At 58.0% G+C, this 115,343-nt stretch carries 89 protein-coding genes, 1 tRNA gene and 6 pseudogenes (2 of these 96 running past the window's edge); 49 read left to right on the top strand and 47 right to left on the bottom strand.

Annotation, left to right across the window (positions count from 1 at the left end; translation table 11 throughout):
* The 5 genes and pseudogenes from IPP88_06200 to IPP88_06180 form a co-directional block, all read right to left on the bottom strand.
* Window positions 1-804: pseudogene (locus IPP88_06200) on the bottom strand (DUF1624 domain-containing protein) (it extends 311 nt beyond the left edge of the window).
* A 16-nt stretch (window positions 805-820) separates the two neighbouring features.
* Window positions 821-1,489: an SGNH/GDSL hydrolase family protein gene (locus tag IPP88_06195; protein MBL0122326.1), complete on the bottom strand. Its 669-nt coding sequence runs from the start codon at window positions 1,487-1,489 to the stop codon at window positions 821-823.
* A gap of 172 nt (window positions 1,490-1,661) precedes the next feature.
* Window positions 1,662-4,508 carry a TonB-dependent receptor gene (locus IPP88_06190; protein ID MBL0122325.1) on the bottom strand — a complete coding sequence of 949 codons (2,847 nt, stop codon included), beginning with the start codon at window positions 4,506-4,508 and terminating at the stop codon, window positions 1,662-1,664.
* A 127-nt stretch (window positions 4,509-4,635) separates the two neighbouring features.
* A pseudogene (locus IPP88_06185) lies at window positions 4,636-7,199 on the bottom strand (carbohydate-binding domain-containing protein).
* A gap of 34 nt (window positions 7,200-7,233) precedes the next feature.
* Window positions 7,234-7,494, bottom strand: coding sequence for a hypothetical protein (locus IPP88_06180; GenBank protein ID MBL0122324.1), 261 nt, complete (start codon window positions 7,492-7,494; stop codon window positions 7,234-7,236).
* Between the two features lie 229 nt (window positions 7,495-7,723).
* Here IPP88_06180 and IPP88_06175 point away from each other — a divergent pair, with 229 nt between their 5' ends.
* Together IPP88_06175 and IPP88_06170 are read left to right on the top strand one after the other, a co-directional pair.
* Window positions 7,724-8,464 (top strand): GntR family transcriptional regulator, encoded by a 741-nt coding sequence (locus IPP88_06175; protein ID MBL0122323.1) that lies wholly within the window; start codon window positions 7,724-7,726, stop codon window positions 8,462-8,464.
* Window positions 8,465-8,584: 120 nt separating this feature from the next.
* The gene (locus IPP88_06170; protein ID MBL0122322.1) at window positions 8,585-9,592 is read left to right on the top strand and encodes an SIS domain-containing protein; all 1,008 of its coding nucleotides are present in this window, start codon (window positions 8,585-8,587) and stop codon (window positions 9,590-9,592) included.
* 63 nt (window positions 9,593-9,655) lie between these two features.
* On the opposite strand, the gene IPP88_06165 is transcribed toward IPP88_06170, so the two are convergent.
* The 4 genes from IPP88_06165 to IPP88_06150 all read right to left on the bottom strand — a co-directional run bounded on the left by IPP88_06165 (window position 9,656) and on the right by IPP88_06150 (window position 13,857).
* Window positions 9,656-10,867, bottom strand: a complete 1,212-nt coding sequence (locus tag IPP88_06165) for an acyl-CoA dehydrogenase family protein (GenBank protein ID MBL0122321.1) — start codon at window positions 10,865-10,867, stop codon at window positions 9,656-9,658.
* A 209-nt stretch (window positions 10,868-11,076) separates the two neighbouring features.
* Window positions 11,077-11,152 (bottom strand) — tRNA-Ala (locus IPP88_06160).
* Window positions 11,153-11,294: 142 nt separating this feature from the next.
* Window positions 11,295-12,944, bottom strand: a complete 1,650-nt coding sequence (gene pgi / locus IPP88_06155) for a glucose-6-phosphate isomerase (GenBank protein MBL0122320.1) — start codon at window positions 12,942-12,944, stop codon at window positions 11,295-11,297.
* A gap of 1 nt (window position 12,945) precedes the next feature.
* Complete coding sequence (locus IPP88_06150; protein ID MBL0122319.1) at window positions 12,946-13,857, bottom strand: SIS domain-containing protein; 912 nt, start codon at window positions 13,855-13,857, stop codon at window positions 12,946-12,948.
* Window positions 13,858-14,144: 287 nt separating this feature from the next.
* On the opposite strand from IPP88_06150, the gene IPP88_06145 reads away from it, so the two are divergent.
* The 3 genes from IPP88_06145 to zwf are packed head-to-tail and all read left to right on the top strand — an operon-like array spanning window position 14,145 to window position 18,150.
* Window positions 14,145-16,013, top strand: a complete 1,869-nt coding sequence (locus tag IPP88_06145; GenBank protein ID MBL0122318.1) for a phosphogluconate dehydratase — start codon at window positions 14,145-14,147, stop codon at window positions 16,011-16,013.
* Between the two features lie 5 nt (window positions 16,014-16,018).
* Window positions 16,019-16,681: a bifunctional 4-hydroxy-2-oxoglutarate aldolase/2-dehydro-3-deoxy-phosphogluconate aldolase gene (gene eda / locus IPP88_06140; protein ID MBL0122317.1), complete on the top strand. Its 663-nt coding sequence runs from the start codon at window positions 16,019-16,021 to the stop codon at window positions 16,679-16,681.
* Entirely contained in the window at window positions 16,678-18,150 is a 1,473-nt protein-coding gene (gene zwf / locus IPP88_06135) for a glucose-6-phosphate dehydrogenase (GenBank protein ID MBL0122316.1), read from the top strand. Before eda ends, zwf begins: the two co-directional genes overlap by 4 nt.
* Before the next feature lie 271 nt (window positions 18,151-18,421).
* Here the strand turns inward: zwf and ppc are convergent, their stop codons facing one another.
* Both ppc and IPP88_06125 read right to left on the bottom strand, forming a co-directional pair.
* A complete protein-coding gene (gene ppc / locus IPP88_06130) occupies window positions 18,422-21,202 on the bottom strand; it encodes a phosphoenolpyruvate carboxylase (GenBank protein ID MBL0122315.1) in 2,781 nt (926 codons plus the stop codon).
* A 152-nt stretch (window positions 21,203-21,354) separates the two neighbouring features.
* A complete protein-coding gene (locus IPP88_06125) occupies window positions 21,355-23,220 on the bottom strand; it encodes a glucokinase (protein ID MBL0122314.1) in 1,866 nt (621 codons plus the stop codon).
* Between the two features lie 717 nt (window positions 23,221-23,937).
* Between IPP88_06125 and glk the strand changes: the two genes are divergently transcribed.
* Entirely contained in the window at window positions 23,938-24,939 is a 1,002-nt protein-coding gene (glk, locus tag IPP88_06120; GenBank protein ID MBL0122313.1) for a glucokinase, read from the top strand.
* A 12-nt stretch (window positions 24,940-24,951) separates the two neighbouring features.
* Here the strand turns inward: glk and IPP88_06115 are convergent, their stop codons facing one another.
* Window positions 24,952-27,765 carry a DUF3372 domain-containing protein gene (locus IPP88_06115; protein MBL0122312.1) on the bottom strand — a complete coding sequence of 938 codons (2,814 nt, stop codon included), beginning with the start codon at window positions 27,763-27,765 and terminating at the stop codon, window positions 24,952-24,954.
* A 302-nt stretch (window positions 27,766-28,067) separates the two neighbouring features.
* Between IPP88_06115 and IPP88_06110 the strand changes: the two genes are divergently transcribed.
* Window positions 28,068-29,657 carry an alpha-amylase gene (locus tag IPP88_06110; protein ID MBL0122311.1) on the top strand — a complete coding sequence of 530 codons (1,590 nt, stop codon included), beginning with the start codon at window positions 28,068-28,070 and terminating at the stop codon, window positions 29,655-29,657.
* Window positions 29,658-29,731: 74 nt separating this feature from the next.
* Here the strand turns inward: IPP88_06110 and IPP88_06105 are convergent, their stop codons facing one another.
* The 5 genes from IPP88_06105 to IPP88_06085 all read right to left on the bottom strand — a co-directional run bounded on the left by IPP88_06105 (window position 29,732) and on the right by IPP88_06085 (window position 38,899).
* Window positions 29,732-30,409: a hypothetical protein gene (locus IPP88_06105; GenBank protein ID MBL0122310.1), complete on the bottom strand. Its 678-nt coding sequence runs from the start codon at window positions 30,407-30,409 to the stop codon at window positions 29,732-29,734.
* A gap of 92 nt (window positions 30,410-30,501) precedes the next feature.
* Window positions 30,502-32,022, bottom strand: coding sequence for a 4-alpha-glucanotransferase (gene malQ, locus IPP88_06100; protein ID MBL0122309.1), 1,521 nt, complete (start codon window positions 32,020-32,022; stop codon window positions 30,502-30,504).
* Between the two features lie 11 nt (window positions 32,023-32,033).
* The gene (gene glgX, locus IPP88_06095; protein MBL0122308.1) at window positions 32,034-34,157 is read right to left on the bottom strand and encodes a glycogen debranching protein GlgX; all 2,124 of its coding nucleotides are present in this window, start codon (window positions 34,155-34,157) and stop codon (window positions 32,034-32,036) included.
* A 16-nt stretch (window positions 34,158-34,173) separates the two neighbouring features.
* Window positions 34,174-36,420, bottom strand: a complete 2,247-nt coding sequence (gene glgB, locus IPP88_06090; GenBank protein ID MBL0122307.1) for a 1,4-alpha-glucan branching protein GlgB — start codon at window positions 36,418-36,420, stop codon at window positions 34,174-34,176.
* A 13-nt stretch (window positions 36,421-36,433) separates the two neighbouring features.
* Window positions 36,434-38,899 (bottom strand): glycogen/starch/alpha-glucan phosphorylase, encoded by a 2,466-nt coding sequence (locus IPP88_06085; protein MBL0122306.1) that lies wholly within the window; start codon window positions 38,897-38,899, stop codon window positions 36,434-36,436.
* 385 nt (window positions 38,900-39,284) lie between these two features.
* Here IPP88_06085 and ugpC point away from each other — a divergent pair, with 385 nt between their 5' ends.
* From ugpC to IPP88_06055, 6 genes are all read left to right on the top strand, one after another.
* Window positions 39,285-40,400 carry a sn-glycerol-3-phosphate ABC transporter ATP-binding protein UgpC gene (ugpC, locus tag IPP88_06080; GenBank protein ID MBL0122305.1) on the top strand — a complete coding sequence of 372 codons (1,116 nt, stop codon included), beginning with the start codon at window positions 39,285-39,287 and terminating at the stop codon, window positions 40,398-40,400.
* On the top strand, window positions 40,397-41,599 hold the full coding sequence (malE, locus tag IPP88_06075) for a maltose/maltodextrin ABC transporter substrate-binding protein MalE (GenBank protein MBL0122304.1): 1,203 nt from the start codon (window positions 40,397-40,399) through the stop codon (window positions 41,597-41,599). Before ugpC ends, malE begins: the two co-directional genes overlap by 4 nt.
* A 1-nt stretch (window position 41,600) precedes the next feature.
* The gene (gene malF / locus IPP88_06070) at window positions 41,601-43,175 is read left to right on the top strand and encodes a maltose ABC transporter permease MalF (GenBank protein ID MBL0122303.1); all 1,575 of its coding nucleotides are present in this window, start codon (window positions 41,601-41,603) and stop codon (window positions 43,173-43,175) included.
* Between the two features lie 4 nt (window positions 43,176-43,179).
* Window positions 43,180-44,070, top strand: a complete 891-nt coding sequence (malG, locus tag IPP88_06065) for a maltose ABC transporter permease MalG (protein MBL0122302.1) — start codon at window positions 43,180-43,182, stop codon at window positions 44,068-44,070.
* Window positions 44,071-44,141: 71 nt separating this feature from the next.
* Window positions 44,142-45,668 carry a glycoside hydrolase family 13 protein gene (locus tag IPP88_06060; protein ID MBL0122301.1) on the top strand — a complete coding sequence of 509 codons (1,527 nt, stop codon included), beginning with the start codon at window positions 44,142-44,144 and terminating at the stop codon, window positions 45,666-45,668.
* An 8-nt stretch (window positions 45,669-45,676) separates the two neighbouring features.
* Entirely contained in the window at window positions 45,677-48,415 is a 2,739-nt protein-coding gene (locus IPP88_06055; protein ID MBL0122300.1) for a hypothetical protein, read from the top strand.
* Window positions 48,416-48,783: 368 nt separating this feature from the next.
* On the opposite strand, the gene IPP88_06050 is transcribed toward IPP88_06055, so the two are convergent.
* The 4 genes from IPP88_06050 to polA all read right to left on the bottom strand — a co-directional run bounded on the left by IPP88_06050 (window position 48,784) and on the right by polA (window position 53,059).
* Complete coding sequence (locus tag IPP88_06050) at window positions 48,784-49,230, bottom strand: transposase (GenBank protein ID MBL0122299.1); 447 nt, start codon at window positions 49,228-49,230, stop codon at window positions 48,784-48,786.
* Window positions 49,231-49,275: 45 nt separating this feature from the next.
* Window positions 49,276-49,419: a hypothetical protein gene (locus IPP88_06045; protein MBL0122298.1), complete on the bottom strand. Its 144-nt coding sequence runs from the start codon at window positions 49,417-49,419 to the stop codon at window positions 49,276-49,278.
* A gap of 109 nt (window positions 49,420-49,528) precedes the next feature.
* Window positions 49,529-50,206, bottom strand: coding sequence for a hypothetical protein (locus IPP88_06040; protein MBL0122297.1), 678 nt, complete (start codon window positions 50,204-50,206; stop codon window positions 49,529-49,531).
* Between the two features lie 27 nt (window positions 50,207-50,233).
* Complete coding sequence (gene polA / locus IPP88_06035; protein ID MBL0122296.1) at window positions 50,234-53,059, bottom strand: DNA polymerase I; 2,826 nt, start codon at window positions 53,057-53,059, stop codon at window positions 50,234-50,236.
* A gap of 137 nt (window positions 53,060-53,196) precedes the next feature.
* On the opposite strand from polA, the gene IPP88_06030 reads away from it, so the two are divergent.
* The 7 genes from IPP88_06030 (at window position 53,197) to IPP88_06000 (ending at window position 59,826) form a co-directional block, all read left to right on the top strand.
* Complete coding sequence (locus tag IPP88_06030; GenBank protein MBL0122295.1) at window positions 53,197-53,844, top strand: TIGR00730 family Rossman fold protein; 648 nt, start codon at window positions 53,197-53,199, stop codon at window positions 53,842-53,844.
* Window positions 53,845-53,856: 12 nt separating this feature from the next.
* A complete protein-coding gene (locus tag IPP88_06025; protein MBL0122294.1) occupies window positions 53,857-54,204 on the top strand; it encodes a DUF2782 domain-containing protein in 348 nt (115 codons plus the stop codon).
* A 106-nt stretch (window positions 54,205-54,310) separates the two neighbouring features.
* Window positions 54,311-55,291 carry a homoserine kinase gene (locus tag IPP88_06020; GenBank protein ID MBL0122293.1) on the top strand — a complete coding sequence of 327 codons (981 nt, stop codon included), beginning with the start codon at window positions 54,311-54,313 and terminating at the stop codon, window positions 55,289-55,291.
* A 20-nt stretch (window positions 55,292-55,311) separates the two neighbouring features.
* A complete protein-coding gene (locus tag IPP88_06015) occupies window positions 55,312-56,031 on the top strand; it encodes a hypothetical protein (protein ID MBL0122292.1) in 720 nt (239 codons plus the stop codon).
* A 277-nt stretch (window positions 56,032-56,308) separates the two neighbouring features.
* On the top strand, window positions 56,309-57,325 hold the full coding sequence (locus tag IPP88_06010) for an ABC transporter substrate-binding protein (protein ID MBL0122291.1): 1,017 nt from the start codon (window positions 56,309-56,311) through the stop codon (window positions 57,323-57,325).
* Between the two features lie 144 nt (window positions 57,326-57,469).
* The gene (locus IPP88_06005) at window positions 57,470-58,828 is read left to right on the top strand and encodes a trypsin-like peptidase domain-containing protein (GenBank protein MBL0122290.1); all 1,359 of its coding nucleotides are present in this window, start codon (window positions 57,470-57,472) and stop codon (window positions 58,826-58,828) included.
* On the top strand, window positions 58,825-59,826 hold the full coding sequence (locus IPP88_06000; GenBank protein MBL0122289.1) for an FHA domain-containing protein: 1,002 nt from the start codon (window positions 58,825-58,827) through the stop codon (window positions 59,824-59,826). The genes IPP88_06005 and IPP88_06000 overlap by 4 nt, the downstream gene beginning before the upstream one ends.
* On the opposite strand, the gene IPP88_05995 is transcribed toward IPP88_06000, so the two are convergent.
* On the bottom strand, window positions 59,823-62,354 hold the full coding sequence (locus IPP88_05995; protein ID MBL0122288.1) for a UvrD-helicase domain-containing protein: 2,532 nt from the start codon (window positions 62,352-62,354) through the stop codon (window positions 59,823-59,825). The two genes, IPP88_06000 and IPP88_05995, sit on opposite strands and share 4 nt — an antisense overlap.
* Before the next feature lie 74 nt (window positions 62,355-62,428).
* Window positions 62,429-63,277 (bottom strand): FecR domain-containing protein, encoded by an 849-nt coding sequence (locus IPP88_05990; protein MBL0122287.1) that lies wholly within the window; start codon window positions 63,275-63,277, stop codon window positions 62,429-62,431.
* A gap of 173 nt (window positions 63,278-63,450) precedes the next feature.
* On the opposite strand from IPP88_05990, the gene IPP88_05985 reads away from it, so the two are divergent.
* The 9 genes from IPP88_05985 to rng all read left to right on the top strand — a co-directional run bounded on the left by IPP88_05985 (window position 63,451) and on the right by rng (window position 73,181).
* Complete coding sequence (locus IPP88_05985) at window positions 63,451-66,102, top strand: leucine--tRNA ligase (GenBank protein MBL0122286.1); 2,652 nt, start codon at window positions 63,451-63,453, stop codon at window positions 66,100-66,102.
* 16 nt (window positions 66,103-66,118) lie between these two features.
* Entirely contained in the window at window positions 66,119-66,583 is a 465-nt protein-coding gene (locus IPP88_05980; protein MBL0122285.1) for a hypothetical protein, read from the top strand.
* A gap of 9 nt (window positions 66,584-66,592) precedes the next feature.
* On the top strand, window positions 66,593-67,612 hold the full coding sequence (locus IPP88_05975) for a DNA polymerase III subunit delta (GenBank protein ID MBL0122284.1): 1,020 nt from the start codon (window positions 66,593-66,595) through the stop codon (window positions 67,610-67,612).
* Window positions 67,613-67,669: 57 nt separating this feature from the next.
* Window positions 67,670-68,923: a glutamate-5-semialdehyde dehydrogenase gene (locus IPP88_05970; GenBank protein ID MBL0122283.1), complete on the top strand. Its 1,254-nt coding sequence runs from the start codon at window positions 67,670-67,672 to the stop codon at window positions 68,921-68,923.
* 9 nt (window positions 68,924-68,932) lie between these two features.
* On the top strand, window positions 68,933-69,586 hold the full coding sequence (gene nadD / locus IPP88_05965) for a nicotinate-nucleotide adenylyltransferase (GenBank protein MBL0122282.1): 654 nt from the start codon (window positions 68,933-68,935) through the stop codon (window positions 69,584-69,586).
* 7 nt (window positions 69,587-69,593) lie between these two features.
* Window positions 69,594-70,382: a ribosome silencing factor gene (gene rsfS, locus IPP88_05960; GenBank protein MBL0122281.1), complete on the top strand. Its 789-nt coding sequence runs from the start codon at window positions 69,594-69,596 to the stop codon at window positions 70,380-70,382.
* A 136-nt stretch (window positions 70,383-70,518) separates the two neighbouring features.
* A complete protein-coding gene (rlmH, locus tag IPP88_05955; GenBank protein ID MBL0122280.1) occupies window positions 70,519-70,986 on the top strand; it encodes a 23S rRNA (pseudouridine(1915)-N(3))-methyltransferase RlmH in 468 nt (155 codons plus the stop codon).
* Window positions 70,987-71,005: 19 nt separating this feature from the next.
* The gene (gene maf / locus IPP88_05950; protein ID MBL0122279.1) at window positions 71,006-71,620 is read left to right on the top strand and encodes a septum formation inhibitor Maf; all 615 of its coding nucleotides are present in this window, start codon (window positions 71,006-71,008) and stop codon (window positions 71,618-71,620) included.
* 109 nt (window positions 71,621-71,729) lie between these two features.
* Window positions 71,730-73,181, top strand: coding sequence for a ribonuclease G (gene rng / locus IPP88_05945; protein ID MBL0122278.1), 1,452 nt, complete (start codon window positions 71,730-71,732; stop codon window positions 73,179-73,181).
* A gap of 36 nt (window positions 73,182-73,217) precedes the next feature.
* Here the strand turns inward: rng and IPP88_05940 are convergent, their stop codons facing one another.
* The 4 genes from IPP88_05940 to IPP88_05925 form a co-directional block, all read right to left on the bottom strand.
* Window positions 73,218-75,380 (bottom strand): dynamin family protein, encoded by a 2,163-nt coding sequence (locus IPP88_05940; GenBank protein ID MBL0122277.1) that lies wholly within the window; start codon window positions 75,378-75,380, stop codon window positions 73,218-73,220.
* 103 nt (window positions 75,381-75,483) lie between these two features.
* Window positions 75,484-76,077: a YggT family protein gene (locus IPP88_05935; protein MBL0122276.1), complete on the bottom strand. Its 594-nt coding sequence runs from the start codon at window positions 76,075-76,077 to the stop codon at window positions 75,484-75,486.
* Complete coding sequence (locus IPP88_05930; protein ID MBL0122275.1) at window positions 76,077-76,949, bottom strand: pyrroline-5-carboxylate reductase; 873 nt, start codon at window positions 76,947-76,949, stop codon at window positions 76,077-76,079. The genes IPP88_05935 and IPP88_05930 overlap by 1 nt, the downstream gene beginning before the upstream one ends.
* Window positions 76,946-77,638, bottom strand: a complete 693-nt coding sequence (locus tag IPP88_05925; GenBank protein ID MBL0122274.1) for a YggS family pyridoxal phosphate-dependent enzyme — start codon at window positions 77,636-77,638, stop codon at window positions 76,946-76,948. The genes IPP88_05930 and IPP88_05925 overlap by 4 nt, the downstream gene beginning before the upstream one ends.
* Window positions 77,639-77,775: 137 nt before the next feature.
* On the opposite strand from IPP88_05925, the gene IPP88_05920 reads away from it, so the two are divergent.
* The 3 genes from IPP88_05920 (at window position 77,776) to IPP88_05910 (ending at window position 81,024) form a co-directional block, all read left to right on the top strand.
* The gene (locus IPP88_05920; GenBank protein MBL0122273.1) at window positions 77,776-78,816 is read left to right on the top strand and encodes a type IV pilus twitching motility protein PilT; all 1,041 of its coding nucleotides are present in this window, start codon (window positions 77,776-77,778) and stop codon (window positions 78,814-78,816) included.
* 25 nt (window positions 78,817-78,841) lie between these two features.
* Window positions 78,842-79,981, top strand: coding sequence for a PilT/PilU family type 4a pilus ATPase (locus IPP88_05915; GenBank protein MBL0122272.1), 1,140 nt, complete (start codon window positions 78,842-78,844; stop codon window positions 79,979-79,981).
* Between the two features lie 401 nt (window positions 79,982-80,382).
* Window positions 80,383-81,024, top strand: coding sequence for a helix-turn-helix transcriptional regulator (locus IPP88_05910; GenBank protein MBL0122271.1), 642 nt, complete (start codon window positions 80,383-80,385; stop codon window positions 81,022-81,024).
* A 116-nt stretch (window positions 81,025-81,140) separates the two neighbouring features.
* Here the strand turns inward: IPP88_05910 and IPP88_05905 are convergent, their stop codons facing one another.
* The 4 genes and pseudogenes from IPP88_05905 to IPP88_05890 all read right to left on the bottom strand — a co-directional run bounded on the left by IPP88_05905 (window position 81,141) and on the right by IPP88_05890 (window position 84,208).
* Window positions 81,141-82,307 (bottom strand): class I SAM-dependent RNA methyltransferase, encoded by a 1,167-nt coding sequence (locus IPP88_05905; GenBank protein ID MBL0122270.1) that lies wholly within the window; start codon window positions 82,305-82,307, stop codon window positions 81,141-81,143.
* A 6-nt stretch (window positions 82,308-82,313) separates the two neighbouring features.
* Window positions 82,314-82,732 (bottom strand): annotated as a pseudogene (locus tag IPP88_05900) (CopD family protein).
* Between the two features lie 2 nt (window positions 82,733-82,734).
* A complete protein-coding gene (locus tag IPP88_05895) occupies window positions 82,735-83,262 on the bottom strand; it encodes an HAD family hydrolase (GenBank protein MBL0122269.1) in 528 nt (175 codons plus the stop codon).
* 23 nt (window positions 83,263-83,285) lie between these two features.
* Window positions 83,286-84,208 (bottom strand): annotated as a pseudogene (locus IPP88_05890) (KpsF/GutQ family sugar-phosphate isomerase).
* Window positions 84,209-84,343: 135 nt separating this feature from the next.
* Between IPP88_05890 and IPP88_05885 the strand changes: the two are divergent.
* Window positions 84,344-86,317 carry a cation:proton antiporter gene (locus IPP88_05885; GenBank protein MBL0122268.1) on the top strand — a complete coding sequence of 658 codons (1,974 nt, stop codon included), beginning with the start codon at window positions 84,344-84,346 and terminating at the stop codon, window positions 86,315-86,317.
* A gap of 120 nt (window positions 86,318-86,437) precedes the next feature.
* On the opposite strand, the pseudogene IPP88_05880 reads toward IPP88_05885, so the two are convergent.
* Window positions 86,438-87,105, bottom strand: a pseudogene (locus IPP88_05880) (prepilin-type N-terminal cleavage/methylation domain-containing protein).
* 439 nt (window positions 87,106-87,544) lie between these two features.
* On the opposite strand from IPP88_05880, the gene IPP88_05875 reads away from it, so the two are divergent.
* Together IPP88_05875 and IPP88_05870 are read left to right on the top strand one after the other, a co-directional pair.
* On the top strand, window positions 87,545-88,474 hold the full coding sequence (locus IPP88_05875; GenBank protein ID MBL0122267.1) for a hypothetical protein: 930 nt from the start codon (window positions 87,545-87,547) through the stop codon (window positions 88,472-88,474).
* A gap of 53 nt (window positions 88,475-88,527) precedes the next feature.
* The gene (locus tag IPP88_05870) at window positions 88,528-89,253 is read left to right on the top strand and encodes a hypothetical protein (GenBank protein MBL0122266.1); all 726 of its coding nucleotides are present in this window, start codon (window positions 88,528-88,530) and stop codon (window positions 89,251-89,253) included.
* A 128-nt stretch (window positions 89,254-89,381) separates the two neighbouring features.
* Here IPP88_05870 and IPP88_05865 read toward each other — a convergent pair whose 3' ends face one another.
* The 15 genes and pseudogenes from IPP88_05865 to IPP88_05795 form a co-directional block, all read right to left on the bottom strand.
* The gene (locus IPP88_05865) at window positions 89,382-90,116 is read right to left on the bottom strand and encodes a hypothetical protein (protein MBL0122265.1); all 735 of its coding nucleotides are present in this window, start codon (window positions 90,114-90,116) and stop codon (window positions 89,382-89,384) included.
* Between the two features lie 37 nt (window positions 90,117-90,153).
* Window positions 90,154-92,130: a hypothetical protein gene (locus tag IPP88_05860; protein MBL0122264.1), complete on the bottom strand. Its 1,977-nt coding sequence runs from the start codon at window positions 92,128-92,130 to the stop codon at window positions 90,154-90,156.
* Between the two features lie 36 nt (window positions 92,131-92,166).
* A complete protein-coding gene (locus IPP88_05855) occupies window positions 92,167-92,631 on the bottom strand; it encodes a hypothetical protein (GenBank protein MBL0122263.1) in 465 nt (154 codons plus the stop codon).
* A 186-nt stretch (window positions 92,632-92,817) separates the two neighbouring features.
* Entirely contained in the window at window positions 92,818-93,348 is a 531-nt protein-coding gene (locus IPP88_05850) for a hypothetical protein (GenBank protein ID MBL0122262.1), read from the bottom strand.
* Window positions 93,345-93,800, bottom strand: coding sequence for a hypothetical protein (locus tag IPP88_05845; GenBank protein ID MBL0122261.1), 456 nt, complete (start codon window positions 93,798-93,800; stop codon window positions 93,345-93,347). The genes IPP88_05850 and IPP88_05845 overlap by 4 nt, the downstream gene beginning before the upstream one ends.
* 388 nt (window positions 93,801-94,188) lie before the next feature.
* Window positions 94,189-94,818 carry a hypothetical protein gene (locus IPP88_05840; GenBank protein ID MBL0122260.1) on the bottom strand — a complete coding sequence of 210 codons (630 nt, stop codon included), beginning with the start codon at window positions 94,816-94,818 and terminating at the stop codon, window positions 94,189-94,191.
* A gap of 118 nt (window positions 94,819-94,936) precedes the next feature.
* Complete coding sequence (locus IPP88_05835) at window positions 94,937-95,353, bottom strand: type II secretion system F family protein (GenBank protein MBL0122259.1); 417 nt, start codon at window positions 95,351-95,353, stop codon at window positions 94,937-94,939.
* 349 nt (window positions 95,354-95,702) lie between these two features.
* Window positions 95,703-96,107, bottom strand: a complete 405-nt coding sequence (locus IPP88_05830) for a type II secretion system F family protein (GenBank protein ID MBL0122258.1) — start codon at window positions 96,105-96,107, stop codon at window positions 95,703-95,705.
* Window positions 96,108-96,207: 100 nt separating this feature from the next.
* A pseudogene (gene tadA / locus IPP88_05825) lies at window positions 96,208-97,913 on the bottom strand (Flp pilus assembly complex ATPase component TadA).
* A gap of 146 nt (window positions 97,914-98,059) precedes the next feature.
* Window positions 98,060-99,529, bottom strand: coding sequence for a hypothetical protein (locus IPP88_05820; GenBank protein MBL0122257.1), 1,470 nt, complete (start codon window positions 99,527-99,529; stop codon window positions 98,060-98,062).
* Window positions 99,526-100,380 (bottom strand): hypothetical protein, encoded by an 855-nt coding sequence (locus IPP88_05815; protein MBL0122256.1) that lies wholly within the window; start codon window positions 100,378-100,380, stop codon window positions 99,526-99,528. The genes IPP88_05820 and IPP88_05815 overlap by 4 nt, the downstream gene beginning before the upstream one ends.
* Window positions 100,381-100,545: a hypothetical protein gene (locus IPP88_05810; protein ID MBL0122255.1), complete on the bottom strand. Its 165-nt coding sequence runs from the start codon at window positions 100,543-100,545 to the stop codon at window positions 100,381-100,383. It lies immediately after the preceding gene.
* A 26-nt stretch (window positions 100,546-100,571) separates the two neighbouring features.
* Window positions 100,572-101,318 carry a secretin N-terminal domain-containing protein gene (locus tag IPP88_05805; GenBank protein ID MBL0122254.1) on the bottom strand — a complete coding sequence of 249 codons (747 nt, stop codon included), beginning with the start codon at window positions 101,316-101,318 and terminating at the stop codon, window positions 100,572-100,574.
* Window positions 101,319-101,694: 376 nt separating this feature from the next.
* Window positions 101,695-103,320, bottom strand: coding sequence for an AAA family ATPase (locus IPP88_05800; protein MBL0122253.1), 1,626 nt, complete (start codon window positions 103,318-103,320; stop codon window positions 101,695-101,697).
* Between the two features lie 51 nt (window positions 103,321-103,371).
* Complete coding sequence (locus IPP88_05795; protein MBL0122252.1) at window positions 103,372-104,796, bottom strand: sigma-54-dependent Fis family transcriptional regulator; 1,425 nt, start codon at window positions 104,794-104,796, stop codon at window positions 103,372-103,374.
* A 349-nt stretch (window positions 104,797-105,145) separates the two neighbouring features.
* Between IPP88_05795 and IPP88_05790 the strand changes: the two genes are divergently transcribed.
* The 14 genes from IPP88_05790 to hisH all read left to right on the top strand — a co-directional run.
* Window positions 105,146-105,973: an ABC transporter ATP-binding protein gene (locus IPP88_05790; protein ID MBL0122251.1), complete on the top strand. Its 828-nt coding sequence runs from the start codon at window positions 105,146-105,148 to the stop codon at window positions 105,971-105,973.
* Window positions 105,970-106,755 (top strand): lipid asymmetry maintenance ABC transporter permease subunit MlaE, encoded by a 786-nt coding sequence (gene mlaE / locus IPP88_05785; protein ID MBL0122250.1) that lies wholly within the window; start codon window positions 105,970-105,972, stop codon window positions 106,753-106,755. Before IPP88_05790 ends, mlaE begins: the two co-directional genes overlap by 4 nt.
* A 22-nt stretch (window positions 106,756-106,777) precedes the next feature.
* The gene (gene mlaD / locus IPP88_05780) at window positions 106,778-107,248 is read left to right on the top strand and encodes an outer membrane lipid asymmetry maintenance protein MlaD (GenBank protein ID MBL0122249.1); all 471 of its coding nucleotides are present in this window, start codon (window positions 106,778-106,780) and stop codon (window positions 107,246-107,248) included.
* 67 nt (window positions 107,249-107,315) lie between these two features.
* Window positions 107,316-107,930: an ABC transporter substrate-binding protein gene (locus IPP88_05775; GenBank protein ID MBL0122248.1), complete on the top strand. Its 615-nt coding sequence runs from the start codon at window positions 107,316-107,318 to the stop codon at window positions 107,928-107,930.
* A gap of 11 nt (window positions 107,931-107,941) precedes the next feature.
* Entirely contained in the window at window positions 107,942-108,280 is a 339-nt protein-coding gene (locus tag IPP88_05770; GenBank protein ID MBL0122247.1) for an STAS domain-containing protein, read from the top strand.
* Between the two features lie 29 nt (window positions 108,281-108,309).
* Window positions 108,310-109,212, top strand: a complete 903-nt coding sequence (locus tag IPP88_05765) for an ABC transporter ATP-binding protein (GenBank protein MBL0122246.1) — start codon at window positions 108,310-108,312, stop codon at window positions 109,210-109,212.
* Complete coding sequence (locus tag IPP88_05760) at window positions 109,209-109,964, top strand: ABC transporter permease (GenBank protein ID MBL0122245.1); 756 nt, start codon at window positions 109,209-109,211, stop codon at window positions 109,962-109,964. Before IPP88_05765 ends, IPP88_05760 begins: the two co-directional genes overlap by 4 nt.
* 21 nt (window positions 109,965-109,985) lie before the next feature.
* Entirely contained in the window at window positions 109,986-110,243 is a 258-nt protein-coding gene (locus tag IPP88_05755) for a BolA family transcriptional regulator (GenBank protein MBL0122244.1), read from the top strand.
* Window positions 110,244-110,257: 14 nt separating this feature from the next.
* Window positions 110,258-111,508, top strand: a complete 1,251-nt coding sequence (gene murA / locus IPP88_05750; GenBank protein ID MBL0122243.1) for a UDP-N-acetylglucosamine 1-carboxyvinyltransferase — start codon at window positions 110,258-110,260, stop codon at window positions 111,506-111,508.
* Window positions 111,509-111,528: 20 nt separating this feature from the next.
* Window positions 111,529-112,179: an ATP phosphoribosyltransferase gene (locus IPP88_05745; protein MBL0122242.1), complete on the top strand. Its 651-nt coding sequence runs from the start codon at window positions 111,529-111,531 to the stop codon at window positions 112,177-112,179.
* Window positions 112,180-112,270: 91 nt separating this feature from the next.
* The gene (hisD, locus tag IPP88_05740) at window positions 112,271-113,569 is read left to right on the top strand and encodes a histidinol dehydrogenase (protein ID MBL0122241.1); all 1,299 of its coding nucleotides are present in this window, start codon (window positions 112,271-112,273) and stop codon (window positions 113,567-113,569) included.
* 5 nt (window positions 113,570-113,574) lie between these two features.
* Complete coding sequence (locus IPP88_05735) at window positions 113,575-114,642, top strand: histidinol-phosphate transaminase (GenBank protein ID MBL0122240.1); 1,068 nt, start codon at window positions 113,575-113,577, stop codon at window positions 114,640-114,642.
* 2 nt (window positions 114,643-114,644) lie between these two features.
* Complete coding sequence (gene hisB, locus IPP88_05730) at window positions 114,645-115,232, top strand: imidazoleglycerol-phosphate dehydratase HisB (GenBank protein ID MBL0122239.1); 588 nt, start codon at window positions 114,645-114,647, stop codon at window positions 115,230-115,232.
* Between the two features lie 32 nt (window positions 115,233-115,264).
* On the top strand, window positions 115,265-115,343 hold the start of the coding sequence (gene hisH, locus IPP88_05725; protein ID MBL0122238.1) for an imidazole glycerol phosphate synthase subunit HisH. Its footprint extends 554 nt past the window's final position; only the first 79 of its 633 coding nucleotides appear in the window; its start codon is at window positions 115,265-115,267; its stop codon lies beyond the right edge, outside the window.

The raw sequence follows: 115,343 nt of genomic DNA, 5'->3' as shown, positions 1-115,343 counted from the left end.
CAATCGTGCAGAGCACATATGAACTGGTCCACAGCTTCTTGTTCAGCGGAAATACGCTACTCCAGAGCAAGGCGATGAGAACGAAGGCCGCGCCAGCCATCATGAGTTTGGCGATAGTCTCGTAGTTCTGCCCTTTTTCGATAACAAAACGTCCAGCCAGGTAGCCCGCGATGACATTCACGATGGAAGGAAGCGTGCCCAGAATGCCCTCGGGGTCAAAGGGAATTCCCTCGCCCTGGTACATGTGAGATTCGCCCAGCACCAGCTTGTCGAACTTCAATGCCGCGTTGCCCTTCAACGAGTAGTCGCCGAAGGCATACATGATCCACCAGTACCCGAGCAAGGCAACAATGCTAAAGACAATAGCGCCCTGCCGCTTCCCGTATTGAAGTATCAACGAAGCGAAGAAATACGCCAGTGCAATGCGCTGCAACACCCCGAGAATGCGGGTCTTTTCGATGGGCAACATCGCAAAGTGGCCGGTCTTGTCAATCTCAAAAATGGAAACCAGTACAGCAAATATCCGCACAGAAAAATCAATGCCGCGCGCGTGAAGATTTTTTTCAACGCCGCCGGATTGCCCAAGGCCTGATACTTCCCCAGCGTAAAACTCAGCGCTGTCCCGACCACGAACAGGAAGGTGGGAAAGACCACATCGGTAAGCGTCAGGCCGTTCCAGACAGCATGCAGCAGGGGGCCGTATGAGAGCGTGTCACTGATGGACATGTTGACGATGATCATCAGCGCAAGCGTCATGCCGCGCAGGACATCGATAGCCCGGGAACGGTTCTCCAGAGGCTTCATTTCGGCTGCAACCGGGTCATTCAGTCTTCAATGCATTCAGAATGGCACTTTCGACAAGCGGGTTCATGACTTTGTAGCCGGCCCCATTCGGGTGTACGCCATCGCCCGAATATTCCCGCTTCAGGCCCATTTTTTCATCCACCATGGGCGAATAGTAATCGACGTAAACAAAGCCGTTACGATCAGAATATTCCTTGATCCATTTGTTTAGTGCGGTGATCGCTGCCGCCGGTTTGATTTCGGGAATCCAATAAAAGGCTGCCGCCGGCAGCACCGACGAGAGGATCACTTTGATGCCGTTCGCCTTGGCGAGCTCCGCCATTGACGCAATGTTGCCCTCGATCATCTCGACACTTGCAGGGCCGGTATTGCCCGCAACGTCATTGGTGCCCGCCAAGATGACGACCACTTTCGGCTTCAGATTGATCACATCGGGCCTGAAGCGGACGAGCATTTGCGGCGTGGTTTGGCCGCTGATGCCACGATTGATATACGACTTGTTCGCGAAAAGATCCGAGGTCTTCTTGTCCCAGAATTCCGTAATGGAATCACCCATGAAAACAACGCGATTTTCATGCTTCGCCGGCGGACCCAGTGCGGCATTCTTGCCCGCATACGCGGCAAGATTCGGCCAGTCCTGGCTGGTGTTGTTGCCATCGGCGGCTAACGCCTGACCAACGTGCATGGCCGCGAGGATAATGCCCACCCAGACTCTTGATGATCTCATGTTTCCCGATTACCTTTGCGTTGAAGGATTCCGCGGTTGCAAGCAATGTTACGGGCGACGTTCACGCCGTTATTGAAGACAAGAGCCCCTGCGGCTTTCACCTTCAGGGGCTCAACTGTTACGCCAATGCCTAGAACTTGTAGGTCGCGCCCAGCAGGTACCGGCGACCGTACTCGTTGTACCGCTCCGGCATCATCCGCATCGGCGTGGATGTGCTGGAGTCGTCCTGAAGGCTGGTGCGATATGGCGTATTGGTCAGATTATTGATCTGAAACAAGACCGACAAACCCTTGAGCGGTCCACTCTCAAAAGCGTAGCCCAATTGCACGTCCGTGATCCGCTCGGCTTCAATGGCAGCCAGCGAATTATCAATCCATACACCGCGCACCTCGGCGATGTATTTGGACCGGTAACGTTGGCCAACACGGGCCGACAGACCATGTTTCTCATAGTAGAGCGTGATGCTGTTCACGTCGCCCGACAGACCTTCGATGGTGCGCTTCAGGTCCTTCTTGCCGTCGTTGGCATGCCCCGGAAGGTTGCTATGGTTGTGTGAAGCCGTCAGCACCGCGCCGAAACCGTCGAGCAAACTGTTTACCAGCCCGAAATCCAATGCCGCGCTCGCCTCCGCGCCCTCGATATAGCCGCCCTGGCCATTGATCGGGGCGCTCAACGTGCCGATGTTGTTGTTGATAGGCGTAATCCCGGTGGTGTTCGGGAAGCCCGTGAAGTCGAAGTTGAAGGTGTCAACGTAAATCGAGGTCTTCAGGTCTTTACGGAACCCCGCAAGCGAGACATAGCTGCGTTTGCTGAGGTATTTTTCCACTGAAAGATCGTAAGCCGTGGCGCGCCAAGGCTTGCGGAACGGATTGCCGCCGCTGCCCGACCACTTGCCGATATTGGCACCGGAGGTTGCCGGCTGCGCGGTAAACCCTGCTCGCATGTCTTCCAGATTCGGACGCGCCAGAGTCTCCGCGACACCGAGTCGCACATACGTGTTCGAATCCAGTTCGCCCGCGAGATTCAGGCTCGGCAACACATCGGTATAACTCTTGCTGAAGGAGATCGTCGAGGCTTTGGCCGCTACGGGATCCCAGACCTGACCAGTCGAACTCTGCTTCGTTTGCACGACCTGCAGACCGATGTTGCCGCGTACCGGTATGCCAATGTTGAAATCCAGGCCCAGCTTGCCGTAGGCGGTGGTCACCTTTTCAGTCACACCCCAAATGCGGCCCGGTGCTGAAGACTCGTTGACCGGACCAGAGTTATACACGCCACTGCCAAAGGCTTTCATCAAGTCCCAGCTTGTGAGGCTGGGGAGACCGACGAAACTCAGGTTGGTCGGGGACAGCAGCGCGCCTGCCGGGATTGGCGCGCAGACGTCCTGGCTGTTTACGCAGCTAACGCCGTTCTTCAGTGCATAGATGGTCTGCGAGCGAGCCGTATCCTTGCTGCGATCGGTATAGTTCACCCCACCATCGAAGTTGTTCACAGGCCCCAGGTCCAGGCCACGCCTGGCGGACAGGCGCAATGTCTTCATCTCATCGTTAACCGTAATAGGCGATAGCGAACCCGCCGAGCCGACACCGTTGAGACTGCCCCAATCCTTGATGCCGCGCAATTGCAGAACTCCGCCGGCGCTGTAATTCAACTGCGGCGTGTATTGTGAAAATCCGGAGCCCGTCTGGGCGCTGAAGTTACTGAATCCGGTCATTGTCGTGGCCGACGCCGTTGCCTCGGCAACCACCTCGTCGCGCTCGGCCTTTGAGTAGCTCAGGTCCGCCATGGCTTTCCAGTCGCCGAACCTGAGTTCGTTGTTCCAACCCACTGCAAACACTTTGTCGTCACGCTGCGTCAGGCGACTCAGTACGAACGGGTCCACATTCGATATGGAACCGCCGATTACGATGGTATCGTTGTCTATCTTGGTTGTCCTGATGCCGCTGTAGATCGGGCCTCCCGAGGCCAATTCGCCCGGCGTACCATTGCCACTCCAATCGGGCATCAGGTTTGCCTGATATTCCATTCCCCGGGAATTCTGGCTGAACTTGGAATAGTACAGGTCGAGCTGGCTGTGCAAATCGTTGTTTGGCTTGTATTCGAATACGGCCATGACACCATCGCGTTTGTTTTCGATATTCCGGACGCCCGCGTCGAAGCCTTGCAACGTGGCTGGCGCCTTGGCCGGATCGGCATTCTCGAGCCCGCGAAAGGCACCGTACCAGATCGCCGAATTACCCCACCACCAATGGTCGAAGTACTTTTCCTGGTTCGGGCTATCCAGGTGCGCAAAGCCGAGCGCAACGCCAATGGTATTGTTGGCAAACTGGTCGATGTACGAAAGACTGATTCGGTTGCCCTTGTCGCTGGTGCCGGGCACCACCGCTCCGTTGGCGTTTTTTTCGCCGCGAATGCCAAGGTTGAGCTGCCGTCCCCGCAAATCCAGCGGACTCACGGTTTTCATATTTACGGTACCGGACAGTCCCTGCGCACCAAGTGCAGCATCAGGCGTCTTGTACACGGTCGCACTATTGATCAGTTCAGCCGGAAACTGGTCGTATTCGACCGAGCGGTTGTCACCGGTACTGACCATTTCGCGGCCGTTGAGCAGCGTCACGCCAAATTTCGGTGCAAGGCCTCGAATTGAGATCACCTGATCGCGACCATTGACGCGCTGCGCGGTGAGACCCGGCAGACGTGCCAACGCCTCGGCGATACTGGTTTCGGGCAGCTTCCCGATATCTTCGGAAGAAACCGCCTCAACGATCGAGTCCGAATTACGCTTGGTGGCGATCGAGCTTTCGATACTGGCACGAAGGCCGGTAACGACCACTGGCGCCAACTCCTGGACCTGCTGGGCGAACGCGACGCCCGCCGGCAGCAGCAGTGTTGAACAGGCGATGGCAATAGGAGTCAGCCTGGGCAACGTCACATACCGACCTGGTTTTTTGCCGCTTTCATTCATTGGTTTCTTCATTTGCTAGTCCCTCCGATCAAAGTTGTTGTGCAAATCTGCGTGCTGCGGTGAATTTACATTTCCCAAAAAAGTTTCTGTAACCAAAAACTGAATCTGTTTGCTGCTTCACAAGTCGGCCCCGCTCGTTTCAGCGATTGTCGACACGCGATGATTTTCCTTGCCTGCCGTTTCGATCAGACGCGGCAACCTGAACGACACCGCGCGCCACGATTGGGCCGGTCACGATCGGACTGGCTGCACTCGGCTCACTCCCATCCGTCGTATAACGCAATGTGAAGCCGGGCAATTGATGGTTGACCAACACACGACCATCAACACGCTTGAGGCCGGGTGTCGGAATTCGGTACTGGATACCCGCGTGCTCGGCGTCCAGTCTCGGCAAGACGCGCTTGCCAATCTGATTGACGAAACTCGACCATGCGGCAGCGTGCAACTGCGCAGCCTTGACACCATCTGCTTCTTGCGCCCACGCCGGATCCGGTGCCCATGCGCGCTCCGCCAGTCCCAACATTCGTGGCATGAGCAGATAGTCAATGCGTGCCGGGTCGCGCATGGTCTCAGAAAACAGCGTCCCCTCGATTCCGCGAATGTTTCGCTGTCCGTAGTCCGTCAGCCCGTCTTTTCCTGGTGTGCGAGTGGGATCGGCTGCCGCTTTCCTGATGTAATCGAGAGGAACGAAATCGTAAACCGTATCGAGGTCAACGTAGGCCGCCCAGTTCACGCCAGGCTCGTCGGGATTTTTGTTATGCGCCATGTCAAAGTACAGATTGGTTGCCGGCGCTAATACAACTCTATAGCCGGCATTGGCAAGGCGATAGGCCAAATCTTCTGCGCCGTCGAGGTTGTTCCAGACAAACAAGTTAAAGCCTCGCTGGTTGAAGACCGGATTCGGAATCAGCTTGTCTTGGCTGCGCAACTTCACTTTACGCGCGCCCAACTCTTCCCACCCTGAAGCATACAAGCCATGCTTGCGCAGGATCTTGTCGACACGGGCATAGAAGTAATCCCACAACTCCGTCGTGGAGGCCAGCTTCATTTGCTTCATCAGCGCCTGACTGGCGGGCGATTTTTCCCACGCCCCGTTGGGCAGTTCGTCGCCCCCCACGTGGATGGTATTTAGCGGAACGCCCGCCTGCTTGTGAAGTGCAACGACTTCGGATACGACACGCTCAATGAACGCATAGGTCGATGGCATGCCGGGATTGATCACGTTGTCTGTATACAGCTGCGCTGACCTGTATTTCGACTGATCATCCAAGTCATTCAGGAGATATTGACGTGCGTCGCGACGTCCGATTTTCACAAGCTGTCGATAGCGGCCTTCCATGGCTTTTACCGCCGCGCGCGCATGCCCTGGCATCTCGATTTCCGGGATTACCTCGATCTGGCGCGCCTGCGCGTACTTCACAATCTCGATGTAGTCGGCGCGGCTATAAAATCCGCTGCCGTGTGGATCGTGTACGTCCGGTCCCGAACCGTAGGCGGGCGGCAAATACTTTGTCGGATCCAGCGTGTGCCCGCGCCTGGCGCCAATGGACGTTAGCTCAGGGATACCTTTGATCTCAAGCCGCCAGCCCTCATCGTCCGTCAGATGAAAATGGAATTTGTTGAGCTTGTAGCGAGCCATCAGATCAAGCAACCTGAACACCGTCTCCTTCGGATGGAAACTACGCGCAACATCGAGAAGCAAGCCGCGATATTCAAAGCGCGGCGCGTCGCTTATGAACAAAGCAGGCAGCGAGACGCCCTTTTCCGGTTGAGGCTGAAGCGGCAGGATGTCGCGAAGCGACTGCAAGCCGCGCGCAATACCCGCGGCAGAGTTGCCGTTAAGCGCAATGCCTGCAACGGGGTCGATCCGCAGTTCATACGCTTCGGGCGACAATTGCCCGGCAATCGGGGCAATGGCCATGCGAAGTGGTGGGACCACGGCACTGATTCGTCCCGGTGCAAAGTAGGGCTTGAGTAACGCGTTGGCGAACGCCATTTCGCCGCGCAATGCCGGTGCGCCAATAACAACCGGCATAGCCGGCCAGTGCAATGCGCCCGCCTGCCGCTCAAAATGGCGAGGCGTCGGAAAAACAGGGGGCAGCGCGTGCTCTTGCATATCGACAATGGATTCGTTGCGCCTGAAGATATCTTCCGCAGTAACGACAGGCACGCGCCCTTTCGATTCCATGTCAAGCCGCTCAGGACGAGTCATGGGCACAATCTGGTAGTCCGCAATGGCCCGTCCGACCTCCGGTGAATCGTCAAATACCAGATACGGTCCCTGAGGCGCCTTGTCCGTCTTGACCATTATTTCCGGGTGTAAATAGGTGAGCCGTATCGTCTGATCAGCATCGAGCCCCTTGAATGCCATGGTCGGGCGCATGCGGAATAACGTGCCGCTGACCTGCTCAAACTGACGGGGCTCTCCGCCTCGCCCAGTTCAACGCCAGCGACACAGGTGAAGTAGATTGCCCATCCCTTTGCGGGAAGCGGATTGCGGTCAAGATTGGTCAGCGTCAGCACCGCCTGCGACCGACCATCGGGTGCCTGAGGCGTAAATACATTGCGTTCCACTTCCCACCGCAGCCGCAATAATGCACGCGGCGATTCCTGCACCCCGGCCGCGTCCGCCGGAAGCATTGCAAAGGCCATCGGCAAGGCAAGAATTGCCATCACGGCCACGCGCCAGCGCCGCATCACCATGCCCCTGCGTGCAGATTTCCAGGAATCGGATTCCTCATGTCTGACCGGCACCAAAGCGTGAATTGAGTGAGCGGGCGGTGGCATGCTTGCAAGCCCAAATGCAGACGCCTGCAGCGGCGATCGCATCTTCGCCCGGCTCTGTTGGTGTCTGTTTGAACTCCATGACTACCCTCCCCTTTTGGCCGTCGACCATCAATGCGGTCTGTTGTCGCCGACTTTCCTGACCGTCCGCTCTAACTTGAAAACGGGTCACAGCGATCCTGTCGATAACCAACACCGGCAAAACCAATGTCATGCCAATATACTACCACTGCATGCCAATATGCTACCACTTCATCAAATTAAATGTTATCCTGTTGCCAGAATACTACACGCCGAATTTTTGCATTCGCTATATGCGGCAATGCGTCTAGCGCCGTCAGGCATCAATAGACTAAGCAAATTGATTGGTACTATAGTGGTTCCATCGTTATCAAGGAATTTCCGCCAAGACCGGCGCATGATGTATACCGCATGGGAAAAAAATGACTTCACTCGCCGGCGTTTTGCCCCCGCTGGATCCAAACAGCAGCCTTCCTCTGTATCAACAGCTGCAGCGAGCAATTCGTGTGGCCATTCAAACCCGCCTCCTTGGACCGGACGACGCACTTCCGGCTGAGCGGCAGATTGCCATCGACCTTGAGGTGTCGCGGATTACCGTGCGCAAGGCCATTGATGGATTGGTTGATGAAGGATTGCTGGTACGCCGCCAGGGTTCGGGCAATTTTGTATCGGCGCGGATTGAGAAAAACTTCGCCAAGCTAACGTCGTTTTCGGAGGACATGCTCGCGCGCGGGCGCAAGCCGCGCAGTGTATGGCTGAAAAAAACCGAGGGCACCGTGTCGCCGGAAGAAGCGCTGACGCTGGGACTCAGTCCCGGGACACCGGTCTATCGCTTTCATCGCGTCCGCTACGCCGATGACGCACCGATGGCGGTCGAGCTCGCCACCATCATTGCCTCCTGCCTGCCGTCATTGGCCGCCGTCGACACATCGCTGTATGAGGCGCTCGAACAGGCCGGCAATCGGCCGGTGCGTGCGCTGCAACGTCTGCGTGCACTGCTGCTGAACGCCGAGCAGGCCAAGTTGCTCAATGCGCGCGAAGGAGACGCCGGGTTGCTGGCGGAACGCCTGGGATTCCTGAGCGACGGTCGCGCGGTGGAGTTCTCACAATCGTTCTACCGTGGCGACACCTATGACTTCGTCGCGGAACTCAGCACACACTGATGGCAAGCAGCACTGCTTGCAGCCGTTTCCATTTGAGTCGGACCGGCGGCAAGACCAAAAAATGGACGTCCGAACATGCTTGAGAATGAAGTCCCGCGAGGGGACCCCGAAGCTACGCACATGTACCGCGAGGCGTCTGAATCCGCCGGCGCGTTGCGCACGCAGTTTGAGAACAATCATTTGCGCGCACTTGAGTTGGGCAGCATCCTGCGGTCGTTGGCGCCGCGGGCAGTCGTCACCTGCGCGCGCGGCAGTTCCGATCATGCCGCGACCTTCGCCAAATACTTGATTGAAACCCGCCTCGGCATCCTGACGTCGTCGGCATCCCCGTCGGTGAGCTCGGTCTATGGCGTGAAGCAAAATCTACGTGGGTGCCTGTTTCTTGCCATTTCCCAATCGGGCCGCAGCCCCGACCTGGTGGCGGCCGCGCGCGCGGCTAAATCCGCCGGCGCAACCGTCATCGCGCTGGTCAATACGGACAATGCACCGCTCGGCGACGTCGCGGACTTTCTGCTGCCATTGTGCGCAGGCCCGGAACAGAGTGTCGCCGCGACCAAATCCTATATCGCGTCACTGGCGGCTATCGTGCATCTGGTCGCCGCGTGGTCCGATGACAAACTTCTCCTCGATGCCCTGACATCAGCACCGGACGCGCTGACAAAAGCGTGGCAACTTGACTGGGGCGCCGCCATGCCAACGCTACGCAATACCAGTCATCTTTATGTGATCGGTCGCGGGGTCGGTCTCGGTATCGCCCAGGAAGCGGCGCTCAAATGCAAGGAGACTTGCCGCCTTCACGCCGAAGCTTTCAGCGGCGCCGAAGTGCGCCATGGTCCGCAAGCATTACTGCAATCCAATTTCCCGGCATTACTATTTGCACAGGACGATGAGACACGCCTCGACCTTGAAGTACTGGCGCGGGACCTGATCGCGCGCGATGTGAAGGTGATGATTGCGGGCAGTTCGGTGGTTGGCGCAACTGTCCTGCCGACGATAGATGCACACCCCGTCATCCAGCCGCTGCTGCTCGCTCAAAGCTTTTACAAGCTCGCCAATGCGCTAGCGGTGGCGCGAGGGTGTGATCCGGATCGACCACCGCATTTACGCAAAGTGACCGAGACACGCTGACGCGGGTCGCCTGTCGATAGGCGGGGCAATCACTACATCGCCTTCAGCGGCAAGCGCGAAGTATCAAGCTGCCTCGGTATAGCGCCTAATGATCTGCTTCCCAAGCGCCATCATGTGCACCTGGTCCGGGCCGTCCGCTTGGCGGCACCAGCGTGCGTAACTGAACGCTTCAGCCATAAAATAGTCGCTCGTCAAGCCACCGGCGCCATGGATCTGCATGCACCGGTCGATCACGGTCTGTGCCATCAGCGGCACGGTGATCTTGGTTGCAGCAATCAGATCGCGCGCTTCCTTGGGCCCGACCTCATCCATTTTTTGCGCCGTTTTCATCGTGAGCAAGCGGGCCTGTTCGATCTCGCTGAAACATTTAGCGATATCCTCGCGGATTGACTGATGTTCCGCCAGCTTCTTGCCAAACGTGGTGCGCGACACGGCGCGCTTGCAAGCATATTCGAGCGAACGCTGCGCGCAGCCGATCAACCGCATGCAATGGTGAACACGTCCGGGACCCAAGCGACCCTGGGCGATTTCAAAGCCGCGGCCTTCGCCGAGCAGGATATTTTCTGCGGGCACGCGCACATTCTCGAACACCATCTCGGCATGCCCGAGAGGCGCGTCGTCGTAACCGAGTGTCGTGAGCGGCCGCACCAGTGTCACGCCGGGCGTGTCCCGCGGCACCAGGACCTGGCTCTGCTGCAAATGGATGTTGGGATTCGCTGCATCCGATTTGCCCATCACAATGAAAATTTTCGTGCGCTCGTACAACGCATTCGAGATAAACCATTTGCGGCCATTGAGAACGTAGTCGTCACCATCTCGGCGAATCGAGGTTTGCACGTTGGTAGCGTCGCTGGAGGCGACATCCGGTTCGGTCATGGCGTAGGACGAACGAATCTCGCCATTGAGCAGCGGTTTCAGCCAGCGCTCTTTCTGCGCTTCCGTGCCGTACTTCATGAAGACCTCCATGTTGCCGGTGTCCGGGGCATTGCAATTGAATACTTCCGGGCTCCACAGCACCCGCCCCATGATCTCAGCAAGCGGCGCATATTGTGCATTCGTCAGGCCGCCGTGGGAGGCCGGCATGAAAAGATTCCACAAGCCGGCGTTCCGCGCTTTCGCTTTCAATTCTTCCATCAACGGGACTGTAGTGAACCGATTCGGCAGCGCATGCAGTTCAGCCTGGTAACACTTTTCGTTTGGGTAGACGTGCTCGTCCATGAAGGCCTGCAATTGACCAAGCAGCAGGTCAGGATTCCCTTGGAAAGGTGAGTGCATTTGAGGAGTCTCCAGTCGCCGGCCGGCTTACGGTCGACAGCGCGGTTTAGAGGGCCGGATTGCCCTGGCCAGGCGCATGACAATGATTATAAGGGTTGAAGCACCGATGCCTCGGGCATACCTGTTGATATGCAATTTGCGGGATTTCATCTGCCGCGAGACCAACAATGAAAATGGGCCACAAAAAAAACGTGGCCCCTTTTCATTGTTGGTGGAGATGAAGAGGATCGAACTCTCGACCTTCGCATTGCGAACGCGACGCTCTCCCAGCTGAGCTACATCCCCAAATGTACAAGGTGAATATTACACCATGGCGCAGTGTATTTTCAAAGCGCCACGACGTTACAAAAGCGACTATTCCGCGACAATGCCGAGCCGAACTGTGTGTGACGATATCTCATCGCCTCAATGTTGCCGCTGGCGCATGCTAGTTCCTGCGCGCCACGCACTTTTCAAGCATGTGCCGGGTTGATGAATCAAACTCGCCTGACAGCGCACCTGAGCGGATCGCCTCGCCAATCTTGGTTGCCACCGTTTTGCCGAGCTCAACGCCCCATTGATCGAAGGAATTGACGTTCCAGATCACACCCTGCACGAAGACCTTGTGCTCGTAGAGCGCAATCAGTGCGCCTAACGAGGCCGGATCGAGTTGCTCGAGAAGTATGGTGTTGCTGGGACGGTTGCCCGCAAAACTGCGATGCATCGCGAGTTGATCGCGCGCCACGGAGGACTCAGTCGTCGCGCCGAGTTCATGCCTCGCCTGCTCAACCGTTTTGCCGTTCATCAACGCACTACTCTGCGCGAGACAATTCGCCACCAGCAAATCGTGATGCCCGGCCAAGGCATGTGTAGCACGCATCGGCAAGATGAAATCAATCGGCACCATTTGCGTGCCTTGATGAAGGAGCTGAAAGAATGCGTGCTGCCCATTGGTACCCGGCTCTCCCCAGATGATCGGCCCGGTCGCATGCTCAACGCGCACGCCTTGCAGCGTGACAGACTTGCCGTTGCTTTCCATGTCAAGCTGCTGGAGGTACGCGGGTAGGCGCTGCAGATGTTCGCTATAGGGCAGGACCGCCATGCTGGGCGCATCGAGGCAATTGCGATACCACACGCCGATCAAGGCGAGGATGACCGGCATATTGGATTGCAGGGGCGCTGAGCGAAAGTGCAGGTCCATCGCATGCGCGCCGGCAAGCAGGCGATCAAAATTCTCCGGTCCGATGCTGATGATAATCGACAGTCCAATTGACGACCAAAGCGAATAGCGTCCTCCGACCCAATCCCAGAAGGTAAACATGTTCGCGGGGTCGATGCCGAACGCTTTCACAGCTTCGGTATTGGTCGAAACCGCCACAAAGTGCCGGGCGATATCGCGTTCCTGTGCACCGGTGGCGAGGAACCATGTGCGGGCGGAACGGGCGTTGGTCAGCGTCTCGATGGTCGTGAAGGTCTTGGAGGCGACAATGAACAAGGTGCGTTCGGGATCGACTTTTGCCAGCACGTCGCCAAGCGCATCGCCATCGATATTGGCAACGAAATGCATCTGCAAATGCGCAAGTCCAAATGCCCGAAGGGCTTCGCAGACCATGCGCGGGCCCAAGTCGGAGCCACCGATACCAATGTTGACGACATCCGTGATGGATTTGCCGGTATATCCGCGCCAATCACCCGATCGGATGCGTGCCGAAAATGCATAGGCTTGTTCGCGAACGGCGCGAACGGGGCCGAGAATGTCGCCGCCGTCGATTTCGATCCGTTCGCTGGTCAGATCGCGAAGCGCGGTGTGCAGTACGGCGCGGTTTTCGGTGACATTGATTCGTTCCCCCGCGAACATCGCGTCGCGACGGGCTTCAACGCCAGATGCACGCGCGAGATCAAGCAATTTATCGCGCACGGTATCGTCGAGTCGATTCTTCGAATAATCGAGGAACAGGCCGGCGGCGCCCAAGGAAAATTTCCCGGCACGCTCGGGATCGGCAACAAAGAGATCGCGCATCAGTTTGCTATCAAGGCTCTCGGCGTGCTGCGTGAGCGCAGCCCAGGCGATCGTCCGGTCCTGCTGAGGTTTCGTCATGTCAGTTCTCTTCCATTCTTCTATCCGCGATAACTTCCTTGGCACGCTTCAGCCGTTTCGCGAGCTCTGGCCCCCGTGCCACGGCCACGCCAACGGACAACGCATCAATCATCACCAGATGAACCATGCGTGAAGTCATAGGTGCATACACATCCAGGTCCTCGGGTACATCCGCATACAGGGCGACATCCGCCAACCGCGCCAGGGGCGATACGCTAGCGGTAATCGCAATGACGGCGGCCCCGGCATCGCGCGCGATTTCCACGCTGCGGATGAGTTCACGCGTCCGGCCGGTTCCGGAGATGGCCACCACTACGTCCCCCTTGCCCAGCAACGATGCCGACATGGCGTGCACATGGGGATCGGAATACGCCACCGCTGGCACACCGAGGCGGAAAAATTTGTGCTGCGCATCCATCGCCACAATACCGGAGTTTCCAAGGCCGTAGAACTCGATACGCTTCGCTGTTGCCAGCAATTGCGTGGCACGCTCCAACGCGTCCGGATCGAGGTGGTTGCGGACTGTCACCAGTGCCGCAATACCGCGATCGAAGACTTTTGCCCCGACATCGGCCATCGAATCCTGCATGCCGACATCGTGATGGACGAACGGAACACTGTTCGCCAGGCTTTGCGCCAGACGCAACTTGAAATCGCGATAGCCGCTAAAGCCAGCCGCGATGCAAAAGCGCGCCACGGTCGGCTGGCTGACGCCGGTGCGCGCCGCAATTTCGGGAAACGAAAGACTGATAACGAGATTGGGATGACGCAATACAAACCGCCCGACCGTCTGTTCGGAGGGCCGCATCTTGTCCAGCAGGCTTTCGATGCGATCCAGCAGACCGGCTGGCCGCGCCTTTGCGTCGACTGTGGCAGTTTTGGAAGCGCGCTGCTTGACGATCGTCGTGGGCATAATCAATTCCCGCGATACGAGCACGCGAGACCCATCCTTCCGCGTCCCATGTGCCATCGAATGAAGCTTGAAATCAACAATACTTGCATAATGCATTTTCCCGCCAGAGCTTGTAGTTTGTCAACACGCCCTACCTCTTCGGCCGGAAACAAAACCAGGAAGAAAGCTACATTTGCTATACCGATACTCGGTCAGCGCCATTTTCCTTGCGGGACGGTATTGACTAAGTTGTGTAGATTTTCTACAATGTCACAATGTTTTTTGCGGCAATCCGCATAGGAGTCAGGATGGCGCTTCAGCGAACCGTGGCGGAAATAACCGACAAAGTAAGATCGCGCAGTGAGCCCACGCGCTCCGGCTATCTCCGGCGCGTGGAACAGGCACGCGCAACCGGCACGTCGCGCGGGCGCATCTCTTGCACCAATCTCGCCCACGCGTTTGCCGCAGAAGCCGCACCGGACAAGCTGGTGCTACGCGAAATTCGCGCACCGAATATCGGCATTGTGTCGGCCTACAACGACATGCTATCCGCGCATCAGCCGCTGGCACGCTTTCCGGATCTCATCAAACGCGCCGCGCGGGACGCCGGCGCCACGGCCCAGTTCGCTGGCGGCGTGCCCGCAATGTGCGATGGCGTGACGCAGGGCCAGCCCGGCATGGAGCTCTCGTTGTTTTCACGCGACGTCATCGCGATGTCGACGGCGATCGCGTTGTCGCATGCGATGTTTGACGGCGTCTTGTGCCTCGGCGTTTGCGACAAAATTATTCCCGGGCTGCTGATCGGCGCCCTCCAGTTCGGCCACCTTCCCGCCATTTTCGTGCCCGCCGGCCCCATGACCAGCGGCCTGTCCAATGATGAAAAAGCCAAGATTCGCCAGCAGTTTGCGGAAGGCAAGCTGGATCGTGCCGCGTTGCTTGAAGCCGAAAGCCGCGCCTATCACGGCCCCGGCACCTGCACTTTTTACGGCACGGCCAACAGCAACCAGTTTCTGATGGAGGTGATGGGCCTGCATCTGCCCGGAGCGGCCTTCATCACACCGAATACGCCGCTACGCGATGCGCTGACCGGCGCGGCGGCACGCCGCGTTGCCGCAATCACGCATCTGGGCAACGAATACACGCCAATTGCCAAAGTAGTCGACGAGCGCACCATCATCAACGCCATCGTTGGCTTGCTGGCCACGGGCGGATCGACCAATCACACGATTCACCTCGTGGCCATCGCCCGTGCAGCCGGCATCATCATCAACTGGGACGATTTCGATGCGCTGTCGGCTGTCGTGCCATTGCTGGCGCGCATCTATCCGAACGGCAGCGCCGACGTGAACCATTTCCACGCCGCTGGTGGTGCTGGCTTCGTGATTCGTGAACTGCTTTCCGCCGGGTTATTGCATGGCGATGTACTCACGGTCGCCGGCCAATCCCTTGCCCGCTACACTGAAGAGCCGCAACTCGATGGCGACAAGATCAACTGGCACCCTGCTCCCTCAATCAGCGGGGACGACAATGTATTGCGCACGACAGCTAAGCCCTTCAGTGCAGATGGCGGCCTGCGGGTATTGCGCGGAAACCTGGGCCGTTCGGTGATCAAGGTGTCAGCGGTGGCACCTGCCCATCGCATGATCGAGGCACCCGCATTGGTATTCGACGACCAGGACGATGTGCTGGCAAGTTTCAAGCGCGGTGAATTGCAGCGCGACTTTGTGGCAGTGGTCCGCTTCCAGGGGCCACGCGCCAATGGCATGCCCGAACTGCACAAGCTCACCCCCGCCTTGGGATCCTTGCAGGATGCGGGTTTTCACGTGGCGCTGGTCACCGATGGCCGAATGTCCGGCGCGTCAGGAAAAGTACCCGCGGCGATTCATGTCTCGCCGGAATGCCTGGCGGGTGGACCACTGGGCAAGGTTCGCGACGGCGACATTATTCGGCTCGATGTCGAAGCCGGCACGCTGGAGGCAATCGTCGCGGATGAAGAGTGGGCACGACGCGTGCCGACAACCGCCGACCTCACCCGCAATCGGTTCGGCATGGGCCGTGAACTGTTTCAGTCAGCGCGCGCTGTTGCCCTCACGGCCGAGGAAGGCGCGGGTACGTTTGGTACGATAGTCGAACCAATGCTCGCCACTGCAACTGAAACCTCACTGACAGGAGCCTAGTCATGATTCCCATCCGCGAAATTCTGGCCGCCAGCCCGGTAATGCCGGTCATTGTGCTTGATCGCGTCGGCGACGCAATTCCGTTGGCTGATGCGCTGGTCAGCGGCGGCATTCGCGTTCTGGAGGTCACGCTGCGAACACCCGCGGCACTCGGCTGCGTGCGCGCCATTCGGGCCGCGGTTCCGCACGCGATCGTTGGGGTCGGCACGATCACGAATATCGCCGAAATGAATGCGGCGCGTGACGCGGGTGCACAGTTTGGCGTGAGCCCCGGCACGACGCGCTCGCTTCTTGCACATGCTTCGACGTCCGGCTTCCCATTTCTTCCGGGATCGATGACACCGTCGGACGTGATGCGTGCCCTCGATGCCGGCTTCACCGCCATGAAATTGTTCCCGGCCCGCCAAGCGGGAGGCGTCGAAATGCTCAAAGCGCTGGGAGGACCTTTTCCGCAAGTTGTGTTCTGCCCCACGGGCGGCATCGATGCAGACTCGGCGGCGGCATACCTTGCATTACCCAATGTTGCATGCGTGGGTGGTTCATGGTTATCACCGGCAGCACTGATCGCCGAAAAGAACTGGGATGAAATAAGCCGCCGGGCACAAGCGGCTGCGCTCCTTTCCAAACACCTCGCCAAAAACAACCCATTGGACACGACCACCCCATGATTTCAAACGCTTCTGCCCCCGAATGTCGCGCCCTCGTTCTTTTTGGTGCGACCGGCGACCTCGCAAAGCGCATGCTATGGCCCTCGCTGTATGCGTTGGACAAGGACGGACTGTTGCCGAAGCAATTCCAGTTGGTCGGCGCCGCGACGTCGGTTCTGTCGGACGAGGCATTCATTGCCAAGGTGAAAGATGCCATCCAGAAATCTGCCAACGCAAAGCTTTTCGACGAAGCCTTTTTTGAATCCTTCGCCAAGCGAATCCGCTATGTCACGATAAATATTCAAGCCGTTGGTGGACTGGACCCCATCAAGCAAGCTCTACTGCCGGGCGAGGGCGGCGTGATGTACTACCTCTCCACCGGCCCGCAGCTGTTCGGGCCGATTTGCCTAGCGCTGCGTGATGCGGGACTGGTCGACAAGCTGTCCCGCATCACCATCGAAAAGCCGATCGGAACCAATACGGACTCCGCGCGCAGGGTCAACGAAGCGATCGGCGCCGCATTCGATGAGAACCAGGTATTTCGCATCGATCATTACCTCGGCAAGGAAGCGGTGCAAAACCTGCTGGCGCTGCGATTCGCCAATGCGATCTTCGAGCCGCTGTGGAATGCCAATGCCATCGAGCAGGTACAGATTACCGTCGCGGAAACGGTCGGGGTTGAAGGCCGCTGGCCATTTTATGACGGCACCGGCGCGTTGCGGGACATGATCCAGAGTCACATGCTGCAATTGCTTTGCCTGGTCGCAATGGAACCCCCGGCCAGCTTTACCCCTTCCGCGGTACGCAATGAAAAGGTCAAGGTGTTGTGGTCGCTACGGCCCATCACAGCCGCCGATGTCGCGAACCACACCGTGCGTGGCCAGTACACGTCCGGTTTCAGCGGCGGCGCTGCGGCGTTAGGATACCTTGAAGAAACGGGCGCAAGCCCAGCGAGCGATACCGAATCATTCGTCGCGCTACGCGTGGAGGTCAATAACTGGCGATGGGCCGGCGTGCCATTCTATCTGCGCACCGGTAAGCGTCTGCAGAAGCGCTCCAGCGAAATCATGATCCAGTTCAAGCCAGCTCCGTACAACATCTTCGCGGACATCGGCGCGACCCTTGCACCCAATACGCTGCTGATCAAGCTGCAGCCCGATGAGATGATCACGCTGACATTGATGCACAAGAAGCCGGGCATGAACGAAGTGAAGCTCGCGCAAGTGCCGTTGAATCTGTCACTCGGCGACGCGTTTGGCGAAACCCGCCGCCGCATCGCCTATGAACGCATGCTGCTCGATGTGCTGAAGAACAACTCGGCCTTGTTTGTACGGCGCGATGAAGTCGAGGCGGCGTGGCAGTGGATTGACGGCATCATTGATGGCTGGAAAACGACCGGCCAGAAGGTCAAGCCCTACTCGGCCGGAAGCTGGGGGCCGAGTGCGGCGATCGCGATGACGGAGCGCAATGGGCATTCGTGGCACGAATAGGTTTACGACTCCACTCGCCGACAAATTGTAGAAAGTCTAGCGCTGACGGGGTTTTCCGGGCATTTGTGCCGCGAACACCTCGCCAAATGGACATCTACGTTCTTTTGTCCGCGTTTGTCCGCCATGTCGCCAGCATGCGGCTCGGATTCGCGAGGCACAAAGAGGTCCGCGGGGACATCATTTTGTCCACGCCTCTTCCACCTCGCGCCCTGCATGGCGCTCGGATTCGGCAGGCATTGAACAGGCCGCAGAGCCTGTTCAATGCCTGGCCTCATCCACTATTCCGCAGTCCCGCCGCTAGGCCGTTGATTGTGAGATGTATCGCCCGCTTGGTCCGCTCATCGGTCTGGCCCGCCCGATAGCGCCGCAACAGATCGATCTGCAAGTGGTTTAGAGGGTCGAGATAGGGAAAGCGATTACGGATACTGCGCGCCAGTGCCGGGTTATCATGGAGGAATGCCGTTGCATCGGTGATCGCGCGCAACATGTCGACGCTTCGTTGCCACTCCGATCGGATGATCGACAAAATCCGTTCGGCCAATTCCTGATCGGGCACCAACTCGGCGTAGCGGGTGGCAATGGCGAGATCGGTCTTGGCAAGCACCATGTCCATGTTGGCAAGTACCGTTCGAAAAAAGGGCCAGTCCGCGTACATTTCACGCAGGCTTGCCAGCGCGGCAACGCGACCTTGAGGCGCGGTATCGATCCAGCGCTGCAATGCGCTGCCGAATCCGTACCAACCGGGAATGGAGAGGCGGCACTGGCTCCAGCTGAAGACCCACGGGATCGCGCGCAAGTCGGCGATGGATTGTGAGGGTTTGCGCGACGCGGGCCGGCTGCCAATGTTGAGCCCGGCGATTTCGCTGATAGGGGTCGCGGCGCGGAAGAAATCCACAAAGCCTGGCGTTTCATAGACCAGCTCGCGGTAAGTCTCGCAGGCGCTCGCCGAGAGTTGATGCATCACTTCCCACCACTGCGGTTGATCGCGCCGCTCTTCGGCAGGAAAATTGGATAGCATCGCGGCCGAAACAAGCGTTTCGAAATTTCGCCGGCCGCGTTCGGTATCGGAATACTTTGCGGCGATCACCTCCCCCTGCTCGGTGATTCGCAGGCCGGCCGCGGAACATCCGTCGGGTTGTGCGAGGATCGCCTCGAAGGTCGGTCCGCCGCCACGACCGACCGTGCCGCCGCGCCCGTGAAACATTCGCAGCCGGACGTTAGCCTCGGCTGCCAGATCGACCAGGCCTTTTTGCGCGCAATAGAGTTCCCAGTTCGCCGTGAGGTAGCCGCCGTCCTTGTTGCTGTCCGAATAGCCGAGCATGATTTCCTGTAATCCGCCCTGGCTATCCAGCCACGCGCGATATTGAGGCAGCGCAAATGCGGCGCGCATGATTCCGGCGGCGGCTTGCAGATCGGTGATGGTTTCGAACAAAGGAACGATCGAAATTTTCAATCGCGGCAGGCCATTTCTTGACACCAGTGAACCGGTTTCTTTTAGCAACAATCCCACTTCCAGCAGGTCGCTGACTGACTGCGCCTTGGAAATGATCGCGTTCGGCACGGCATCGCCGCCGAATCGGGCGTTGATTCCGGCGGCAGCCTGAAACACACCCAGCTCGCCAACCGCAAGCTCGCTATATTCCTCACCTGCAATCCGCAGCGGACGCGGGTTGGCGAGTTCGCTCAACAGCAGCGACACGCGCGCCGCTTCGTCAAGCTGCAAATAGTTGGGAGACACGGCGGCTTTCGCCAACAATTCGGCCACCACAACTTCATGCACATCTGAATTCTGCCGGAGGTCAAGTGAGGCGAGATGAAAGCCGAATATGTCGACGGCGTAACGCAACTGTGCCAAGCGGCCGGCGGCGAGGGCCGCGCTGGCGTGGGTGGCAAGCGATGCGGCGATCGTATCGAGATCATCGCGAAATTCCTGCGGACTCGCGTACGGTTCAAGCGTTACCTCCGGCCGGCGAATCGGTTCGGCATTGGCAAGCAATGCCATGGTGGCGGCGAGCCGGGCATATACGCCAATCAGCGCCTGACGATATGGCTCGTCCTGCCGATGCGCGGACGTATCGCCCGATTTTTGTGAAAGCGCCAGCAGCGCCGCCGTCGGCATTACCAGGCGACTCGACATCGACAGTTCTCCACCGAGGTGATGGACTTCGAACAGGTAGTGCTCGAAAGCAACCATCGACTGACGCCGCATCGCACCTTGAAGGGATTCGGCGGTGACAAAAGGATTGCCATCCCGATCGCCGCCGATCCATGATCCCATCCGGAAAAATGTTGGAACGCGCTCTCGATCGCCCGGCGTGCGTTCCAGGAGCGATTTTTCAATATCACAATATATTTTTGGTAGTTCCGACAAGAACGTATAACGGTAGAAGCTCAGGCCATTTTCAATCTCATCGATCACCCGCAGACGAGACAATCGCAGCATCGCCGTTTGCCACAACTGAAGGATTGACCGCTTCAGGCTGTCGTCGATCTCGGCACGCTCCTCGGGCAGGAGATCCTGGCGCTCAAGGTGGGACATCAACCGCGCGATCTCGCGTTCGCAATCGAGCACCGTCTTGCGTTGCACTTCGGTTGGATGCGCGGTCAGCACCGGGCTGACCAGCGACCCGCGCAACCATGTGCGGATCTCGCCCGCCGAAATATTTCGCGCCGCCAGGGTATCGAGGGCATGCTGCAGGCTACCCATCTGCGGCGGTGAGCCTGCCAGACGGTGCACACGGCGGCGACGGTTCTGGTGCCGGTCTTCCGCGATATTGGCCAGTAGCGAGAAATGACTGAATGCTCTCACCACACTCAGCGTCTGGTCGATACTGAGGCCGTCCAATTCATGATCAAGCTGCGATTTCAGGGTGGTGATATCTTCGCCACCGCTCGGCGCAGCGGTGCGACGCAATGCGACCGCCAACTTTCGAATATGCTCGATTCGATTGAAAATCGCTTCGCCGTTGGCGGCGCGAATGACATCACCAAGCATGCGACCAAGCGACTGGATCTCCTGGCCCAGGCGGGCATCTTTTTCATCTTGCGCCACGGCGTTTGATCTCCTGCAAATAGTGAATCATGATTTTGGCTGGTACTCTGGTTGGCGCCATCCCGGCACACTCGCGAATCGGTTCGTTTTCGATATAAACGCCGTCATCAACCGCGACAAGTTCTCGGCCGGTAGCGACACGAACGGGATCATTACTCTCGACTGTGGGAAACCAATCGTGCCAATCGATTGCCCGGGGCGGCCGGCTGTTCAGAGCCCCGGTAATTCGAACTTTCTTGCAGGGAGTGCACCCTTTCATGCGCACCCGTACGCATCGCGACGCCGACCGCGAGGATGTCGATCACCAGCAGATACAAGACCCGGCTGATCATCGGCACTTGCGTTGCTACATCTTCTGAATGGTCCAGGGCAATGGTCACCGTGGCATGCTTCGCGAGCGGCGACTGGTTGGCAGTGATGGCAATGACCTTTGCGCCACGTTCGAGCGCTGCTTCAACGGCCAAATTCAATTCCGGTATCCGCCCGGTACTGGAAACGACCACCACCACGTCATCTGGCGTCAGCACGTTTGCCGCCATCAACTGCAGGCGCGGTTCCGTGTAGGCGCTGGTCGGCAAGCCAAACCGCAGGAACTTGTACTGCGCGTCTTCGGCCACGATCCCGTAGTTGCCCACTGCAAAAAATTCGATGCGTTTGGCTTTGATCAACGCGTCGATGGCCTGATCGATCGACTTCCGGTTGATCTGATCGCGCATTTGCAGGATGGCGCTGGCGGTGTTGCCCAGGACCTTGTCGCCCAATTCGAGGGTGGAGTCGTCGTTGGTCACTTGCGTGTGCGTTACAGGAATGGTGCCCGTGAGGCTCGATGCCAGGCGCAACTTGAAATCCGACAGCCCCTCGCATCCCAGCGTACGGCAGAAACGAACTACGGTCGGTTGGCTTACGTCGGCCGAGCGGGCTATTTCGACGATGGGATCGTTAAGAATCGATCGGGGGCGCGACAGCACCAGATTCGCCACGCGACGTTCGGCGGGGGATAACGCGGCCTGGGATTGCCGGATGCGCTCAAGGATCGAAGAGGAGGTGCCGCGCTTGCGCAACTGCGCGTCCAGGATAGCCGCCGCGCCTACAAACGTGGCGTTATCAGCGGTGATGACATAGGTGGGAATATTCGCCACGTACGACGAGAAGCGGCCCTTTGCCTCGAAGCGCCGCCGGAATGGAGAGGCATCAAAATACTTGCCCAAACGGGGCACAATTGATCCGCCAATGTAGATCCCGCCAAATGCGCCCAGCGTCACGGCGAGATTGGCCGCTACGCCACCCAGAATGCCACAGAAAACCTCCAGCGCTTGCGCACATTCGACACATTGGCCTTTCAAGCCACGCGCGGTGATCGTGGTAGCTGCGAGCGATTGTGCCGGTTTGCCGGCGATGTGATTCAACGCGCGGTAAATCAGTTCGAGGCCACTGCCCGAGATCAGCCGTTCAGCCGAAACGTGGGGGAATTGCTTCCACGCATATTCAAGGATCGCGATCTCGCGTTTGTCCGCGGGTGAGAAGCTCACGTGTCCTCCCTGTGATCCCAGGGAGATCCAGCCATCGTCCGCCGGGATCAAACCGGAAACGCCAAGCCCGGTACCGGCCCCAAGCAACCCAATCACGCTACGCGCCTCGGATTGCCCTGGCCCCACCTGTCGGCGTTGATCGTCACGCAAGTGCGGCAAACCCACCGCCAGCGCCGTGTAGTCGTTGACGACCAGCAACGTATCGAGTCCGCAATCGAGTCGTGTTTGCTCGATGGAAAACTGCCAGTGGTAATTGGTCATGCGCACGAGGTCGCCTTCAACCGGGTTGCTGATGGCCACGGCGGCGTGCCTGACGCCGGCGTCTTTCACCGTATCGAAGTAGGCGCGCAATGCGCTGCCAAAATCAGTGTAGTCGGCACATTTCACCGTACTCAGGCGCTCGAACTTGCCGCGCTCAATTTCCAGTGCAAAGCGGGCATAGGAGCTACCGATATCCGCCAGCAACCGGGCGCCGTCATTGAATGCCATGTGAAATCTTTCTATTGGTGCGCGTTAGGGTCACCGCGTCACACAAAGTTTCAGGAATTTAGGTAGTTTAACTACACTTCCGCGTTGTTGCTACGTCTTGGCGGATCAATCGGCGTTGGCGAATGTAGGTAAATTACACTTCATCGCTGCACATTTTTTCGTGTATCGATGTTGGCATGACCTGCTGCACACTGTGATATTCTCCGTGACACCCCTCATATTCTTGGGGAATATCCGGAACAGACACGAAAAATCGTTTACTTATTTCTGTAGTTTTGCTACTTTACGACTCTGCAATTTGGTTATTATCAAGTGCAGGGAATTCGATTCCAGCCTGCTGTTGAGAATACATTCGCGCCAAACCTGCATTGCCGTCACAGCTTTACATGTAGGAAGCTAGTTTGTCCCGCGCGGGCGAGGTCGCCTCATCGTTTTTCACATGAAAATACTATTTCACCCCATGCTCGGCAACATTGGAATTTGCGCTCAGATCGATCGGCTCCCGAATCACCAAACATGCACTGATGTTGTCGCCGAACTTGTGACTGCAGCCGCTTCGCAAAGCGTAACGCGCCGTGGTGGTACTAAACCAATAATGGCGCGCATCGCCCGCATATTGCATTGGGCCGCCAAACTGAACGCGCTCATCCATTCATCGCGCCCTGCCGATGCGAAGCGATCACCAGTCCATGCACTGGAAAACATAGAGGTACCCCAGTGTCCGTAAGCATCAACAATTTTTTCCCCCTCCTGGTTGCCGACATTGGTGGCACCAACGCCAGATTCGGCTGGATTGCACAATCCGGCGCGCCGTTGGCAGGTGTAGAAACGCTGCTTTGCGTGGATTATCCGCGGCCGGAAGATGCCGCATTGGATTACCTTACGCGGTTTCAAGGAGGCAGCCGACCTGCCCACGTGGCGATTGCCATTGCAACCGCTGTATCGGCCGGTCCGATCAAAGTCACCAATAGTCACTGGATATTGGAGCGAGCGAGATTTGCGCAACATATTGGCGTGGGCAGCATTGATGTCTTTAACGATTTCGAAGCTATTGCGCTCGTATTGCCACATCTCATCCCAAGTGATTACGTGCTCGTCGGGCCGGCATCGCCCAACTCGCAACATGCGATGGGTGTGATTGGCCCGGGAACCGGGCTCGGCGTCGCCGGCGTCTTGCCTATACGCGGGCGACCAGGTACGTGGCAAACGTTATGCGGCGAAGGCGGACACGTGACGCTTGCGGCGGCGACCGCGTATCAGGGCGAATTGTTGCGCGCCGCCCGCCAGATTCATGCGCATGTGTCAGCGGAAAGACTGGTGTCCGGGATCGGCCTGCCGACACTGCGGCGCGCGGTGGCGGAAGTCGAAGGATTGGCCTTTGAACAAGAATTGGGAGCCGAAGAAATCGGCAACCTGGGTATCAGCCGCACTGATAAATTGTGCGAGCACACGATGGAAGCATTCTGTTCATTTCTTGGCTGCATTGCCGGCAACCTGGCGTTGACGTTGGGCGCGCGCGGGGGCGTATTCATCGCGGGCGGCATCGTGCCCAAGCTGGGAGAATTTCTTGCGCAATCCGGTTTCCGCGAGCATTTTGAGGCCAAGGGCCGCTTCTCGGAATACCTGCGCGATATCAGTACCGCCGTGATCACGACGCCCTATCCAGGCCTTAGCGGGCTGGTGCGCAATGCCACGCAGGAAACGGTGATCACCGGATAGCGTCGTCGGCAATCACGGTACGACGAAGACCGCCGCACTACGCGACGGTACGTGAAACGTTCCGCTTGATGATTCAAAACGGGCCTCGCGTGTCACGCGTTTGTCCGCCGCCGAGCTCGTGTGCACGGGATGCAATTTGAATGACTTGCCAGCCAGGACGTCAATTCGAACTTCCCGGGGCACCTTATCGACATTGATCAGATAAATCAGCTCACGGAAACGCGAGCCCGAAAGTCCGACACCGTTCAGATGTCCCGCCAACACGGTTGGAATTTGGCGGGAACCCGTGTTGTGAAACGTCAAGCGTGTACTGATTTCGCTGGCGGCACGCAGGCGGAACAATGGCGTACTTGCGCGAATGCGCAACAGGTCCAGAAAAGCATTGCGCGTCCACGCAATCTCGGTTGACGTTGGCTTGATGGCAGGATTATTCAGCAGCGGCTTGATCAGGTTGTAATCATCACCGTTGTCCGCCTTTAGCGGGGCGCCGGTTGCGAAGTAATTGTCGCGACCACTCCAGTCGATTCGATTGAACCAGTCGCCGGAATCGAAGCTATTGCGATCCAGAGATTTGCTGCGCAACATTTCCCCGCCGGCGTGAAAATACGCCACCCCTTGGCTGAACGCGGTAATGGCGAGGCCGAGAATCTGTACCCGCGCACGGTCCTCGCGGCTGGTGGCGACAGGCAGCTTGTAGACGTTGATATCGAAAAGCGTCTGGTTATCGTGATTCTCGACATAATTCACTACCTCGGCAGGTTCACTCACGTAGCCTGCAGGCTGGCCCGCATAATCGATCTTGTGTAACAGCGTAACCTCATCGCGATAGGTTTTGAGCGGGTAAACGCGCAGGGAACCCGCCAATCCCACGCGCACCATATCCGCGGCGCGAAGTAATTCCACTGCCGCGCCCTCCGTACTTGCGAGCGAGTTGCGGTCATAGCCCAGCCCATTGATGTAGCCCTGACGCTTGATCATGTCGTCGCCTTTGTCGGCCGCCCCGCCGCCACGTACGGCATCGCGACCGCGATCACTGAAAGTAGCAATGCCGGAACCGTTGAGCGACAACTGCGACGCCTGCAAAAAACGCGCCCCATCCGCCACCTCGCCGAAATTCCAGCCTTCGCCGATCAATTGAATGTCGCGCCCGGTCGCCGCTTTGAGCCGTCCCTTCAATTCGTCCATGACTGCACGCGGCTGGTGACCCATCAGGTCGAAGCGAAATGAATCGATCTTGTATTCGCGCGCCCACGTCAGCACCGAATCGACCATGAGTTTGGCCATCATCAGATTCTCGGTGCCGGTGTTTTCGCAGCAAGTGGATTTTTCAACCGCGCCGCTCGCATTCAGCCGCTGGTAGTAGCCCGGTACGATTCGATCCAGTACCGACTTTTCATGTTGCCCGGACGCCGACGTGTGGTTGTACACGACGTCCATGCCCACGCGCAGGCCCATGCGGTGAAGGGCTGCCACCATCTGCCTGAACTCAATGATCCGGCGCGCGCCGTCCGCGGCATTGGTCGCATAGCTGCCCTCCGGCGCCGTGTAGTGAAGCGGGTCGTACCCCCAGTTGAAACAGTCCCGATCCTTGACCGCCATCACCGCCGCTTGCTGTGCTTCGCTTGCGGCCACCACGTTACGCGTGTCAATCACAGGCGACAGGCAGCGGCCCTCTGGTACCGTCGCGAAATCAAATACCGGCAGCAGCTGAACATCCGTCATCCCGGCATCCGACAATGCCTTCAAATGTTTCATGCCGACTGAGCCGGGGTAATTAAATGCGGTGTACTTTCCCTGGTGCGCGGCAGGCACCGAGGGATCGTTGATCGAAAAATCGCGCACATGCAGTTCGTAAATCACCATGTCCGTCTGGGCTTGCACTTTGGCCGGCACTTGATCACCATCCCAGCCAGGCGGCTTGAGGTTTGGACTGTGAAGATTGGCGATATAGCTGCGTTTCGAGTCGGTTGTCAGGCTGACTGAGTAAGGGTCCGTGACGCGATTGCGCACCAGCCCGATGCCGGGCGCATATACGTCAACCACGTAGCTGTAATACTTGCCAGAAAGATCGCCTGGCAACTCATGAGACCAGATCCCCGACTCGGCGTCCCACCGCATCGGCGCGACTTGAAGCGCTGTGCTCGCACCGGTTTCGTAGACACACACTGCAACCTGTCTTGCGGTCGGCGCCCATAACCGAAAACGCGTATCGCCGGCGGACACTGATACCCCCAAATCATCTTTTCGTACGGCGCTTGCATACCGGTCATCAAGTGCTCCCGCCAACTGCACCGCCGTGGCGTCCAGCACATTGCCTATCCCGTCCTCCTTTACCAGCACCAATTGCTGCCTGAGCAATTCTGGCAGGCGGGCCAGTTCAATATCAGGCAACGACAGAATTGCGCCATCCCCGAGGTACTTGAAGCGTGCCGCGATATCCGCCCGGACCTTGCTGGAAAAAACGTCGACCAATATCTTTCCATCGGCCCCGGTTACCGGCACCTTCGGCAGCGCGACGATTCGCCCGTGCGCGGAATGGTATAGCCGAAAGAATCCCGCGCCATCGACGCCGGGCCATTTCATCCATTGCTTCGTTAACCAGACAGCCCGCGCATCGCCGCGATACGAATCGCCACTGACAGGGCGCAACACCTCCTGAAATGGCGCCTGGTCACAGACCTCGCGCGCAAGCGCAACCGTCGAATCTGCGCGGAGTGGTTGTGCGGTTCCATCACCCAGTCCGCCAACATTTAGGGCGCGCAAAGCCCCCCGTAAGTGTGAATGCGACACAGGCCCAACGGCGACTGCTCTTCGTTGCGATTCCATCGTCTGCCTCCGCGCGTTTTTACTCCGACAATATTCCCGAGGCCAAATCGGCGATCATGGATCTCCGCCGCCGTAATCCTGAAATGAAACTGAATTGATTCACCCGCCCTCGCTCGAGGGTTACCGATAGTTGCTGCTTTTCGTCTTGCTTTGGTCATCGCGTGGCAATTGATGCGCCATGTGATGGGCTATATCTTTTCATGAGGACATTTTGTAATGTAACGGCATTAATAGCCACCTTCAAGAAGGCAAACATGCGCCATGCCGTAACCCGGACCCGTACTGCCACAACCGTCGCCACAATGCTTCTCTCGATATTGCTCAGCGCCTGCGCCGGCACCGCCAGCCGCAGCCTCGACAGCCCACGCGCACCGACGACGGATATCAGCGCGGTAACCGCTATTGATCCCGGCAGCAAATTGTCCGCTGGCTGGCAGCACGGCGCATTCATCGAAATTTTCGTGCGCGCATGGCGCGATAGCGATGGCGACGGCATCGGCGATCTACGAGGCGTCACACAGAGCCTGGACTACCTGCGCGACCTGGGCATCAAGGGTATTTGGTTACTGCCGATTACGCAAAGCGCCGATCACGACCATGGGTACGCGGTCACGGATTTCCGAACGCTGGAACCCGCTTACGGCACGCTGGCGGATTTCGACGAACTGGTTCGCGAGGCGCACGCACGCGGAATCGGCGTGATCATGGACTACGTCATCAATCACAGTGCGACGAGTCATCCGCTGTTCGTCGAGGCCGCATCACGCACCAGCCCTGATCGTGACTGGTATATCTGGAAAGAGCCCGCCCCCACCGGCTGGGAAATTTGGGGCAAAAACCCATGGCACGGGTCATCGGGCGGCACTTACTACGGTACGTTTGGCCCGCATATGCCCGACTTCAATCTTGAGAATCCCGCCGTCATCGATTACCACCGTGACAGCCTGAAGTTCTGGCTCAACCGCGGGCTGGACGGCTTTCGCTTTGACGCTGTTTCCCATTTGATCGAACGCAGCGCGACCGATTGGAGAGACCAGCCCGAAAGCTTTGCGTTGATGGGCCGGGTCAATGCGCTGATGGGCTCCTACAAACACCGTTACATGGTTTGCGAAGGCACTGCCAATCCGATTAGCTGGGCTGCGCCTGATGCCTGTCGCAGCGCCTTTGCATTTGGCCTGCAATACCACATTGCCGACGCGGCGCGCGGCAAGCCGGAGGCAATCCGCGCGGTCGCCGACTATTTCACGACCGCGCCAATGACGATGGCCACGATGATGTCCAACCACGATTTCTTCGCCGGTGAACGTCTGTGGGACCAAGTGAACGGCAGCACGGCGCAGTACCGGCTGGCGGCGGCCTCCTACCTGCTGCTGCCCGGCACGCCCTTCATCTATTACGGTGAGGAAATCGGCATGGCGGGCGTCAGCGAGCTGAAAGGCGACATCAAGCTGCGTACACCGATGAGCTGGACCGCCGACGCGTCCGGAAGTGGCGCCTTCACCACTGGAAAGCCTTTTCGACCCGTATCGCCGAATGCCGCAACACAGAACGTGCGGGCCGCGCTGGCCGACCCGAACTCGATCCTGTCGTTCTACAAAGCCATGCTGCACTTGCGGAACACACTGCCGTCAATTGCGCGCGGCAGTTACGAGCACCCAGCGGTCGATGGTAGCGTGATGAGTTACCAGCGCAAATTCGAAGGCGACCATACGCTGGTCGTGATCAACTATGGCACCGCCGCAGCAATGGCGAAAATCGCTGCGCTACCGATCGGCGCGACACTTGTCGCAGCCTATCCGGCCACCGCGCTGGCCTCGACGGCGGATGCGAAAGGCGCCGCATCAATTGCAATCGATGCGCAATCGGTTCGAGTGTTCAGCGTTCGCCGTTGATCTTCGGTTAAGCAGGCAAACACAAGCATGGGCGCGCCTTTCCGGGTCTTTTTGCCCCAAACGGCGCGCCAGTGCTAGATTTTTTGTTTCGCGTCGAGGGCCGGCGCAAGTTTCGCGATCAGTGCCTCGTAGGCTACGGTCGCCAAACCTGATTCCTCAAAACAAGCGACATTCATTCTCGCCGTGAAAGCCGGAGACCAACCATATCCCGTCTTGTCGGCCAGTAATTCCGCAAACCGCTGCCCTTCCGTCATGACGTCATCGGTGCCAATGACGTAGTAGCGAGCGTTTTCTTCCGGCTCATCCTTGAACAGGATGAATGCCAGTGAAACCAGGGATTCACCGACGCGGTAGGAAATGTAGCGATCAATCGCAAGCTTGCCCTCTTTCATGGCGCCACCAGTCTTGGCCTCGCCATTTTTCGCCGTCAAGTTGTGCGCTTTGAAGTTCTTGGCGCCGACTGAGAGATTGCGTGCCGTTGCCGGCGAAAGATCGTAGCGCTTCGCCAACGCCTCGGCGATACCCCCCAACTCAATGGCCACACGCTTTTCGAATGTCATGGGACGCGGCGGGCGCGTACTGTGAAATCTCGCTTTGCGAACCGCCGACATGCGCGCCTCAATGCGCCGGCAAAGGTCATCGGCATCCTCCGTCGACACGCGTCCCGCTGCGCGTCGCGTACCTACGTTGTTGAGCAGATTTTTCAGTTCCACCGACGTAAGTGGTTCCAGCCGTTCATCAGTCCATTCCATTGCAGCCTCTGTTTGATTTAACTACGACTTTTCACTTTTGCGGCCAAAAAAATTAGCCCGCACGACGAAGCTCGTCACAATTTTCGCTGACGCTACCCCGGCAATCCCAACAACTCAAAGCGCCCGCGTCCGCTGCCCGCCGCGATCACGCCCAATTCCCGCGCCGCTTCACTCCCCACCATACTCCACTCGAACCGCCAGCTCCAATTTCCGTCACCCGTGCCTGGGATGTTCATGCGGTGACTGCCTTCCAGCCCAAGCACATCCTGCATCGGAAACACGGCCATATTGGCGACGGAATTGCAGGCGGCGCGAATCATTGCCCAGTGGATGTTGTGGGCGTCAGCCATCAGGTAACTGCCCGCAAAGGCGCGCTCGCGATCGTTGGTGTGGTCCCACCAGCCGCGCGCGGTGTCGTTGTCGTGCGTGCCGGAATAGACCACGGTATTGGGCACGTAGTTGTGCGGCAGGAATTCGTGCGTGCCATCGCCGCCGAATCCAAACTGCAGGATGCGCATGCCGGGCAGGCCGCAGCCATCGCGCAATTCGATGACGTCGGGCGTGATCAAGCCCAAGTCCTCGGCCACGATGGGGGGCTTGCCCAAGGCGTGCTCGATGGCCGCGAACAATGCCTTGCCCGGCGCGGGTACCCAGCGGCCTTGCGTCGCATCGGGACTGCTTGCGGGGATTTCATAGTACCCGGCAAAGCCGCGGAAGTGGTCGATGCGAATTACGTCAGCCTGTTCCAGCGCGCGGCGCACGCGCGAAATCCACCAGGCGAAACCCTCATCGGCCATGCGGTCCCAGCGATAGAGCGGATTCCCCCAGCGCTGGCCCAGCGGCCCCATGGAGTCAGGTGGCACGCCGGCCACCACCGTGGTTTGAAAATTGTCGTCGAGAAAATAGAGGTCAGGACGCGACCAGCAGTCCGCGCTGTCGTGCGCGACGAAGATCGGCAAGTCACCCATGATGGCCACGCCGCGCTGGTTGGCGTATAACTTGAGCGCTTTCGCCTGCGTGTCGAAGCACCATTGCACGAACTGCCAGAAGGCGATTTCCTGCGCGTATTCGATGCGTGCGGCCTTCAACGCGGCCGGTTCGCGCCGTGCCAACGGCGCCGGCCATTCCCACCAAGGCTGGCCATTGCGCGGCGACCGGATCGCCATGAAGAGCGCATAGTCGTCGAGCCACGCTGCTTCGCTTGCGCACCAGGCAGCAAGGGCCAGACGATCTGCCGAAACAGCGCGCGAAAGAAAACCCGCCGCTGCCTCGCGCAGTTGCGCTTCACGCCACGGCAGTACGCGGCCGAAGTCCGCTTGCCTTGCGTTAAATCCGGCTTCCGGCAACACCGGCGTAGCCAGCCATCCGCGCTCGATCAACGGCTCAAGCGCCACCATCCATTGACTGCCGGCGTAAGCGGAAACGCCCTGGTAAGGTGAGTTCGCCGGCCCGATTGGTGTTGTTGGCAACAGTTGCCAGACCTTCTGGCCCGCCGAAACCAGCCAGTCGACAAAGTGGCGGGATTCGGGCCCGAAGTCTCCAACGCCATACGGACCGGGCAATGAAGTGATATGCAGCAAAATGCCGGAACTGCGCTCCTGGAGGATAGCCATACGCGTTTCTTTCAATCGGAATTTGTGGAAGCCAACGCACGCAATATAACGACGGCACGCGGCGGCAAGGACAATTCACGGGATGGCGCAATCGCCGCGTCGCGGACAAGATCACCGCTACTGTCCAAGGCAATTTGCCAACGACCCGGCGGCAATGAAAACGCAATCGCGTGTGGCTCCGGATTCAGGCAGATCATCAGCGAATCGCCCGGCTCAACGGATTCCGCGGCCGCGGTCGTGATGCGGCAGCCAAATGCGTGATTCCCGTGGTCATGCCAATCATGCATCTGCATTTCGTGCCCGCCCGGCGTGTACCACGTGACGGTGGCGTCGCCCGGTGCCGCGTTGTGCGCGACGAACCAGCGGTCGTGTCGCAGTAGCGATTCTGCGCGACGCAGCGCGATCACTTCGGCAATAAACTTCTGGAGTGTGTTGTCGGCTGTTGTCCAGTCGAGCCAGCCCGTCGCATTGTCCTGGCAGTAGGCGTTATTGTTACCCTGCTGGCTGTTGCCGATCTCATCACCTGCGCAAAGCATGGGCGTACCCTGTGCGAGCAGCATTGTCATCGCCATCGCCCGCTGCACGCGTTTCCGGGTTGCGAGAATCGCGGCATCTGCGACGGGACCCTCCGCGCCAAAGTTCGCGCAGAGCTCATTGTCGCGGCCATCGCGGTTGTCCTCGCCATTGGCCTGATTGTGCTTCTTGCTGTAGCTGACAACGTCCGCAAGCGTGAAGCCGTCATGTACCGCCACGAAATTTACCGACGCTGTCGGCCGGCGCTGGCCATGATGAAACAAATCGTTCGATGCGGTAAAACGCCTCGCCAATTCACCTCGCGACACACCCGTCTGCAACCAGTAGCCGCGTATCGAATCGCGGAACTTGTCGTTCCACTCAAGGAAGCGACCGGGAAATCGGCCGAGTTGATAGCCGTCATAGCCGGCGTCCCACGGCTCGGCGATCAGGTGCACGCGCGCGAGGATCGGATCCTGCTGAAGCGCGACAAAGAAGGCCGCGTAGGGATCAAATCCGTGATGCCGCCTGCCGAGGACCGGGGCGAGATCAAAACGAAAACCGTCCACACCCATTTCCTGCACCCAGTAGCGCAGCGAATCGAGCACGAACTGAGTCACGCGGGGATGTTCCACGTTGAGCGTATTTCCGCAGCCGGTCAGATTCTCGCTGTGACTTTTGTCGTTGCCGACCAACCGGTACCAACTGGCATTGTCGAGGCCTCGAAAGCTCAGCGTTGGTCCAAACTCGTTACCTTCCGGCGTATGGTTGTAGACCACGTCCATGACCACTTCAAGTCCGTGCATATGCAGGGTATCAATCATCTGCCGAAACTCGGCAGTCACGGCGGCGGGATCATCGCGTGACATGGCAAGGCGCGGATCCGGGCAGAAAAATCCCAGCGTGTTGTAACCCCAGTAGTTGCGCATGCCGCGATCCACCAGCGCGGCCTCATCTACGCAGTACTGTACCGGCAGCAGCGACAAGGTCGTCACACCCAAAGCTTTGAAGTGTGCAATCGATGCGGGATGCGCGAGCGCAGAGTATGTGCCGCGCATGGTTGCAGGAATATCGGGGTGCGTCATCGAAAATCCTTTGACATGCACCTCATAGAGCACGACCTCGGCGGATGCATGTCGCGGCGCGTTCAACGTCCCGGGCGCAATTCCCGAAGGCGCAGCGACGCGTGCCTTGAGCGCGTGCGCGGCGTTGTCGCGAGCGTCAAAAGACCGCGGTCCTTCCGGGTGACCTACTTCATAGCCGTGATGTTCTGCACGCCAGCCGAAGTGCCCGACGATTTCCCGCGCCCAAGGATCGAGCAACAGTTTGTGCGGATTGAAACGGTGGCCCGATTCGGGCGCGTAATGACCATGTGCCCGGATACCGTAAACAAGCCCCGGGCCGACACCGGGCAGGAAGCCATGAAACACCCCATCTCGCGGCCCATGCAGGGCATAGCGCCGCAATTCGCGTGTGCCACTGGTATCAAACAAACAGAGCTCGATTCGAGCTGCGTGTTGCGAGAATACGGCGAAGTTCACACCGCCATCACGCGCAAGCGACCCCATCGGTTCCTGACGGCCCTCATCAATCATTTCGGGCAGGGAGTTTTTCGCATTCATGTTTTTTGCGATGACGTCACGCGGGCGCGAGAAACAGGGTCGCCAACGGTGGCAGCGTCAGCTTCAAGGACTGCGCATGTCCCTGCGCGGTGACCGGATCAACCGTCAGCGACGCCGAACCATTGCCGAGATTGCTGCCCCCATAAAGCGCGGAATCGGTATTCAACAGTTCCGCCCATTTGCCGGCTCCGTCCGGCACGCCGATGCGATAGCCCTCACGCGGTACCGGCGTGAAATTGCACACAACCAGCATCTGCGCGCCCTTGCCGTCGCGTCGCACCCAGGCAAACACCGATTGCGCGGCATCTTGCGATACCAGCCACTCAAAGCCACGCGATTCGCAATCGAGTCGATGCAGCGCCGGATAGTGGCGATAGAGCCGGTTCAGGTCGCGCACCAGTCGATGCACGCCGGCGTGACGCGAGTCCGAAAGCAACGCCCATGGCAAACCATCTTCATGATTCCACTCGCCGGGCTGCGCGAATTCCTGTCCCATGAAGAGCAGCTTCTTGCCCGGATGGCCCCACATGAAACCGTAGTACGCGCGCAGGTTGGCAAATCGCTGCCATTCGTCACCCGGCATTTTGGACAACAGGGAACCCTTGCCGTGCACCACTTCATCATGCGAAATCGGCAGCACAAAATTTTCGCTGAACGCGTAAATCATGCCGAAGGTCATCTTGTCATGGTGAAAGCGGCGATGCACCGGGTCTTCCTGCATGTACCGCAGCGTGTCGTTCATCCAGCCCATGTTCCACTTGTAGTGAAAGCCGAGGCCCCCGGCGTAGGTCGGCGCGGAAACACCCGGGAATGCGGTCGACTCCTCGGCCACCATGATGGCGCCCGGGCAATGCGTTCCTACCACTTCATTGACGCGCTTTACAAACGAAATGGCCTCGAGGTTTTCGCGCCCGCCCTGTGCATTGGGCACCCACTCCCCGGCGGGCCGGCTGTAGTCGCGGTACAACATGGATGCGACCGCATCCACCCGCAGGCCGTCAACACCAAAACACTCGATCCAATACAGCGCGCTGCCGATCAGGAAATTGCGCACTTCGGTTCGGCCAAAGTTATAGATCAGTGTGTTCCAGTCGCGGTGGAAGCCCTCGCGCGGATCGGCATACTCGAAAAGGGCCGTGCCATCGAATTGGGCGAGGCCATGCGCGTCACTGGGAAAATGCGCCGGCACCCAGTCCAACAGGATCCCGAGGCCACGCGCCCGGCAGGCCTTGACGAAACGCGCAAATCCCTCCGGTGATCCGAACCGTGAGGTCGGTGCATACATGCCAAGCGTCTGATAACCCCACGACCCGTCGTAGGGATGCTCGCTGACCGGGAGCAGTTCGATGTGCGTGAAGCCCAGGTCGGCGGCGTAGCCCGGCAACGACTCCGCCAATTCGTCCCAAGTCGGAAATCCATATTGCGTCCGTTTCCACGAACCCAGGTGGACTTCGTAAATGGATATGGGTGCGGAGCGATTGTTGGCGGTCGAACATTCGGCCGGCAATGCCTGGCGCAGCGGCATGGCGGCGACAATGCTTGCCGTCTCGGGCCGCATTTGCGCGGCGCGTGCATACGGATCAGCCTTGAGTGGCAGGAGCTTTCCATCGCGTCCTATTATTTCGAACTTGTAATGGTCGCCCGCCGCTGCGTGGGGCACGAACAATTCCCAAATGCCGGATGAGCCGCGCGAGCGCATCGGGTGGCGACGGCCATCCCAATTATTGAAATCCGCCACAACACTGACCCGCCGTGCATTGGGCGCCCAGACGGCAAAGCGCACACCATCCACCGCATGGCGTCCCTCACCGACGGTCAAGGAATGCGCGCCGAGCACCTCAAATGGCCGAAGATGACTGCCTTCGCCGAGAAAATATAGATCCTGATCGCGCAGTTGCGGACCAAAGCTGAAGGTGTCCGCGTAAATGCCGCTATCACCGGACGCCCATTGCACCTGCAAGCGATAATCGAAGCGCTTGCGGCGCCGCGGGATTATCCCTTCGAACAGGCCATCGGGATGGCGCAGGCCAATCGCCGCAATGCGGCGTCCGGTGGCTGTATCCTGAATCGCGACGGTTGCGGCACCTGGCAAAAGTGCGCGAATCCATAGCGCGCCGGATCCATCCGCGTGCATGCCCAGCACGGCAAACGGATCCGAATGGTGCGCGCCGACAAGGGCGCTGACTTCAACATCTGACAGCAAGTGCGAAAGCCTCTCTGTTATTCTTGAACGGGCTCCATTCCCTGAAGGGAACCGCCACATACATGAGTATGACTCAGCGTGGCCCGGTTGCGCTCCAGACATTCTGCACATATTCGCGAATCGTGCGATCCGTGGAGAACCAGCCCATTCCCGCCACGTTGCGGAGCGCCATGGCGGCCCAGGCGTCAGGCGACGCGAACAAGGCGTCGACCTTTAACTGCGTCGTCACCAGATCCGCGAAGTCCGCCATCAGCATATAGGTATCTCGATTGAGCAGGTTATCGGCCAGCGCGCGATAGCGCGCGGGATCTCCCGGTGAGAAATCGCCGGTTGCAATTGCATCAATCACGTGCTTCAGCTGAAAATTCTGCTCGACGAAAAGCCGGGGGTCATACCCCAGTTCTTTCATCTTGACGACGGTATCGGTGCGCAGTCCAAACACAAACATGTTTTCTTCGCCCATTGCCTGCGCCATTTCGATATTGGCGCCATCCCACGTGCCGATGGTCAGCGCGCCGTTGAGCGCAAATTTCATGTTGCCGGTGCCCGAGGCCTCCGTGCCTGCGGTGGAAATCTGTTCCGACAGGTCGGCCGCCGGAATGATGCGCTCCGCAAGCGATACGCTGTAGTTGGGCAGGAAGATGACCTTCAAGCGATCGCCCACGCGCGAATCACTGTTTACGACCCGCGCTACGTCGTGGATGAGCTGGATGATAAGTTTCGCCGTATGGTAGGCGGACGCCGCTTTGCCGGCGAAAATCACGGTACGGGGTATCCAGGCGGCATTCGGATCCGCGACGATGGCCTGATAGCGCGCGACAACGTGCAACACGTTTAACAACTGCCGCTTGTATTCGTGGATGCGCTTGACCTGCACATCGAACAGGCTCGTCGGATCCACCACAATACCGAGTTCACGGCGAATGTACTCGGCAAGCCGCACCTTGTTGGCTTGTTTGGACTTCAGGAATTCCTCGCCGATTTTTTTCTGTGAGGCCTTTGCCTTTAATACCCTTAACTGCTCGAGGTCGGTACGCCAATCCAACCCAATGTGGCGGTCCAGCAATGCCGCCAAATCCGGATTGGCCTGCATCAGCCAACGGCGCGGCGTGACCCCGTTGGTCACATTCATGAAGCGGTCCGGCCAAATCGCGGCGAAGTCGGCGAAAATGGTTTGAACCATCAATTTGGAATGCAACGCGGACACGCCGTTGACCTTGCGCGATGCCACGATCGCGAGGAATGCCATGCGTACACGGCGCTCACCGGTTTCATCGATGAGAGAAATGCGCTTGATCATCGCGTCATCGCCCGGGGAACGTAACCGGACTTCGTTCAGAAAACGCCGGTTGATCTCAAAGATGATTTCGAGATGGCGTGGCAACAGGCTCTGGAACATGTGCACCGGCCAGGTTTCGAGCGCCTCGGGCATCAATGTATGGTTGGTATAACTGACGGCCTGGCCGGTAACACGCCACGCGTCTTCCCAAACGAGGCCATATTCATCCACCAGCAATCGCATCAACTCCGCCGGCGCCAGCGCCGGGTGCGTGTCATTGAGATGCACGGCATTCCATTTCCCGAAGGACTGGATGTCGTCATGTTCGCGCAGGTGTCGCGTGAGCATGTCCTGCAGCGAGGCGCTGACGAGGAAGAACTCCTGCCTCAAGCGCAATTCGCGGCCCGCACGCGTGCTGTCGTCCGGGTACAGCACCCAGTTCAGGGTGTCCGCTGATTGCCGATGCGCCGCGCTGGACGCATGCTCGCCCCGGTAAAAAGTGGCGAAATCGATCGGCCGGGCGGCAACTGCCTTCCATTGGCGCAAGGTCGATACGCGCTCGGTGCCATGGCCGGGCACCACGAAATCAATGGCATGCGCGATGATTTGTTCCGCGGGATTCCAGCGGCGTACGCCAGCCTCGCCCGTGACCACACCACCGAATCCGATGGGAAACTTCAGCTCATTGCGCTCCTGCTCCCACGGATTGCCGTTGGTCAGCCACTCATCCGGCACTTCCACCTGGCGGCCATCCTGGATGCGTTGGGCAAACATGCCATTCTCATAGCGCAGGCCGTAACCAAACGAGGGCAGACCCAAGGTCGCAAATGAATCCAGAAAACAAGCCGCCAGACGACCAAGCCCGCCATTTCCCAATGCCGCGTCTGACTCGCTTTCCAACACCTGTCCAAGATTCGGACCGGCCTTTCCCAGTACCGCGGCGATATCTTTGTCGAGGTGCAGCGCCGAAAGCGCGTTGCTCAATGCACGCCCCATCAAGAATTCCATCGAGAGGTAGTGGACCCGGCGCCCTTCGGTCCGGCGGGAGTCCTCCGCCTGCGTGCGGGCCCAGCGGTCGGCAAGAATGGTGCGGCTGGCGATGGCCGCTGCATTCATGCTGGCGATCGCGCTGCCAGCATCGCTTCTTTGCGCAAGCTCGCGCCGGTAGGCATCGCGAAACAAATCGGCCAGCTGATTTGTATTGTTGCCCCGCGCTTTTTGTATGGCCTCAGTGACCTTGGATTTGAGCGAACTCGTCATAATCTTTTTTCCTTCCGTGTTTCCGGCACGATGATGCCTTTTGTCGTCGCGCCGTATTTCACCGCCCCTCCAGCAGCAGAGCAGTGGTGATGAGGTTTGAAAGGCCGCCATCATAGAGCAGCAATAATCTCATTGCGAAGTGCCACAAGATGAATTCTATCTCGAATTACCCAAGAAATATGTAGTTATCCTACATAATAAAACAGCAATAAACAACTATGTCATTGTTTTTAAAACAGTATTAAAACATTATCCACTCCAACATCGTTGTACGAGATCGGCTATTGTTGTATATTTATTACTTAACGGGCTCTTGACCCGATATTGTTGATTAGAATAACGAAGCAATACGGGTGCCATCTTTTGGTGCCCCCGGAGGAATCTCATGGCAGGCGTGCGATTGGTAAACGTACAGAAGTCCTTCGGTGACGTGCCTGTGCTGCGCGACATCAACCTGGACGTGCGCGACGGCGAATTCATGGTATTCGTCGGTCCGTCCGGCTGCGGCAAGTCCACGTTGCTACGGGTCATCGCCGGACTTGAAGATATCACTGGCGGCGAGCTTGCCATTGGCGGACGCCCCGTCAACGACGTTCCGCCAGCCGAGCGCGGCATTGCGATGGTTTTCCAGTCGTATGCTCTGTATCCGCACATGAATCTTTTCGACAACATGGCCTTTGGCTTGAAGCTCGCCAAGATGCCCCAGGCCGAGATCGATACCGCAGTCAATAACGCCGCGAAGATCCTGCACATCGAACACCTGTTGCAGCGCAAACCGAAAGACCTTTCCGGCGGACAGCGCCAGCGGGTCGCCATCGGCCGTGCAATTGTGCGCAAGCCCGAAGTCTTCCTGTTCGACGAGCCGCTCTCCAACCTCGACGCTGCGTTGCGAGTGCGCATGCGCTACGAGTTCGCCAAGCTGCACGAAGATCTCAAGACCACGATGATCTACGTGACGCACGATCAGGTCGAAGCAATGACGCTGGCCAACCGCATCGTTGTACTGTCGGCGGGCAAGATCGAGCAGGTCGGGTCGCCGCTGGAGTTATACGAACACCCGGACAATCTCTTTGTCGCAGGCTTCATCGGCTCGCCGAGGATGAACTTCATCGCCGCCGAAGTCGTTGCCGCCAGCACCTCGCATACGACGGTCATACTCGGCACCGGCGCTTTGATCCGTTGCGATGTCAATGCAGTCGCCGCAAATCCGGGAGACAAGGTCACACTGGGCATACGGCCAGAGCACCTGGTCACAGGTGTGGCGGACAATGCGATCGAAACCAGCGTGACCTTCGTTGAATCGCTCGGCAGCAGCACGCATGCGTACTGCGCGTACCCCGGTGTGGAGGAAGCGCTCACCTGCGAACTCGATGGCCGCATGCGACTGAACAACGGCGACCGGCTCACGCTATCGCTGCCGGCCGAGTCATGCTATCTGTTCGACGCCGACGGTCGCGCCTTCCGGCGTCACGTCGCGGCAGACAAGCAGCACGCCGCATGAGCAACCGCTGGAAGCGGAGCGCAGTCATTGGCGCGTTGCTGTGGGCGCTGGCGGTATTGTGCGCCGGGCATGCCGCGCGAGCGGAGGACAAACTCAAGCTGCTTATCTGGATCAACGGCGACAAGGGGTACAACGGCCTGCAGGCGGTGGGCGATGCCTTTACAAAGATCTCTGGCGTGAAGGTAGTGGTTCAACACCCGGAAGGCGCGACCGACAAGTTCCAGGCGGCGGCGGGCGCGGGCAAGGGGCCGGACATTTTCTGCTGGCCGCACGACCGTGCCGGCGAGTGGGCCAAATCGGGGCTGATCGTGCCGGTGAAAGCACCCAGACGTATCCGCGAAGAGATCGAGCCATCGGCCTGGTCGGCGTTTACCTACAAGGGACAGGTCTGGGGTTATCCGCTGGCGATCGAGGCCATCGGGCTCATCTACAACAAGGCGCTGGTGAAGGCCCCGCCAACCAGCTTCGACGAAGTGATTGCGCTCGACAAGATCCTGTCAGCGCAGGGCAAAAAAGCGCTTCTCTGGGACTACAACAAGTCCTTCTTTACATGGCCGATGCTGGCCGGGCCGGGCGGCTTCATTTTCGCCCGCACGCCGCAGGGCGCGCTCGACCCGAAGGTGGTGGGAGTCAACACGCCAGGCGCCTTGCAGGGTGCCGAAATGCTCGACCGGCTGGTGCGCGACGGGCATATGCCCAAGGGGGCGCGCTACGCCGAGATGGAAGGCGGGTTCAATCGCGGCGAAATCGCAATGATGATCTCCGGCCCGTGGGCATGGGACAACTTGAAGAAGAGCAATATTGACTTTGGCGTCGCTCCCATTCCCAGCGTCGGCGGCAAGCCGTCCAAGCCATTTGTCGGCGTGCTCGGCTGCATGATTGCCGCACCCAGCAAGGTCAAGGACATCGCCCGCGAGTTCATCGAGAATCATCTGTTGCGTATTGACAGCCTGAAGACAATTTCCGCCGACGTCGCACTCGGCACGCCAGCAAATAAGGCCTACTTCCTGGAACTGTCGGCCGACCCGCAGATCCGCGCGACCATGGCCAACGCGCTGGCAGGCGAGCCGATTCCCAATATCCCCGAGATGGGCCGCTTCTTTCCCGCTATGGATGCCGCGCTCGAAGCCATCACCAACGGCCGCCAGTCGCCCAAAGACGCACTCGACGGCGCGGCCGCGCGCATGCAGGTGAAATGAGATGAAGGCAAGCGCCAAATCAGGATCGGCATCCTGGGTCAGGTGGCCGGTCGTCGGCAGCGCCTCTCTTGCCCTGCTCTGGCTCATGATCGGCCTGTATGGCGCCGGCCAGCCCGTATGGGCAGTCGTACTGCTGGCGTTCGGCGGAATCTCGATCTACATCTACGCATCGGCCCGCACGCTCGCGTGGCGCTATTTGTTTCCCGGCGTGGCGGGAATGCTGGTGTTTGTGGCGTTCCCGTTGCTGTACACCATGCAGATCGGCTTCACCAATTACTCGGCGAGCAACCTGCTAAGTATTGAACGCGCCCGCGCGTACCTGCTCGACCAGACCACCGTGGACGAGGATAATGCGTTCGGATTCACGCTGCATGCGGAGGGCGACGCAAGCGGGGCGAGCGGTGCATTGCGCATCCTGCTGACCCCAACAGAAGGCGCGCTGGCCGCGACGCGCTACTTGTCGCCGCCGTTGCAACTCGATCGCGCGGACGCAACGCGATCACCGGTCGCGATGCAATCGGTCAGCGACGGCATGCCGTTGCCAGCAGGTGCGCCGCTCGCACTGCGCGAGGTGATTGCGCATCGCGACGCGCTGGCGACTTTCAGACTAGCCCTGCCTGGAGGCAAGGTGATCCGCTACGCGGGGCTGCGTGAGTTTGGTTCTATTGAACCACTTTGGGAATCAGTCGCCGATGGCGCACTCAGGCAATTATCGACCGGCACGATTTACACACCGAATCACCGGACCGGTTTTTTTGAAACGGCACAGGGCGAGCGCATGCAGCCCGGCTTCAAGGTCGGTGTCGGCCTCACCAACTACAGCCGCATGCTGTTCGACCCCGATTTCCGCGGACCTTTTATCTCGATCTTCATCTGGACGGTGATCTTTGCCGGCCTGACCGTCCTGTTCTCCACCGCGCTCGGCATGACACTTGCGGTGGTGTTGAACTGGGAAGCGCTGCGCTACCGCACGCTGTACCGCACGCTGCTGTTCCTGCCCTACGCCGTGCCGGGCTTCATTTCCATCCTGATCTTCAAAGGCTTGTTCAACCAGAACTTCGGCGAGATCAACGCGATTCTCAATGCCGTGTTCGGCATCCGTCCGGCGTGGTTCGCCGATCCGTTTCTCGCCAAGACGATGATCCTCATCGTCAACACCTGGCTGGGTTACCCGTACATCATGGTGCTGTGCACAGGACTGATCAAGGCGATCCCGGCCGACCTGTACGAAGCCTCGGCGATCGCCGGCGCCAAGCCGCTCACCAATTTTTTCAACATCACGGTACCGCTGATCGCCAAGCCGCTGACGCCGCTACTGATTTCCGCCTTCGCCTTCAACTTCAATAATTTCGTGCTGATTTCCCTCCTTACCGATGGCCGGCCCGATTACCTGAACACCAAGCTGCCGGCAGGCACGACGGACATCCTGGTGTCGTATACATACCGCATCGCATTCACCGATGCCGGCACCAATTTCGGCCTCGCCGCGGCAATTTCCACGCTGATCTTCTTCATGGTGGCGCTGATGTCGCTGGCCAACCTCAAGCTCGCGCAAGTCAACGAACGGAAAGGATAGCAACATGGCCATCGTCACCGGAAAGAGTCAACGCTGGCGCGTCTGGGCCGCGCATGCCGGGCTCTGCCTATTGATCGCGATTACACTGTTTCCGCTACTCGCGGTGGTTTCCATTTCGCTGCGTCCGGGCAATTTTTCCACCGGCTCGCTGATCCCTTCCACCATCAGCTTCGAACACTGGCAACTGGCGCTTGGCATCCCCTACAAGCAGCCCGACGGCACAGTGGTGCAGCCGCCTTTCCCCGTGCTGATGTGGCTGTGGAACTCGATCAAGATCGCCACCATCTCCGCCTTCCTGATCGTCGCCATTTCCACCACGGCTGCCTATGCGTTCGCGCGTTTGAAGTTCGCGCACAAGAACACCATTCTCAACAGCATGCTTCTGCTGCAGATGTTTCCGGTGGCGGTGGCGCTGGTGGCCATCTACGCAATCTTCGAAGGCATCGGCGCGCTCATCCCCTGGCTCGGAATCGAGACCCATGCGGGCGTGATCGTCGCCTATCTGGGCGGTGTGGCGATGCACATCTGGACCATCAAGGGCTACTTCGAAACCATTCCGACCGAGATCGAAGAAAACGCCAAGGTTGACGGCGCCACCCACTGGCAGGCATTCCGATTCGTCCTGCTGCCGATGGCCGTGCCGATCCTGATGGTGGTATTCGTGCTCGCCTTCATCGGCACCATCATCGAATACCCGGTGGCGTCGATTCTGCTGCGCGAAGAGCCGAACCTCACGCTTGCCGTGGGATCGAAGTTCTACCTTTACGAACAGAAGTACCTTTGGGGAGACTTTGCCGCCGCAGCCGTGCTTTCAGGGCTGCCGATCACGCTGGTATTTCTTGCCGCGCAACGCTGGATTGTGTCCGGACTGACTGCGGGAGGAGTCAAAGGTTGAAAGGAATGTTGAAAAAAATCGTCGCCGTGACGGCGGCCACAATCTGTGTTGTCGCCCACGCCCAGCCCGCCATGCCCAGCGCCAACCGTTTTGATCGCGAACTCGCTGGCACTTTTGAAGCACGTGAGAAGGACTGGCGCAACGGCGCCATCGTTTACCAGGTACTGGTCGATCGCTTTGCGCCACCGGCCAACCTCGAGGCCAAGCGACATCTGTACCCTGCGCCGAAGATCCTGCGCAAATGGAACGAGGTCCCGACGCGTGGCACCTACCTGGCGGACGCAAAGGTCTGGAGCCATGAAATCGATTTCTGGGGCGGAGATCTGCAAAGCATGACGACGCGGCTAGACCACGTGCAGCAACTCGGCGCTGACGTGCTTTATCTGAACCCGATCCACCTCGCCTACACCAACCACAAGTACGACGCGCTCCACTATGACCAGGTATCGCCCGAGTTTGGCACCCGGGCTGACGTTAAGCGGCTTGCGCAGGATGTGCACCGGCGCGGCATGAAGCTGGTGCTCGACGGCGTGTTCAATCATATGGGACGCAATTCACCTCTGTTCAAGCAGGCGGAAGCGGACCCCAGGAGCCCGGTCCGCGATTGGTTCGTGTTTGGCCCGGAACATGCCGGTGGTTCGCGCACCTGGTGGCTGGCAGAGAACCTGCCTGAACTCAATCTCGAAAACCCCAAAGTGCGCGATCACGTATACGCCAAGCCCGATTCAGTCGTGCGCAGCTACCTGCGCGACGGCATCGACGGCTGGCGCCTCGATGTGGCGGTCGATATCGGCTTCAATTATCTCGACCAGCTCACGCGCGCCGCGCATCGTGAGAAGTCCGGCTCGCTCGTCGTCGGCGAAATTGCCAGTTATCCGAAAGAGTGGTTCCCGGCCGTCGATGGCGTGATGCACTTCGCGCTGCGTCACATCCTGCTGCACCTCGTCGACGGCCGCATCACGCCACGGCAAGGTGCGGCGATGATCGACCGCATGATGCGCGAATCCGACTTTGAACACCTGTTGAAGTCCTGGGTGTATCTCGACAACCACGACACCGAACGGCTGGCCAGCGCGTTGGCCACCGATGCACAGCGCCAGTTGGCACAAGTGCTGCAGTTCACGCTGCCGGGTTCGCCGAATCTGTATTACGGCGGCGAAATCGGCATGGCCGGTGGCAACGATCCAGAGATGCGCGCGCCGATGCGATGGGACCTGGTTACGCCCGACAGCCCGACGCTGCGATGGACGAAACAACTGATCGCGCTGCGCAAAAAGCACCGTGCGCTCAAGGTCGGCAATTTCCGTCTCGTCACCACTGATCGGCTGCTGGGCTTCGAGCGCTACACCGATCGTGTCGCTGACACGGTCATCGTGCTTGCCAATCCCGGGCCGGCCGACATTACCGAAACCGTTCTGGTGGCCAATTCAAAACTGATGAACCCGTTCAAGATGATCGACTTGCTGCCAACCACCGCACCCGCGGTCAACATCATGACTGCGCTCCTTCAGGTGACCGTGCCGGCCGGCTCGTTCCGCGTGCTGGTGCCGGAAGTCTCGCCGCCCGGCGGCTATAGCTCATACAAGCGGGTACAGTGAAACGCAGCATGTTCGCGGCGGCTTTGCTGCTGGCCACCGGCATCGCCGGCGCCCAGGAGCTGGCCGCGATGGCCTGTCGGCCCGACCCGCTGAGTGGCCGTTCACTGTACTTGCGCGGCACCTTTAACAGCTGGAGTGCCGCTGACACGCAGCGATTCACCTATGTCTGCAACCGTTTCGAACTGGTGGCGCCGCTCACCGGCGCCCACACCTTCAAGATCGGCGATGACGAATGGTCGAAAGATGCCGACTTTGGCGCGAATGCCGCTGACGCGGGAAAGCCATGGCTGTTGCTTCCCAAAGGACCGGGCATCAATTTCACATTTCAGGGTACGCACAGGATCGTATTGAATATGCCACCAGCCGACAACGCCACCCTCAGTATCTCCACATGCCCATCACCGCCGCTGGGAGAAACCGCGCTTTTCCTGCGTGGCAGCATGAACAACTGGACGGCACAGGATACCTACGCATTCACCTACAGTTGCGACGCCTACTATCTCAACGTAAAACTGCAGGGGCGGCACGAATTCAAGATTGCCGATGCGGCGTGGAGCAGCGGCAACACGCTTGGTGGTTCGAATCGGGCGCCGGCAACGGCAATATTCAATCAAGCGCTGCCAATCGCCAAAGGCAGCAACGCAGCCGATGTGGGCAATCTGTATTTCGGATTTGAGGGGGAACAAACGCTGCGGGTCGCCTTCGCCGGCGGGCAACCGCTCCTTACCATCGGCGCCAAGTCGTTCGCCGACCCCAACGAGCAGGCCATCACCGATCCCATCGCATTGAGCGTGCGGCATGACTCGCGCGATCTTGTACACAAGTCGCCGTTTGGCGCAGTACCTGCCAATACCACCGTGAAGTTTGGCTTGACCGCCCAGGCTGGCGTGAAGAGCGTCACGTTGGTACTGGAAAAGCGCCGGCTCGAAGGCAATCAGGATGTACTGGAATACGCGCCGCTCGCGCGGGTGCCGATGTCGCGCTCCAAAAATCCGGATCATGAATTCTGGGCGGCGGAAGTTCCTTTCAAAGAAGTGAGCGTCTACGGCTACTACTTTGAAACTGTGATCGGCGACAAGACATTCATCTACCAGAATAATCGCCAGTCGGTATTCTGGACGCGCGAGAAAGGCGCGAACGGCGTGGGACTGATCAGCGATGCGCCCCCGACGCCGAAAGCCATCCGGCGCTTTCGCCATACCGTTTATGCGCGCGATTTCACCGTCCCCGCCTGGGCCAGCGACGCTGTGCACTACTACATTTTTCCGGATCGATTCCGCAACGGCGATCCAAGAAATGACCAGCGGCCCGGCGTCGACACCTACCAGGACAAAGGCGTGGAATTCCACCGCAACTGGCTGGACAAACCCTGGAAAGCCGGCACGGGCGATGGCTCGGATGATGTCTATAACAACGATTTTTTCGGCGGCGACATTGCCGGCATCATCGACAAGCTCGATTACATCGCGGATCTCGGCGCCAACACCATTTACATGACACCGCTGTTTCGTGCGTCCAGCAATCACAAATATGATACCGCCGACTTCCGGAATATCGATCCGCACTTCGGCACCAATGCGGAATTCGAAAAGCTGACGGCGGAAGCGCACAAGCGCGGCATCCGCGTGATCCCCGACACATCGCTCAATCATGTCGGCAGCGATTCGATTTACTTTGACCGCTATGGCAAGTATCAAAGCAAGGGTGCCTTCGAAGGCGGAAAGGTCCGGCGCGACTCGCCGTACGCGAGTTGGTTCACGTTTGACGAGTCGCAATCCGACCCGAACCGGCAATTCAAGGGCTGGGTGGGCGTACTCGACTTGCCAGAACTCAACAAGGCGTCAAAGGCCTATCGCGAATTCGCCTATGGTGCACCCGACTCTGTGATGAAACTGTGGCTCGACCGCGGCGCGGACGGTTGGCGCATGGATGTGGCGCCCTGGGTGCCCGACGATTTCTGGCGCGAATGGCGCTCCGCGATCAAGCGCCACAAGCCTGATGCATTGACGATCGCCGAGACGTGGTTCGATGCGTCGAAGTACTTCCTCGGCGATACCTTTGACTCGACCATGAATTACATTTTTCGCAACACGGTGCTCGAGTATGCCGCCGGCGGCAAGGCGCGGCAGTTGTATCCCAACCTTGAACTGATCCGCGAGGTCTATCCGCAACAGTCGTTGTATGCGTTGATGAACCTGCTCTCCGGCCACGACGTGGCCCGGTCACTGCATATATTCGGTTACGAGGGCGAGAAGACCGGCGCCGAGAAGATCGAAACCGCGAAACAGCGATTGCGCCTCGCGGTCTTCTTTCAGATGACTTATCCCGGTTCGCCAGCGGTGTATTACGGCGACGAGGTCGGGGTGACGGGCGGTGAGGATCCGTACAACCGCGCACCCTACCCGTGGGCCGACAAAGGCGGCAAACCCGATACCGCGCTGCTGGCCGATTTCAAAAGGCTCATCAAGCTGCGTAAGGACCACGCGGTATTGCGGCATGGCACGCTGGATGCGCCCGTGCATATCGATGACAACGTGATTGTGCATATTCGCCGCCTTGGCAAGGCAACCGCGATCACGGCGACCAACAATGCAACGACCGCAAAGTCAGTGACCGTAAAGCTTCCAATGGAATTGAAAACTCAAACTTTGCTGAACGCACTGACCGGCGCCCGAGTATCGATCAACGCGGGCACGATTACGGTAGAAGTGCCTGCGCTATTTGGAATCGTGCTGGTCAGCAAATAGCGCAAACGTGCGTCGCGATATAGCCGCCAATATTAGCGAACTCTAGCGCTGGCGGGGCTTGCTCAACGGCAATTTCTGGGGGGGGGGGGGCGGGGGGGGGGGAGGGGGGGGGGGGGGGGGGGGGGGGGGGGGGGGGGGGGGGGGGGGGGGGGGGGGGTGGGGGGGGGGGGGGGGGGGGGGGGGCCCACGCCCCGCCAGTCTTGAATTGGCGATTAGGAACCCCGACCCCCATTTTCGCCTTCATCGTTGTTGATGAATTTTTTGGCGAGAATTTTCTGGGGCCAGGTTTTTGATCAGCGGTTTTTCTCTCTGTTTCTGGGTTTTTTCGAGATGATTCGCCCGTTTTTCGGGACGTTTTCCCCGATTCCTCAGGCGCCACACGCACCTCTCCTGTCGAGCGTCGCCCAACGCCGCAAGTTGTACACGCACGCACGAAGGATGGTCTGCGCCTTGGCGCGGACTTTACCGATGCTACGCAGCGTCTTTCCCGACGATTGCACCCAGTCGCCGAACACGTGCTCGACGCGTGAGCGAATCCTGGACAGGGTCCGGTTGCGCGCGTGAATGCCGGTCTGGTCGCAGCGGTTCGGGTCGTCCTTCCTCTGCACCCTGTCAATCAGTCCCTTGGCCTTGGGCATCTCGAGCACCGCTTCGGCGCCACCTTCCCGGGCCAGCATTTTGAACGCCCAGATCGTGCGTGCATCGGGCAGATGCCGATGGCCGGTGAGTCCAGTGAAGATCTGCCAGCTCGTCGGATCCAGCAGGCAGTATTCCATCTCTTCGTCCGACAGGTTGCCGTACAGCTGCTGCAGCACGACGATCTTGAGCAGCGCCTCGGTCGGGTACGGTGGCCGGACGCCTTAGCGTCCGGTCGCGTCGTTCACCGCCCGCGTCAACCCTTGCCAGTCGACCAATTTCCCCAGACGATCCAGACGCCCGGTAAACTGGGCCAGCTTCGCTTCGCGCTGCTCGGCTATGAACAAGTACCCGTTCCGCTCTTTCATTCCTTCCCCCTCATGTCACCTTGGCCGGAAGACTTGGCAAGGGGGGGTAGAAGTTCCCAAAACCGGGGCTGAACGGTCATTGCATGAACGTACTTAGGCCGTCAGGTCGTTAACTTGTCCGCCGCCGACCCAACCACCATCCGCCGAAACCAAGCACGAAAATGCCGACCAATGCGTTCAACGTAAAGACATTTATTGCTGCACTGTTCACCTGCGCCAACGTCCGAATCGTTTCTCGCATTTCTCCATTCGTCCTCTGTCGCCGCTCCCAACTATTTCGCGCGGTATCCGTCGGCGCCGCTGACGAACTTCCATCAGACCTATTGCCCAAAAGATTTATTCCGGAAATGCCAAAAAAAGTTGATGCCCATTGCTGGCGTGTTTCTATGTTCGCGCTGGTGACGAAATTGAGGCAAACGGCTGATTCCACTTTGCAGGATCCCGGAACATCCTGAAACTCCGTCATGAATTCGCTGGCAGCCGCAGAAACAAGTAGACCTCTTGTTGAATTTACAAGGAAACAAAACAGGAAAAAACACAGAAAGAAGAAATACGCCTTTCGCTTCGCGATATCGTTGCTTGCCCACCAAAACGAGAGCAATACACCAGAGCACATGGCAACAGCAAGAATTGTGTTGCCCAACCAGAACCACCAGTCAAATCCCCGCGACTGAGGCAAGTATGGAGAAAGTTCCAAAAATGCGATCCAAAAGAAAACGACCGCTGCGGCAAGCCAGCTAAGTTTCTGAAACCGCTTCTTTTGCAGTGTGTCTTCAACTGTGTCCAATATCGTAGCTCCGGTCACAACAATGCTTCAATGCGCCTCCTCCCAATTTCTCCCCACCCCCGGCTCCGCCACCAGCGGCACCAGCAGCTTCGCGACATTCGTCATCAGCCCCGGCACCGCCGCTTTCACACGCTCCAGTTCTGATTCCGGTACTTCCAGCACCAATTCATCGTGCACCTGCATGATCATGCGCGTGGCGAGGTTCTCGGTTTCCAGCCAGCCCTGCACGGCGATCATCGCGAGTTTGATCAAGTCTGCCGCCGTGCCTTGCATGGGCGCGTTGATGGCAGCGCGCTCGGCCCCTTGGCGGCGGCCCTGGTTGCCGCTCTTGATATCGGGCAACCACAGGCGGCGCCCGAATACCGTTTCAACGTAGCCGCGCTCGTGGGCCTCGTTGCGGGTGCGGTCCATGTAGGCCTTCACACCGGGGTAACGCGCGAAGTACTTGTCGATGTAGCTCGCGGCAGCGGCGCGCTCGATGCCGAGATTGCTGGCGAGGCCGAAGGCGCTCATGCCGTAGATGAGGCCGAAGTTGATGACCTTGGCGTAGCGGCGCTGCTCGCTGGAGACTTCTTCGCGCGTGACGCCGAAGACTTCCGACGCGGTGGCTCGATGCACATCCTCGCCTTTGGCGAAGGCATCGAGAAGGCCGGGATCGCTGGAGAGATGCGCCATGATTCGTAGCTCGATCTGCGAATAGTCGGCGGACAGGATCTTGCTGCCGGGCGGCGCGATAAAGGCCTCGCGAATGCGCCGGCCCTCGGCCGTGCGTACGGGGATGTTTTGCAAATTCGGGTCGTTGCTGGAAAGCCGCCCCGTGACGGCCACGGCTTGACCGTAGTTGGTGTGCACGCGACCTGTTTTCGGGTTCACCATGCGCGGCAACTTGTCCGTGTAAGTGCTTTTCAGCTTGGAAATGCCGCGGTGCTCCAGGAGGATTTTCGGCAGCGGATAATCCTCCGCCAGCTTGGTCAGCGTTTCCTCGTCCGTGCTCGGCGCGCCGCCGGGCGTTTTCTTCAGCGGTTTGATGCCCTGCTTGTCGAACAGGATTTCCGCAAGCTGTTTCGGTGAGCCCAGATTGAATGGCTGGCCCGCCGCGTCGTGCGCCTTCGCTTCCAGCTCCATCATTTTCATGCCGAGTTCGCTCGATTGCTTTTCGAGCAATTGCGAATCGATCAACACCCCGTTGCGCTCGATCGTCAGCAGCACGTGGGTGGTTGGCATTTCGATGTGCGCATAGACGAACTTGAGTTTCTCGTCGGCCGCGACCTGCGGATACAGCGCGCCATGCAGTTGCAGCGTGACATCGGAATCTTCGGACGAATACTCCGTGGCTGTCTCAATTGACACCTGTTCAAAGCCAATTTGCGAGGCACCCTTGCCGGCAACTTGTTCAAAGGAAATGGTAGTGGCGCCGAGGTGGCGCGTGGCCAGCGAATCCATGTCGTGGCGCTGATGGCTTTCCAGCACGTAGGACTGCAGCAGCGTGTCGTGCCCGTAGCCGCGCACGGTGATGCCGTGGTTGGCGAATACGTGCAGGTCGTATTTGATGTTCTGGCCGAGCTTTGGTTTGCTCGCATCTTCCAGCCAGGGGCGGAGCTTGGCGATGGACGCGTCGAAATCGAGCTGATCGGGGGCGCCAGGGTAGATGTGCCTGAGTGGGAGATACGCGGCCTCGCCCGCCACGCAGGCGAAGGAAAGGCCGACAATCTGCGCCGCCATCGGGTCAAGGCTGGTGGTTTCGGTATCGACGCAGGCAAGTGTTGCGGCGTTGAGTTTGGCGATCCAGGCATCCAGCCGGGCGTTGGTCGAGATGGTTTCATATCGCCGCGTATTGACGAAGGCAACCTGTTTCGCCGCCATTTCGCCCGATGACCAACGCGTCGCGCCGGCATCCTTGTCGGCCTGCTTGAACACGGCAGAAGCGGCGCCCTCCCCCGCCTGCGCGGGAAGGCTGGGCTGTTCCACGCCTTTGCGCAATGCCGCGCGCATGCCCTTGAACCCGAAGTGCTCATACAGCTTGTCGAGCCTGGGGATGTCGCGCTGTTTGTGGTCAATGGTGTCGAAATCAAACGGCAGCGGCACATCGCACTTCACCGTCACCAGCGTACGCCCGGTCGGAAGCCAATCGAGCGCTTTCCGCAAGTTTTCGCCGACCACGCCTTTGATGTTGGCGGCATTGGCGATCACGCCGTCGAGCGAGCCGAATTCCGCGATCCATTTCGCGGCCGTTTTGGGGCCGACTTTTTCAACACCGGGAACGTTATCGACGTTGTCACCCATCAGCGCGAGGTAATCAATTATGCGATCGGGCGGAACGCCGAATTTCTCGGTGATGCCCGCGACACCCAGTTTCTCGTTGGACATGGTGTTGTACCAAAGCACGCCGTCCTCGACCAGCTGCGCGAGATCCTTGTCACCGGTGGAGATGATCGTTTCCACGCCGCGCGCGACCGCGTGCTTGGTCAGCGTGCCGATGACGTCGTCGGCTTCCATCCCCGCCACCTCAATACATGGCCAGCCCAGCGCTTCGGCGACTTCGCGTATGTGCTTCACCTGATGCGCGAGGTCCTCCGGCATCTTTTCCCGGTTGGCTTTGTACTCGGGGTAAATGTCGTCGCGGAAGGTTTTGCCCTTGGGGTCGAACACGCAGGCGCTATAATCGGCTGGATACTCATCGCGAAGCTTGTTGAGCATGTTGGCCACACCGAATATCGCGCCGGTGGGGTCGCCGGTCGGGGAACGAAAATCCGGCATGGCGTGAAATGCGCGATAGAAATAGCTCGAAATATCGACGAGCAGCAATCGTGCACGCGGGCCGGAACGGGGACTGGTGGTTTCGGTGGCGCTCATGGGAGAAAAGTCAGTTGACGCAAGAAAAGAGCAGCACGAACGGCGCCGGTAACGACGGCCGGGTTTCCAAAATACCCAAGCTGGCGGATCCGGAACTGCAACAACAATCGTTGACCGCCGCGCGCGACTCGTGGTGGATGTTCAACATTATCGCCGAAATGGTTACGGCGGCAGACAAACTGGCGGCGGTTGCGCCGGCCGTAGCAATTTTTGGCAGCGCGCGCATGGCGGAAGGCCATGCGTATTACAAATTGACCGAGCAGATCGCGCAGAAACTTTCCGATTCGGGATTTTCCGTGGTGTCCGGCGGCGGACCCGGCCTGATGGAAGCCGCCAACAAGGGCGCTTTGGCCGGCAAGAGTCCCAGCGTCGGGCTGAATATCCTGTTGCCGTTCGAAAAGGGTGGCAACGGCTTCCAGGATGTATCGCTCACGTTCCAGCATTTTTTCGCACGCAAGGTGATGTTTGTGAAGCATGCTGGCGCGTACGTCGTGATGCCGGGCGGCTTCGGCACATTGGACGAATTAACCGAGGCGCTGACGCTGATCCAGACCGGCAAGATCCGCCGCATTCCGATCATTCTTGTGGGAAGCCAATTCTGGAAAGGGCTGGTGGACTGGTTCCGGGCCACGATGGTGGTTGAAGGTGTCATCAGCGCATCCGACCTGGACCTGTTCAAAATCATCGACGAGCCGCAGCAGGTCGTCGATGCAATATTCGAGCACTATGCAAATCGCAGTTTCCTGCCGAACCCGGACGAGCGGGCGCTGGAAATGAGCCTCTAACTGGAGCCAATCATGCGCAAGTTGATCGTTCTTCTCGTCGCCGTAATTTCCCTGCCCGCCCTCGCCCAAAGCCAGGCGCGTCCTCGCCCCAAGGATATGCAGGTCGTCGAAGACCTTGCCACGCCGCCGAAGGTGAAAGACGGGAAGAACGTTCCGGCGCCTATCGTCACCACGCGCAAGGTGGGTGACGACACCATTCACGAATACCGCATCGGCGGCAAACTGTATCAGCAGAAGGTTCAGCCGGCAAAAGGCCCTGCCTACTACCTGATCGACGACAAAGGCGAAGGCAAGTTCACACGCGTTGACGGGCCTGAGCCAAAGATTTCCGTCCCGATGTGGGTATTGCTTGAATGGTGAGTTGCCGTTGCAGTGGTTGCAGGTCGGGCGGGGCCGTTCGCATACAGGTCGCAGCCAGACGTGAACGCCCCGACATGATGGTCCCGTTAGCTTCCTCCATTAGTTCATGAGTGTGTTCACCCCCGTCAGCGTCGATGAAGCGCGCGCGTTTGTCGACCCATATCGCGTCGGTGACATCATCGATTTTCAGAACATCGCCGCCGGCGTGGAGAATTCCAATTTCTTCGTCACCACGACACAAGGCCGATACGTACTGACCATTTTCGAGAAGATTCCGCGCGCCGACCTCAATTTCTACATGGGGCTCATGTCGCACCTTCGCGCCAACGGCATTCCTTGCGCGGCGCCCCTGCAAACTATCGATCACGTCGTCCTGCAGCAGCTTCACGGCAAGCCGGCTGCGCTGGTGACCCGGCTGGCAGGCAACGATATTTCGCATCCAACGCCCGAGGATTGTCGCGCCGTGGGCGTGGCGCTTGCGCGCATGCATGAAGCCGCCGCGTCATTCCATCTGAAGATGCCCAACTGGCGCGGGCTTTCGTGGTGGAAAGAATATGCCGGCGACCTGGCGCCACATCTTTCGACAAATGAAAAGGCATTGCTTGCCTCTGAGCTTGCGTATCAGGCCGACTTTAACAAGCTCAAGCTGCCGCGTGGCGTGATTCACGGTGACCTGTTCCGCGACAATATTCTGTGGGACGATCACGGTACGCATCACACGCCACAGATGATCGATTTTTATTTCGCGTGTGAAGAGCAACTGCTGTTCGACGTCGCGGTCACGGCCAACGACTGGTGTCTGGAGTTTTCCGCATATCCTGCCGCAAAACTGAATGATGCGAATACTCGCGCGCTGCTGCAAGGTTATGCCTCAATTCGCGCCTTCAAGCCCGCCGAGCGCGCGGCCTGGCCGCAAATGTTGCGCGCCGCGGCCCTGCGCACGTGGCTGGGACGGCTTGGGTATTATCATTTCCCGCGCGATTCAGAATTAACGCACCCGAAAGACCATCCGTTTTCGGAGCGACTGTTGACGCATCACATTGCGTTGGCGCCGCAACATCTGGCGCTGATGGCATCCCTTCCATAATTCCAGGCCGCCAGATCAATATGCAAGTCATCGACGCACCCGCCAACGCCGGGGTTGGCTGGATCAAGCAATCGTTCTCGATTTTCACTGCCCAACCGACAGGATGGGTTGCGCTAATTTCGTGCTGGCTGCTGCTGACGGTGCTGGTGTTTTTTGGCATTCCCGTCGTTGGCCCGGCTTTGGCGACTATGTTGCAGCCGGGCTTGTTTGCGGGCTTTGTCATCGCCGCGCGCGACTTGGAAGCCGGGCAACGGGTGACGCTATCGCAATTGTTTGCCGGATTTCGATTCAACGGACGGGCGCTGTTGACGCTCGGCTCCATTACGCTGCTCGCCGAAATCATGGCGGTGGTACTACTTGGCCTGGTGGGCTTTCCGCGCACCATTCCGCTGGATGCGAACAACTGGCCAGACATGCGCGCCTACGTGGAATTGCTGGATGGAAAAGAATGGATGATCTTCGCCGGCATGGGAATGATGATGCTGATCAAGGCCGTGCTGTGGTTCGCGACGCCGTTGCTCGCGTTACATCCGATGCGCGCCGGCCATGCGTTGCGCTGGAGTTTTTACGCATTCATTGGCAATTTTCTGCCGATGCTGCTGTTCGGCTTGATGATGTCGGGCATCTTTTTCATCGCCGCCATGCCTTGGGCGCTTGGGTTGCTGGTCGCAATGCCGGTCTACGCCCTGACCGGCTACACCAGTTACAAGCAGGTCTTTCCGGGGGATCCACCGGGTTGAGCCCGTTGGTGTTGGCTTCATGACGCAGAGTCTTGATTGGCGTCAACCGGATCGCGGTGTCTTGCAGGCAATATCTTTCAATGCACCTGCATGCGATCCGGATTCGGGATATTCTGATTCTGTCTTTACGCGCTACGCTGCAAGCCAACAATTTTCAGCCGCCATTTTGCGCCACATTCTGACTGGGAGGATCATCATGCGAAATCTGCTCTGCCTGTTGTTCCTGGTAACGTCTCTGGCTTCAGCCAATGAGATTGTGATCGGATAATCCGCGCCGCTGTCCGGCGGCAACGCGGATCTGGGCAAGGATATTCGCAACGGCGCACTCGCGTACTTCAAGAAAGTGAATGATGCGGGCGGCGTGAACGGCAACAAGATAAAACTGGTGACGCTGGACGACAAGAACGACACCAAACTCTCCGCGGAAAACACCAAGAAACTCGTGGACGAGCAAGATGTGGTGGCGCTGTTTGGCTACGCGTCATCGACCTTGAGCATTCCGGCCATGCCGAGCGTGAAGGAGAAAAGGGTGCCGTTTTTTGCGCCCTTCACCGGTGCGGACACCATTCGCAAGCAAAACGAATTTGTCTACACGGTGCGCGCGACCTACGCCGACGAAATTGAAAAAATTATCAGTTTTTGGGGAAGTCTCGGCGCGACCCGCGTGACGGTACTGCACTACGATGATGCGGTCGGCAAGCAGAACTTTGATACGGTCGCCAAGTCCCTTGGGAAGTTCGGCAAACAGCCGGTGAGCGTGTCGATTAAACGTAACGCGGACGTACCGCCAGCCAGCATTCAGGAAATAATCGCCTCCGATCCGCAGATCATGGTCGTGACCACTTTGTACGCCCCGATCGCGCAGGTCGTGAGGGCTCTTAAGGCCGCCAACAGACAGTACACGGTGAGCAGCCTGTCATTTGCCGGCGCCAGCCAGATTGCCAAGGCATTGGGGCCGGACGCGGCGGGCATTTCCGTTGCGCTGACGGTTCCCACGCCAAAAGAACAATCCATTCCGGTCGTCAAGGAATGCGTCGAGGCCTGGGCGGCGCTCGGCCAGGGGGAAGCGATGTCGGTAACCGCGCTCGAGTCGTGCATCGCGGCAAAAGTGCTGGTGATAGGATTGAAGAAGGCCGGCAAAGAGGTTTCGCGTGAATCGCTGCATAAGTCGCTTGCGGCGCTTGGTCGTGTCGATACTGGCGGCTTCGTAGTGGAATTCAAGCCCGGTTTCCATCACGGCGGGAAATACGTGGATATCGCGGTGATTCGCCTGAACGGTGAGTTGAAAAACTGAGGCCGGGAATGCGCCTGCGCTGGCGCACGACACTGAAACGCTTGCCCGCAAGGGCGTTTGTCAGGCGTTAGTTTGCCCGCTTGCCGATTGGTGAGGTAGTTCGCGCGGTACAATTCCGGCACCCCTCCACGACTCTGTGATCCGATGCGTCCAGCTTTTTCTTGCCTTGTTTTTTCAATTGTGACTTTTGCGTCGGGCGTGGCACACACGGTAAACGCGACAAAAGCGGCCGCACCACCAGTTGTCATCCCCGGCGCGTCCCTATCCGCCAGTGCCGAGGCGATCTACCGCGACGCCAAGCCGCGCCTGCTGCAGATCCGCACGCTGTTGAATAGCGCATCGCAAAAATCTTCCACGGGTTCCGGCTTCCTGGTGAGCGCCGAGGGTTTGGCGATCACCAATTATCACGTCGTTTCGCAACATGCACTCGAACCGCAGACTTATCGCATGGAATATGTCTCGGCTGATGGCACGCGCGGCAAACTGAAGCTGCTGGCCTTCGATGTCATCAACGATCTGGCGCTGGTACAACTTGATAAAGGCGGCTGGACGCATTTTGAATTCGATCCGCGCGCGTTAACCGGCAACCTGCCGCGCGGTGAAAAACTGTTCAGCCTCGGCAACCCACTTGATATCGGATTCGCGGTAATGGAGGGCAACTACAGCGGGCTGGTGGAACGCAGCTACAGTGAACGCATCCACCTTTCTGGTCCGATGAATCCCGGCATGAGCGGTGGCCCGACGCTGGGTGGCACATCGCGCATTGCCGGCGTCAATGTCGCCAAGGCCATTTTCGCGGAGCAGGTGAGCTTTCTGGTTCCCGCCAAATACGCGGCTGCGTTAATGACGCACCCGCGCCTCGCTGAACCCCTGACCGGCAAGCTGACGCGTGCCGAGATTTCCCGCCAAGTGAGCGCGTGGCAGAGCGGCCTGTACGCCGCGCTGGAGAGCAAAGGCTTCAAGCCCACGCCGAATGGTTCTTACCTGGCGCCGGAAAGTGCCGCCGAGTGGTTCACCTGCGGCGCGCGCACCAATGCCGATGCCAAGCCGGCGCCGCGCGCACGCTCGGACTCGTCGAGTTGCAGCATGCAGAACTGGCTGTTCATTTCCGGTGATATTCACACCGGCAACGTGCGCATTTCGCGCAGCCATTTCAAGTCCATCGACCTCAACAGTTTCCAGTTTGCCAATTTCGTGTCGCAGAACGCGCGGCTGTCGGGGGAGGAATCCAATCCCAAGCGATTCACCGCCCCCGCCTGTCACGAAGATATCGTCATTGTCGGTGAAACGGACGCAAAAGCCAGCCACCCGCGCCTGCGCGTGATGTGGTGCGCGAGCGCGTACCGCGATCTTGAAGGCTTGTACAACGTGTCGATGATGGCGGTTACCCAGGACCGAAGCGATGAGGCGGTCGCCATGACCCTGTCAATGACCGGCACCACGTATGAAAACGCGACGCGCCTTGGCCAACGCTTCCTCGCGGAATTGAAGGTGGCGCCATGACATCGCACCCGCCATTCTGGATTGAGATTCTCGACAAGTCAGGCGCGGTGGCGTCGCGTCAGCGGATTCACGCGGACGCCGTTACCATTGGCCGCGGCTATGGCAATGACGTCGTGATCGATGACCCCTTTGTCGCGCCGGCGCATGTACGGATCGCCTTCGATGCCGAAGGTGCCCTGTGCCTGGAAGACCTGGGCACACAAAACGGCACATTCGATGTCATCCGCCACGCCAACGTCAATCACTTGCTGGTAGGCGACGAAGCGTCCATTCGCATTGGCCACACTAACCTGCGAATCCGGCGCGTGAGCTTCGAGGTCGCGCCGGCGTTACCCATGACCTCGACCTACGCGCCGCTCGGTGCAATGGGCTACGGCAACGCGGCATTATTCATGATGGCCGCGTTTATCGCTGCCATCACACTGTCAACCTGGCTCGGACAAACCAGCGAATTCAAGCTCGCCAACTATTTGCCCGGCGCGGTGGTGATGCCAATGGTGGTGCTCAGCTGGGCTGGCATCTGGACACTGCTCACCCGGCTCGTCACCGCACGCGGCCAGTTCTTTCGTCACGTGGCGATTGCATTTGCGTTCATGGTGTCATTGTTCATCGTCGATATCGTCACCGATTTCGCCACCTACAGCTTTGCCTGGACATCGCTGCAAAAGTGGGTGCCGCTATTGCTTTGGGGGATGTTCGGCATTCTGTGTTTTGCCCACATCCGCGCCATTACACCGAAGCACATTCGTCTCGTCGGCGCAATCGTCGGCGCGCTGGTTGTCGTGGCCGTCGGCGTACACGTTTCATTGCGCGTGGAAAGCGAAAAGGTGCAGCCGCAACGCATTTCGGCCAAGCTGATGCCGCCATTCCTGCTGATGAAATCCCCGGTCGCGCCGGACGCGTTCTTCAAGGAGGCGCTCGCGCTCAAACCGAAGCTGGAAGAAGAGCGAAAGAAAGAACCGTCGTCGGGCAGTGCGTCGATGGGCGATTTTGACTAAGCATACGCGCAACAACCACAAACTCCAGCACTGGCGCACCATTTCAGACATTTATACTCTGTGAGGCGCGCCAGCCATAGAGTTTGCCTCGCAATTATCTTTTTGACGCGCAATGCGCGCGCGATTCGCGCTATGCGACCGCCGTCAGCTTCGCGTACTGCAGCGCCAGCCACTTCGTGCCATCGCTGCGGAATTTGACCTGTACCCGCGCATCCAGTCCCGCTGCCTTCGAAATTCACCACCACGCCTTCGCCAAACTTGCCGTGCATGACGTTCTGGCCAATGGCGAAGGGATGCGCATCGGGACGCCGCGTTTCGAAATTGGCACGGGTCGTGTCGGGCGCACCGTCTCGACCATAACTGGTATCTTGCGTCGTCATGCCACCGTAACGATTGGCTTGGCTGGCGTATGGTTGCTCGCCGCTGCCACGACCCTCGCGCCACGCACCGGCGCCGGACGAACGATCACCCCATGACTGCGCTGCATTGTGCGCCCCGGCGGATCGCGCGGCGGGATACATCTGCTGACCCGCCAGATAGCCTGACTGCCGCTCCGGTACCACGATCCATTTGCAAAGCGGCGCAGGAATTTCATCGACAAAACGCGAGACGATGCCGTAACGCATTTGCCCGTGCAACATGCGCTGTGCGGCATAGGAAAGATACAGCCGTTCACGCGCACGCGTAATCGCGACATACATCAGCCGCCGCTCTTCCTCGATGCTCTCGAGAGTCGTAATCGAATTCTCGTGCGGGAACAGGCCTTCTTCCAGCCCGCTCAAAAACACGGCGGTGAACTCAAGCCCCTTGGCGGAATGCACCGTCATCAGTTGCAACGCGTCCTCGTTCACACCGGCCTCGTGCTCACCTGCCTCCAGGCTGGCATGGGTCAGAAAGCCGACCAGCGGCGAATCCTCGCCTTCGTATTCTTCCTGGAATTGCGCGGTGGCATTGATCAATTCGGCGAGGTTCTCCAGCCGATCGGCGCCTTCGCGTTCAGCCAGGTAATGTGCGCGCAGCCCGCTCTTCTCCAGGCATTCGTCGGCCAGCTCCTGCAAGGCCACCGCGGTCGACGAGGCCTTCAGGCTTTCGGCGATTTTCAGGAACGCCCCAATGGCGGAAGCGGAACGACCAGTGATTTCCCCTTTGGCGATGCCCGACGCGGCGGCGGCATACATCGACACGTTGTCGCGCCGCGCGAGTTCCTGCACTTGCTCGACCGAACGAGCGCCGATGCCGCGCGGCGGAAAATTTACCACCCGCGAAAAGGCGCCATCGTCGTCTGGATTGGCGGCGACACGCAAATACGCCAGCGCGTGCTTGATTTCCTGACGCTCGAAAAACCGCAGGCCGCCGTACACTTTGTAGGCGACACCCGCGCGAAACAGCGCGTGCTCCAGCACCCGCGATTGCGCGTTCGATCGATACAATAGCGCCATATCGATCAGCGCGGTGCCGCCGCGATTGAGTGACTTCACTTCATCGATGATGAACTGCGCTTCATCGTTGTCCGAGGCACCGGCAAAAATGCGAACGGGCTCGCCCTTGCCCGCTTCGGTCCACAGATTCTTGCCGAGGCGCTCCTTGTTTTGCTGGATCACCGCATTGGCGGCGTCGAGAATGTTGCCCTGCGAGCGGTAATTCTGTTCGAGCTTGATGACGTTGTTACCGGCAAAATCACGCTGGAAATCACGCATGTTGCCGACTTCGGCGCCGCGGAATTTGTAAATGCTCTGGTCATCATCGCCCACTGCGAACATCGCGGCACCCCCGCTGGCCAGCAGGCGTATCCATTGGTACTGAAGGCGATTGGTGTCCTGGAACTCATCGACCAGGATGAATTTGAAACGCTCGCGGTAGTGCTCCAGCAATGGCGGATTCTTCCCAAGCAATTCGTAACAACGCAACAGCAGCTCGGCAAAATCGACCACGCCTTCACGCTGGCATTGCTCATCGTAGGCGCGATAGAGGTCGACCTGCCGCCGGGTGAATTCATCCTGCGCTTCCACCGCGTTGGCGCGCAGGCCCTGATCCTTGCAGTTGTTGAAGAACCAGCACATTTCGCGCGGCTTGAATTTCTCGTCGTCGACATTGAGCGTCTTCAACAGGCGCTTGACGGCTGACTGCTGGTCGGCTGAATCGAGAATCTGGAAAGTCTGCGGCAGATGGGCGTCGCGATAGTGCGCACGCAGCAGCCGATTGCAGAGGCCGTGGAAAGTGCCAATCCACATGCCTCGCGTGTTGATCGGCATCATCGCCGACAGGCGCGCCAGCATTTCCTTGGCGGCCTTGTTGGTGAACGTCACCGCGAGAATCCCGGCGGGGCTGACCTGACCGGTCTGAATCAGGTACGCGATGCGGGTGGTCAGTACGCGTGTCTTGCCGCTACCCGCCCCCGCGAGCACCAGCGCGCTGTCGTGCGCCAGCGTGACCGCCTTCAATTGTTCGGGGTTGAGATTATCGAGAAGACGAGGATGCAGCGCGCTGGGAGAATAAGGCGGCGGCGAAGTCGGAAATGGGGCGTTCATGCGGGACCATCAAGATTGAGGTCACATTATAGGGGTTCATGCCCCGCCCCCATGCGTTGTCTTACGCCACCACCTCATTGCGCGATGCGGACTTCCTTGAAGCCGGAGCCCGCCTTTAGTCGCGCGGCAAGTTGCCTCGCGGAAAGCTCACTATCCATTTTTCCGATAGTCAGGACATTATCGGTTGCGACTTCCGCAGGATAGCCGTTGTTGCGCAAATTGCGCGCCGCTTCGCGTGCTTCCGCGCGCGAAGCAAAGCCGTCGATCACCACTTTCCACCCGCCTTGGGGGCTGGACGTCTTGCCAAGTTCCATTTCCGTCTCGGCGGCGAAAACTTCGAGCTCCGGTTTGGTCAGAAAGCTGATGGGAGCCGGGGGTGCCGAACTGGTCGACTGGAAAAGCTGCAACGGCTGATCCAGGATCAGTGACTTTTTGTCGTTGCCAGTAATTTCAATCTTGCCTTCGATCAGGCAGACGATGTCGTTGTCATCGCGGCTGCGGCCCCACAGGTCGGTGCCGCGAATGCCGACGGTTGCGTTCTGGCCAACCCTGATGCGCACGTCGCGCGGCAAGTTCCGGGAAAGCGTCGCGGTCGTAAATCGAAATGCGCCGTTCAGTACATTGAGTACGGCCTCGAAGGCACCCTTCCTGGGCTGCGCGCGTTCGATGACGAACCTGGCGTTTTCGCCCAGCTTCACAAAGCTGCCTTCCTCAAGCTTTAGCAGCAGGCGTGCGCCCGCGCCAGTGCGCACGGTATCGCCCGCCTGCAGGGAAACGCCCGGGGAAATCGGCACTGTCAAACCGGCTCGATCAAGCCAGGCCGGTAACTGCACGCCATCAACCGTGCCAACGGCTGCCGCTATCGTCACGTTGGCAAAACAGGAAGCAAGGCAAATACTCAGTGCGCAAACAATTTTTTTCATTTTTGATTCTCCGTGTCCGGGTTACTTTTTCAATTGTTCCTCACATACGCAAATGCAGGATTGCTGGATGCGTTTGGCTCAAGGCGCGCAAAAGGGCATGCAACCCCGCCCTGTATAATTGACGATTACACAAAATCAGGCAAATTTCTCACCTTTGCCGCATTCAATCGCCCATGGATTCCCAGTATTACCCCAAGCAAATCGAAGCCGGCGCCCAAGCCGAATGGACTCGCACCGACGCTTACCGCGTAACCGAATACGCCGTCGACAAGAAGGGCAATCCGAAGCCCAAGTTCTATGCCTGCTCCATGCTGCCATACCCCTCGGGCAAGCTGCACATGGGGCATGTGCGCAATTACACCATTAACGACGTCATGCTTCGTTATCTGCGGATGAAGGGCTACAACGTCCTCATGCCGATGGGCTGGGACGCATTCGGCTTGCCGGCGGAAAACGCGGCGACGGCGAACAATGAACCGCCCGCCAAATGGACCTACGCAAACATCGCTGATATGAAAGCGCAGATGCAGCCGCTGGGGCTCGCATTTGACTGGTCACGCGAAGTCACGACCTGCAAGCCCGATTACTACAAGTGGAACCAGTGGCTGTTCCTGAAGATGCTGGAAAAGGGAATCGCCTATCGCAAAACCCAGGTGGTGAACTGGGACCCCGTTGACCAGACTGTTCTCGCCAATGAACAGGTGATCGATGGCCGTGGCTGGCGCTCGGGTGCGCTGGTCGAAAAGCGCGAGATTCCCGGCTATTACCTCGCCATTACCCAATACGCCGAAGAGTTGCTGGACCATGTGGCGCACAAGTTACCGGGCTGGCCGGAGCGCGTGCGAATCATGCAGGAAAACTGGATCGGCAAGTCGGTCGGCGTCCGCTTCGCCTTTCCGCACCAGATCGGGGATGCCGCCGGAACATTGGTGCAGGATGGAAAGCTGTTTGTCTTCACGACCCGCGCCGACACCATCATGGGCGTCACCTTTTGCGCCGTCGCGCCCGAGCATCCGCTCGCCACACTTGCGGCCGCGTCCAATCCGGCACTCCGCGCGTTCATTGATGAATGCAAGAAAGGCGGCGTCGCGGAAGCGGAAATCGCCACCATGGAAAAGAAAGGCATGCCGACCGGCTTGTCCGTCATGCACCCGCTTACCGGCGAGAGCGTTGCGGTATGGGTGGGAAATTATGTGCTCATGAGCTACGGTGATGGCGCCGTCATGGGCGTGCCCGCACACGATGAGCGCGACTTCGCGTTCGCGAAAAAGTACCAGCTCGCGATCAAGCAGGTGGTGTCGGCGCCCGGCAAGGTCTACTCGACCGAAGCGTGGGACGAATGGTACGGCGACAAGCAGGCCGGCGCCTGCATTCATTCCGGCAAATACGATGGTTTGAGCTATACGCAGGCGGTTGATGCCATCGCCGCAGACCTGCAGGACAAAGGGCTCGGCGAGAAGAAAATCCAGTATCGCCTGCGCGACTGGGGCATTTCCCGCCAGCGCTATTGGGGCACGCCGATCCCGCTGATCCATTGCGGAGACTGCGGCGTGGTGCCGGTGCCGGAGAAAGATTTGCCGGTGGTGCTGCCGGAAGAGTGCGTCCCCGATGGCAGCGGCAATCCACTCAACAAACATGCCGCGTTTCTGAATGTGAGCTGCCCCCAATGCGGCAAGCGGGCAAAGCGCGAGACCGATACGATGGACACATTCGTCGATTCGGCGTGGTACTACATGCGCTATTGCTCACCTGACGCGAGCCAGGGCATGGTCGATGCGCGCAATGACTACTGGATGCCGATGGATCAGTACATCGGCGGCATCGAGCACGCCGTGTTGCATTTGCTCTACGCGCGTTTCTGGACCAAGGTGATGCGCGATATCAAGGGTGAGTTTCCGGGCGACCGCGAACGGGGCCTGGTGAAGTTCGATGAACCCTTTACCAACCTGTTCACGCAGGGCATGTTGTCCGCCGAGTGCTTTTATCGCGAGGACAGTGGCGGCAAGAAGCGCTGGTATTACCCGGATGAAGTTGAGTTGAAGCACGACGACAAAGGGCGCCCGACCGGAGCGATTGCGAAAGACGACGGCGCGGCGGTGACGCTGGGCGGCATCGAGAAAATGTCGAAATCGAAAAACAACGTCGTCGAGCCCAAGGAAATCATCGCGCGCTATGGCGCCGACACGGCGCGTGCTTACGTCATGTTTGCCGGGCCGCCCGACCAGAGTGCGGCGTGGTCGGATTCCGGCGCGGAGGGGGTTTACCGCTTCCTGCGCCGCTTGTGGGCCCATTGTGCGGCGAGCCGGGACGCCTTGCGAGCCGGCGGCAGTGGCACAAAGGCGCCTGAACTGCGCTTCGCAATTCATTCGATACTGAAACAGGCCCAGTTCGATTACGATCACCTGAAGTACAACACCGTCGTGTCGGCGTGCATGAAAATGCTGAACGCCATCGAGGACTCGGGCCAGCAAGCCGGGAGTGCGCTCAATGAGAGTGTATCCATCCTGTTGCGGGTGCTCTATCCGCTTGCGCCGCATATCACGCACCAGCTCTGGAATGATCTGGGGTTCGCCGCTGAAGCAGGCAGTATCATCGATGCGCCGTGGCCGTCAGTCGATGATCGCGCCCTGGAGCAGGATGAAATTGAACTCGTTGTACAAGTGAATGGCAAATTACGCGGCCATATTCGTGTGCCGAAGGCTGCCACCAAAGAGGCGATTGAACAGCTTGCGCTGAAGGATGAGGGGGTCGCGCGTCATACGGAGGGCAAGGCGGTGAAAAAACTGATCGTGGTACCGGGGAAGCTGGTCAATGTGGTCGTTTAATCGCTTGCGTTCGCTGATGCTTGTGACCGTCCTGGGCATGCTTTCGGCGTGCGGCTTCCATTTGCGCGGCGAGTACAACGTTCCTTTCGCCAGCGTGTTCGTTTCAAATACGGGCGCCTCGCAAGTTGCGGACAAACTTCGCCGCGAGCTCACCAACAGTCCCACCAAACTGATGTCCAGCGCCAAGGACGCCGAGGCGCAACTCAATATCAGCGAGGAAAAGCGCGAGCGCCTGATCCTGTCGCTGTCGGGCGCCGGACGCGTACGCGAATACCAATTGAAACTGCGGGTGCGATACCAACTGGTGGATAGCAAGGGCGGCGTGCCGATTCCTACCAGCGAGGTCCAGTTGCAGCGCATCATGACTTATGACGATTCACAGGTCATCGCCAAGCAACAGGAAGAGACCATGCTCTACAAGGACATGGAACAGGATGCCGCCAGCCAGATCCTGCGCCGCATGACGGCGATCAAACGCTGAGTTCACACCATGCGCCTGACCGCAGAACAGTTTCTCGAACACCCGCCCAAAGCGCTATCGGCACTCTATGCGATTCATGGCGCGGAGCCGTTGGCCGCCCTGGAGGCGGCGGATGCCCTGCGCGAGCAAGTGCGTGCGGCCGGCTACATCGAGCGCGAAGTTTTCACGGCGGAATCAGGTTTCGACTGGTCGCAGCTCAAATCAGCGGGCAGCGAGCTTTCATTGTTCGCCACCCAGCGCTTGCTGGAATTACGCATTCCCACCGGCAAGCCGGGCCGCGAAGGTGGGACCGCCATCGAACAATTCTGCACACGACTGCCGGAAGACACGATCACCGTGGTGACGTTGCCGGAAATCGACTGGCAGGGCAAGCAGACCAAGTGGTTCGTGGCACTTGAGGCCGCTGCCGTGATGATTGAAGCCATGCCGGTGGATCGCGCGCGCTTGCCGCAATGGCTGAAAGGGCGACTTGCACGGCAGCAGCAGTCAGCCGACAACGACGCGCTGGAATGGCTGGCGGACCGCGTGGAAGGCAATTTGCTGGCCGCGCGGCAGGAGCTGCGCAAACTCGCGCTACTTTGCCCGCCCGGCGAAATTTCCCTCGCGTTGCTCGAGGACAGCGTGGCCAACGTTTCCCGCTTCAATCCGTTCCAGCTGGTCTCGGCGATACATGATGCCGCGAACGACAATGCCGGAAACGATGGCGCGGCGCGTATTCAGCGCATGCTTGATGGGCTCAAAGCGGAAGGTGAAGCATTGCCGTTGATTCTCTGGGTCGTCACCAACGAAATACGCATGCTGGCCCGGGTTCGCGGTGTCACGCGCTCGGGGCGCCCGCCGCAACCGGGCAAGCAGCGTGAACTCGAACGCATCGCCCGCCGCCACACGGCGGATTCGCTGCTGGCGCTGCTGTTGCAAGCGGCAGAAATCGATCGCATGATTAAGGGCCTGAATCCCAATGAGCCCTGGGACGCGCTGGCGGAATTGGCGCGCGGGCTGGCTGGAAAACCCTTGATGAAAGCCGCCTGATTCATGAATGCAATGCACGATCCCAATTTGTTGGCGAGCCGCGATGTAACAAGCTATATGCAAGGCGCGGGTGCCGCGGCACGCGTCGCCGCGCGTGCACTTGCGCGCGCCTCGACGGCGAGCAAGAACACGGCGCTGTTGGCCGCAGCAACGGCGATTGAAACTAATTTGTCGCTCATACTTGCCGCAAATACGAAAGATATCACCCGCGCCCGGGAAGCGGGCAATGACGCCGCGTTTGTCGATCGCCTGACGCTGACCGAAAAATCCGTGCGCGCGATGGCGCAGGGCGTGCGCGAAGTCGCCGTGCTCGCCGACCCGGTCGGTGAAATGAGCAATCTGCAATTCCGTCCCTCCGGTATTCAGGTGGGAAAAATGCGTGTGCCGCTCGGCGTCATCGGCATGATCTACGAGTCACGCCCTAACGTCACCGCCGATGCGGCCGCGCTGTGCCTCAAATCCGGCAACGCCTGCATCCTGCGCGGCGGTTCGGAGGCGCGCGAATCAAATCAAGCCATTCACGCTTGCGTCGTTGAGGGATTGAAGAAAGCAGACCTGCCCGAAGCGATCGTGCAACTTGTCGCCACTACCGACCGCGCCGCCGTCGGCGAAATGCTGCGGATGAAAGGCGTCATCGACGTCATCATTCCGCGCGGCGGCAAGAGCCTGACCGCGCGCATCGCTGAAGAATCGAAGGTGCCGGTCATCAAACACCTCGACGGTATCTGTCATGTTTACGTCGACGACAAGGCCGACCTCGACAAGGCGGTACGCATCGCGGATAACGCCAAGACCCAGCGCTACTCTCCGTGCAACACCATGGAAACATTGCTGGTCGCGCAAGGGATTGCGGCGAAGTTCCTGCCGCTGATCGGCCGCATTTATGCCGGCAAAGGCGTAGAAATGCGCGGCTGCCCGGAAAGCCGCGCGATTCTTGAGGCCGCGGGTATCGCCGGTATTGTGAGCGCGACGGAGGCGGATTTTCACACCGAGTATCTGGCGCCGATCGTGTCAATTGCGACGCTCCCCGGGCTCGACGAAGCGATCGCGCATATCGCCGAGTTCGGCTCGCAACACACCGATGCCATCGTCACCGAAGACCATTCGCGCGCCATGCGATTCTTGCGCGAAGTCGATTCGAGCTCGGTCATTGTCAATGCATCGACACGATTCGCGGACGGATTTGAGTACGGGCTTGGCGCCGAGATAGGTATTTCCACCGACAAACTTCACGCCCGCGGTCCGGTCGGCCTCGAAGGACTGACTTCGCAGAAATGGGTGGTGTTCGGCGATGGCCAGATTCGCGAGTAGCTCGCCCCGTTGAATCCGATCGCACTTCTTGGCGGAACCTTCGACCCGGTGCATGTCGGCCACCTCGGCCTCGCACGTAGCGCCTTTGCGCAATTGAAACTGCAAAAGCTGCTGCTGCTGCCGGTCGGCAATCCCTACCAAAAAGGCAGACGTCCCTACGCCTCCGGCGCGCAGCGCGTCGATATGCTCAGAATCGCTTTTCATGGCAATTCCGATGTTGTCGTTGACGAACGTGAACTACGACGCGACGGACCGACTTACACCTTCGACACATTGGTCGAACTGCGTGCCGAATATGGCGAGGCCGCCAGTTTAGTGTGGTTGATCGGCAGCGATGCGTTCTTAAGGTTGGATACGTGGCATCGCTGGCGTGAATTGTTCGACCTCACTCACTTCGCGGTGATCGACAGGGCCGGCCACGAGTTGGCGTCTGCGCGTGGCGCACAGGAGCTACGCAAAGAGGTTGAAAAGCGTCTCGCTGGATTGCTGGCGACCCATGAGTCGCCGAGCGGATCGGTGGTGATGCTGGGGATGACACCGCCCCCCGTGTCTTCAACTGACATTCGCGCGCGGCTTGCGCGGCGCGAAACCGTCCGCCAATTGGTGCCGGACGCCGTTTGCGATTATATTGAGCAACACAAGTTGTATCTATCCGAGGAGTAAGGACAAGTTGGCTACTAAAAAACTGACCACGGTCGTCATCGACGCGCTGGAAGACATCAAGGCGCGCGACATCAAGCTCTTCAACGTTGCGAAGCTCACATCTGTATTTGATTACATCGCGATCGCTAGTGTAGATGACAACCGGCAGATCAAGGGGCCGGCAAAGCATGTGATGGACCCGGTAAAGGAATCAGGCGGCTGGATCTACGGCATCGAAGGCGAGCAATCCGGCGAGTGGGTGCTGGTTGATTGCGGCGACGTGGTGGTGCACATCATGCAACCTGTCATGCGTGAGCATTACAAACTCGAAGAGTTGTGGGGCGAGGGAAAGCTGGAGTATCCCAAGCCGGCGGCGCCGAAGCGCAAGCCCGCAGCGCCGAAGGCAACGGCAAAGTCCAAGGTGGTGGCCAAGGTGAAATCCACGAAAAAGGTAGCGGCCAAGTCCAAGGCGGCGCCGAAGACTCTGCCAAAAACGGCCTCAGCCAAGACGCGAAAAACAACCACGGCAACCAGGACCTCGAAGGCCGCGACGAATGGCACGATAGCGAAGGTCGTCAAAACGAAGAAAGCCGTTGGCAAGGCCACAGTGGTGACGAAAAAAGTACCGGCAAAGATTGTCACGAAGGTGCCCAAGAAGGTGGTCGCGAAGGTGGCAAAGGAAGTGGTAAAGAAAGCTACAAAGAAGGCGGTAATTGCCACGCGCAAGAACGTGACATCAGCGACGGTGAAAAAGGCCGTGGCAAAAAAAACGGCCGCGAAGAAGCCTGCCATCCGCCGTCCCAAGGCGACCGAATAGTTCTGGTGCATCCTGCGGGTGGCGGCATGCCTGAAGAATTCCTTGCCAAAACTCCAGCACTGGTGCGGCGTTTCAGCCTTTCTTGCCCGAAACACCGCACCAGTGCTGGACTTTGAACGTTTCTTGCGGGGTTGCCATGAAACTCACCGTCGTCGCACTCGGCCATAAAATGCCCGCCTGGGTGCAAGCGGGTTTCGAGGAATACGCCAAACGCATGCCGCCCGAATCGCGCATTGATTTGATCGAATTGAAGCCGGAAGATCGGTCTTCCCGGATGGTTGCAAAAGTACTGGAGCAGGAAGGGAAGCGGATCGACGCGGCCGTCCCCAGACAGGCCGAGCGTGTCGTGCTCGATGAGCGTGGCATTCCCCTCACGACCGCAATGCTGGCGGCGTGGATGAAGGCCTGGATGGCTGATGGAATTAGCCCCTGTTTCATCATCGGCAGCGCCGACGGCCTGGCGCCTGAGGTAAAACAATCGGCGAAGAGGTTGGTGGCGCTGTCCGGATGTACACTGCCCCATGGCATGGTTCGCGTCTTGCTCGCCGAGCAGCTGTATCGGGCGTGGACGTTACTGCAAAACCATCCTTACCATCGGGAATAGAAATCACCTGTCCAACGCCATGCAACCGTCATCGAACATCATTTACCTGGCATCGAAGAGCCCCCGCCGTCGCGAGCTGCTGAAGCAAATCGGCGTGCGTTACGAGCTCCTCATGATTCGCGAACATGCGCCGCGAATCGATGTGGACGAAGCGCCACTCAAAGACGAAACGGCGCACGCATACGTACAACGCATCGTGACTCTCAAAGCCGACACCGCCATTCGGTTGATGCGCGAGCGACGCCTCACCCCGCGTCCCATCCTCACCGCGGATACTACTGTCACGCTCGATGGACATATCCTGGGCAAGCCCGCCGATAAAGCCGATGCAATTCGCATGCTGACGCAATTGGCCGGCGAGTCCCACCAGGTGCTCACCGCTGTTGCTGTTGCCGTGAACCATGAAATCAAACAAGTATTGACGACCAGCCTCGTTACGTTCGCCAAGCTGAGCGAAGACGAAATCAAGCACTATGTCGAGACCGGCGAACCGATGGACAAGGCTGGCGCGTACGCCATACAAGGCATTGCGTCAAAATTTATCGCCAAGCTGTCCGGAAGCTACTCGGGGGTGATGGGATTGCCGCTTTACGAGACGGCGATACTGCTGCGACAATGCGGCGTGCAGGTCTGAGTACTTTGCGATGCAACAGCACCATTCGCCATCGCGGCAAAATTCGAGCTAACGTGCAGCTCCCTGCTCTTCGCCGCGTGGCGTCACCCCTTTCAAGAGAATCCATTCCGTGAACGAGCAAATCCTCATCAATGTCACGCCGCAGGAAACCCGTGTTGCCGTCATGGAACTCGGCGCCGTACAGGAGTTGCATGTCGAACGCGGTTCCAACCGTGGCCTGGTCGGCAATATTTATTTGGGCCGGGTCGGACGTGTACTGCCGGGGATGCAATCTGCCTTCATCGAAATTGGCCTGGCGCGCGCGGCGTTTCTGCACGTCGCCGAAGTCTGGGCTTCAAACAAGAGCGCCGAGCAAAAGCCCATCGAGAAGCTGCTTCATGAAGGTCAGACGCTGGTGGTGCAAGTCATCAAGGATCCGATCGGCAGCAAAGGTGCGCGGCTGTCCACGCAGATTTCCATCGCCGGCCGCTTGCTGGTGTATTTGCCGGGGGATCAGCATATCGGCATTTCGCAGCGCATTGAGGACGAAGTCGAGCGCGAAAACCTGCGGGAGAAACTGCATCAACTGATGCCCGAAGGCGAGACCGGCGGCTTCATCGTCCGCACCGTCGCCGAAACGGCGACCGACGAAGAACTGACATCGGATATCGAGTACCTGATCAAACTCTGGCGCGGCATTTCGGAAGTCGCAAAAACAGCGCCACCGCAAATGCTGCTTTATCAGGATCTCGATCTGTCCCTGCGCGTGCTGCGCGATCTCGTGACCAAGGAAACCGAACGCATCATCGTCGACTCCCGCGAAACGTACGCGAGGATGGTGGATTTCGCGGAACGCTATATGCGCAAATCACTATCTGTGCTGGAACATTACAGCGGTGAACCTACCCTGTTCGACCTGTTCGTCGCCGAGGATGAAATCGAGCGAGCGCTCGCGCGCCGGGTGGATCTGAAGTCCGGCGGGTATCTCATATTCGACCAGACCGAAGCGCTCACCACGGTCGACGTGAACACCGGCGCCTTTGTCTCCGGTCGCAGCTTCGACGACACCATTTTCAAGACCAACCTAGAAGCCACGCAGGCCGTTGCCCGCCAATTGCGCTTGCGCAATCTGGGCGGCATCATCATCGTCGATTTCATCGACATGGACAGCGACGAACACAAGAATGCGGTACTAAACGAGTTTCACAAGTCTCTGTCGCGCGACCGTACACGCATCACAGTCAACGGATTTACGCAGCTGGGTTTGGTGGAAATGACGCGCAAACGCACCCGTGAAAGCCTTGCGCATGTACTTTGCGAAGCCTGTCCGACTTGCACCGGTCGCGGTGAAATCAAATCCGCACAGACGGTCTGCTACGAAATCCTGCGCGAAATCATGCGGTCCGCGCGACAGTTCGACGCAAAGGAATTTCGTATCCTCGCCTCACAAACCGTTATCGATCGCTTCCTCGATGAGGAATCGCAGGGCATGACCATGCTTGAAGATTTCATCAAGAAACCGATCTCATTGTCGGTCGAGACGTCCTATACCCAGGAGCAGTACGACGTCATCCTTGTCTAGGCGACAGGCGGCCCAAAGTCCGCACAACCCATGGCGCTACTGCTGCGACAGGCCCGAAATATCCAGCTTCTGAGTCGTCGCAAGATCCAACTTCTGGGTTTTCAGGAATTCCGTCGCAGGTTCTTTCGGGGCAATTTCCGTTTTAATGGTCTTCAGGAAGTCCGGAATGGGTTCGGCGACAGGTTTTGGCCTGGCATGCGCCGCAATCGGGGGCGGGGGCGCCACCGCGCTTGGGGGCGCGCCAACATCACGAACTTTCATGATCAGCGCGGTGATCATGTCAACTTGACTCTGGATTTCCTTACGCTGCGCTTGCAGCTTGGTGACCTCTTCGGTGATGGCCCCGCCTCGCGCGTTAATTTTTGCCAGCGAATCGAGGCGCGACTGCAACGTCGCCTTATGATCCCTGATCTGCGTTTCCAGGGGTAATGGCACGGCGGCCAGCCAGCGCTCGGTGTCGGTCCGTGCCTCATTGAAAATCTTCCGTGCCGCATCGATCAGCATGCGCCAGAAACGCCGCACCATGAAACGTTTTTCGGTCATGACGATATTGACCGGGTCCCGGCAAAACTGCTCGGTTTCATAAATCAGGAGTTGCAGCTTGTTGCGCGGGCCTTCGAAGTCGAGCGGCGGGAAATCCATCTGGTCGAATTTGAACCGCACATGGAATGTGTTGTACACGCCCTCCATCAACCGAAAAATATCATCACCCGCGAGATTGACGGCCTTGAATTCATCGCCGAGCAGGCGAATCAGTTCGCGCATGCCGCTCGTGAGCCCACGTGTGGTCCATGAGTCATTGAGCGCCTGGTGGCTGCGTGAGCACAGCACATCCAGCTTCGTCGGATTAAAAACATCAAGCAGGGCATTGCGCTTCTGGTTGAAAGCGGTGCGCTGAATTTTATATTCGGTTAACGCCTCGTTGTAGGCTTCTTTTTCCGCGCTTACCTTTTTCCAGAGCTGGATGGTGAGTTCGCGGCTCTTGCCTGATAGCGCCGCGAGTTCCTGCAATTGCGCCTGATTGGCTTCAAGTTTCTTCGCGCAACTACGGTGACTGGCAATCATCATGGCGCCTATTTCGCTGGTGACTGCCTTGGCCAGCAATTGGCGCTTGATCGGAATTATTTCATTGGCCAAATAGGCTTCAAGCTTTTCAATGCCCGAGCGCTCAACCATTTCGCGATCGCCCTTGATGCGCCCTACAAGCGCTTTCTGGGCGGACAGCGCGAATACTTTCTCGGGTGGCAGACCGAGCTGCGAACAGGTGATATCCATCATGCGCTGCATGCCGGCCTTGATTTCCGGCTCCGTCTTGAGCTCGTCCCACATCACATCAATCTTGTTCAGGACCGCAATTTTGGCCGGCAATCCGACCTTCACGTAACGATCCCAGATTTCCAGATCACTCTTCGTCACACCCGTATCGATGGCAAGCAGAAACAACACCGCGTGGGCATTTGGCACCGTGGAAAGTGTCAGCTCCGGCTCCAACCCGAGCGCGTTCAGGCCGGGCGTGTCCAAAATCGACAGGCCATTGGTCAGGAGCGGGTGGGGATAATTGATGATCGCATAACGCCACGCCGGCACCTCGACAATATCGTCCTCGCTTGGCCCTTCTCCGGAGTCATCGAACATGGGGATTAGCCCCATCATTCGCGCATCAAGCGCATAGACGCGTTTGGTGTCCGCCAGCGCGGACAGGGCTTGCTTCATTTCCTTCGGGTTGTTCACGTTCAGGCGGATTTTCGACCATTCCACCGGCATGTTCTTCAATTGCGAAATCGACTCGTCGCGATAGCGCGTTTCCACCGACAATAATTTGAGATACGGCTCTTCGTTGGGATCGTGAAACAACTCTGTCGGGCACATCGTTGTTCGGCCAACGTCCGACGGCAGCAAGCGCTCGTGGAAGCTCGAAAAAAACAGGGCGTTGATCAGTTCCGACTTGCCACGGGAGTATTCAGCCAGGAACGCCAGCATCAACCGGCCACGATTGAGGGTCTCCAGCAGGTCGTAAAAGCGGATCGACTGCTGCACATCGAGCTGGTTGGTTCGCTCCAGCCAGTCGTGATATTCATGGACGGCGCTCGTGAGGCCTTGCCGCCATTGGTTATAGCGGGCAATTTCAGTTTCAAAGCGGCTATTGATATTTGCGTTGAAATCCACGTCTGGCGTTCGCTTCAAATTTGCGTCGTTCAAGAGTGTACTGCATCGGCGCGAAGGATATGTTCCTGCACCAATTCACATGATGCTTGCACAGAGGGCCGATTTGCAAGGAAATGCACCTGTTGCCGCGCGCGAATCACCCCGCGCCAAACAGCCTCAGCAAAAGTTTGCCGGTCTCCAGCTCCAACCAGGCCATCGGCGCAATCAGAATGACCTGCAGGATGACCAGCAGGACCATCGGCGATAAATCAACCCCACCGACCAGTGGTATCACGCGCTGAAATGGCCGCAGGAATGGTCGACACAGGGCATCAAAGAATGGCCGGATGGGATGGTAGGGGCTGATCCAGGAAATAACCGCCTGAATGATGACCACGCCCATGAGCAGATAGATGGATAACTTGAGAAGCTTCACCAGCGCCAGGAGGAAAACGGTCGGCCAAAATCCGGGCACAATAAGCATATTGATGCTCACGATTGCATAGATGGCAACGAGCAGAACGGTCTGCGCAATCCACGCCACCACAAATGAAGCGAGATCGAGGCCCATGACCCCGGGAACGACTTTGCGCATTGGTTTCACCGCAAAGTCAGTCAATGCAACGACGAAATTGGCGATAGGATTGCGAAACGGCGCCCGGAACGCCTGGGCATAAAAGCGTGTGAGCACCGCCAGGACAAACAGGTTGAATACGGTCTCCAGCAGGTAGGTCAGTGCTTGCGTGGCCATCAGATTTTTCCCGTTTCGTCAGCGGTTTCCCCGCTCATTTCGTCCCCCAGCTCGCGCGAGCGTTCGCACGCTGCCGCAACACCGGCAATGAAGTGCTGCTTCATTTTTTGCGCATCAAAGGCCTCAATGGCGCGCTCGGTTGTGCCGCGTTTGGAGGTGACGCGTTGCCGCAACACCGCTGGCGCCTCATCGCTGTGCGCGGCGAGCTGCGCACTACCGAGAAATGTCTGCAGCGCAAATTCGCGCGCTGTGGATTCGTCAAAGCCGAGCTCCTGTGCCGCTTGCTCCAATGCCTCGATGAAATAGAACACGTACGCAGGGCCGCTGCCGGAAACGGCGGTGACCGCATCCAGCATTGCCTCTTTGTCAAACCACGCCGTCTTGCCGACGGCACCCATTAACATCTCCACCACTGCACGCGAATCCTTGCTGACGCATGGCATGGCGAACAGCCCCGTGATGCCGGCCCGAATCAGGGCAGGCGTATTCGGCATGGCGCGCACGATGTTTCCGAATATGGACTTTCCGCCCGATGGGCCGTGTGTTCCCGCTTCCCGCGACAGCCAATTGGCAAGATCAGACGTGCGAATGCCAGCAGCAATGCTCACTACCAGCTGCGCCTTCAGCTTTCCTGCGAACGGCGCGACGGCAGCCATCATCATCTGTGGCTTGACAGCTAAAACCAGGACATCGACAGCGAGATCGCGTTCATGAAGTTCGCCACTTGACGCGACACCCACCCTTGCAAGCGCCGCGCGCGTTTCCGCCAATGGTTCAATCGCATGAAGGTCGCTGGTGGGTGTCCCTTTCGCGATAAGGCCGCCAATGATCGCCTGACACATGTTGCCGCCACCGATAAACAGAATTTTCAAGATCTCGCTCCAAAAATTGCACTGCCGACCCGCACCATGGTGGCCCCCTCCTCTATCGCCACACCATAATCATGCGACATGCCCATTGAAAGCGTGTCAATGGCGAGACCGTCCCGATTCATCGCGTCAAACAACTGATGCATGATACGAAATTGCGTCCTTTGTGCGGTTTCGTCCGGGGTATTTTCAATTATCGTCATCAGCCCGCGAAATCTGAGGGCCGGCAGACTGGCGATCTCGCGGGCAAGCGCCAGCGCGCTGGCGGGCACCACGCCGCTTTTGGTGGCTTCCCCGCTGACATTGATCTGCAGGCAAACATTCAGCGGCGGCAGACCATGGCGGTGCGCCGACAGTGATTGGGCAATCTTCAAACGGTCGATGGTATGCATCCAGTCGAATAATTGGGCCACGTGCTTCGCTTTGTTACTCTGCAGCGGACCGATGAAATGCCAAATCAAACCCTGCGATCGCAAATTGGCCATCGCCTCGATTTTCGTAACGGCTTCCTGCACATAATTTTCGCCGAATGCGCGCTGTCCGGCGGCAAACGCTTCGCGAAGTTCGACAACTGCTTTCGCCTTCGACACGGCCACCAGTGTTACCGGCCGTTGCCGCGTCTGCGGCAATCGTGCAATCGCGGCATTGATGCAGGCTCTCACGTGTTGCAAGTTCGATTCGATTGGGGACATAATCACTCGCTGAGAAGCCACTTTCGCTGACTGCGTTCGCTTTGGCAAGCAATGTGTCCGTTCGATGGGCCATTTTGCCGATTCGCAGATTCAATCCAACATCATGTTCGGCTGGAAACCGCCAAGGAAAAGTATAAATGGAAATTGCTGAACTCCTCGCATTTGGTGTCAAGAACAAGGCATCCGATCTCCATCTTTCAGCCGGGCTGCCTCCCATGATCCGCGTGCACGGCGATGTTCGGCGCATCAATGTTCCCGCGCTCTCGCATGATGACGTACACGGCATGGTCTACGACATCATGAATGATGGACAGCGCAAGCATTACGAGGAAAACCTCGAGTGCGACTTCTCCTTTGAGATTCCAAATCTGGCTCGCTTCCGGGTCAATGCATTCAATCACCAGCGCGGCGCGGGTGCGGTCATGCGTACCATCCCGTCGAAGATCCTGTCCCTGGCTGATCTCAACGCACCGAAAATTTTCGAGGAAATTTCCAACCAGCCGCGCGGCATGGTGCTGGTGACCGGGCCAACCGGCTCCGGCAAATCCACCACGCTGGCGGCGATGGTGAACCATATCAACGACAATGAGTTTGGCCATATCCTGACGGTTGAGGATCCGATCGAGTTTGTGCATGAGTCAAAAAAGTGCCTCATGAATCAGCGTGAGGTCGGGCCACATACGCTGTCTTTTGCCAACGCATTGAGATCAGCGTTGCGTGAAGATCCGGACATCATTCTGGTAGGTGAAATGCGCGATCTGGAAACGATTCGCCTGGCGATGACCGCCGCCGAAACCGGACACCTGGTATTTGGCACGCTTCATACCAGCTCTGCCGCGAAGACGGTCGACCGTATCATCGACGTGTTCCCGGCCGCGGAGAAGGAAATGATTCGCGCCATGTTGTCCGAATCGCTGCGGGCGGTAATTTCCCAGACGCTATGCAAGACCAAGGACGGCAATGGCCGCGTTGCGGCGCACGAGATCATGATTGGCACTCCCGCTATTCGCAACCTGATTCGCGAATCCAAGGTTGCGCAAATGTATTCGGCCATTCAAACCGGGCAGGCCATCGGCATGCAGACGATGGATCAGAATCTGGCCGATCTGGTGCGACGCGGCGTCATCACGATTGCCGAAGCGCGCAACAAGGCTTCCAACAAAGACGCGTTTAATTGATCGTATTGCGGCCACTGGAGAATTTATGGAACGTGACCAGGCACTAAAATTTGTACACGAATTGTTGCGCGCGATGCTCGCGAAGAAGGCGTCCGATCTGTTTCTCACGGCCGGGTTTCCGCCTGCGATGAAGATCGACGGCAAGATGACGCCGGTTTCCCAGTCGAGCCTGTCGCCCATACATACCGGCGAGATCGCGCGGTCGATCATGACCGACAAGCAGGCAGCCGAATTCGAAGCGACCAAGGAATGCAATTTCGCCATTGCGCCGGCGGGAATTGGACGCTATCGCGTCAACGCATTCGTGCAGCAGGGAAGAATCGGGTTGGTGCTGCGTACCATCACGACGGCCATTCCCAAAATGGAAGACTTGAACCTGCCGGTCGTGCTGAAAGACGTGGCGATGACCAAGCGTGGACTGGTCATCCTGGTTGGTGGTACCGGTTCCGGAAAATCGACGTCGCTCGCGGCGATGATCGGCTATCGCAATGAAAACAGTTACGGGCACATCATTACCATTGAGGACCCGGTTGAGTATGTGCACGAACACAAGAATTGCATCGTCACCCAGCGCGAAATTGGCGTCGATACGGACAACTGGTTCGCGGCGCTGAAGAACACGCTTCGCCAGGCGCCGGACGTGATCCTGATCGGCGAAATTCGCGACCGCGAGACCATGGACTACGCGATTGCCTTCGCCGAAACCGGCCACTTGTGCATGTCGACGCTGCACGCCAATTCCACCAATCAGGCGCTCGACCGCATCATCAACTTTTTCCCGGAAGAACGTCGCCACCAGTTACTGATGGATTTGTCGCTGAACCTGAAAGCATTTGTTTCGCAGCGGCTCATTCCCAAGAAAGAAGGCAAGGGTCGTGTGGCCGCCATCGAGATCCTGCTGAATTCACCGCTGATTCAGGATCTGATTTTCAAGGGTGAAGTGCACGAGATCAAGGAGATCATGAAGCGCTCCCGGGAAATCGGCATGCAGACATTCGACCAAGCGCTGTTCGACCTTTTCGAGGCCGACATGATTTCCTACGAGGACGCGCTGCGAAATGCGGACTCGTTAAACGATTTGCGCCTGAAGATCAAACTCGAAGGCAAGAACGCCAAGGAAAAAGATCTGGCGGCGGGGCTCGAACACCTGGAAATCGTCAAGTAGTCACAAGCCAGCGGCGCTATGAAAATCGGGCAAAAGCCTGATAAAGCGTTACGATGCTGCCGACTACCGTAAATATCAAAGCACTCGCGAGGAATAACAAGGTCACCGCTTGAGCGGCATTGGTGTTAGTGTCAATGAAGCGTTTCATGATGCCCCCTTTCGATGAGGTTTGAACGCATAATTAGTATGTGATCGTTCCCCTCCCGCTTCTTGCATAAACCTGCCGACTTGTTGAACAAACCTGCTATTCACTTGAATAAACCTGCTATTTCATGACGGGCAATTCGCCACCTGTGCATTTGTACGTCTGGGATGAACGTTTTTTGTACGTAGGTCCCAGCACCGCCACTACCCTGCATCGCAATCACGCGGCTGTATGGCTGAACGCATCAGAGGGAAAGATGCGCGTAACACTTGCGGATGGGACGGTTCTGGAAAACAGTGTGGTCTACGTGCCTTCGGATACCGAATACGCGACGGCCGAAGTGACGACGTCGATTGCCGCGCTTTATTGGGAACCGGAAAGTGCCAGCTTCCATCGCATTTCGGAGCGCTTTGAAAATGCGCCACATGCATTTGGCTGCCGTCATTCCGGCACGGAAGACTGGTTAATGCTGCAAAATCCGGCAACTTCACTCGCCGACGCCGAGCAATTGATCGCGCGAATTTTCGGATTGGCACCATCGGACTTGGTCACATCACCACAGCCCGATAGCCGGGTTGACACTGCGTTGACGTTCCTGCGTGAATCGCCTGAGCTTTACGGCAGCATCGACGCACTGGCTGAAAAGGTGCACCTTTCACCGTCGCGATTCGCACATGTTTTCAAGACTGCCGTCGGGGTGCCGGTGCGCCGTTATGTGTTGTGGATGAAGCTGCGACGCGCACTGGACCTGGCCATTGCCGGGGATTCGCTGACAACCGCCGCGCTGTCAGCGGGTTTCGCTGATTCCGCGCACCTGTCACGTACCGTGCGAGCCATGATGGGCATTGCACCCGAATATCTGTTTCGACATCGCGAGCGGCTGGTGATACACCGGTAGGATCGCTTGTCGACGTGGTCGCACCTCACCATGACCAACCACAAAACTCTATATCTGGCGCGGCCTTACAGCCATTTTACCGCCAAACGCCGCGCCAGTCCTTGTGTTTGCACTATTTATGCGGGCTTGCGGTTACTGCCCGCGATGATCTTGTATTCCAGCAAACGGCATTCGAGTTTGCCGTTGAAGAGTGGCGTACGCTTGCTGGCAGATAATCGCATCAACTTGGCAAGCTGCGGATCGCCGGTGAACAAATACGCCCGCCAGCCGGCAAATTTCTGCTTTAATACGTCCCCGAGCTTCGGGTACAGCGCGGCGAGATCGTCCACTTCGCCGAGTCGTTCCCCGTATGGGGGATTGGTGACGATAACGCCACTGGGCGCCGGGGCCGAAACCTCGAGAATATTGACTTGCTTGAGATGCACAAAATCGAATAGCTGGTTGGCAGTGAGGTTTTCACGCGCATCGGTGATCGCATAGCCATATTTATCGGAACCATAAATCGGCAGTGGCGTTGAGGGTGCCGGTTTCTGTGCGGCGCGCGCGCGGCTCACTTCGGCGTCCCACATCGCGCGATCAAAAATCTTCAGGTGTGTAAAAGCAAATTCGCGCAATCGGTTGCCCGACAGGCCGGGCGCGATATTCAGCGACATCTCGGCCGCTTCAACCAGGAATGTACCGCTGCCGCACATCGGGTCCATGAACGGTTCTTGTGTGTCCCAACCGGATAATTTGATAATGCCCGCAGCCAGATTTTTCTTCAGCGGCGCTTCACCGGTATGTTCGCGCAGGCCGCGCTTGAACAAGGGTTCACCGGAAAGATCCATGTAAATCGTTGCGTGGGTGGCGTCGAGGAACGCATGAATTCGCACGTCGGGCGCGCGCGCATCCACTGAAGGGCGTGAGCCAACCTGCTCGCGAAACTTGTCGCATATCGCATCCTTGATGCGCAGGGTGATGAAATCGAGACTCTTGAGCGGACAGCGGTGCGCATTAATCTCGACCTTGATCGTCTTCGCCACGTCAAACCAGGATGGCCACGGCTGCAGGAAAGCTGCGTCGTAAATATGCTGTTCTTGCTCATACGGGAAGTACGCTACTCGCCAAAGAATTCGGCTCGCAATCCGCGAATGAAGATTGGCGCGATATCCGAGCGCCTTGTCACCCTCAAAGGAAACGCCGGCATCCTGCGCCAGCAGATTCGTGGCCCCCAGCGACTCAAGCTCGACGGCGAGAACGCCGGCTAACCCTCGCGGGCACGGGGCAAAAAAATATTCGCTCATTGGGTCCTAGAAAGGCTTGGCGACGACAAGGTAGACGATACCGATCAAAGCCGGCAACGCGGGGATTTCATTTAGCCAGCGATAAAAAACGTGGCCATGCCGGTTACTGTCGCGCTTGAAGTCAACCATCAATTTGCCGAGATAGAAATGGTGCGCGATCAGCACGAGTACCAGCGCGAGCTTGGTATGCATCCAGCCACCGGCATTGCTCCACCAACCGAGCCATAGCCAGTGCCGAGCGCAACCGTGATCAACATCGACGGCGTCATGATGCCGAAGTAAAGCTTGCGCTCCATGATCTTGAATCGCTCGATGGAAACCGCATCCTCCGCCTGCGTGTGGTAGACGAACAGCCGCGGCAAGTAGAACAAGCCGGCAAACCACGCCACCATGAAAACAATGTGAAACGACTTAATCCAAAGCATGTCTATTCCAGGTATTTTTTCAATGCCGCATCAAGTGTGCCTTGCGCATGCATGATGAGCTCACAGAATTCGCGTACGGCGCCGCGGCCGCCCGCGGCTTGTGTCACGTAATGCACGTGCGGTTTCATGTATTCGGGCGCGGCAGGCACACAGGCCGCAAAGCCGCAGCGCGAAAGAAAAGGCAGATCAACAATATCATCACCGAGTCCCGCCGCTTCTGCAGCCTCAATCGACAGGCCGTTCAGCAACTGATCGAACACCTCACGCTTGCCGGAAATCCCCATGAAGAGCTGGGTGATGCGCAAATCCTTTGCGCGCCTTGCCAGCGCCTCCGATGAGCGACCGGAAATGATGGCCAGTTCGACACCGGACTCCTGCAGCATCTTCAGGCCGTGGCCGTCGAGCGAGTTGAAAATCTTCGTTTCTTCGCCATGTGGACCGTAGTGGAGCTGGCCCTCAGTCAATACGCCATCGACATCGAACACTGCCAGTTTGACGCGCGCCGCACGGGCCAGCACAATTTCCGACACACCGGGGGGCGCGATCCAGCGCGTCACAGTACACCTGCACGCATCAGTTCAAGCACGTGCACGACGCCGAGCAGCTTGTTGCGTTCGTCCACCACCAGCAGGCCGCTGGAGCCGATCTTGTGGCGTTGAATGAGTTCCGCCGCCTCCACCGCCAGCTTGTTCGCGGAAATCGTCTTCGGTGTGCGTGTCATCACGTCAGCAACAGGTATTGCGCGGATATTGTCGTGCGCCTCAGCGCGCGCCGCAAATCGCCGTCACTGAACACGCCCAACACGGCATCACTTGCATCGACGACCGCCGTCATTCCCAGTCCTTTCTTGGACATTTCCATGATGGCCGCCGGCAACAGGGCATTTCCCGACAATTTGGGGACGCGTTCGCCAACCACCATCACATCACTAACGTGCATCAGGAGTCTGCGGCCAAGCGAGCCGCCCGGATGGTGCATCGCGAAGTCTTCTTCGCCGAAACCGCGTGCGTCGAGCAAGGTTACCGCCAGCGCATCGCCGAGCGCCAGGGTCGCCGTGGTACTCGCCGTGGGCGCCAGGTTGAGCGGGCACGCTTCCTTCTCTACGGCCGCATCCAGATGTACGGTCGCCGCTTGTGCCAACGTTGATGTTGGCCGCCCGGTAATTGCAATGATAGTTGTGCCGCGCCGCTTAAGTTGCGGAAGGATATTGAGAATTTCAATGGATTCGCCCGAATTGGAGATCGCGATCACGACATCGCCCGCCGTGATCATCCCCAAATCTCCATGACTGGCTTCACCGGGATGCATGAAGAAAGCAGGCGTTCCGGTGGAGGCCAGTGTGGACGCAATCTTGCCGCCGATGTGTCCGCTTTTGCCCATGCCCGTGACCACCACGCGGCCTTTGTTTTCGACGGCCTCGTAGAGCAACTTGTGCGCGGCAAGAAAGTCATCGCCAAGTTTTTGCGACAGCGCCATCACCGCGTCAGCTTCAATGGCCAGCGTTTCCCGCGAGATTCAGCGTGCGCGCAATATCTGAAATAGAACGAGGTTGTAATAGACTCTGCATATCGACATTGTAATGTCATCCTACCTTCTCATACATAAGCGTCAATGACCGCACATGCCACACTGCCGCTGGTTGTAATTCTTTTGGCGACGGCCGTCGTGACGGTGGTCGTGTTCCGCCGCCTGAACATGCCGGCAATTCTGGGTTACCTGCTGGTCGGTGTTTTGATCGGTCCCTACGCGCTCGGCGTCGTACCCGATACGCCGGGAACGCGCTATCTGGCCGAGTTTGGCGTGGTATTTCTCATGTTCTCGATTGGATTGGAGTTCTCGCTGCCACAATTGGTATCGATGCGCAAACTGGTGCTGGGCTTTGGCGGGCTCCAGGTCGTCCTCTCCATCCTTATCGTTATTGGTATCGCGATGCTGGCGGGAAAAACCTGGCAAGCGGGCCTGATTCTTGGCGGCATTCTCGCCATGTCGTCCACGGCCATCATTACCAAGGTGCTGGCCGAGCAGACCCAGCTACATTCCCTGCACGGCAAACAAATCATGGGTGTCTTGCTGTTTCAGGATCTGGCGGTGATTCCGCTGCTTGTTCTGATACCCGCGCTGGCGCTGTCGGGTGAGCAAATTGCTTTTGAAATTGGCGCGGCACTATTAAAGGCAGGCGCGGTGCTGGCGGTCATATTGATTCTCGGCCAACGCATCATGCGTCCGCTGTTTCACGTGATCGCCGCGCAGAAATCCTCCGAGCTGTTTGTGCTCGCGGTACTGTTTGTCACACTGGGGCTCGCATGGGCGACGGATGCGTCGGGTTTGTCACTGGCACTGGGCGCCTTCCTCGCGGGCATGCTGATCTCGGAAACCGAATACCGCTATCAGGTTGACGATTACATCAAGCCGTTCCGCGATGTGTTGCTGGGCCTGTTTTTCATCACCATCGGCATGCAGCTCAATTTGCGGGAGGTGCTGGACCACTGGGGCATCGTGCTTGTTGTGCTGGTGGCGCTCATCACCCTCAAATTTCTGGTGATCATTGTCCTGGCCACGGTGATGAAGAACGACAAAGCCGTGGCGCTACGTTGCGCGCTGGCATTGGCGCCTGCTGGCGAATTCGGGTTCGTGCTGCTGTCCCTTGCCGGCCAACACCATGCTTTGGGCGAGGCGACGGTGCAGGTGGTATTGGCGGCCATGCTGATTTCAATGCTGCTATCTCCATTGATCCTCGCCCACAGCGACAAAATCGTCATGCGGCTGGTGGCCAGCGAGTGGGAAGCGCGCGCCGTGCAATTACAGCAGCTCGCCATCAAGTCGATGAGCAAGAAGCGGCACGTCATCATTTGCGGCTACGGTCGATCGGGACAAAGCCTGGCGCGTTTTCTGGAGCAGGAAAAAATCTCCATCATCGCGCTTGACGCTGATCCGATGCGGGTCAAGCAGGCGGCAGCGGCGGGCGATTCCGTCATGTTCGGCGACGCCGCGCGCCAGGAAGTGCTGACGGCCGCCGGGCTGCCGCGAGCCTCCGCCGTGGTGGTGAGCTTTTCCGATACGCATGCCGCCATGACCATTCTTTCGCATGTGCGCGCGCGCCCCGATGTGCCGGTCATCGTGCGGACGTTCGACGATACGGATGTGGAGAAGCTCAAATCTGCCGGGGCCGCCGAAATCGTCGCCGAAGTTGTCGAAGGCTCGCTGATGCTCGCCACCCAAACCATGCTTCTACTGGGCGTGCCGCTCAATAAAGTGCTGGCGCGCCTGCGACAGGTGCGCGGTGAACGCTATGCGCTGATGCGTGGCTTCTTTCCAGGCGTGACCGATATGGACGATGCGCAATTTGACGGGCAACAGCCGCGCATGCAGTCGATCAGCATCGATGCCGGTGCGGCGGCCGTCGGCAAGACCATTGCATCTCTGCGATTCGATGAGATCGGGATTCAACTTTCGGCATTGCGTCGCAAAGGTGCGCGCGACATCGAAGCGCAGTCTGATTTGCGACTTGAATCTGGCGATGTGCTGGTGTTGACGGGGACGCCCGAGTCACTGGCAAAGGCGGAGATACGGCTGTTACAGGGGTAGCCGCATTCCTGACTGGTTTCAACAGGACCGGCCGGATAGCCCTTGGCGATGCGGCAATTCAGGCGCGATTCCCATCCGAAAAAAAACCCGCCGAAGCGGGCTTTTCTTATTGTCACGCAATCAGAACGCGACACATACCGTATAGACCGCTCCATCACCGGCGGTATTCATCGCCGCCGTCGTGGTTGCATCGGCTGCGGTCGCCTGGTTGTTGCCCGCCATGATTCGAACCGAGCCGGTGGCGGGATTACCGTCATCGAGCGTCGTATCGATTTGCCGCGAGAATCGGCCGTTGATATTCCCCTGACAGACAAAAAACGAGCCGCTGAACGGCGTAGTAGGTGCCGTCAATACCGGAGCACTGGTGATCCCGAGGTTGCCATTTTCGCTATTGAGGGGACGATAGTCGACTGCCGCCGTATTCGTCGAGCCCGTGGCAAGGTTTGCAAAACGAACATGCTGCCAGAACAGGAATGATTCATCTGTAACGGTGGTCGAATTCCACGCGCCTTCGATGCGTCCATTCGCCAGCGTTGCTGCCGGCGTGGTAGCAGTGGTCGCGCCCGCAAGATTGGTGTTTGCGCGGGATCATCCCCCGGCATCGCCTTGAAGCGATCCTGATAGCCGTATACCTGCGTGGCGACCAGCTTCATGTCGTTGACCATTGCCTTGACCTTCGCGCTATTGATCAATTCCTGGCCCTTCAGAATGCCTCCCAACAGCAGGCCGATGATCACCAGGACAATGGCGATTTCGACCAGCGTAAAGCCCGACTGCTGATTTTTCATGCTCTTGATATTTTTCATTTCATTCCCCGAATTTCCGTTGGTTTGGGTGCGTTTGATTCAGTTTGTGTGCTTAGTTAATGGCGAGACCGAGTACCATGCCAAAAGCAATGAATGCTGTTGCGAGGTCATACAAATTCATGTGGTCGATGGCTTTCATGTAGAACTCCAATCTTGTCATTGAACAGCTTGAGCAGATAAAAGCAATCGGCGTGCCAATATTTTATGCGATTGATTTATATAATAAAAATATTTCCCGCATGCATTTCAGACAGCGAGTGGCCAATATTCGACATGGATTTATGTCGCTGCGCCGTACACCTGTCCGGATATTCGACAGGCCTGGTGCAAGCTGCATCATGGCCGGCCGGCCCTATTGGCGCGGCGCGTCAATTCAGGCTAGGCTTTCGTTCCATGCCCTTCACTCACCGCCCACTCATTTGTGAGTAACCATTTTCCTGCTACCGATAAACCCCTGATCTCCTGGATCGTGAGCGGCCGTCGCTGGGTCATTCTGGCGATGTTGCTGTCGCTGCACGCGGGGCTGTTGTCGGAATCGGGAAGCGATTTTCAGCGTATTTGGCTGATGGTGCATTTCGGTCTGTTCCTCCTCTGGCAACCGTTCATCAGCACCGAGCGCGAACTGAAAGTGTTTGCCCTGTTCCTGTTGCTCGGGATCACGGGCGTCGTGCTGTACACCTTGTCGGGCTGGATGCTGGCCACATGGCTTGCCATGCTCATCGCCATCATGGGCGGCAAGGTTTTCACGTCGCAGGCTGCACGGCGCAGCCGCTTCTATCTGGTCGCGGTGTTTTATCTATTCACGATTCTCTTGATCTGGACCGTGCCCGTTGCGCTGCTGGAAATCACCGACCTGCCACCTGGCCTACGAGTGCTGGTCAGCGTATTGCTGCCGCTGTCATTGCTGTTGATGGTCGTGCTGCCGTTCCGGGCGGAAGATGAAGCGACGACACAGGTGTTCGATTTCTTCTACAGCCTGATCGTATTTCAACTGGTCGTTGTACTGGTGCTCGGCACCATCGCCGCGATGCGAATCACTCATAACCAGTACTTTCAGGCGGTGGTGCTGACGGTACTCGCGTTTTCCGCGGCACTTTTCATCCTCGCGGTGTTGTGGGGGCCGCGCACCGGCTTCGATGGGCTGCGCACGTATTTCTCGCACTACCTGATGAGCGTTGGCATGCCGTTCGAATTGTGGATGCGGCGCGTCGCGGAATTGTCTGAAACCGGAATTGAGTTCGGCGCGCTTCCTGCAACAGACACAGGAGATCGAAAAATTTCCGTGGATCGTCGGCGGCGTGTGGACGTCGCCCGATGGCCCGGGCCGCTATGGGCGAGAGACGGAATTTGATTCGCGCTTTCCAGTACCACCATCTCGAAATCATTTTTTATACCGAGATCCACATGTCCCCCGCGATGTTTCTTCACCTGCGGCTGCTGGCCTGGGTGGTCGGCGAGTTCTACGAAGGCAAACGCCGCGAACAAGTCCTGAAACAGAATGCCTATATGCAAGCGGTGCACGAGACCGGCGCGCGCCTCACGCACGATATGAAAAACCTGCTGCAGTCGCTGTACGCGCTAACCTCCGCGAGCGTGGCCCAGCCGCCGGACAACCGCCGCAAGAAGACGCCCTATGAGGCCATGCTCGAACGGCAACTGCCACAACTGGCCAAACGCCTGCAATCCACGCTGGACAAACTGCAGAATCCCGCGCTGGCCGGCGCAAACGTCATGCTGTCCACGGACGACTGGTGGCAAGAAGTGCTTGTCCGGCACGCCGACGACGATGCAACCTTCGTTTCCCACGGCACTCTCGGCGGGAAAAATTCCTCCGCGCTTTTCGACAACGTACTGGAAAACTGTCTCGAGAATGCGCGCAAGAAGAAGTTGGCGGAACCATCAATTGAAGTCAAGATTGAAATTGCAATAGCCGCCGATAACACGGTGCTTTCGATCACCGATACCGGCAGCGCCATGGCCAGCAGCGCGGCGGATGAATTGTTCCGATCGCCTATCGCCAATTCGCGTCGAAGCGGATACGGCATCGGCCTTTTCAAGCGTTTCGGCAGGCGGCAGAGCTGGGGTATGTGCTGGTTTGGCGAGCAACCGGGCGGGGGAGGTTCGGTTTGAGTTGCGGCGGGCGCAGCCAAGAATAATAACGTAGAACGCCTATTGGTGCGGGTTTTCGAGCATATTCGGCTTGGGGCCGCGCCAGTGCTAGACTTTGACAATGGCGTGGACGGGCTAAAGGCCTCGAATCAGGGAAGCTTACCGGCCTTCACCATACGATCAAATAGTGTGTTCAAAGACATCCACGTCACCAAGTCATCGAATGTAGGATTGTGGATTCCGCTTGAAAAAACCTTGTCGCCATTTTGATTATTGGTTTCATCAAATGAATTTGTGTTGTTGTTCTTACCTAAGGAAAACAGCACGGCAGGTGCCTTGTCCGTAAGAGTCGTCACGGTTACGCCACAGTTGCTAGTTGGTGGTGCGGCTGCAAGCCCCGTACTGCAAACATACAAATGGTTTGCCAATGCCGTTGTTCCCATCGTGGCGCTCTTAATGCCATCCGGTGCGGTCAATACATAGATGCCAGTGCCTGCAGGATTCTGAAGGTTGCTTACCGCGTAGCCTATGCGCCGGCCGTTGGATCCATCCTGCCAAGCGTCCTGAGCGTATCCGCCCGCGTCAACTGGGGAAACGCCAAGAGTCACTGCGGGCAAGAACCCGATGGGATTGACGCATCGTCCGTGCGGTTGCACAGTCGTCGGGACGCCGCAGGCGCCGCTCGCATTGCTACAAAAACTCTCTTGTCCCAGGCTTGCACCCGTTGCGGGACAAGGCAGCCTGCCGTTTGCCGCCGCAAAGCCATATAGTGCGTCTCGCGCGGCGTCCAGCAGTTTCTGCGTTTCTTCGACGCGTCTTAGCTCCACTTGTGTCGAAATGGGTACGGCAAGCATGGCAGTAAGCACGGTGATGATGATGAGCACCACCGCAATTTCTACGAGCGAGAAGCCTGCTGCGCTTCTATGGCGGTAAGGTCGCGATGGCATCGTTATAAACAGCGGTCTTTGGGGTTCCGACGGCATTGAACTTTCCAAACGTTGCGCCAATCGTTAGGCTCGTTGCATTCACGTCTTCCAGAAATGCAGCAAGGGGCGGTGAGGCTTGATTTCTATTCTGTCCCGCCAACGGTGCCCCCGTCATGGCAACAATGGCATCCAAGGATTTGCGCGGGCCAGCTTCAAGACAATTCGCGGAACAGTTTACGCCGACAAGGGTTGGCGAAACATCTGATGACAATACTGCAAAGCTGTATTCGTACCATTTCTCGGCGAAGTACCAAACAGGCATTGCCTGATACGCGCGAATTCGACGGACAGTGGTTGTGCCAAATCCCGCAGTCTCGCCGAAGCCGACTTGAATGGCCGCCGCCATTGTCCCTGATGAGTCGATAAAGGTATCCTGAATGCTCAACATTCCCGTTGTAGATGCTGGGGGCTTGGTGACTGAACGCTGAAATACACTTGTCGTCGTAGCCGCAACCGACGTTCCCGCAGCGCCCACAAAGGAACTGAAATCTACGGTCACATTTCGTGTCTGTGTTCCGGTAACGTTTCCCAAATTTGTCCAGATTGAAGAGACGAGCCGTTCCAGCCTGTATGTTGGTGAGGTCGTGCTCATGAATGTATGCCCGCACTTGGCCTCTTGGTTGGCGTTGTTGGTCCATTTGCACGTGGCAACGGGAGCTGTCAGGTCGTAGTTAGTAATCGCATCCACGGCTGCCGTAGTCACTGTATTGGGAATGACGCCACCCGCCGCCGTGCGCAACCGGCATGTAGAAGCGCCAAAGCACGAAAAATTCGGAGGCGAAGGCGAAACTGCAATCGCACCAGCCGGAAGAGTCCAGCCCAACTCACTGAGAAAACCTTGGCCAGTATGTGCCGTGTGAAAAGGCACGAATCCCGAAAAAGTAGTTGGCACCGCGACATTGCTTGAAGGCACAACTGGATCTGTAATTGGCACAAGCCAAGGATAGGCGCCGACCAGAGACGGAGACACAACGCGCGTCTTTCGAAAGGTTTCAATCGCTTCGCGCAATTCGACAGCCACCCGTTTTTCAACCTCGCTCAGCAGTTCATCGATGGTTACAAAGGCTAGTCGGTCATTAAAGGTGGCTGATGTCGAGGCGACAACAAATTCGTTGGTAAGCCCCGCGTTGTCATAAGTGGTGCATCGTTGGTTGGCAGGCAGGGCGCTCCAACCGGCGGGAACCGGAATTCCGTCCAAAAAATCCACAGGCTGCGGTCGGGGCGTACCTGTTCGGGACTGAGTGCGACCTTGCGTGACAATCGGTGCGCCGGGGAAAAAAACCACGAAGGCAACACGGTCATTTATGAGGCGCCCCGATTCATCACAGACCTTTAGCCAAGGGAAGGGAGGCGCGGTTAAGCTCGGACAGACAAAGCTAACTGGCAATTGCGCAACGGTACCTGAATTCAAGTACTGAAGGCACAAATTGGGGTCTGCGAGATTCGCGCTGACGGCGTACCAAGGCATCTGGCCGAGAACATCGAACTCATCGCGATTGTCCACGGTATCGACATCAAATTGCAGGCCCAATTTTTTCCATGGAAGTCGACCGATACAGCGAAGACTCGCGCTTTTTGCCGCATTACCAGTCAGCGCCGGCAAACCATTGGCCGCAGCCCCATCAAGGCAGCCGGAATCTGCCTGGCCGTCATAGTTACTGTTCTGTAGGCTATCTGGCCGCGGCATTTGTCCCGGTCGCGCGCCGCCACCAAACGTTCCAATGGCAAATCCAATCAATGCATCGCGGCTGATCTGAAGTTGCTGATCGACCGTTGCGCTTTGCGATGTTCTGCGCGCAAGATTTGCGCCAATTCCCACAAACAATGCGGCCGCGCCTATGGCAGTCAACGTCAAGACGATGAGCAAAAGAATGAAGCCCCGTGCCGGATACCTGATGGAGTGATGACGCATTCGTTCAACGTCCGCTTCCTAGTGCTGGCCGACTCCTTAAAGGTGGCCGGCTTTGCCGCTTGACCCGCGACTTGACGCGCGATGATCCACCACCGGAGTGTCGGTATCCTTCAATAAAACTTGACGCTCATTTTCACCACCGACATCCTGCGGCTGCAAACGTCGTACACCATCACCCTGCGCATTGTAGCGAGCCTGCCCATCCACCCAAATGGTGGTTTGCCCATCGCTACGCTTAACAAACCCATTCAAAACCGATACGGCAGGTTCAACCAAAACACCCTCATCATCGATCACCGCGACCGCGCCAACCTTTCGCACGCGATCCATTTGGTCACGCTGTTCGCGGCCAAATAACAATGTTCCCGCCAAAGGCTGTGTCACCGGTGCAATCTTGTCGACAGACGAAGGCGCTGTTACCTGCACGTTGTTGGTTTGCGCGATGCCTTCCGTTGCGACAACCAGAACAGCCAGCATCAGCGATTTCTCAAATATGTTCATAGCGGTTTTCGCGATTCGGCGGCGGCCTGCAAATTCGCGGGCTTGCTCTTGTCGACGAGCGTAATCCATTCAAGCGTGCAATCCGCTTCGATGGTGGCAGCCACTGCATTCGATGGTGCCACGGGCGGCGTTGCTGATCCTGCTGCCGGCAGCGCAGTCAATCCTGCCGTTGCCGCCGCTCGCTGTTCAGCGCCGGCCGCACGCTTGATGGAACATTTGTCGATGGGGAAAAGCCACGCTGGATGCGCGGAAATTCATCCAGAAAACCACCAGATCACCATCGTGATACGCCTGAATCTTCATGTGCACGCGGCTGGCCATGATGCCGACAGATGAATAGTTGACGCCGGTCGCAAATTTAAGCGGCCGCTGCGGCGCCACCTCATATTCAAGTCCCAGCAGCTTGTGGCGCCTCTTCAATTCAGCAAGCGCCTCGATCAGGTCCAATCGGTGTTCCGGCGCAAACGCGCCGCGCTCGACGAGGCTCTTGTAAGTCTCTTCGGATCCTTGCAGGTCCGCACGCTCGCGCTTGAGTGTCTCCAGCCGATTACGCAGCTCCTGCAAATTGCGCTGAGAGACGACCTCGGAATTCGTTTCCGATTGCCAGAATAGATAGCTGCCGCTCACCAGGAAAATGGCGACGCCCAGGCCGGAAAGTGCGACGAGGCCGGCAAACCGCAGCGCCCTGAAGGCTCCGCTTGAGGCTTTAGCGGTCATGTGATCTCCCGGTTACGGGTGATTTTCAACGTAAATCTCACTTCGCTTGCTTCTGACGCTGTTGGCGTCGTGGCACGCAGAATCGCCGTCGGTTTCACGTCTATCGGCAATTTCACGATTTCCGTTTTCATGTTCGGTGCCTTGTTCAGCCGCTCGACCATGCGTTCGATATCGGCAATGGCGGCACGATAATCCCCCCGAAAGCGGGTGACCGCCGCGTCAATGATCAACACCTCGTACTTGCCGCCCGGCAACGGCGGATCCGCGTCCATCGCATTGATGGCCGCACCGGCGGTTGATTGTGGTGCACCGGGCGCGAGTCTGACTTCCGATCTGATGTTCTGCGCAACGGGTGCGGCCACCGCGTCATACGGGGGCACGAAACCCGAATCCTGGTTTGGCGCCCAAACCGCTTGCAACAATCGCATGTCGGGAAACTCGGTCCACACCAACGCAAGATCCTTGAGAAGCGAAGCGGGCGACGGAGACTGCTGGCAGATCTGCGCCCTGAAAAAGTGCTGGCGTCCCGAACGGTGTCTGTGGCGCTGGTTTGCCCTTCCATGGCTTTGGAGATAGCCTGATATTCGGACTGAATCGTACGCACGAATTGACTGCGCTGGTCTATCACCGAAGACATGGTGGCCGTCTGGTAAAGATTGAAAGCCGCGCCGGCCGCGCCAATGGCCAACAACCCCGCCGTCAATCCATACAATCCAATCTTGGCGCGGCGATATCGCGCAAAGCGCATCGGCTCTTTTTCGGCAAAGTGATTTTCTACTTTGCCTTGGGCATAGAGATGAACCAGCACTTCTTCCGCATGCGATGACGTCGGCGAAGGTTTCAGCTTGATCTTGGCCACGACTTCGCCAATATCCGGAATCGATACTTCAACAGCGGCAAGGCGCGAATAGCCTCCGCGACCATTTCATGATCTCGCGCATGCACCAGGATGCACACTTCCGGCGTTTCGCCGCCGGCGAAATTGCGCAAGGTATCAGGTAGTGCCAGGTACGACTGGTCTCGGCTGCGATCAGCGCGCCGACGGACTGACCCTTCGTCGTCGATGATCGGCGTCAGGCGGCTGAATTTGACATGTTTGTTCTGGAAGTACGTTTGACGCAGCCCGAAATCCGGAACAATCGTCACGAGCAGCGTATGTGCAAAAAAGATATTCAGTACGCCTGGCAGGCGAACCGATAGCACCGCCGACGAGGAGACGCCCTCCAGTGGCACCTCCGCATGCTCCAGCGCGGCAAGCCAGGGTTTTACCAGATCGGGATTGGTGATGGCGTGATACAGCACGCGATCATCCCTTCTCCTTTCGGTCTCCCGTTCCTGGACGATGGCATGGCGAAAGGTGGTGGCGCGGTATAACTGGGCGAGCTTGCGCCCGAGGATGGCGTCCTGATCACCGCCGCGCAAATGCGGTACCGTGTCGAGGCGGAAATCCTCCTCGATCAAATCCGTCACGACGCAGTCGGCACTTCGTGGTGACGGGCAATATACTCGGCAAATGCCACCGAGTCAGCATCGGTTGAATTAAATACCTCACGTTCGACAATGGCGCCACCTTTCCAGATGAGCGCGATCATTTTGTCGTTGGTGAGGTAAAGAGTGTTTGGCCACGTTTTGCGCTTCGCTTCGTATCAGAACTTGATTTTGCGATGACGTCGTACATCGGTTTGAATACGGTCACCAGAATGCCGATCAGAACCCCGCCCAGCACCACGGTCAGAATCGGTTGAATCATTTCCTGCAATCGACTCATCTGTTCCTTGACGTCACGATTATAAAAATAACTCACATTCAGCAGCGAAGTATCAAGTCCGCCGGTTGATTCCCCAACTCTCAGCATGCGCAGCACAAGTGGCGGGAACAAGCGCGCATTCTGGAACGCCTGGCTGATGCCGGTACCGTCGTTGATTTCGCGGCCGACGCGTTGCAGCCCTTCTTCAATGACGCGATTACCGACGATTTTTTCGGAAATGTGGATGCAATCGAGCACGCCCAATCTGACTGATACATCAGCGCAAAATACGTCGAGAATCGTGCGAGGATGATTTTCGTCATCAATGGCCCCACGATCGGCAGCTTCAACATCATTCCATCAATCCAGTATTTCGCATCATCACTGCTCTTGGCGGTGACGAGGGCCGCGACCACAACAACAATCGGCACACCAATAAACAGGAACCAGTACTTCTGCATAACCAGGGATACTGCGATCAGCGCCATGGTGGAGGCAGGCGGATTCGGCGTCAATGCTTTCATTGTCTGGCCAAGTTGCGGGACAAGGAACACCATCAGCAGGAAAACCACACCAAATATCACCGTGCCCGCGAAAATCGGGTACATCATGGCCTGCGCACCTGGGCGGTCAGTTCGTCCTGCCATTTCAGGTTCTCGGTGAGTTTCGAGAGTACCTCGGGCAACTGGCCAGACTGCTCACCGGTCCGGATCAGTGCCACAAACACTTGGTCGAATGCCTGCGGGTGTTCCGCCATTGCATCGGAGAGCTTGAGACCACCCTCAACGTCTTCCAGGACGCTGGCAACGTTGCCTTGAAGCCGTCGTTTTCGACCGTGTCCCGCAAATCGGTCAAGCGCATCAATGATTGGCACGCCCGCACGCATCAATTGATCCATGTGGAAACAAAACGTGATCAGTTCCTTGCGCGACACGCGCCGCGCGCGCATGAGCGTGGACTTCTTGATCGACTGAAAGGTCACCAGATCCAGCCCGAGTCTCTTCAGGCGCATTTCCAGATCGACCGGGTTGAGCGCGTCGGCATGCCCCGACGAACTTGGCCCGTGTCGTCGATTGCGCGGTAAGAGTAAGCCATTTCGCTGCGCCTTCAGGCTACGCCACGCGGTCTGTCAGGTCGACGATCCGGGTAATTTCCTCGAGACTCGTCTGCCCCGCCAGTACCCGTGATACCGCATCTTCGGCCAGCGTGCGAAAGCCGGTCCGGCGCGCGGCTTCGCGAATTTCCCGGCCAGTTGCCCGGCGCGCGATGAGTTCATCCATATCGCCATTCATCTTGAATAGCTCCATGATGGCCAAACGCCCGCGATAGCCGGTGTTATCGCATTCCTCACACCCGGCGGCGCGGAATATCTTTCCCTTTCCATCCCGGGTCGACACCAAGTATCTTCAGCGTCAGTTCGTCGTCAGGACGGTAAGGCTCACGGCAATGCCTGCGCGCACGCCGCATGAGGCGTTGCGCAACGACACCGATAATGTTTCCCGCCATGATGTCCGGCAGCACGCCCAGATCCTGCAAGCGCGGAATGGCGCCAATGGCCGAATTCGTGTGCAGAGTCGAGTACCCTGATGGCCGGTCATGGCGGCGCGAAATGCCATTTCGGCGGTTTCCTGATCGCGAATCTCACCGACCAGAATTACGTCCGGATCCTGGCGCATCATCGAACGGATGCCGCTTGCAAAATCGAGCTTGGCCGATTCATTTACCGACGTCTGGCGGATCATGGCCATCGGATATTCGACCGGATCCTCCAGCGTCATGATATTCACGCCTTCGGTGTTGACGTGGTTCAGGATCGAATAGAGCGTGGTGGTCTTTCCGGAGCCTGTTGGACCGGTCACCAGAATAATGCCTTCAGGCCGCGCCATCATCAGCCGCAGCATCTTCAATTCATCTTCCTGCAATCCCAGATCTTCCAGCGGGACAATGCCCTTTTGCCGATCAAGATGCGTAGCACGATGTTCTCGCCGTGCGTGGTCGGTTGCGCGGACACACGAAAGTCCACCGGGCGGCCAGACAGGCTCAAGGAAATACGTCCATCCTGTGGCGCGCGGGTTTCCGCAATATTCATGCCGCTGATGACTTTCAATCGCACGACCATCGCCGACCAATAATTCTTGTGTAGCGATCGGATCTGTCTCAACACGCCGTCTATGCGGTAGCGGATGCGCAGAAATCCCTGCTCCGGCTCGAAGTGAATGTCGGACGCGCTGCGCTTGACGGCATCGTTCAGCAGTGCATCGACCAGTCGGACCACCGGTTGGCTATATTCGTCAAACTCCGTCGCCAGACTCTGGTAATCGATTTCTCCCGTTTCAATCTCATTCAGGATGCCGTCGATGGATAGTTCGAAACCGTAGTGCTGCTCGATGCCGATCGAAATATCGGATTCGCGCGCAAGCACCTGTTCGATACGCACATCATCCTTGATGAGCGCGCGAATCTGATCGAGTGCCACGACGTTCGAGGGGTCCGCCACCGCCAGCAAGAGCTTGCGCGCCTGCTGGTCGTAATCGACCGGCAATACCTGGTAGCGGCGCGCGATGTCTTTCGGCACGAGTGCAAGTGCATTGTGGTCGATGATGGTATTGGACAGCTCGATGGCGACTTGTCCAAGGCTCTCCGAAAGCGTGTCGCGAATCGTCGCTTCGGTCACAAAACCCAGGCGAACAAGTATCTTGCCTAGCGCAGTTTTTGACTTGCGTTGTTCGGTCAGCGCGATATTCAGCTGGTCGGGCGAGATCACGCCGCGCGCAAGTAGCGTCTGGCCAAGCGGCAGTTGGGTAACGGGGGCGTTCATTTGATCCATTGGTTGCAGACGCGCGACATCGCTAGATGCAAAAATCCGTGTTGACACGACAGGTCGATTGTAACAACCCGACCGAGGCCCTGAAGACGCGACTCAATGCCTCGATGATGCACTTTATTCGCTGTACCCATGCCGCCTCAGTTATTACGGGAATCGGTCGTGAGGATCCTTGACGCGACAGGACACGGCGGCGGTGTCAAATTGTCCACCTGATTTTGGCTGCGCTGCCTGCCCGCCAGATAATATTCAAGCGCCAGTTTGGGCTGCTTCAAATGATCGAGGCTGACCGCCAGATTGTAAAGATAGTCGGCATTTTCGGACTCCAACCGGTAGGCTTCAAAGTAGGCTTGCTGTGCTTCCACCCAGCGCCGCTCTGCTGCATACAGATTGCCGAGCGTAAAACGTAACGACGCCGCTTCCGGATTCCGGCCTACCAGCGTCTTGAGTTCGACTTCCAGCGAAGGCGACCTTGAATCGCGCACGGCCAACAAACCTGCAAGTGCCGCGCCATTGCGCGGATCGATCACCAATACTTGCCGATAGTGGCGCGCCGCCAACGCCAATTCACCCATGCGCGCAAGAACGGTCGCCATCCCAAGTTGCGCATCCGCGCTTGAAGAATCCGCCTGCACCAGCTTTGCGTACAGTGTCCGTGCCCGCGGATAGTCGGCGTTTTTCAGCGCCTCGTAAGCGTCAGTGAGTTCCGAATTGACTGCTGGCGCTTCAACCGACCGCGCGAACTTCAGCTCGACGCGGGCTTCCTTTGACACCGGCGCATCCTTCAGCGACTTCACCATAGCTTCACGCTCCGTGAGACGCATCGTCGTGCCTGCCGTCACTCGCGGGGGAAGTTTTGGCAGCAAGGTCTGTTCTGCCGCTGGCGGCAGCAATGGCGGCAGCGGCGGCACTGCAGGCAACACTGTCAATCCTGATTTGGACGCACTTTCGTCGGATTGTCTTGCACCCGGTTGGCCGGTTGTCGGCTGCGCCGCAGGCAGCGTCATTGCCGGCCGTGCCGCGATGTTCATGGCGGCAGGCCGGGACATGCGATTGACTTCATTCCAAACGTACCAGCCACCACCGCCCACTGCCAGCAGGGCTATGGCGATCAGCGGTAGCAACCATTTCTTTTTCGAGTCTTTGTCGGCGCTGGCCGAGTGCTTTGCAACAAATGCGTTTCGCGCGGTAGGACGCGATTGAGCCGCGTCGACCCGGGTCGCATCGAGTCTGGACTGCATTCCTGGACTAGCCGTTACCGACGGTGCGCGCGCAAACTGATCGTCGGCTTTTTCTGCAGTTTTGTGGTCGGTGAAATTTTCGAGACGAAGTTCGGGGCCGCGTTGCGGATCATTTGTGACGGATTTTTTCGCAAAGGATGTTTGGCTACTTGCCCTGGGCGCGATAACTTCTTTGTAGTCTTCCAGATTGAAATCCGACGGTCCGGCATCAGCGGCGGCAGACGATTCAGGCCTTGATGTGGAGGCCGATTCGGCATCGGCCAACCGCCTTATTGCCGCAAAATCGAGTGGATCGGGCTCGGATTCACTGGACAGTTTGGCGCGTTTGGCCTCCTCGGCACGTTTGAGCGCATCGAGGAGCAGGCTCATGGCGCTTTCCTTGGCTCCCCTTCAGGCACGACTGGATTTGGCTGGTACGAATGCGGATTCATCACGTCGACTGACGGTGAGGCATCCTTGAAGAACTGCGCATCCGGCAGGTACTTTTTGTAGTCAGACAGGTCAGAGTCCACGCTTGCTTCGCGGATAACAAGCGCACGAATGAATACGACCAATTCGCTTTTCTTGCCCGTATCATTGCGATAGCTGACAGCATCTCCCAAAACCGGAATGCGCGCCAAAATAGGCAATCCGTCCCGGCTAGCCTGAAAACTATCCTGCATCAAGCCGCCGAGTATTGCTGTTTGCCCGCTCGCAACCCGCATCATGGTTTCGAATTCGCGCGTCTGAATTTGCGGAACGAGATTGGGAACCGAACCTGTTCTATTGAGATCCGGATTGGGATCGTTTACAAATTTCGTGATCCGCGTAACGCTCGGGCGAATATTCAGATTGATGATGTCATTCTCGCTGATCTGGGGCGTAACGTTCATCACGAAACCCTCGGGGACAACGTTTGGGGTCGAGATGTTGGTAAACGGTGGTCGTGTTGTCCGCTGGTCGGTAACGGTACCGGGTTTTGCCTTCACGGTAAAGTAAATCGTGTTTTCCACCACGCGCATAACGGCCGTCTGATTGTTCAGCGTCATGATTTTCGGGCTGGAAAGGACCCGCGTATTGCCGAATGAATTCAGCAGTTTCACCGTGCTGCTGATATCCCCACCCGCCGCAGCATTGGGATTGCGGTATTGAAGCGAAAGAATGGCAGATGCCGCAAGATTTGTCGCCGTAAAGCTCTGTTTGATGGTATAGCCCAGCCCCTGCAGGCCGAGGCAGACCAATCAACGCCCGATTGATAGTCGTCGTTCAGCAACGACTTCGACAACGGTCGCCTCGACCAGGACTTGGCGACGCGAGGAGCCGCTGATCTGCTCGATGAATTCGCAAACTTTTTCATGTTGCCGCGAGGTGGCGCGCATCGCCAAGGTGCCCGTTTCCGGATTCATGATGACCGATGCGGCTTCACGAAAGGTCAGGGTCTGCGAGACCGCTTCTTGCCTGTGCCAATCGTTCCGCGACGCCCGGCCGGTAGTGGTCGTTTGACCCCTGAGCCTGTTTGGCCGGCGGCGCGGCGTTGAGTCGCAGATTGCGGACGGTTGCTGGCACTCACGCCCTGGGAACGCGTTTGCGTAAATGTCTCGGAACTGCCTTCCGGGAGTAATTTGTCCGTTTCGCGCAGCATGTCCTTTATATTTTTGTCGAGTGTTTCCCAGAATTTGTTCTTGCTGGTATTTTCGAGTTTCACGATCGAACTATTTTGCCCCGCGCCGCCGCCAGTCGCGCCGCCCGCGGCTCCCGTGCTAGGACCAACTACCTGCGTCTGGACGCCTATGGAACTCGTCGTATCGCGCTGCATGTTGACGTAATCCACTTTGTAGATTTTCAGATAGGGCGAATCGGGCTTGACCACGATATTTGGCCCGTCTACCTCCCAACGCATATCCACCTGCTTCGATACCCGCGTCAGGATCTGCTTCAGCGTCTGGTCGATCGCGTTCAGCGTTACGCGCCCTTCAATGCCGGGATGAATATCAATATTCACTTTCGTGTCGCGGCCAATCGCAAACATCAGCTCCTGGACCGGCACGTTGTTCACGGTGACGGAATACTTCACTTCGTCGACGCGGGGCCGCGGCGGCGGCGGCAACGGTACCTGACGAACCGGGTCGGGCACCGCGTTCACGGTGGCGGCAGCACCATTTTTGCTGGATTGCGTCAAGTGGGCCGACGGATCAGCCTGAAGATGTCCGTCAGTCCGTGCAACAGGCTGCGTACCACAACCAGCAAGAGCGAACACGCAGATTCCGAGGCTCGCCCAGATACGTGGACTTTCAATCAACCGTGCCGGTTGATGGTGAAACTGCTTGAGTGGCCTCTGCGTCAACATCATGGTTCGCGTTATCTTTCTTGACGGAAGTTGCATTTTGCATCCGCTCGAATTTCTTGCTTCGGGACCAACACGTTCGCGGGTGTTAGTGCTCTGCGAATTCTCCAATTACCTTTATAAAAGGATTAGCCAATAAAAGCAATGGGTTGGACGGTGTTCTGCAAAAATAACTTTAGCTGCGAAATTGTCCGTCTGAAGTGCGCCCCAGCTACTTGCTACCGGCGACTTTGTCGGTGCGCGGCCGCAGGTCTTCCCGGATAGCGCCCACCGATCGAACGTAGGGCCTGAATTTGGCCAACCTGGCGGAAAGCTTCAACATTTCGTCGGTTGCCTCCGCGCGTTTGACAAAACTACCATAAAGCACGCTTACACGAAGGTTTTCGCTTGTGCCGGCAGGGTAGACCATGATTCGATCGGGATTGAGTTCTTGGCTGGCGGCCCGCAGAAAATTCTCGATAGCGGATTTTTCTTGAGGATGCGCAGTCATCAATTGAATTGAATGCCGATCCGCCGGCAGCTCTGCCAAACGCAAAACATCGGCATCCATACGCGCATCCAGCCAGTCGGACGATGATGTTTTGTCCGCTTCCGGTGGGGCGCGATTGCTGGCTGGGGCAAGATTTACGGGGGCAGTGCTTTGCGTCACGTCCGGGCGCGAAACTGCAGCAAGTACTATCGCGGCGGGGGCATCAGCGTCCTTCGTCTTGGCGTCTGGCGTGGTGGCTGTGTTCGTGTTTCGCGTACTTCCCGGCGTTTCAACAATTGGCGCAACTGCCACATCCGGACCGGTCTGCGCCGCAGGAGCGACATTCGTACTCGTACCTACGACGGCGGCGGACCCTGCGGCAGGAACCTCAGGTGCCCTCGTGGCGATTGGCGTAGTCACCATCGTTGTGGGGGGCGCGACCGTCCCAGCGCCGCCCGTTGCAGTCATCCGGCCCGCCATGAAACCAATCGCGCTACCCACCAGAAGTGACGCGGCAACGGCAAACCAACGGCTGCGGTCATTTTTTGCGCCTGGCAGCACAATCTGGGTGTCGCTGATAGCGGCTCGCACATGATCAGGGGTGATGGTATGCGTATTGGCTGCATAGGCGGCCAGCAGAGTCTTGTCCGCATAGATATTGATTCGGCGCGTGAGCCCTTCCGACGCTTCAGCAATCAGCTTCAGCGCATCTGGCGAAAAAAGATCCGGGCCCTTGTACCCGGCAGCCCGTAATCGAAAATTCAGGTAATCCTTGATATCCCTCGCGGGCAATGGAAGCAAATTGAAGCTGTGGGTAATGCGCTCCTTCAGTTGCCGCATGTTGGGAAGCATCAAATGTTGATCAAGCTCCGGCTGTCCGAACAGCACGATTTGCATCAACTTGTCATGACTGGTCTCGAGATTCGAGAGCAGGCGAATTTCTTCCAACGTCTCCAGTGGCATTGCGTGCGCTTCGTCGATCAGCGCCACCACCTGCTTGCCTTGAGCATGGGTCGCAATCAAGCGCTCCTGCAGCGCACGAATCAGCTTCGTGGTGTTGCCCCCATGGACATCCACGCCGAGATCGTCGGCAATCGTTGCGAGCATTTCATCCGGCGCAAGTGACGGAACTGCCAGGTAAATGGTCTCAACGGAATCAGGCAGCCGTTCCATCAGCACCCGGCACAACATGGTTTTCCCCGCACCCACCTCGCCAGTAACCTTTACCATGCCTTCACCGCTGGTAATGGCGTAGATAAGCGCCTCCAGTGTTTCGCCGCGATTTGCGCCGGCAAAGAAAAATTCCGTGTGCGGTGTAATCTTGAAGGGCGCTTCGTTGAGCCCGAAGTGCTCAAGGTAAATCGTCATGGTTGACGTTCCCGGCTTTGTTCGATGAGTGGCCAGCAGTTTAGCATCGCCCTAGTTTCCTTCACGTCCGGCGTGTGGTCCCGGCCTTAGCACATCCAGCCTGCTATAGAGGGTAGACCGCGAAACGCCCAGCAAACGTGCGGCTTGAGACATGTTGCCCTTGGCGAGTTCGATGGCGGCATCGATGTAACGCAGTTCGATCGCCGCAAGCGTGACGGCGAGACTGAAGGCCGGCTGGCCTTCGATTTCCTTTTCGATCGCCCGAATCGATACGGCCTCAACCGTTGTTTTGGCGGAGTGCTCAACATCGACCGTACCCGAAAGTTCGAACTCCGACTGAAGCTCCGCAACGCTCACTGTGTAGCCCGCGTACTTCGCGGTTAGCCGAATGACAATATTCTTCAATTCGCGAACATTGCCCGGAAATCCGTACGCCAGCCATGTCGCACGCGCCGAATCGTCGAGCGCGAATGGTTTGCCGCCCTGTTTGCCTGCATAAGCGTTACGAAAGTATTCCAACAGTTTCAATTTGTCTTCGCCGAGATCGCGTAAAGGTGGCACATGCAGCGAAAACACAGACAAACGATGAAAGAGATCGGCACGAAACCGGCCGGACTTAACTTCCGCGCGCAGGTCGCGGTTGGTCGCGGCGACTATTCGCGCACGCGACAAACGCGAATGGGTTTCACCGACACGCTGGAATTCGCCGTTCTCCAGAACACGTAACAGCTTGGGCTGCAGATCCAGCGGCAATTCGCCGACTTCGTCGAGAAACAAAGTCCCTTCTCCGGCATCTTCAAAATACCCGGCCTTGCTACCCGTCGCACCAGTGAACGAACCCTTGACGTACCCGAACAAGGTCGGTTCGACCAGGTTCGCGGATATGGCCGCACAGTTCAACGCGAGGAATGGCAACTTGGTGCGCGAACTAAGGTAATGCAGCGCCGCGGCGACGCGCTCTTTGCCACTGCCGGATTCACCCTCAATCAACGCCGGAAACGCGGACGACGCGTAGAGGTCAATCTGGCTCTTGAGTTTACGCATCGGGGGACTGTCGCCAATCAGGCTATGTGCGGCGTCCTCGGCATTGACAGGTACGTCGACTTCGCGAACCTTGAGCGCCGCATGCAATAATTTTTTCAATCGCGCCGGTTCACAGGGCTTCGGCACGAGGTCCGCCGCGCCGAGCGCGCGCGCGCGACGGGCATTGGAATCCTCGTTCTGCCCGGACAACACCATAATGCGAATGTCCTGGGACCAGGCCAGCAGATCATTCACCAGCCTGAATCCCTCTGTCGGCAAATCCGGCATCGGTGGCAGCCCCAGGTCAATCAAGGCAATATCGGGCCTGAATTCACCACTCTTGAGCAAATCCATTGCATCTGGACGCGATTCCCGCACTCGCACGTCAAAGTCGTCCGCGAGTACAAATGACAGGCTTTCGCCGATCAAGGGGTCATCGTCAACAATCAGCAGTGCAGGTTTTTCGGCCACTTCAGGGTATTGTGGAAAGGGTTGAGGTAAGGGTATATGGACGGATACGGGCGGCTGTCGACTTTCCGGACATTGTCAACATGACATCGGCGAACTCAATACTCAAGTCGGTGTCGTATGCGAGTCTAACGGAACCATCGGGCAAAATGAGTTAGATATCGGCTTTGTACCAATTCTGCCCGCAAAGGTCTATGCAAGTAACGCCGATGCTCACATCGGCGCAGCCTGCAAACAATTATTCCGCACGGCCTTCATTTCTCAATGATCTTCGACGGCCCCGCGGACTCGCTTGGACAGGCGCCGCAAAACCAACAATAACCTACACTTTCACTTGAATCAGACCAATCCTCCACCTTTGGTAGAAATCGACGCGGTCGATTTTGCATATGGTAAACGCGCCATCCTGAAGGGCATCAGTCTAAAGGTGCCAAAAGGTAAGGTCGTCGCCATCATGGGCGGGTCTGGCTGCGGCAAGACCACGTTGCTCAGACTCATAGGCGGCCAGTTGCTCGCTTCAAAGGGCAAAGTCATGGTTGATGGCCAGGATGTTGGCACGCTCGATCCAGAAGCCATGTATGCAATGCGTCGCAAAATGGGCATGTTGTTCCAGTTCGGTGCGTTGTTTACCGACATGTCGGTTTTCGACAATGTCGCCTTTCAGCTTCGCGAACATACCGATTTACCGGAAGACATGATTCGCGACCTGGTCCTGATGAAACTGAATGCGGTCGGTCTACGTGGTACCGCGAAACTATTGCCGTCCGAGCTATCGGGAGGGATGGCCAGGCGTGTCGCATTGGCGCGCGCCGTCGCGCTGGACCCCATGCTGATCATGTATGACGAGCCCTTTGCCGGGCTGGACCCCATTTCGCTTGCGGTGATTGGGCAAACCATTCGCAAGCTCAATGATGCATTGGGCGCCACCTCGATTGTTGTCACCCACGACGTCATCGAGTCACTGCAAATAGTTGACTATCTTTATTTTGTGTCTGACGGTCGGATCGTTGGGCATGGGACGCCCGAGGAGATTCGCCAGACAACGGAGCCCTTCATCAAACAGTTTGTACATGCGGAACTAGACGGCCCGACACCATTCCACTACCCCGCGAACACCTATGCGGATGACTTGGGCCTGACGCAGATGAATTGCTCATCATGATAAATGCCATTCGCAGCCTTGGCCGGCGCGGTATCGAAGCGTTGTGGCGGACCGGCACAATGGCACGTTTTTTCTGGCTGGTCCTGACCTCTTCCGGCGTCAGTTTCCGTCGTTTCGGTCTGATTATTCGGGAGATTTATTTCTCGGGTGTGATGTCGCTTGTCATCATCATGGTGTCTGGATTGTTTGTGGGAATGGTTCTCGGCTTGCAGGGGTTCGAAACCCTGCAGAAATATGGTGCCGAAGAAACAATGGGCGTACTGGTTGCGCTTTCGCTGGTGCGCGAACTGGGTCCGGTGGTGGCTGCCTTGCTGTTTGCCAGCCGTGCCGGGTCGGCAATCACAGCTGAAATCGGGCTGATGAAGGCGACCGAACAGTTGAAGGCCATGGACATGATGGCCATCGACCCTATCGCGCGGGTGGTCGCGCCGCGATTCTGGGCGGGCGTCATTTCCATGCCGTTGCTGGCGGCGCTGTTCTCCGCAATGGGTATATTCGGTGGCTATGTCGTCGGCGTGGCGTTGATCGACATTGATCCTGGCGTGTTTTGGAGCAACATGCAGGCTGCGGTTGATTTTCGCTACGATGTATTGAATGGTTTTGTGAAATCTTTCGTCTTTGGTATCGCGGTATCGATAATTGCGACCTTTGAGGGTTTCGACGCCGAACCTACCGCGGAAGGTGTGTCGCGCGCGACCACTCGCACCGTGGTCACGGCTGCATTGACGGTGCTGTTGCTCGACCTGATTCTGACCGCATTCATGCTTAGAGGTGTTCACTGATGGACCGAAAAATATTGACCTGATGGTCGGCGTATTCATGCTTATGGGGGTCACCGCGCTGCTGGTGCTGGCGCTTCGGGTCGGCAATCTGGGCTCGGAACGCGTGGCTGAAACATTTGCCGTCCAGGCGCGTTTCGAGAACATCGGCGGATTGAAAACGAAAGCGCCCGTGAAAAGTGCCGGCGTGCTGGTCGGACGCGTCACCAACATTGTCTTCGACAACGACAAGTTCCAGGCGTCGGTCACGTTGACGCTCGACAAGCGTTACAAATTTCCAAAGGACACCAGTGCATCCATTCTTACATCGGGCCTGCTGGGTGAGGTCTACATTGGCCTGGATGCGGGTGGCGACGACAAGTCCCTGGAGAACGGCGACAAAATCACACTTACCCAGTCGGCGGTCGTGCTGGAGCGTTTGATCGGCCAGTTCTTGTTTAGCAAGGCATCCGAGGGAAACAATGACAAACCCCCCGAAACAAAAAGAACACCGTAAACCCTTTGCGCGCACCCGCGTTGATACGGTTCAATTTCGATAGTTCACCTTCCAATAAGCGACCGCCATGCGAAAAATCACCTCCGTTTTATTCATGCTCATTGCATCGCTATGCGCGTATGCCGTTCACGCGCAAGAGGCGCCGGACGAGCTCGTGCGGCGAAGCACCAATGACATTCTCGCCGCCATCAAGGCCGACAAGGATTTGCAGGGTGGAAATCAGCAAAAGATCGAGAAGCTGGCCGAAGACAAAATATTGCCGTATTTCAATTTTGTCCGCATGACGCAGTTGGCAGTTGGGCGGAACTGGCGCGAAGCCAATGACGGGCAAAAAAAGACCCTTATCGATGAATTTCGCACCCTGCTGGTTCGCACCTACTCGACCTCGCTTTCCCAGTATCGCAATCAGACCATTGATGTGAAGCCGATGAAGATCGCGGCCGCGGATACCGATGTGGTGGTCAAGACACAAGTCAACCAGCCGGGAGGCCAGCCGATTCCGATCGATTACAGCCTTGAGAAAACCAAGGACGGCTGGAAAGTCTTCGACGTACTGATAGACGGCGTATCGTTGGTGACCAACTATCGCAGTTCTTTCAATACCGAAATTCAGAAGTCCGGGATTGACGGCTTGATCAAGTCGCTGGTTGATCGTAACGCTAAAAACGCAGCCAAGAAATAGTCCTGGCGCCGATGGATTCCATTGACTCAGGCACTGTCGCGGGTGAGTCCCTCAAGCTGGAAGGGACGCTTAATTTTGCCAGTATGCAACGCCTGCTGACGGAGTCATCCGCATATTCCCTGCAGCCGGATTTACCGAATTGCCTGGCGATCGATTTTTCCAACGTGACGGATATCGATTCCTCCGCCGTGGCGCTGTTGCTGCATTGGCGGCGTGCGGCAATGGGCCTGAAAAAACAGCTGCGCTACATTAATCTGCCACCCAATCTCGTCTCATTGGCGCAATTGTATGGCGTTGACCAATTGATTAACTGTCCGTCGCAACAAACCCCTTGTCCGTCCCCCGACTGACTCGCTGGCGGGCGCGTGCGCCGCTTTAAATGATTCCAGCAATTGATGTTCAAGGCGTTGAGAAACGCTATGGAAAATTTAGGGCGCTGGCCGGGATTTCCCTTAGTGTCGCGCCGGGCGAGTTTTTCGCGTTACTCGGGCCCAACGGTGCCGGCAAGACTACCCTGATCACCGCACTGGCCGGATTGACCCGTGTGAACGCAGGCACGTTGCGGGTGATGGGACACGATGTGGCCAATGACTATCGCGATGCGAGGCGTGCATTGGGCATCGTCCCGCAAGAACTCGTATTTGACCCGTTTTTTTCGGTGCGGGAGACACTGCGTTTTCAAGCCGGCTATTTCGGCATTCCGCGCAGCTCTGTGCTGGATGCATGGATTGACGAATTACTGGCCAGGTTGTCATTGACGGACAAGGCAGACAATAATATGCGCCAGCTTTCCGGCGGCATGAAGCGCCGCGTATTGGTCGCGCAGGCGCTGGTGCATCGTCCGCCGGTCATCGTGCTGGATGAACCCACGGCCGGCGTGGACGTGGAGCTGCGGCAAACGTTGTGGAGCTTTATCCGCGAATTGAATACTGAGGGCCACACGATATTGCTCACCACCCACTATCTCGAGGAAGCCCAACAGCTTTGCTCCCGAATCGCCATGTTGAAACAGGGCAAGATTGTGGCGCTGGATACGACACAGAATCTGCTTAACGCGTTCTCGGTACGGGTGCTTCGCGTCAAACTCGAGGGTGACTTGCCCTCCGCAATGGTGGCCAGTCGCGCAAAACAGGAAGGCGCCTGGCATTGCTTTGAAATTCACGACTATGCGGAAGTCGAGACCCGGCTCGCGCAATTGCGCAGTTCGGGTGCGCACATCGTGAATCTGGAAGTGACGGAGCCGGATTTGGAAGAAGTCTTCGTCAAGTTGATGCACAGATGACGGGTTTTCAGACGCTGCTTTATAAAGAGATTCTTCGCTTCTGGAAGGTCGCCTTCCAGACCATTGCCGCGCCCGTCCTGACCGCGATGCTGTACATCATGATTTTTTCTCACGTCATGGCGGGTAGCAACGCGGCATTTCCCGGCGTCACCTATGAACAATTCCTGATCCCGGGTCTGGCGATGATGTCGATGCTGCAGAACGCCTTCGCCAATACGTCGTCCTCGCTTATTCAGTCGAAGATTACTGGCAACATCCTGTTTATTCTGTTGCCGCCACTATCGCACTGGGACTACTACGGCGCGTACCTGATTGCCGCGTTGGTGCGCGCCATGATGGTGGGGTTGGGGGTGTTTCTGGTGGGGATATTCGTGGCGAATATCCCCGTGCACAATGTCTTGATTATTGTGACTTTCGCGTTGCTGGGAAGCGGCTTGCTGGCCGCGCTGGGTATCATCGCCGGACTGTGGGCCGACAAGTTTGACCAACTGGCCGCCTTCCAGAATTTCATCATCATGCCGCTCACATTCTTGTCGGGCGTGTTCTATTCGATCCACTCATTACCCCCGTTCTGGCAAGGCCTTTCGCACTTCAACCCGTTTTTTTACATGATCGACGGGTTTCGCTACGGGTTTTTCGGCAAAGCCGATGTTTCCCTGGCCCTGTCTCTCTCCGTCACCGCGGGGGCATTTTTATGCCTTTCGGCGGTCACCCTTTACTTGCTAAAATCAGGTTACAAACTCAGGCAATAGCCACCGATCGGTATCTACCCCATGGTCACACCAGAAGCGATTGAAAAATATATCCGCGAAAAGCTTGAATGCCCACATTTGGCTATTGAAGGCGATGGCGCCCACTTTCAGGCCGTCATCGTCTCCGAAGCGTTTGCCGGCAAGTCGCGCGTGCAGCGCCACCAAATCGTCTACGGCGCGCTGGGTGAGCGCATGCGCGAAGAAATCCACGCGCTATCGATGCAAACCCTCACGCCGGCTGAGTGGTCGCTTCATCCCGCGCATCTTCCAGCCAACTAACTCACGCCTCCCCCATGCAGAAACTAAAAATTCGAGGCGGCAAACCGCTTCGCGGTGACGTTCGCATCTCCGGTGCCAAGAACGCGGCATTGCCGATTCTGTGCGCGGCCCTGCTCACGCCTGAAACACTGACGTTGCACAATGTGCCGCAGTTGAACGATATCGGCACGATGCTCAAGCTGCTCTCGCAGATGGGTGTCATCGCTGAGCGCGATGGCGAAACCGTCACCCTCAACGCGGCCTCACTCAATAATCTGGTTGCGCCGTATGACCTGGTGAAAACCATGCGCGCATCGATTCTGGCGCTCGGGCCGCTACTGGCACGCTTTGGCGAGGCCAAGGTATCGTTGCCCGGCGGTTGCGCGATCGGTGCGCGGCCCGTTGATTTGCACATCAAGGGCCTGGAAGCGATGGGTGCGACCATCAGTATCGAAGCGGGTTACATCCACGCGACCGCAAAGAAATTAAGGGGCGCGCGGATATTCATGGATACCGTTACGGTAACCGGCACTGAAAACCTGATGATGGCTGCCGCGCTGGCTGACGGCACGACATTACTGGAAAACGCGGCACGCGAGCCGGAAGTAGTGGATCTCGCCGAATGCCTGATCAAAATGGGCGCGAACATCCATGGTCACGGGTCCGACACGATTACCATCGAAGGCATTGCGGCCCTGCACGGTGCCGAACATGCCGTGATGCCTGACCGCATCGAAACCGGTACCTTTCTTGCGGCCGTCACCGCCACCGGCGGCGATGTTCGCCTGCTCAACACGCAGCCCGGCACGCTAGATGCCGTCATCGAGAAACTTCGGGACGCGGGCGCGACAATTGCCAACACGGCAGACCAGATCAGCATTTCCATGTATAAGCGACCGTCGCACATCAATGTCCGCACCGCCCCCTATCCCGCCTTTCCGACCGACATGCAGGCACAGTTCATTGCGCTCAATACCATTGCCGCCGGAACCGCGCTGGTCACGGAGACCATTTTCGAAAATCGTTTCATGCATGTTCAGGAACTGGTGCGGCTGGGCGCAAAAATCGATATCGAAGGCAATACCGCCATCGTCACTGGCGTTGATAAGCTGACCGGAGCCGCCGTAATGGCAACTGATCTGCGCGCCTCGGCATGCCTGGTCATCGCCGGCTTGGTCGCGGAGGGTGAGACCATCATCGATCGCATTTATCACCTCGACCGCGGGTACGATCACATCGAGAAGAAACTGGTTGCTCTCGGCGCCGATATCGAACGTTGCAATTGAGATGCGACTTGATTGAATCCATGGACCAGGTTATTACCATCGCGCTTTCCAAGGGCCGCATCTTCGACGAGACGCTGCCCTTGCTGGCGGCTGCGGGGATTACGCCGCAAGACGATCCCGAAAAATCGCGCAAACTCATTATCTCCACTAATCGCGCCGACGCGCGCCTGGTGATCGTGCGCGCCTCGGACGTGCCGACTTACGTGCAATACGGCGCCGCCGATCTGGGCGTCGCCGGCAAAGATGTGTTGCTCGAGCACGCCGGTGGTGGCCTCTATCAGCCGCTGGATCTCGCGATCGGCAAATGCCGGATGATGGTGGCGGTGCGCGAGGGATTCGATTACGCGGCAGCCGTCAAGCGCGGTGCACGCTTGAATGTGGCAACCAAGTACGTGCAGGTTGCGCGGGAACACTTTGCCGCCAAGGGCATGCATGTCAATCTCATCAAGCTCTACGGATCAATGGAGCTGGCACCACTGACCGGACTTGCAGACGCGATCGTCGATCTGGTCTCCACCGGCAATACGCTGAAGGCGAATCACCTGGTGGCGGTGGAGGACATCATGCCGATTTCGAGCCGCCTGATCGTCAATCGTGCCGCCTTGAAGCTGAAGCGCGTATCGATTCAGCCGATGATCGAGGCGTTCGCAAGGGCCGCATTTCAATCGTGATCACAACACGAAACACAAGCATTGGCGCGCCTTTCGTGGCAGAAATGCCCGGGAAGGCGCGCCAGCGCTTGTGTTTTAGCGCTCACTTGCCATGCTGAACGTCCGGAAACTCGATTCACGTAGCGACACCTTTGAGTCTGACCTCGCGCGCCTGCTCGCCTTCGAAGCCGCGCAAGATCCCAAAGTCGAAACGACGGTGCGCGAGATTCTCAATGAAGTGAAAACGCGCGGCAACGCGGCATTGCTCGAACACACGGCGAAATTTGATCGCTGGATACCGGCAAGTGCCGGTGCGCTGGAAATCGGCTCGGCCGCGCTACAAGGCGCGCTGAAGAATTTGCCGGCCGCCGTGCGCGCCGCACTTGAGACTGCCGCCGCCCGCATCCGCCATTACCACGAGCGCCAGATCCAGCCCTCTTGGCAATATGCCGAGGCCGATGGCACGGTGCTCGGCCAGAAAATTACCCCGCTGGATCGCGCCGGCCTTTACGTCCCGGGCGGCAAGGCCGCGTATCCATCGTCGGTGTTGATGAACGCAATGGCCGCGAAGGTGGCAGGCGTCAAAGAACTCATCATGGTCACGCCGACGCCCGACGGGCAAATGAACGAAACGGTGCTGGCGGCCGCAGCCCTCGCCGGTGTCGACCGGGTATTTCGCGTTGGCGGCGCGCAGGCCGTGGGCGCATTGGCGTTCGGCACCGAAACCGTTCCCGCCGTGGACAAGATCGTCGGCCCCGGCAACGCCTATGTCGCCGCCGCCAAGCGCTTCGTCTTCGGCGTGGTCGGTATCGACATGGTCGCCGGGCCGTCGGAAATTCTCGTCATCGCCGACGGAACCACCGACCCCGACTGGGTGGCGATGGATTTGTTCTCGCAAGCCGAGCACGATGAAATCGCCCAGGCGGTATTGCTTTGCCCCGACGCGTCCTACATCGAACGTGTGATGGCGAGCATGGAACGGCAATTGGCGGACATGCCGAGGGCCGATATTATCCGCGCGTCGCTCACCAATCGCGGCGCGCTAATCCTGGTTCGGGATCTTGAAGAGGCGTGTGAAATCTCCAATCGCATCGCGCCGGAACACCTCGAGTTGTCTGTCGCGCATCCTGAAGTACTGCTGCCCAAAATCCACCATGCCGGCGCGATTTTCATGGGCATGTTTTCCTCGGAGTCACTTGGGGACTACTGCGCAGGGCCCAATCACGTGCTGCCCACATCGCGTACGTCAAGGTTTTCCTCGCCGCTGGGTGTGTACGATTTTCAGAAACGCTCCTCGATCATTCACGTCTCGCGCGACGGCGCACACACGCTCGGGAAGACTGCCGCCACGCTGGCGCGCGCCGAAGGCCTGGAAGCACACGCGCGCTCGGCTGACTTCCGCTTGAAGTAATTCGCATGACCGCTGACATCATCCGCCCCGAAATCCGCGCGCTTTCCTCGTACCACGTGCAGAACGCGGCGGGTATGATCAAGCTTGATGCAATGGAAAATCCGTTTGCGTTTCCCGAGGCGCTTCGCGGCGGTCTCGCGCAGGCGCTGGCGACTGCGTCATTGAATCGCTATCCACCTGCCGGGGCTGAAGCACTGAAAAACGAAATCCGCGTGGCGATGCACATTCCGGACGGACTGGACATTTTGCTGGGCAATGGCTCCGACGAAATCATCCAGTTGATCGCCATGGCAGTCGCCAAGCCCGGAGCCCGTCTGTTGTCGGTGGAACCCGCGTTTGTGATGTTCAAAATGATCGCCACATTCTGCGGGCTCAACTACATTGGCGTGCCGCTACGTGCCGATTTCAGGCTCGATCAGGGCGCGATACTCGCCGCCATCGATCGCGAACAGCCGGCGCTTACGTTCATCGCGTGTCCAAACAACCCGACGGGGAACCTGTTTGACCGTGTCGCCGTCCGCGAGATCATCGCCGCAACGTGTCAGTACGGCGGCTTGGTGGTGATTGACGAAGCCTATTTCGCCTTTTCCCCCGAGTCATTCCTCGACGAGATTGCCACACATCCAAACGCAGTACTCATGCGCACTGTCTCCAAGCTGGGGCTCGCGGGAATCCGCCTCGGGATGCTCATTGGACGCCCGGAATGGCTCGCCGAATTCGACAAACTGCGATTACCCTACAATATCAATGCGCTCACCCAAGCTGCTGCCATATTTGCCATGCGGCATTACGATGCGTTTCTTCTGCAAGCCGAGACACTCAAGGCAGAGCGCGCACGCGTGGCCGCGGAAATCGATCGCATCGAATCTATCCAGCGCTTTCCGTCCGACTCCAATTTCATTCTGATTCGAGTGCCCAATGCGACGCAAACCTTTGAGCGCCTGCTCTCGCGTAAAATCCTTGTTAAGAATACCAGTCTTTCACATTCGTTGCTGACCAATACATTGCGCCTCACCGTCGGTACACCCGCCGAAAATGATGCCCTCATTGCCGCCCTCCAAAATTCGATCTGACCATGAGAACTGCCGAAGTCACCCGCAACACCAAGGAAACACAGATTCTTGTCGCCATCAACCTTGATGGCAAAGGCGAGTCGACGCTCGATTCAGGCATCCCGTTTCTGGACCACATGCTGGACCAGGTGGCCCGGCATGGCATGATCGATATTGACCTGAAAGCGACCGGTGACCTGCATATCGATGCGCACCACACTGTCGAGGATGTCGGCATTACCTTCGGCCAGGCGGTTGCGAAAGCGCTCGGCGACAAGATCGGTATTCGCCGCTATGGGCATGCCTATGTGCCACTCGACGAGGCGTTGTCGCGCGTGGTGATCGATCTTTCCGGTCGCCCTGGGCTCGAGTATCACGTCGATTACACGCGCGCCCGCGTCGGCGAATTTGATGTCGATCTTTTCATCGAGTTCTTCCAGGGCTTCGTCAATCACGCGCTCGCCACCTTGCATATCGACAATCTGCGCGGCGTCAATTCACACCATCAGGCCGAGACCATCTTCAAGGCCTTTGGCCGGGCGCTGCGTATGGCTTGCGAGGCCGATGCGCGGGCGGCGGGCGTGTTGCCCTCCACCAAAGGTTCCCTCTGATTCCCTGAGCCCCTGACTCCCTGAGTCCTGGTATGAAAAAGCTGGTCGTCGTCGATTATGGAATGGGCAATTTGCGTTCGGTCGCCAAGGCGTTCGAATTCGTTGCGTGCG

This window comes from Betaproteobacteria bacterium (genome assembly GCA_016720925.1).
GTDB lineage: Bacteria > Pseudomonadota > Gammaproteobacteria > Burkholderiales > Usitatibacteraceae > UKL13-2.
The sequence above is the reverse complement of the archived record's forward strand: the minus strand, read 5'-3'. Positions and strand labels throughout refer to the sequence as shown.

Excerpts from the sequence above, each read along its gene's own strand:
- IPP88_06195 (MBL0122326.1), bottom strand. The coding sequence starts at position 1,489 with ATGCACGTTGGTCAGGCGTTAGCCGCCGATGGCAACAACACCAGCCAG.
- IPP88_06190 (MBL0122325.1), bottom strand. The coding sequence starts at position 4,508 with ATGAAGAAACCAATGAATGAAAGCGGCAAAAAACCAGGTCGGTATGTG.
- IPP88_06180 (MBL0122324.1), bottom strand. The coding sequence starts at position 7,494 with ATGACATTGGTTTTGCCGGTGTTGGTTATCGACAGGATCGCTGTGACC.
- IPP88_06175 (MBL0122323.1), top strand. The coding sequence starts at position 7,724 with ATGACTTCACTCGCCGGCGTTTTGCCCCCGCTGGATCCAAACAGCAGC.
- IPP88_06170 (MBL0122322.1), top strand. The coding sequence starts at position 8,585 with ATGTACCGCGAGGCGTCTGAATCCGCCGGCGCGTTGCGCACGCAGTTT.
- IPP88_06165 (MBL0122321.1), bottom strand. The coding sequence starts at position 10,867 with ATGCACTCACCTTTCCAAGGGAATCCTGACCTGCTGCTTGGTCAATTG.
- pgi (MBL0122320.1), bottom strand. The coding sequence starts at position 12,944 with ATGACGAAACCTCAGCAGGACCGGACGATCGCCTGGGCTGCGCTCACG.
- IPP88_06150 (MBL0122319.1), bottom strand. The coding sequence starts at position 13,857 with ATGCCCACGACGATCGTCAAGCAGCGCGCTTCCAAAACTGCCACAGTC.
- IPP88_06145 (MBL0122318.1), top strand. The coding sequence starts at position 14,145 with ATGGCGCTTCAGCGAACCGTGGCGGAAATAACCGACAAAGTAAGATCG.
- zwf (MBL0122316.1), top strand. The coding sequence starts at position 16,678 with ATGATTTCAAACGCTTCTGCCCCCGAATGTCGCGCCCTCGTTCTTTTT.
- IPP88_06125 (MBL0122314.1), bottom strand. The coding sequence starts at position 23,220 with ATGGCATTCAATGACGGCGCCCGGTTGCTGGCGGATATCGGTAGCTCC.
- IPP88_06115 (MBL0122312.1), bottom strand. The coding sequence starts at position 27,765 with ATGGAATCGCAACGAAGAGCAGTCGCCGTTGGGCCTGTGTCGCATTCA.
- IPP88_06110 (MBL0122311.1), top strand. The coding sequence starts at position 28,068 with ATGCTTCTCTCGATATTGCTCAGCGCCTGCGCCGGCACCGCCAGCCGC.
- IPP88_06105 (MBL0122310.1), bottom strand. The coding sequence starts at position 30,409 with ATGGAATGGACTGATGAACGGCTGGAACCACTTACGTCGGTGGAACTG.
- malQ (MBL0122309.1), bottom strand. The coding sequence starts at position 32,022 with ATGGCTATCCTCCAGGAGCGCAGTTCCGGCATTTTGCTGCATATCACT.
- glgX (MBL0122308.1), bottom strand. The coding sequence starts at position 34,157 with ATGAATGCGAAAAACTCCCTGCCCGAAATGATTGATGAGGGCCGTCAG.
- glgB (MBL0122307.1), bottom strand. The coding sequence starts at position 36,420 with ATGTGGCGGTTCCCTTCAGGGAATGGAGCCCGTTCAAGAATAACAGAG.
- IPP88_06085 (MBL0122306.1), bottom strand. The coding sequence starts at position 38,899 with ATGACGAGTTCGCTCAAATCCAAGGTCACTGAGGCCATACAAAAAGCG.
- ugpC (MBL0122305.1), top strand. The coding sequence starts at position 39,285 with ATGGCAGGCGTGCGATTGGTAAACGTACAGAAGTCCTTCGGTGACGTG.
- malE (MBL0122304.1), top strand. The coding sequence starts at position 40,397 with ATGAGCAACCGCTGGAAGCGGAGCGCAGTCATTGGCGCGTTGCTGTGG.
- malF (MBL0122303.1), top strand. The coding sequence starts at position 41,601 with ATGAAGGCAAGCGCCAAATCAGGATCGGCATCCTGGGTCAGGTGGCCG.
- malG (MBL0122302.1), top strand. The coding sequence starts at position 43,180 with ATGGCCATCGTCACCGGAAAGAGTCAACGCTGGCGCGTCTGGGCCGCG.
- IPP88_06060 (MBL0122301.1), top strand. The coding sequence starts at position 44,142 with ATGCCCAGCGCCAACCGTTTTGATCGCGAACTCGCTGGCACTTTTGAA.
- IPP88_06055 (MBL0122300.1), top strand. The coding sequence starts at position 45,677 with ATGTTCGCGGCGGCTTTGCTGCTGGCCACCGGCATCGCCGGCGCCCAG.
- IPP88_06045 (MBL0122298.1), bottom strand. The coding sequence starts at position 49,419 with ATGAAAGAGCGGAACGGGTACTTGTTCATAGCCGAGCAGCGCGAAGCG.
- polA (MBL0122296.1), bottom strand. The coding sequence starts at position 53,059 with ATGAGCGCCACCGAAACCACCAGTCCCCGTTCCGGCCCGCGTGCACGA.
- IPP88_06030 (MBL0122295.1), top strand. The coding sequence starts at position 53,197 with ATGTTCAACATTATCGCCGAAATGGTTACGGCGGCAGACAAACTGGCG.
- IPP88_06025 (MBL0122294.1), top strand. The coding sequence starts at position 53,857 with ATGCGCAAGTTGATCGTTCTTCTCGTCGCCGTAATTTCCCTGCCCGCC.
- IPP88_06020 (MBL0122293.1), top strand. The coding sequence starts at position 54,311 with ATGAGTGTGTTCACCCCCGTCAGCGTCGATGAAGCGCGCGCGTTTGTC.
- IPP88_06015 (MBL0122292.1), top strand. The coding sequence starts at position 55,312 with ATGCAAGTCATCGACGCACCCGCCAACGCCGGGGTTGGCTGGATCAAG.
- IPP88_06005 (MBL0122290.1), top strand. The coding sequence starts at position 57,470 with ATGCGTCCAGCTTTTTCTTGCCTTGTTTTTTCAATTGTGACTTTTGCG.
- IPP88_06000 (MBL0122289.1), top strand. The coding sequence starts at position 58,825 with ATGACATCGCACCCGCCATTCTGGATTGAGATTCTCGACAAGTCAGGC.
- IPP88_05995 (MBL0122288.1), bottom strand. The coding sequence starts at position 62,354 with ATGAACGCCCCATTTCCGACTTCGCCGCCGCCTTATTCTCCCAGCGCG.
- IPP88_05990 (MBL0122287.1), bottom strand. The coding sequence starts at position 63,277 with ATGAAAAAAATTGTTTGCGCACTGAGTATTTGCCTTGCTTCCTGTTTT.
- IPP88_05985 (MBL0122286.1), top strand. The coding sequence starts at position 63,451 with ATGGATTCCCAGTATTACCCCAAGCAAATCGAAGCCGGCGCCCAAGCC.
- IPP88_05980 (MBL0122285.1), top strand. The coding sequence starts at position 66,119 with ATGCTTGTGACCGTCCTGGGCATGCTTTCGGCGTGCGGCTTCCATTTG.
- IPP88_05975 (MBL0122284.1), top strand. The coding sequence starts at position 66,593 with ATGCGCCTGACCGCAGAACAGTTTCTCGAACACCCGCCCAAAGCGCTA.
- IPP88_05970 (MBL0122283.1), top strand. The coding sequence starts at position 67,670 with ATGCAAGGCGCGGGTGCCGCGGCACGCGTCGCCGCGCGTGCACTTGCG.
- rlmH (MBL0122280.1), top strand. The coding sequence starts at position 70,519 with ATGAAACTCACCGTCGTCGCACTCGGCCATAAAATGCCCGCCTGGGTG.
- maf (MBL0122279.1), top strand. The coding sequence starts at position 71,006 with ATGCAACCGTCATCGAACATCATTTACCTGGCATCGAAGAGCCCCCGC.
- IPP88_05935 (MBL0122276.1), bottom strand. The coding sequence starts at position 76,077 with ATGGCCACGCAAGCACTGACCTACCTGCTGGAGACCGTATTCAACCTG.
- IPP88_05925 (MBL0122274.1), bottom strand. The coding sequence starts at position 77,638 with ATGTCCCCAATCGAATCGAACTTGCAACACGTGAGAGCCTGCATCAAT.
- IPP88_05920 (MBL0122273.1), top strand. The coding sequence starts at position 77,776 with ATGGAAATTGCTGAACTCCTCGCATTTGGTGTCAAGAACAAGGCATCC.
- IPP88_05915 (MBL0122272.1), top strand. The coding sequence starts at position 78,842 with ATGGAACGTGACCAGGCACTAAAATTTGTACACGAATTGTTGCGCGCG.
- IPP88_05910 (MBL0122271.1), top strand. The coding sequence starts at position 80,383 with ATGCGCGTAACACTTGCGGATGGGACGGTTCTGGAAAACAGTGTGGTC.
- IPP88_05905 (MBL0122270.1), bottom strand. The coding sequence starts at position 82,307 with ATGAGCGAATATTTTTTTGCCCCGTGCCCGCGAGGGTTAGCCGGCGTT.
- IPP88_05885 (MBL0122268.1), top strand. The coding sequence starts at position 84,344 with ATGACCGCACATGCCACACTGCCGCTGGTTGTAATTCTTTTGGCGACG.
- IPP88_05870 (MBL0122266.1), top strand. The coding sequence starts at position 88,528 with ATGTCCCCCGCGATGTTTCTTCACCTGCGGCTGCTGGCCTGGGTGGTC.
- IPP88_05860 (MBL0122264.1), bottom strand. The coding sequence starts at position 92,130 with ATGCGTCATCACTCCATCAGGTATCCGGCACGGGGCTTCATTCTTTTG.
- IPP88_05855 (MBL0122263.1), bottom strand. The coding sequence starts at position 92,631 with ATGAACATATTTGAGAAATCGCTGATGCTGGCTGTTCTGGTTGTCGCA.
- IPP88_05850 (MBL0122262.1), bottom strand. The coding sequence starts at position 93,348 with ATGACCGCTAAAGCCTCAAGCGGAGCCTTCAGGGCGCTGCGGTTTGCC.
- IPP88_05830 (MBL0122258.1), bottom strand. The coding sequence starts at position 96,107 with ATGCGCCTGAAGAGACTCGGGCTGGATCTGGTGACCTTTCAGTCGATC.
- IPP88_05820 (MBL0122257.1), bottom strand. The coding sequence starts at position 99,529 with ATGAGCCTGCTCCTCGATGCGCTCAAACGTGCCGAGGAGGCCAAACGC.
- IPP88_05810 (MBL0122255.1), bottom strand. The coding sequence starts at position 100,545 with ATGAATCCGGAAACGGGCACCTTGGCGATGCGCGCCACCTCGCGGCAA.
- IPP88_05800 (MBL0122253.1), bottom strand. The coding sequence starts at position 103,320 with ATGACGATTTACCTTGAGCACTTCGGGCTCAACGAAGCGCCCTTCAAG.
- mlaE (MBL0122250.1), top strand. The coding sequence starts at position 105,970 with ATGATAAATGCCATTCGCAGCCTTGGCCGGCGCGGTATCGAAGCGTTG.
- mlaD (MBL0122249.1), top strand. The coding sequence starts at position 106,778 with ATGGTCGGCGTATTCATGCTTATGGGGGTCACCGCGCTGCTGGTGCTG.
- IPP88_05775 (MBL0122248.1), top strand. The coding sequence starts at position 107,316 with ATGCGAAAAATCACCTCCGTTTTATTCATGCTCATTGCATCGCTATGC.
- IPP88_05770 (MBL0122247.1), top strand. The coding sequence starts at position 107,942 with ATGGATTCCATTGACTCAGGCACTGTCGCGGGTGAGTCCCTCAAGCTG.
- IPP88_05765 (MBL0122246.1), top strand. The coding sequence starts at position 108,310 with ATGATTCCAGCAATTGATGTTCAAGGCGTTGAGAAACGCTATGGAAAA.
- IPP88_05760 (MBL0122245.1), top strand. The coding sequence starts at position 109,209 with ATGACGGGTTTTCAGACGCTGCTTTATAAAGAGATTCTTCGCTTCTGG.
- IPP88_05755 (MBL0122244.1), top strand. The coding sequence starts at position 109,986 with ATGGTCACACCAGAAGCGATTGAAAAATATATCCGCGAAAAGCTTGAA.
- murA (MBL0122243.1), top strand. The coding sequence starts at position 110,258 with ATGCAGAAACTAAAAATTCGAGGCGGCAAACCGCTTCGCGGTGACGTT.
- IPP88_05745 (MBL0122242.1), top strand. The coding sequence starts at position 111,529 with ATGGACCAGGTTATTACCATCGCGCTTTCCAAGGGCCGCATCTTCGAC.
- hisD (MBL0122241.1), top strand. The coding sequence starts at position 112,271 with ATGCTGAACGTCCGGAAACTCGATTCACGTAGCGACACCTTTGAGTCT.
- IPP88_05735 (MBL0122240.1), top strand. The coding sequence starts at position 113,575 with ATGACCGCTGACATCATCCGCCCCGAAATCCGCGCGCTTTCCTCGTAC.
- hisB (MBL0122239.1), top strand. The coding sequence starts at position 114,645 with ATGAGAACTGCCGAAGTCACCCGCAACACCAAGGAAACACAGATTCTT.